Raw genomic sequence first — 112,557 nt, 5'->3', positions numbered from 1 at the left:
TTCGCCTTCCAGGCCGCACTCGCCAACACCATCGTCGTCCCTGAGCACGTGTTTTCCGAGGTCGACCCGGTCGAGTTCACCAACGACAACCCGGTCGTCACCGGACCGTTCGTGCTGGACCAGTTCGGTCAGCAGCTGTACACACTCAAGACCAACGAGTCCTACTGGAACGCGGACGAGGTCGAGGTCGAGCAGGTTCGCTACCCGGCATCCTCCGACCAGACCTTCAACAGCTCACTGCAGGCCGGTGAGTTCGACTGGTCGGGCGGCTTCGTCGCCAACATCGAAAAGATCTACATCGAGAAGGACCCGGAGCACCGCGCCTACTGGTACCCCGGTGACGGCCTCGTGAACCTGCTTGTGAACACGCAGTCTGCGCCGTTCGATGACGTGGCACTGCGCGAGGCGATCAGCATGGCGATCGACCGCGACCAGCTCTCCGAGGTGGCAATGCAGGGTTACACCCCGGCCGCTCATCCCACCGGTCTGCCACTGCCTGCCTATGAGTCGGTCATGAGCGACGAGTACGCGGACGTCGAATTCGAGTTCGACGCCGACGACGCGAACACGCTTCTCGACGAGGCGGGCTACGCCATGGGCAGCGACGGCGTGCGCACCACCCCTGCCGGGGAGAAGATGTCGTACAGCCTGCAGATTCCGTCGAGCTACGTCGACTGGGTGACGATCAGCAGCCTGCTGCAGGAGCAGCTCGCCGAGGTCGGCATCGTGCTTGAGCCGCAGGGCGTCTCCTTCGAGGCCTGGCTGGAAGCGCGCAACTCCGGCAACTATCAGATGACCATCGCCTCGGTCGCGATGGGCCTGACGCCGTACACCCTGTTCCGGTCGATGATGAGCTCCGAGTACAAGACCGGTGCGGGCGAATCCGTCGTCTCGAACTACAACCGCTACTACGACGACGAAGCGGATGCTCTCCTCACAGCCTTCGCATCGACCGTCGACCCGGCCGCGCAGCAGGAGGCGCTGGACGGACTCGAGCAGATCATGGTCGAGCAGCTTCCGGTGATCCCGATGCTGCAGTCGCCGAACTGGTTCCAGTACAACACTGAGCGCTGGGAAGGCTTCCCGACCGCAGAAGACCCGTACGCACTGGGCGCACCGTTCCAGTTCCCCGACAACCTCCTTGTCGTCACGAACCTGACCCCCGCCAAGTAATACACGACTGGGGCGGGTGGCGCCTTCGCGTCGCCCGCCCCAGCCATTCCATTTCGATCCGAGAGGTCGTCCCCGCTTGAAGTACCTCCTGCGCAAGGTGATGCTGTACGTGTTCATCGCCTGGGCTGCGCTCACGATGAACTTTTTGATCCCACGGCTCATGCCAGGCGATCCCGTCTCATTGCTCGTCGAAAAGCTACAGGGCCGCATCGACCCGGCAGCCATGGCTGCGATCGCCGAAAGCTACGGCATCACCGATGCCCCGTTGCACGTGCAGTATTGGGACTACCTGGTTGACCTGGCACACGGTGATCTCGGCCTCTCGATCGGCTTCTTCCCTGTCCCCGTCGCGGACATCGTCTGGACCGCGCTGCCCTGGACCATCGGCCTGGTCGGCATCACCACGATCATCAGCTTCCTCCTCGGCACCGGCCTGGGTGTCGTGCTCGCATGGCGTCGTGGCACATGGAGCGACCACGCACTTCCCGCGCTGACCTTCCTCAACGCGGTTCCGTACTTCTGGATGGCACTCATCCTGGTGCTCATCCTGTCGGTGAACCTCGGATGGTTCCCGGTTTCTCACGCCTATCAGCCAGGGCTCATGCCCGGATGGAACTGGGAGTTCATCGCCTCTGTTCTCTATCACGGCTTCCTCCCCGCAGTCACGATCGTCCTGGCCTCGTTCGCCGGATGGGTCCTCGGCATGCGGAACATGACCGTCACGGTCCTCGGCGAGGACTACGTGACCATGGCTGAGGCCAAGGGCCTGCCCAAGCGCATGGTGATGCTCAACTACGCCGCGCGTAATGCGATCCTGCCCTCGGTCACCGGCTTCGCGCTCTCGCTTGGCGCCGTCGTCGGAGGATCGATGCTCACCGAGGTCATCTTCAACTACCCCGGGGTCGGCTACACGCTCTTTGAGGCCGTCGGTAATCAGGACTTCCCCCTGATGCAGGGGCTGTTCCTCATCATCTCGCTGGCGGTGATCGTCGCGAACCTCTTCGCGGACATCGTCTACGTATTCCTCGATCCGCGTACGCGACAGGAAGGCTGACCATGAAAATCTCACGCTTCATCCCGGCGTCAGGCAAGGTCCGTGCCGGACTCGTCATCGTGATCTTCTTCGTGCTGCTGGCCGCGTTCGGCCCGCTACTCACTCCGTACTCGCCCCAGTCGAGCAGTGCCGATATTCTGCAGGGACCTTCGGCCGAGCACTGGTTCGGCACCACCCAGACCGGGCAGGATGTCTTCGCCCAGTTCGTCTACGGCGCCCAGATTTCGCTGGGTGTGGGCGTATTCGCGGGCATCATCTCGCAGCTCGTTTCGGTCATCGTCGGTGTGATCGGCGGATACTTCCGCGGAGTGTCGGATGACCTGCTTTACATCCTCACCTCCGTGTTCCTCGTCGTTCCCGGCATGCCGCTGCTCATCGTGCTCACCGGCTACCTTCCCTCGCGAGGAATGATCTCCGTCGCAATTGTCATCGCGATCACCTCATGGGCAGGATCTGCGCGCGTGCTGCGTGCGCAGACGATGTCGCTGCGCCGTCGGGAGTTCATCGAGGCGGCCCGTGCGACCGGTGAATCGCGCACGCGCATCATCCTCGCCGAAATCATGCCGAATGCGCTCCCGCTCATCGCGTCAGGATTCCTGTTCTCGGTGATCGGCGCCGTTCTCGCGGAGGCCGGGCTGTCATTCCTCGGACTTGGATCGCTCACCACCACGAGCTGGGGCTCGATGCTCTACTTCGCACAGAGCTCTCAGGCGTTCCTGTACGGCGCGTGGTGGTGGTTCGTACCTCCAGGTCTTGCCATCGCCATCATCGGCGCGGGCCTCGCGCTCATCAACTTCGGAATCGATGAGTACTCGAACCCGCGTCTGCGCACGGGCAAGAGCCGAGCCAAGGCAGCGCCGGTGTCGAAGGCAGCATCGCTGAGCACAGCCGGTGCCGCTGCGATCGCCGGCTCAGAAACGGTGACGGTGGCGACGCTTCCGGATGCCGCTGCATCCGACGGTGTCACGCCTGACAGCGCCCAAGAGCGCGTCGAGGTCGAGTTCCCCGCGCAGATTCGTCCGATCGATGTGCCGGGCGTACCCGTCATCGAGGTGCGAGGACTCAAGGTGGACTACCCCACGGCCGAGCAGTTGGTGCACGCCGTTGATGATGTCTCGATCACACTTCATCGCGGGGAACTGCTGGGACTTGCGGGCGAGTCTGGGAGTGGAAAGTCCACTCTCACGAACGCGATCACCCGCCTGCTTCGCAGCCCAGCAGAAGTCACCGCCGGATCGATCACCTACTACCGCCAACCGAAACCGCGGGCAGGGCAGGAGCCGACGACGCAGGAGATCGATCTGCTGTCGATTCCGACCGAGGAACTTCGTCGCTACCGCTGGGACGAGATCGCGATCGTGTTCCAGAGCGCGATGAACGCACTGAACGCAGTGACACGCATCGGTGAGCAGTTTGACGACGTCCTTCGTGTGCACCGTCCGAAGATGGTGGCCGCTGATCGTAAGAAGCTCGCCCGCTCGATGCTCGAGAAGGTGGGCATCGACGGCGATCGGATCACGGCGTACCCGCATGAACTCTCCGGCGGAATGAAGCAGCGCGTGGCAATTGCCATCGCGTTGGTCCTCGAGCCAGACGTCATCATCATGGACGAGCCGACCACGGCGCTGGACCTGCTCATTCAGCGCGAGGTGCTCGAACAGATCATGGCGCTGCGCGACGAGTACGGCTTCGCGATCATCTTCACGACGCATGACCTGTCACTGCTGTTGGAAGTATCCGACAGCATCGCCATTATGCAGCGCGGTCGTCTGGTGGAGTATGGCCCCGCGCTCGAGGTGTATGCCGATCCGCGGCATCCATATACGAAGAACCTTCTCACCTCACTCGCCGACCTGGGAGCACTCGTATGACCGCCGACACGGCCGACACCGTCGACACCTCTGCCGATCGTGGCCGTGTGGTTCTCGAGGCACGCAACCTGGTGAAGGACTTCCGAACCGACAAGCGTAAGGGGCTTTTCGGCCGGGAGCACTTCCGTGCTGTCGACAATGTGTCCCTCGAGCTGCGCGCGGGCCAGGTCACCGCCCTGGTCGGCCAGAGCGGCTCCGGCAAGAGCACGATCGGGCGTCTGCTGGCGCAGCTGATGCCGCTGACGTCCGGCGAAATTCTGCTGGATGGCACACCGACCTCGGCGAACAGGGGTCGGGCGTTCATCGAGTACACGCACACCGTGCAGATGACACTGCAGGATCCGTTCTCCTCGCTGAATCCTTTGCATCGGGTCAGCTACACGCTCGGGCGCGCACTGCGTATCCACGGTGGGCGCATGTCTGATGACGAGGTCGAGGAACGGAGCCTGGCACTGCTGCGCAAGGTCGAGCTCTCGCCGGCCGAGCGCTATCTGCACCGGTTCCCGCACGAGCTCTCCGGTGGCGAGCGGCAGCGAATCTCGTTCGCACGGGCGCTCGCGGCGCAGCCCAAGGTGCTGCTCGCCGATGAGCCGGTCTCGATGCTCGATGTCAGCATCCGCAAGGAGATGCTTGACCTGATCGACAACTTGCGACTGACCGAAGACCTCGCGGTTCTCTACATCACGCATGACCTCGGCTCGGCGCGAGAGTACTCCGCCGAGACTCTGGTGATGTACCACGGCAAGGTGATCGAACGCGGTGCCAGCAGGAAGGTGATCGATTCGCCTGAGCACGAGTACACGCGTCGTCTGCTTGCCGCGGCGCCGAACCCACGCCGACGTCTGGCGACGGGATGAGCTTGCCGGCGAACCCGACTGAGGAGCGCACACCTATCAACGATCGACCAGGGCTTCTTGCCACAGAACAGATCGACGAGCGCTATCGCGATCTCGACACCATTTCGACAGTGGACGCCATGCGCGCGCTGAACGAGGCCGAGGCTTCCGTTCCGCTCGCGGTGGCGGCCGCTCTGCCGCAGATCGCAGCGGTGGTGGATGCTACGGCAGAACGCCTCGCCGCAGGAGGGCGCTTGCTGTACTTCGGCGCCGGCACATCCGGTCGTCTGGGCGTGGTGGATGCGTCGGAGTGTCCACCGACGTTCCATTCCGACCCTGAGCAGGTGCAGGGGATTATCGCCGGAGGCGTCGGCGCGATGTTCACGGCAGTGGAGGGCGCTGAGGATTCCGCCGCGCTCGGCGCGTCGGCGGTTGCTGAGCTGAGTGTCACCGAGCTCGATGTCGTCTTCGGTATCGCTGCGAGTGGGCGCACGCCCTACGTGCTCGGAGCGATCCACGCAGCTCGAGCCGTAGGTGCGCTGACCGTTGGTCTGGCCTGCAACCTCGACTCCATCCTCGGTGAGGCCGTAGACATGCCGATCGAAGTTGCGGTCGGACCCGAGGTGCTGTCTGGGTCCACCCGACTCAAGGCCGGTTCAGCAACGAAACAGGTGCTGAATATGGTGTCCACCGGGGTCATGATCAGGCTCGGCAAGACCTATGGCAATCTCATGGTGGATCTTTCCGTCACCAATGAGAAGTTGCGCGATCGTGCCGAGCGGTTGATCAGGACGATCACCGGTGTCGACGCGGGAACTGCAGCAACGACGTTGACCGATTCCGGGTTACGGGTGCCGGTTGCCGCAGTCATGATCGCGCGTGCCACTGGGCGCGCCGACGCCGAGCAGCTACTGCTCGCGGCCGGCGGTCGACTCAGCGAGGTGCTCGGCGCTCAGGCCTGACCACTTGGCGGTCAGGCCTGAGCACTCGGCTCAGGCTTGACCGCTGAGTAGCCGCGCAGCGTTTCTGGCGGTCGCTCGGGATGCGCCATATGTCACGATGGCGCGTCCCGCAGCGGGCGCCGTTTTGGCCGGCCACCCGGCGTAGATCACGACCGTGTTCGGTCGGGTCTGCAGCACTGCATCAAGAACGGATGCTTCAGATGTGTTGTTCTGCGGCTGATTGACGACCAGCACGACCTCGCCGGGGCGATCTGCGAGTACGGTCCGTGCCTTGGCTACGGCATCCGCGTCGCTCAGCCCGCCCAGCGGTACGCGATCAGTTTCCAAGAACTCGCGCAGTGCGACGTCGAAGAAATCAGGCGCGTCTCCTACCGCGATGCTGCGGCGTGGGCGCGCGTCGATCAGCGTTACCGTGCCTCGGGCGAGGCGCACGTCGCCGATTACGTCGGCCGCGCGTGCCGCAAGGGGAGCCCCGTCGAAGACTCCGGCGTCGTCGGGGGAAGCGGGCTGCTCGTGGCGCCAGAGCGCGAGTGCCGCGTTGCGTGCTGCGGCTTCTTCCACGCGTTCCATCGACAGGGTCCCTGATGCGAGGGCGTCGTAGACCGCGTGCAGCGGTTCGGTGAAGTCGAGCTCGTCGATGCGAGGGCCGCCTGCCGCGGAGACGCGGCCCGGGTTGCCGATGCAGATGAGATCTGCGCCTGCGCCCAGCGCCGCGACGGCTCCCTGGCCGGACCCGACAGTGGCACGGATCGCGGCCATGTCCACAGCGTCGGTGATGAGCACTCCGTCAAAGCCCAACTCGCGTGCGATGCCCAGGCTGGTGCTGTTCAGCGTGGCGGGAGCATCTCCCAATGCGGGCACGCGGATGTGTGCGCTCATCAGCGCCTTTGCGCCCGCGTCGATGGCCGCGCGGAATGGGGGCAGGTGGATGCTGCGCAGTTCTTCCAGTGTGATGTCTGAGGTTGCTACATCCAGGTGGGAGTCGGTCATGGTGTCGCCGTGGCCGGGGAAATGCTTGGGGCACGCCGCAATTCCTGCGCTCTGGATGCCGCGCACGTAGGCAGCCGCATGCCGGGAGACGACGTCGGTGTCGGCGCTGAACGAGCGGACTCCGATCACCGGGTTGCGCGGGTTGGAGTTGACGTCGACGGTCGGTGCGAGGTTGATGTCGATACCCGCGGCCCCCACGAGATTGCCGATCCATGCGGCGGTGTGTTCGGTGATGTCGACGTCATCGATCCGGCCGAGTACGGCGTTACCGGGTGTGGATGAGCCGGTGGATGCCTCCAGACGCGTGACGATGCCGCCCTCTTCATCCACGCCGATCAGTGCGATCGGATTCGCGTCATGGATGCTCTTCGAGAGGGCGCGCACTTGCTCGGGATCTGACGGGGAAATGTTCTGCTCGAAGTAGACCGCGCCGGCCAGGCCCTGATCAAGAGCGTGCATCAGCCAATCGGGCGCGGTGAGGCCGTCGAAGCCGGGCCAGAGGACGCTGTGAGCCAGACGGAGTAGGGACGGGTCGTGCATCAGAAAATTCCTCGGCTCTGCTTAGTGGGGGCTGTTCAGTGGTCTGGGGCTTCGTATGCGATCGTGCTGATCGAGTGGCGCAGCGCAGTGACATCCGCTCCGTCACGCGTGGGGTGCACACGGTTGGTGAGAAGCACGACGACGAGTTCCTTATCGCGATCGATCAGGAGCGACGTGCCGGTGAACCCGGTGTGCCCCCTGGCGTGACGGCCGGCGTCGCTCATCCAGCTGGTCTGTCCGATGCGTAGCCCGAGGCTCTGGCCGTAACCGATCTCCTGTTCGACACGACCGGCGGTCCCGCCGAGCAGACCAGGCAGTTGGTCGTTCCAGAGGCGTTCGAACGACTGCGTACTGAGCACACCGGGGAGGCCGTTGAGGAGAGCCGTGCCGAGCATGGTGACGTCGTGTGCCGGAGCGAATAGCCCGGCATTTCCGGCCGCTCCGCCCAGTGCGCTCGCGGTCTCATCATGAACGATCCCGTGCACCATTCCGCGGCCGAAGTGCGGCTGATGTTCGGTGGGCGCGGTGTGGGCTTTGTCGGGGGTGAACGTCGTCCGGGTGAGGTGCAGCGGTTCCAGCACGTGCTGGCGCACCAGCTGCGCCCAGGGCCGCCCGGTTGCTGCCTCGGCCACGGCCATCGACGTGATGTATCCGAGGCAGGAGTACACCTTGTCGGTGCCCACCGGGTGCGCGAGCGGGAGCGTCAGAATGTCTTCCAGAAACGCGTCGCGGCTCGGCGGGACCCAGCTCACGTGGCCGGTGCCCTCGCCGTGAACGCTGCGCTGCAACGTGTACGGGTTGGTCGGGGGCAGGCCCGACGTGTGACTGAGCAGGTGTGCCAGCGTCACGGCCGACTTCTCGCCCTGGCGGTATGCGGGGAGCCACTCGGAGACGCTGACGTCGAGATCGACCAATCCCTTGTCTGCCAGGCTCAGCAGCGTGATCGACGTATAGAGCTTGGAGACCGAGGCGAGGTCGTACACCGTGGCATCCGTGACCGGTTGGCGCACGCCAGTGACCAGTTCCGATGCGTCAGCGTCGATCGGCTGGCCGGTCGCATCGAAGGATGCGGTGTGCCCTGCAGTCGCCGTGATCGTGGGGGAGCCGGATCGTGAGATCATGCAGACGCCGCCGGGGATGACCCCTTCTGCGACGGCGTGTTCCAGTGCAATCGACAGGCGTCGTCGGATGGCGGAATCCGTGTCCGTCATCGGGTACTTCTCCTCGTTCTGGTGTGGCCAGTGCTCTATGCAAGTATGAAGGAATGCCGGACATTCGTCGATTTCTTGAAGCCGATCGCGACGATGTCGCTGAAATTTGTTTGAAGACCGGAAACGGGGGCGCGGACGCGACCGGGATGCACGGCAGCGACGAGCTGCTGGCCGATATTTTCGCGCTGCCGTACGTCGATTTCGAGCCCGACCTGACGTTCGTCGTCGATACCGGCGAGCGGGTTGAAGGGTACGTCGTCGCCACCGCCGATACTCGAGGATTCGTAGACCGTTACCGGCGCGATTGGCTGCCCGGATTCGAGCGGAAATACTCGTCGCTTGAGCCATCGAACATTCTGGAGATGGGGCTGAACCCCGAGCGGATGATGATCGAGGAGCTGGATGAGTACCCGGCTCATCTGCACATCGACCTGTTGCCGTCAATGCAAGGCAAGGGGGCGGGGCGACGCCTGATCCGCGCGCTTCTTGCTGAGCTCCACGGGCGAGGGGTACCCGGAGTGCACCTCGGAGTGTCGCCGAGCAACACGAACGCCCGCGCCTTCTATCAGCGGCTCGGATTTCGCCCCTTGCCGTCGGATGGTGGCGGCGGCAGTCTGCTCGGCATTCGCAGTGACGCTGTGGTCTGATCGTTTCGCTTTAGCTGATCGTTTCGCCTTAGGGTGAACGCGTCGCGTCAGGCCGCTGACTGCAGCAGTTGCAGTCGGCTCACCATGCGGAACGCATCCGGCCGCCCTGACGTCCCGGCGAGGAAAGCGTCACGCGTGTGAGGTGAGACGAACGTCACCGGCACGTCCGCGTCGGCCAGTACGTCGATCATGTTGATGAACCGCTGCTGCGCTGGCGCGCCGATGGCCGCGAAGGTCGGAACCTCGGTCACCACCCACCGCGGGTACACCCGCGCCCACTCCAGGTATTCGATGGTTGCGATCGGAGCTTCGCAGAGCTGAGCGAAGCTCGCCCACAGCGAATCGGGGCGGCTCGCGAGCACGCTGAACTGGCGGTCGTGCACCGTGATGGTCGTTGCCTCAGTCGGAGCCGGATGCCGCGCTGGCGACGCGGTGGTCCACGTACCGGAGGCGAACCCACGCGAATGGTCCTGCGGGAGCGTGCGATAGTCGGTCGGGCCGTCGAGGTGAAACACGTCCATGTTCGTCTTGATCAGGCGGATGCCGGGTTCGAAGAGGTGATGCCAAATCGGGCTCGGCAGCAGGTCGTCGGGTGCATAGTTCGATGTGGCGATCACCGTCACACCGCGGCGGAAAAGCCGATCGAGCAGGCGCGTGAGCAGCCGGGCATCGCCGGAGTCGTGCACGTGGAATTCATCGAAGAACAACACGTGGCTGTCGCCGGCGATGTCGTCGATCGCACGCCCGAGCGCGTCCTCATCGCTCCGGTGATGGTGGATGCTGTGGTGCAAAGCGGCGAGGAACCCATGAAAGTGCACGCGGGCCTTGCGCGAGGTCGGCAGCGCCTCGAACGTCGTATTTGCGATCCACGTCTTGCCTCGGCCAGCAGGACCGTGGATGTAAAGGCTGCGGGTGGTGTCGGCATCCTGGGCGATGTCGTTCAGCCGGTCGCGCAGGTCACGCTGGCCGGAGTCGAGCGTGAACCCGTTCACACGAACCGCAGGGTGTGCTGCAGTCGGGTGCGCACGTCGAACAGCTCATTGCCGCCGATGTCTCGTGCGCCGGGGACGCCGCGGCGCAACACTGTGTGTAGGGCGCTGCGGCGGACGACCACGACCGGGACTCCACGGACTTTACCGAGTGAGGTGATCGCCTGATCCAGGTCGTCGTCGGGCAGAACGATGATCGCGCCGCCGAAGCGGACACGTGCAGCTTTTGCGATGACGCGCATGCGCGCGAGGAGGGCTGCGATGGGTGCGTCGCCGTCGACGGAGCGGCCGATGATCTCTCCGCGGCGGAATCGCACCACTTCGCCGAAGTCTTCTGACAGCACCCCGTACAGGCCGGACGGGCTGAGGATGACGTGGTCGAGCTTGTCGCCGCCGCGGCCGCCGGCGGCGACATCGTGCCACACCGTGAACCCCATGCCGAGGTCGGAGACGGTGCGTGCCGTCTCTTCTTCGGCGAGAGCATCCGCAAGCATGCGACGCAGTTCTCGTGGCATGGAGCGCACGAGCGCCGGGTCGTACGGGTCGGGGACGTCGACGCCGTGGCCGGCCCATTCCCGGATGAGTGTCAGGTAGCGCTCGCGGCGCCACCCACCCGGATGCCCGTACGCACGTGCCTTGGGGCGAGAGTCGGCGCGTGGCACGGGGACCTGCCACCCGTTCCAGCTCTGTCCCTGGGGTTGTGCTTGGCCCGGCGCCGGGGGATAGCCGGCGCCGAAGCCATGACCGCGGTCGTAGGCCGCGCGCCCCTCGGCGGTGCCGATGAGTTCCCAGGCGCGCTGCACCTGGATGAATTCTGCTGCGTCGCCGCCGGTGTCGGGGTGCGTTTGGCGCAGCCTCAGGCGATATGCCTTGCGCAGCGCATCGTCAGTGGCGGCGGGGTCGACACCGAGCACCTCGTAGGCGGAGGCGGAGAGCGGGCTGTCGAACATCACTCACTATTGTCCCCCGGCGAAACCACTCGCGGATCCGGCATGATCGTGTCGATCTTGGGTTTGGCGTTCGCGTGCGCCCGCCACCAGACGAAGAATCCGACCGCGGTGAAGACGCCGTAGAACACGTACATGAACCCGGTCGCGTAGTAACCGGCGCTGAATAGCAGGGGCACGCCGACGACGTCGACGGCAATCCAGATCAGCCAGAACTCGGTCCAGCCCTTGGCCATGCCGTAGGTCGCGAGCAGTGAGCCGACGAAGGTCCACGCATCCGCCCAGACCGGTTCGTACGATCCGAGCACACGGAACAGGGGAGTGAGCGCGACGGTGCCGAGAACAAGTACGAGCACGAGACCGACACGGGCGTTGTTGGGCGCCCAACGGGGCGTGATCTGCCCGCTGTCGGCCTTCGCCTGTCGCCAGCGGATCCAGCCGTAGATCGCGACGGCGATGAACATCACCTGGCGTCCGGCCTGTCCGAGCAGGTTCGGCAGCGAGTGAGCGGGGTTGAGGATCGACCCCAGGAAAACGGTCAGCAACAGCAGGTTGCCGATGATGCCGATTGGCCATGCCCAGATTTTGCGTCGCATGCCGCCGAGCGCACTCGCGAGGCCGAAGATGTTGCCCACGACTTCGCGGATCAGCAGGGTCTGCCCGCCGGGCAGCATCCATTGCGAGTTGAAGGCGTCGACCAGCCAGCGCAGGACGTCCATGATTCTCCATTCGGCTTCGATGCCGCCGAGGGAGAGTGAGGGCCGGGGCATGCGTCGTCGCATGCAGCCCACCACTGTGCTTCTTCCATCCAGACTGTGACTGTCGGTACCGGAATTTCACCGGTTCAACCTCAGCCACGAAGGGCTTTGGGTCGCGGACTATGACCGCCGGTTCGGAATTTCACCGACCCCGGAGCACGTGCGTGTTCACTCGGAACATTACCGGAGGATGGATGCTGCGCCGTCTCGTTCTGCACGGGTCTGGGTTTCATCGAGTTCTGCACCATTCGTGGGTTTCGCTCGGTTGTCGGCCCTGTGGGGGAACAACGATGGCGGTATGACAGACCACGACACCCTGCTGGGGGAGACACTCATCCACCTTCCATTCGTCTCGGAGGAGGACAGCAACGAGCTCGCCGAGCTCCTGCTTGACCTCGCTGCCGACCTGCCCGAGCTCGGTTTTGTCGTGCCGACGAGGCACATCGGATCGATCGTGCGACGATTCGAGGAGTACGGGCCCACGGCCCTCGTGATTCCGGTCGTCGAGACGATCCTCGATGCGGAACTTCCGCGGCCCACCGACGTTGAGCTTCGCGCGCAGCTCATCCTTATCAGTGAATTTGCCACGGTCCCCGAGACCGTGGCGATGCAGATCGCCTTCGGGCGCGGCGCGGGTGAGGAGGTCCTTCGCAAACAGGGGCGATTCATCGAGGGCGCGCGCCGAGAGGGGGTCTCTTTGGATGAATATGTGCTCGGTCTCGCCCGAGTGGATGCCATCCCGAAGGACCGTACTTACCAACTCTTCCGAGGCGAGTCGGTTGAGATTCCTGATGCGGAGCGGGTGCAGCGCGGCATTGAGTTTCTGCGCATGACTGTGGCATCCATGCCGGAGTCCTTCCGTCCGCCGCTGTTCGGCGCCCTTGCCTGGTTGCATTGGGCGCGCGGGCAGCGTGCGATCGCAATGGCATACCTCGCCGACGCGACGCGCATCGAACCGGGCAACATTCTCGCCGGTGGGCTGAGCGTGTTCTTCCGGTCAATGACCCCGGACTGGCTGGAGGTAGCACTGTGATCGGGATGAGCCATTGCATCGCAGATCGTTACATGTAACGCTGTACCCATGACCGTGAAGTCGCGAGTGAGTGAGTATCGAAGGCGCATGCGCGAGCGCGGCTACCGCCCGGTGCAGACGTGGGTGCTTGACGTGCGGACACCGGCATTCACAGCTGAGGCGAAGCGCCAGGCTGCCGAGGTCGCGCGAGCTGACTTGACCGGGGCTGACTTGACCGGGGTTGACTTTGCCGGTGCTGGCTCGACCCGTGACGGGCAGGCACCGATTGGTGCGGGTTCAGCGTCATGGGGCGACGAATGAGCGACGCCTCGGGCGTTCGGGGAGAGATCTGGACGGTGGAACGCGGCATAGCGTCGTCGACGCCGTGGCCCGCGGTCATCGTCCAGGACGAGGCGTTCGATGGCACGGCATCCGTGACCGTGCTACCGCTGACGAGCAACTTGATCGATGCACCGTTCCTCCGGGTGCGCGTTCCAAGGACTCGCAGGTCCGGACTCGAGCGCGAGAGCGACGTCATGATCGATAAGCCGACGACGGTGCGCAGGGAGAACATGGCGGCGCGGGTGGGGCGGTTGTCGGCTGCGCAGCTTGCAGAGGTGGAGCGAGCGATGATGGTCTTCCTCGGGCTCGCCCGCTGATCTCGTCGCAAGCTCAACCATCCACCGTCACCAGGTGTTCCGTGCCAGGTCGTGTTCGCCGTCGATGGCTTCGTCGACTGCGGTGTAGTTCAGGTGTGGTGCTCGCCATCGGGCGTAGGGGTCCCACCAGTTGGGTCCGCGGATTTCGGGTGTCCCGTTACGCATTCGGATGAGCCAGATGTGTTCGTCGAGGGTGCGGTGGTGGTGCCAACACAGGGGTACCCCGTTGCTGGTGTGGGTGGGTCCGCCACGTGAGTGTTCGGTCACATGATGGATTTCGCACCATTCCGCACGGATGTTGCATCCGGGGATGAGGCATTTGCGGTCGCGGAGCACGATCGCGCGGCGTTGGCGGGCGTTGAAGATCCGTGCCGTGGTGCTGATCCCCACGATCGCCCCGTTCTCGTCGAACAGCACGCGTTCCACACCGCCCGCGCATGCGGCGTGGTCGGTGGCGCCGAGGGGCACGTCGTATCCGGCACCCTGGACGGTCGCACGTCCGGTGCGGTGGGCGTAGTCTTCGGCGCTGACGGAGACGACCAGGGTGGGTGCGGCGCCGCCGAGGGTGGGCATGCCGTCGGATGCTGCTGCGACCATGATGATGCTCGCGAACGCGTCGTGCCGTTTCTGCGCATGCGTGCGCAGGTCCGCGGCGTCCGGTGGGGGCGACGCAGCCTTGTGGGCCGGGAGCCCGTCCGCACGATCGGTGAGCGTGTCGCCCTCAGCGGCGGACGCGGTGCCGGCTGTCGAGCTGTACTTGGCGTCGAAGCGGTCACCGTCATCGTCACTGTCATTGTCGCCACCACTGCCGGCACCATCATTGGCGGCACCGTCGTCGGAGGGTCGGAATCGCACTCCGGCCCCGGTACTGGCCTCGTCGTTGACTTTCGGGTTCATCAGACTGTCGATCAGCTTCTCCAGTTGGGCGGCGACTTCCGGGAGTAGCTCACCGCGTACGGGCACGGATCCGTCGCGGAGGCGCCCGATCGTGAAGTACCGGCGGCGTTTGCCCGCCCGGTCTTTCGGCTCCGCACCGTCCGGGTCGAGGCGGTCGATGATGTGCGCGGTCAGCCCGGCCAGCTCATCCGTCGTCGGCAGCGGTGCCGTCTCGCCCGCCCCGTCAGCGTCGTCATCAAGTGAGAGGTCACCGTCAAGAGGGTCGCCGTCATCCGATGGTTGGTCACCGTCCAGTGGGCGTCCGGTCGCGAAGCGTGCGAGCACGGCATCCGCAGCTAGTCGGTCCGCGGTCCCTAGCCGTCTGGCCTTCAGTAGCGGTGTCGTACACGCCAGGAACCCGCTCAACGACATCGCACCCGCAGCCAGCGCCGCGGACAGTTCCGGGAATGGCGCCGGCAGTAACCCACCGGAGGTGATGTCCAGATCGCGGTGCACGGCCGCCACCGCTGACACGTACCGGCGGGCCGCAGGCCCATCAATGAGGAGCGTGCGTCGCAGCAGCTCTGCGGCGTCCCGGCATCCGAGCTGTGTCGTCAGCCGGGCGTCGCGTTCACACTGATCCCGCTCGACCACCCGGTCCGTGGTTTCGACGATCGCACCATCCAGCCGGCGCTGGATACGCCCCAAAGCCTGCACGATGTCGAGAAGTTCACCATCATTGACGAGTCGCACGCCCCCACGCGCGGTGGAACCGGTCATCGCGTCGGCCAGCTGCCGATCGATGTTCTCCAGTTCCGCTGCAAGGGATGTCATACCTCTATTACACAGGAGGCCACAGACATTCGCCCGCCAGATAAACCGCAGATCAGAAGCCATTCACGAATGGTGGATAACTCCACAAACAGGCAGGTCTGTGCAGAACGAGTCGCGCCCAGCGCGGCCCCGAGTGCGACATCCACTGTCCCGGCTTGCCCAGGCGGCGTAGCGTCGTCATATGGCCGGAATCAGAGTGGATCCCGCCACCGCAATCCGCGTACGTGAAGCGATGGCCGCGACACCGCGGGCGACCTTTCTGCCACCCTCGGTGCGCCACCTCGCGGGCGCCGACCGCCCGGTGATGATCGGCTGGGACGCGACGAATTCACAGCCGTCGACCGTGGCGCGGATGCTCGAACTGCTCGACGTGCAACCCGGCGACCGGGTGCTCGATGTCGGCAGCGGTTCGGCGTGGACGACTGCGATCCTCGCCACGCTCGCGGGCCCACGAGGCTCCGTGATCGGCGTGGAGATCGTCGCAGAATTGGTGGATTGCGGCCGAGAGCGACTGGCCGAAGCGGGCGTACACGCCGAGATCCGTCACGCCGAGTCGGGCGTGCTCGGTCTCCCCGAGGAGGCGCCTTTCGACCGCATCCTGGTCTCCGCGGGAGCAAATTCGATGCCGGATGCGCTCGTGGACCAGCTCGCGGACGGCGGGCGCCTGGTCGTTCCTGTCGCCGGGGTGATGACCGTCGTAGACATGCACGCGGGTCACGCGCGGCATGCGCAGGATCAGGGGCTGTACAGTTTCGTGCCGCTGCAAGGATCCTGAGCGGATCGACGCGCTCACGCGTCGCCGTCCGACCAGCCCGGCGCACCAGGCCGTCCCGGCGCACCAGGTCAGCCCACGCTCCCGACGGCGCACCCGCGAGCAGAACCTCTACGCGTGCACCTTCACCGGTGATTCGCCACCCTCGGTGAAGCTCGGCGACTTGCCGAGCATCCGTCCGATCAGCAGTATCGCACCGACAATCAAGAGGCCAACCAGGAGCCCTGCGATCGCCGATACCAGCGTCTCGCCGATCCAGGCGATCACTCCGCCGAGCGGCGCGAGGAAGTGCTCGATCCCGTGCAGCAGGTCGCTGAAGAACGACAGTCCCACGTCGCCGAGGTTCGCGAGCAGCAGGTGTCCACCGACCCACAGCATCGCGACGGTGCCAACCACGCTGATGACGCGGAATACCGCCGGCATCGACCGCACGATCCGCGTACCCGTGTGGCGCACCCGGCGGGAGTCGTTCTTCGCCATCTTCAGACCGATGTCATCGATCTTCACCAGCAGTGCGACCGCGCCGTAGACAATGCCGGTCATCATCAGTGCGATGACGGTGAGGATGGCCAGCGTCATCCCGAAGCTGAGCCCCGCTTCCAGATTCGACAGCGAGATGAGCATGATCTCTGTAGAGAGGATCAGGTCAGTGCGGATGGCGCCCCACACCAGCTTGTTCTCGTTGCGTGCGCCCTCTTCCACGGCGCCGTGATGGAAGCCGAACCACTCCATCACCTTCTCCGCGCCCTCGAAGCAGAGATACGTGCCACCGATGATGAGCAGATACGGCAGCACCCACGGCGCGAACGCGGTCAACAGCAACGCGATCGGGATGATGATCACGAACTTGTTCACGAGTGAGCCGAGCATGATCTTGGCGACCACGGGAAGTTCGCGCGCCGGCGAGATGCCCTGCACATATTGCGGCGTCACCGCCGCGTCGTCGATCACGACGCCGGCCGATTTCGCCGACGCCTTCAGCGCGGCGGCCAGGATGTCATCGACGACCGCGAGTAGACCAACCGACATGTGTTCTCCCGTGGATGGATCAGAGTGGGTGGATGAAAAGTGAGAAGTAGGCAAGCAACATTACTGGCACTTCACGAGACACTGACACTTCACCAGACACTGGCACTTCAGGGGCGCCCGGTGAACCTGTCCATCGAGGAGTAAACCTTGAACACCCTGTCGGCGACGACATCCCAGGCGCGTGTGGGCAGGATGCCACGCAACGCCATTGCAAGTTTCACCGTCCAGGGGCGCAGCACCATCGGTGTGCCCTTCAGCATCCCGTTCCACGCCGCCGAAGTCGCTCTCCTCGGCGTCATGATCGGTGTCAGCAGCGGACCGCGCGCACCCTTGAACATGCCGGTCGAGACGAAACTCGGACAGAACGTCGTCACCGCGATGTGCCGATGGCCGTGCGCCGCGAGTTCCAGACGAACCGATTCGCTCCAACCGATCAGCGCCCATTTGGATGCCGCGTACACGCTCATGTTCGGATTCGCGAGTGTCCCTGCGGCCGAGGCGATGTTCAGGATGCGCTTCGGGCGCGAGCTGTCGGCGATCATCGCGGGCAGCACCTCGCGGGTGAGCCACATCGCGGCCAGCGCGTTGATGCGCATGGTCGCCTCAATGTCGCGCTCAGGATCGTGCTCCCAGAACGGCGCGCCCCGAACGATGCCGGCATTGTTGATGATCACGTCAGGCGTGCCGAAGTCGACGCGTACGCGCTCGAGCCCGGCGACGATCTCCTCGTGGCGTGAGACGTCCACCCGGTAGGCGCGCACACCGACGCCGGAGCGTGCGAGCTCCGTGGCCAGTGCCGTCGCGGCATCCTCGTCTATGTCCCAGAGCGCAACGGCGCGCGCGTTCGCGGCAATCGCGCGTCTGGCATACAGCTCGCCCATGCCGCGAGCGGCGCCGGTGATGAGGACAAGAGCATCAGCGATCGGGTTTTCGGCCATGGTGCAACGCTATGGCACATCCGGAATTCGGCGTTCACATAGCGCAAACGCGCCGCCTCCGCCTGAACTGCGTCAGACTGGATGACAGAAAAGGAGCGTTCACCATGACTGATACCGGAACAATCACCCGTACACCCGGCGCCGAGACGGCCGTCCTCGCTGGAGGATGCTTCTGGGGCATGGAAGACCTCATCCGCCGCCAGCCGGGCGTGCTCGACACCCGGGTCGGCTACACCGGCGGCGAGAACGACAACCCGACGTACCGCAACCACCCCGGCCACGCCGAGGCGGTCGAGATCGTGTTCGATCCGACGAAGACGACGTACCGCGACATCCTGGCGTTCTTCTTCCAGATCCACGACCCGTCGACGCTGGACCGCCAGGGCAACGACGTCGGCTCGAGCTACCGCTCGGCGATCTTCCCGCTCAGCCCCGAGCAGGAGCAGGTCGCTCGCGACACCATCGCCGATGTGGATGCCTCAGGCCTCTGGCCGGGCACCGCGGTCACCGCGCTCGAGCCCGAGGGCCCGTTCTGGGAGGCCGAGCCCGAGCACCAGGACTACCTGATCACCTACCCGAACGGGTACACCTGCCACTTCCCGCGCGCGGGATGGGTGCTGCCCAAGCGGGACGCCGTCGCCCGCTGACGCCGCGAGACAACACTCCCGTCTGTACGCACCGTTTTCCGCGTGAGACACCATGTCCTACGTGATGTCTCGCGCGCAGGATGTTGCCCGGCGCAGCCGCTGGCATCCCGCGAACGCCGAGCCTCCAGGTCAGCCGATCGTGGAGACGTCGATCACGAAGCGGTAGCGCACATCGGCTGCGAGCACCCGTGCCCAGGCCTCATTGACCTGATCGGCAGAGGTGATCTCGACCTCAGGGGCGATGCCGTGCTCGGCGCAGAAGTCGAGCATCTCCTGCGTCTCGGCGATGCCGCCGATGTTGGACCCTGCGAATGAGCGGCGGCCGCCGATTAGGTTGCCCACCTTCACCGGCAGTGCTTCTGGCGGCAGGCCGACATTGACGAGAGCGCCGTCCAGCGCCAACAGCTTCAGGTGCGCGTTGATGTCGATCGTCGCGGACACCGAGTTGATGATGAGGTCGAAGTGGCCCCGCAGCGCGCGGAACGTCTCTGGGTTCTCGGTCGCGAAGTAGTGGTCAGCACCGAGAGCCAACGCATCGTCCTTCTTCGCCAGCGAACGCGAGAGCACGGTGACCTCGGCGCCCATCGCGTGCGCGATCTTGACCGCCATGTGACCGAGCCCGCCGAGGCCGATTACGGCGACCTTCTTGCCGGGGCCGGCGTTCCAGTGCCGCAGCGGTGAGTAGGTGGTGATGCCGGCGCACAGCAGTGGTGCGGCCTTCTCGAAGGGGATGGCCTCTGGCACGCGCAGCACGAAGTCCTCAGTGACGACGATGCCGGTGGAGTAACCGCCCTGCGTGATCGTGCCGTCGACATCTTCAGCGCCGTAGGTTCCGGTCATGCCCTGCAGGCAGTACTGCTCTTCGCCGGCGACGCAGTTCGCGCATTCGCCGCAGGAGTTCACCATGCATCCGACGCCCACGCGGTCGCCAACGGCGAACTTCGTGACCTCGGAACCGACTTCGGCGACGGTGCCGGCAATCTCATGACCGACGGTCAACGGGTAGTGCTGCGGACCCCAGTCACCCTGCACGGTGTGGATGTCGGAGTGGCAGATGCCAGACCAACGAATGTCGATGCGCACATCTGCAGGGCCAACGTCGCGGCGTTCGATGGTGCCGGCAACGAGCTGATTGGTGGGCGAGGACGCAACAATGGCGGGGATGATCGTGGGCATGCGTCCAGCGTAAGGGCGAGAAAGGCTCTCCGGCTTGAGAATGGGTGTGCCAGGCACAGTTTCGGGCGGGAAACCCATTCTCGCGGCTGGATCGGGTGGCGCGGCTGGATCGGCCGGCGCGACCTACTCCTCGGCGAAGAAGTCCAGCGCGGCATCCTTGAACGCCCGTGAGCCCGGCGCGTTGAAGTGGTGCCGGTCGGGGATCTCGAAGAACCGGCCATTGGGCGCGGAGCGAGACAGTTCGCGCGAGCCCTCGATGACTGCATCCTTCGATCCGGTGGCGAACAGGATCGGCCTGGTCGGCGCGTTGGTCGGATCCGGGTCGATCGTCCGCGTCGCGCGCATCCCCTCAGCAAGTGCGAGCAGCGAGCGCAGGTCGTTGCCGGGCACGCGCTGGGTGAGCGCGATGTAGTTCTGAGTGGTCTGATCGGTGACGGGCACGCCATCGTCGACGAAGGCGCGCACCTGCTCGATGTCGAGCCGCTCGAGCGGGATGCCATCGGGCACGCCGCCCAGCACCGCACGGTTGATGCGCTGGGGCAGATCGCGCACCACCTCCCACCCGACGCGTGCGCCGAGTGAATAGCCGAGGTAGAAAGCATCCTCCACGAGGTAGGTATCCATGACCGTTTCGACATCAGATGCGAGAGTGCGCATGGCGTACACCGTCGGGTCGTGCGGTTTCTCGCTCAGCCCGTGGCCACGCTGGTCAAGCGCGAGCACACGGTAGCCGGCACGGGTGAGGTCGCGAACCCATCCGGTGAGCACCCAGTTGTCGCGCACATTCGAGGCGAATCCGTGCGCGATGACGACGACAGGGGCATCGAGCTCACCCCAGGTATATGTCGCGAGACGTATGCCGTCTGCGGCGTACACGAGCTGCGGTTTCGGCATCTGGGTCAGTTCAGAAAGAGGTGCGGCCACTTCTCCATCATGCTCCTTTCGGCCGCGGGATGCGCCCCCTGGCACCGTTTGAATAACATCATCCTTCCGGTGGATGCGAATGTCTGCGGCACTGCGTACCGTAGAGATCACGGAGGATGACCGGGGGGTCAAAAGATGTCGTCAATAGGTGTGGTTCGTGACCTGGCAGAGTTCTTCATGCCGATCGGAATCGTCGGCGCGGTGATCGCTGTGCTGTGTGCGCTCGTCGCGGTGGTGGCTCTTGCGCGAGGATCGGCGGGAGTCGGTGGCGGTGCTGTCGCGGTCTGGATCGTCGGCGCGCTGCTGAGTCTCGCGTCGGGCTTTTCCGGCGAGTGGATTCCGGCGATCGTGGCCGCAGGGGCCCTAGTGTTGGCCCTCGTGCTCGGCGGACTGCTGCGTGGCATGGTCAGTGCCTTCGCTGCCAGGCCGAAGCCGGTGCGTGCGGTCAGCGCAGAGCCCGCAACGGTCGCCGTCGCGCAGCCGCGTCTTGTCGAACGCTTCGGCGCAGACGCGCGCGTCGAGACCAGTCGGGCCTAGCGCTCTCAGCGGTAATCGCGGTCCAGGTGCTGGCCGGCGGCATCCCCGCTGGTGACCCGCTCTGCTTCGCGCGCTCGCAACTCGACCCTGCGGATCTTGCCCGAGATCGTCTTCGGCAGCTCTGGCACGAACTCGATGATCCGCACCCACAGGTGCGCCGACAGGCGCTCGCGCGCGAAGGCGTAGATGGCGCGCGCAGCGTCTACCTCGGCATCCGGCCCGTCCACGGCATCCGCTCGCAGGCAGACATAGGCTTTCGGCACTGAAAGGCGCGTCGGATCCGGACTCGGGATCACCGCGGCTTCGACGACCAGGTCGTGCTCCAACAGCACAGACTCGAGCTCGAACGGCGAGATCTTGTAGTCGGATGCCTTGAACACGTCATCCGCTCGGCCGACGTAAGTGAGATAGCCGTCCGCATCGCGCGCGGCGATGTCACCGGTGTGATGGAAGCCGCCGAGACGCGACTCCGCAGTCTTTTCCGGGTCGCCGTAGTACCCGGCCATGAGCCCCAGCGGGGTCTGCGCGAGATCCAGCGCGATCTCGCCCTCATGCGCGTTCGCCTCGCCGGTGACCGGATCCAGCAGCACCACCGGATAACCGGGTAGCGCCCGCCCCATCGAGCCGTCCTTGACGATTTGCCCCGGGGAGTTGCCCACGCAGCATGTCATCTCGGTCTGGCCGAAGCCGTCGCGGATCGTGCCGCCCCACGCATCGCGCACGCGGCTGATGACCTCGGGGTTGAGCGGCTCACCCGCGCCGACCAGTTCGCGCGGCGGATGCGTGAGACGAGACAGGTCTGCCTGGATCAGCATTCGCCACACCGTCGGCGGTGCACAGAACGTTGAGACGTCGTGGGTGTCCATCACGTGCATCAGCGTGTTCGCGTCGAAGCGGTCGTAGTTGTAGACGAACACGGTCGCCTCGGCGAGGAATGGTGAGTAGAAACTCGACCAGGCGTGCTTGCCCCAACCGGGGGACGAGATGTTCAGGTGCACATCTCCCGGACGCAGCCCCAGCCACCACATGGTCGACAGATGCCCGACCGGATAGGACACCTGGGTGTGCTGCACGAGTTTCGGCCGGCTGGTCGTGCCGGAGGTGAAATACAACAGGCCGGTATCGGATGCTGGGGTTGGGCCATCCGGTTCAAAATCCGTGGCGGCGCTCGCCGAAAGGGCGAAGTCGTGCCACCCTTCTGGCACTTCGCCTGTCCCGATGCGCAGCACGTCAGCGTCGATTTCGCTGAGCCGATCAGCGAGCGCGCCCAGCGTCACGACCGCGCGCGCGTGGCCGCGTTCGACGCGGTAGGCGAGATCGGATGCCGAGAGCAGAGTGGATGTCGGAATGGCGACGGCGCCGATCTTGGCGATGCCGAGCATCACCTCCCACAGTTCGATCGTGTTGTTCAACATCACGATCAGGTGATCGCCCCGGACGATGCCGAGATCCTGCAGCCAGCTCGCGACCTGGTCTGATCGACGGGAGAGATCGGCGTAGCTCCAGCTCTCGAGCGTCAGGTCGGCCGAGACGATCTGCACCGCGGGGCGGTCAGGATTCTCGGCCGCGACGACGTCGAACCACTCCAGACCGAAGTTGAACTCATCGAGCTGCGGCCACCGGAATCCCGCGACCGCTCCGTCGTAGTCGGTGGCGTGCGCGAAGAGGAAGTCGCGCATCTCACGGATCGCAGTGGTAGCGGCGGTGGCAGTGCGGGTCATGGAATCCATCCTGCACCCAGTGCGGTGAATCTCGCCGCAAGTCTTCCGTTACCGAATCGATTCGATAAACTAAATGCTCGCCGGTTCTCGGCATCCTCATTTCCCATCCCGAGTTCCGGAAGTCTTTTCTCCGCATGGCCACCTCCCTCACCACAGGCCGCCCCTGGCGCGTCATCCTCGCATTCTCCGTGCCGCTGCTCATCGGCAACGTGGTCCAGCAGCTCTATCAGGTCGTCGATACGATCGTCGTCGGCCGAGAGCTGGGGGTGAACTCCCTCGCCGCTGTCGGCGCGACCGGTTCTCTGCTGTTCCTGCTGCTCGGTTTCGCCTGGGGCATGACCAGCGGTTTCGCGATTCCGACCGCGCAGGCCTTCGGCGCGAAAGACCATGAGGCTGTGCGACGCTCGGTCGCCACTGGAACCGTGCTCGCCGCGATCGCCAGCGTGATCATCACGATCGCGGGGCCGCTGCTGGCCGAACCCGTGCTGGTTCTCATGCAAACACCGCCCGAGCTGCTCGCAGAGGCCGTACTGTTCACGCAGATCAGCTTCCTCGGTGGCGGCGCGACGATGTTCTTCAACTATCTCTCGGCGATCATCCGCGCGATCGGCGACTCGAAGACCCCGCTGGTCTTCCTCACGATCTCGTGCGCCGTGAACGTCGTGCTTGTGATCGTTCTGGTGGGACCGGTCGGATGGGGTGTCGCTGGCGCCGCGCTGGCGACCGTCGTCGCCCAGGCGATCTCGGTCGTGCTGTGCCTGGACTTCGTCAGACGGCGGATGTCGGCGCTGCACATCCGCCGGGCAGACTGGAAGATTTCGAAGGCTGACCTCACCGAGCACCTGCGCTTGGGCCTGCCGATGGGCTTCCAGGCATCGATCATCGCGATCGGAACCCTGGTGGTGCAGGTCGCCCTGAACCTGCTGGGAGCCGATGCCGTCGCAGCATACACAACGGCATCCCGCGTCGACAGTCTCGCGTCCGCGCTGCTGGCTTCGCTGGGACTTGCCGTCTCCATGTACGTGGCGCAGAACTTCGGCGGACGCCGACCCGACCGCATCCGTGCCGGTGTCGTGCAGGCGACATGGATGGCCATCATCGCCTCCCTGGTACTGGGTGTTGTGCTGATCGCTTTCGGCACCAACCTCGTGCGGCTGTTCATCGGCGACGGATCGGACGAGGTCGTCGAGCTCGCGCATCTCATGCTCATCATCAACGGTGCGACGTACTCGCTGCTGGGCGTGCTGTTCGTGCTGCGCGGTGCACTGCAGGGTCTCGGTCAAGCGCTGATTCCGACCGTGACTGGCCTCGTCGAACTTGTCATGCGCATTGCTGCTGCGGTCGCGCTGGGTGCGGTGCTGGGCTTCGGTGGTGTTGCGCTGAGCAACCCGCTCGCCTGGATTGGTGCGGTCGTCATCCTGGTTCCCGGGTATGTGCGTGCGCACAAGGCGCTGGCGCGGATGCCGATCGATCCGGACGAGATGACGCTCACCACGCCGATCGCAATCGTCGGACCCGATAACAGCTCGCTGAACGTGGATGCCATCGTCACGCAGTCGGTGCCGACCATCGTGCAGCGACGGTGGAAGCGGCTGCTCAAGCGCTGACGCGGCCTACCGTGCGAGCAACCCGCTGCCATCGCGCAGCTCGAACACCAGCTGCGTCTCCGTGCCGCGGACGACGGGATGCACGGTGATGTGTTCCAGCACGATGTCGCGCAGTGCCGCAGCATCTTGCACTGCGACGTGCACCAGGAAATCGTCGACGCCGGCGACGTGAAAAACCTGCAGCACGCGCGGCATCACGGCGAGAGCATCGAACAATGCGTTGACCTTCTCCCCGGTGTGATTCGCCAGGCGCACCTTGATGATCGCCTGGAGTGGAAAGCCGAGAGCGGCCTCGTCGAGGCGGATGCGGGTGTCGCGGATGATGCCGCGATCGCGCAGGCTCCGCACGCGATGCGCGCACGTCGACTCTGCGATTCCCAGCTGATGCGCGAGCGCCTTATTGGTGAGATCGGCGCGGATGCTGAGCGCGGCGAGGATCTCGAGATCGAGTTCATCGAGGGATGCTGCAGGCAGTTGTGCTTTCGACAATCTGACTACCTCCGGATCGAGCGTCTTTGCTGAAGAAGTCGGAAACCGTGTCCTTTACGGCAAGTATTGTCGAATCTTCCCACTCAAGTTGCGATTCCGGCAAGATTGGGGGATGACTGCACTGCATCCCGATAAGCCGCTGCACCCGGATACCGTCGCCGTCCACAGCGGGCGCGCCGACCTTACTGAACTCGGCGTCCATGCCCTGCCGATCGACCTCTCCACCACGAATCCGCTGCCGGATATTGAACGCGGCGGCGACTCTTACGAGGCGATGGCGACCGGTGGCCGGCCGCCGGCTGACGGCAGCATGGTCTACGCGCGCTTGTGGAACCCGACGGTCGCGCGGTTCGAGGATGCGCTCGCCGAGATGGAGCACGCTGAGGCCGCAGTGGCATTCTCCTCGGGGATGGCGGCGATGACCGCGACGATTCTCGCGATGACTTCGGCGACCGGGCGGCACCACGTCGTGGCGGTACGGCCGCTGTACGGCGGAACGGATCACCTGCTGGGCTCTGGTCTGCTGGGCACCGAGACGACCTATTGCCACCCGTCGGAGGTGGGTGTCAGCATCCGCCCCGATACCGGTCTTGTCGTCATGGAGACCCCGGCGAATCCGACGCTCGAACTCGTCGACATCGCCGCTGTCGTGGCAGCGGCGGGAGATGTGCCCGTCGTAGTCGACAACACCTTCGCGACGCCGATTCTGCAGAACCCGCTCGATCATGGGGCAGCCATGTCACTGCACAGCGCGACGAAGTACCTCGGCGGACACGGCGACGTGATCGCGGGTGTCATCGCGTGCAGTGAGACCACGGCCGAGGCGCTGCGCCGGGTGCGGGCCGTGACCGGGGGATTGCTGCATCCGCTCGGCGCGTACCTGCTGCACCGCGGGCTCACCACGCTGCCGGTGCGGATGCGCCAGCAGCAGGAGAACGCGCAACAGATCGTGCAGTGGCTGATCGATCAGCCCGAGGTGGATGAGGTGTTCTTCCCCGGGCTCAGTGGGGATCCGGAGGGGATTCTCGAGCGGCAAATGCGCGGGACCGGAGCGATGATCGCAATGCGGATGCGCGGTGGGTATGCCGCGGCGAGTTCGGTCGCGTCAGCCGTGCAGCTGTTCACGCACGCGGTCTCTCTTGGCGGCGTGGATTCGCTGATCCAGCATCCGGCGGCGCTCACCCATCGGCCGGTTCCTGCCGATGCGCGCCCGGACGCGGACGTGCTGCGCCTGTCGATCGGGCTGGAGAACGCCGGAGACCTCATCGCCGACCTCGGGCAGGCGCTCCGTCAGCTGGCTCAGATGCCGACGGCGACGGATCTGGGATCATCCGCGGAGCCGAGCGCCCGGTTGCTGTAGCGAGTTATGACGCGACGACGGCCGGCACCCGCCGCCGCAGACGCTTGCCGATCACGCCCTGGTGCGGCGCGAACAGGTACACGAGCGCGAACACGCAGCCCTGCACCATGACGACGAGCCCGCCGGATGCCGCATCGATCCAGTAGCTGAGGTAGATGCCGATCACGCTGCACAGCGCTGACATCACGGGCGCGATCACGAGCATCCGCCCGAATCGATCGGTCAGCAGATACGCGGTCGCGCCGGGGATGATCAGCATCGCCACGACCAGTACGACTCCGACGACCTGCAGCGCGACGACCGACGTCAGTGCGAGCACGCCGAGCAACAGGGCGCCGAGGAAGCGCGGCGAGAGCCCGATCGCGAACGCGTGCGTGGGGTCGAAGGCGTAGAGGGTGAGGTCGCGGCGTTTGATGATCAGCACGCCGAAGGCCACGGCGGCGAGGATCGCGATCTGCAACAGGTCGGTGTCGGAGACGCCGAGGATGTTGCCGAAGATGATGTGGTTGAGGTCGGTCTGGCTCGGGGTGACCGAGATCAGCACCAGCCCGAACGCGAACAGGGTCGTGAAGACAATGCCGATCGCGGCATCCTCCTTGATTCTGCTCGTGCCTCGGATCAATCCGATCAGACCGACGGCGAGGAAGCCGAAGACCAGCGCCCCGATCGCGAACGGTGCCCCGAAGATGTACGCGAACACGACGCCGGGCAGCACCGCGTGCGAGACGGCATCGCCCATCAGCGACCAGCCCACCAGTACGAGCCAGCACGACAGCAGCGCGCACACGATCGCGGCAATCACGGTGGTGACCAGGGCGCGCACCATGAAGTCGTACTGCAGCGGCTCCAGAATCCAGTCAAAGATCATGACGCCTCCAACCCGAAGGCTCGGGACAGATTGGCCGGTTCGAGCGCCTCCGTGACAGAACCGTGGAACAGCACCCGGTGCAATAGCAGGACGGCTTCATCGGCCAGCGACGGCAGTGCGTGCAGATCGTGGGTAGAGACCAGCACCGTATCTCCGGATGCCGCGAGCTCGCGCAACAGCCGCACGATCGTCGCCTCGCTGCGCTTATCGACACCGGCGAATGGCTCATCAAGCAGCAGGATGCCTGCACCCTGCGCGATGCCGCGTGCGACGAAGGCGCGCTTGCGCTGCCCGCCGGAGAGCTGCCCGATCTGCCGGTTCGCGAGATCGGTCAGCTCTACTCGTTCCAGGGCCTCGTCAACGGCATCCCGGTCGACCTGACGCGCTCGCCGCGTGAAGCCCTGCTTTCCGTACCGCCCCATCATCACGACGTCGCGCACCGAGACGGGGAAGGTCCAATCGACGTCCTCGCTCTGCGGTACGTAGCCGACGAGTCCGTGTTTGCGGGCGGATGCCGGATCCATGCCGTCGAGTGTGGTCGAGCCGGATGCCGGACGCACCAGCCCCAGGATCGTCTTGAACAGCGTGGACTTGCCCGAGCCATTCATGCCGATGAGCCCGGTGATGCGACCCGCCTCGACATTCAACGAGACGTCATCCAGGGCGAGCACGTCGCCGTAGCGAACGGTGATTCCGCGCACTTCGATGGCGCTGCGCGCCTTGATGGTGCTCATGAGCCAGGCCCGGCGCCGGTCAACCCGGCGACGATCGTGTCGGCGTCGTGGCGGATGAGGTCGAGGTACGTCGGCACTGGGCCATCAGCCGTCGACAGCGAGTCAACGTAGAGTGTGCCGCCGAACTCGGCATCCGTCGCATCGACGACCTGTCGCATCGCCTTGTCAGAGACGGTCGATTCGCAGAAGACCGCGGGCACGTCATTCTTTTTGACGAACTCGATTGCCGCAGCGATCTGGCGCGGAGTGGACTGCTGCTCAGCGTTCACGGCCCAGATGTATGCCTCGGTGAGGCCGGCATCCCGGGTGAGATACGAGAACGCGCCTTCGCAAGTCACGAGTGCACGCTCGTTCTTGGGCAGTGTCTCGAGCTCGGCGGTGAGGTCATCCTGCACCTGCTGCAGCTCGGCCTTGTACACCTCGGCGTTGGCTGAGAACTCCTCGGCGTGCGTGGGGTCGAGGTCGGCGAACGCGGTGACCATGTTGTCGACGTAGAGCTGCGCGTTCGCAGGGCTCATCCATGCGTGTGGGTTCGGCTTTCCGGCATACGCGTCCGCGGTGATGTCGATCACGTCGATCCCGTCGGAGACGATCACGTGCGGCACCTCGACCGAGTCGACGAACTGCGCGAACCAGACCTCGAGGTTCAACCCGTTGTCCAAGATGAGGTCCGCGTCGGCGGCCTTGCGCACATCGCCCGGCGTCGGTTCGTAGCCGTGGATCTCTGCGCCGGGCTTCGTGATCGACTCCACGCGCAGGTGCTCGCCCGCGACATTCTGGGCGATATCGGCGAGTACGGTGAAGGTGGTCAACACCATCGGGCGGTCGTCATTCGCGGCATCTGGGGTCGTGTCATCCGGGTCAATGGAGTTCGGCCCGGCGCATCCGGTGAGCGCGACCGTGCCAGCGACGACGAGCGCCGCAGCGGCGCGGGTCAGCGACGCGAACCGAGAATTTTTAGGCACACCGAAAACGTACCTTTTAGGTGCACCGAAAACAAGCGTCGCGGGGGTTGGTCCGGGCACACCTGCAGGGCGGATGCGCGGACGCAGGGCGAAACGCCGTTGAATTCCCCTGCATCCGTTCGATGGCCCTGCAAGTGTGAGTCCCACCCGCCCACAGCAGAGCCGCTCTGAGCAGATTCGGGCACCGGGGTCGCCCCGGCGACGCACTCTGGATCCATGAGCGAAGACAACCCCATCCCGCAGTTCGGTCCTGACGCCCGCCGCGCACTGTTCCACGAGCGCATCCTCGTGCTCGACGGCGAACTCAACGATGACAACGGCACTCTGCTGATGACGCAGCTGCTGACCCTTTCGGCGGAAGACACGGCCGCAGATATCGCCCTGTGGATTCACTCGCCTGGCGGATCGGTGCCGTCGATGCTCGCCATCCGCGACATCATGAATCTCATCCCGAACGACGTCGCGACCCTCGCCCTCGGCACAGCCGCAAGCGCCGGACAGTTCCTGCTCTCCGCAGGAACGAAAGGAAAGCGTCGCGCACTGCCCCACGCGCGGATCCTCATGCACCAGGGGTCTGCCGGCATCGGCGGCTCCGCGGGGGAGATCGAGACGCAGGCCGACGATCTCCGCCAGATGCGCGACACCGTGCTCGGACTCGTCTCCGAAGACACCGGTCAGAGCGTCGAGCGCATATTCGAGGACTCGCTGCATGACCGCTGGTACACCGCCACGCAGTCACAGGAGTACGGATTCATTGACGACATCGTCACATCCATCGCAGAAGTCATGCCGCGTCGCCGTGTGCGGGTCGGGTTGGGGACGGATGCCGCATCCACAACACAAGGAGCGAAGTCATGAGCAGCTATACGATCCCGAACGTTATCGCGCAGCATCCGCGCGGGGAACGCGTCATGGACGTCTACTCGCACCTGCTTGCCGAGCGCGTGATCTATCTCGGCACCGGAATCGATGCCGGCGTCGCCAACGCGCTGATCGCCCAGCTGCTGCATCTGGATTCGGACAGCCCGGATACCGGCATCCAGTTCTACATCAACAGCGAGGGCGGCGATCTGGGCGCGGCACTGGCGATTTACGACACGATGCAGCACATTCGGCCAGCGGTCGCGACGACCGTCGTCGGTCAGGCGATCGGACCGGCCGCACTCCTCGCCGCCGCCGGTGCGCCGGGGCAGCGGGCTGCGTTGACGCACGCGCGGATCGTGCTTCATCAGCCCGCCGGACAGTCGCGCGGGGCGATCCCTGACCTCATCCTCGCCGCCGACGAGGTGGTCAGGGTGCGTGCCGACATGGAAGCCGTGCTCGCCAGGCACACTGGCCGTTCCGTCGAAGCACTGCGCGCTGACACCGACCGGGATCGGGTGTTCACGGCATCCGCCGCGCTCGAGTACGGCCTCATCGACACCGTATTGGGGGAGCGGATGGTCGGGTGACGGCGCTCAGGCAGCGAGGGCGAAGACGCCAACGGCAGCGGATGCCAGGGCCGATGCTGCGCGTAGCTCCTCGGCCACGTTGCTGGTGAGGTCGACGAGCGTGACGTCCAGGGCACCGCCGATCGCGGCGATCATCTCGCTGGACGGCTCCTTGAGTCCTCGCTCGACCTCGGAGAGGTACTGCGGAGAGACGCCCGCCTTCTCGGCGGTCTCAGTGAGAGTCTCTTCGCGCTCGTGCCGAAGCCTGCGCAGCTGATCGCCGAGCAACTGGCGCCAGAGCGGCTCGGGCTCGTTCTGGCGCCGACGCGGTGGGTTCGGCGTGCGCGGGAAAGCGATGATCTCGGCCATGGTTCACGGTAACGCCGTCGTCGCCCACTGCGACAGTCGTTCTGCTCAGAGCAGAACGGGCCCGCCCGCCCTCAGCCGGCCAGTTGCTCCGCGAGGAACGCGGCCTGGCGCTCCCACTGCAAGCCCTGACCACCCTCGTGCTCGTTGAAGGCGTACTCGACGATCTCCGCGATTCCGCCCCAGTTGTTGCGGGCGGCGTACACGGTCGATGGCGGGCACACCGGATCCATCAGCGCGACCGAGAAGAGCGAAGGACAGGTGGCGCGGCGGGCGAGGTTCACACCGTCGAAGTACGACAGGGTCTGGAAGGTGCGCTCCGTGGCATCGCGGTGAATCGACAGGTACCGGACGACCTCGTTGTACGGGTCGCGGCCGGTCATCCCTACGGCACGTTCGAATTGGCACAGGAACGGCACGTCTGGCATTGCGGCGATGAGCCCGTTAGACAGGGCGGCTGCGGCGATCGCGATCCCGCCGCCCTGGCTTCCGCCGCACACGGCCACGCGCGATGCATCGATCCGGTCGAGCGAGCGGATGGCGTCGATCGCGAGCACCGCATCCGTGTAGACGCGGCGGTAATAATAGCTGTTCGGGTCTTCGATCCCTCGGGTCATGAATCCAGGGGCCGCCGGACCCGAGCCATGCGGGTCGGGGGTGACGCCGCCGGTGCCCCAGGCGCTGCCCTGTCCGCGGGTGTCCATGAAGAAGTGCGCGTATCCAGACGTCGCCCACCCGAGTCGCTCGTGCGGCAGCCCGCGACCTCCGCCGTATCCGTTGTACTCGACCACTGCGGGCAGTGGCTCATCCGTTCCGGCAGGCAGCAACAGCCATCCACCGATCGGATCCCCGCCGAAGCCGCTGAAGGTCACGTCGTAGACCTCGACCGCCTGAAGCGGAGAGTCGATTCGCCGCAGCTGAATCGGCTGCGCGAGCGCACGTGAGGCGGAAAGCGTCTGCTCCCAGAAGTCGTCGAAATCGGTGGGTTCGGCGATTTCGGGGCGGTAGGAGCGCAGCTCCTCGGGTGGCAGATCAAAACGCGGCATTGCGGCATCCTTCAATCGGGGGTCGGCGGCAGTTTATCTGGGCGCCAATCGTTGCCACGTCACGGCCTGCCTCGATTAGTCTTGACGTTGAGATCTCCCCTCGTTTTCCTCCCCATTTCTGCGCACTGCCTTTTTCGCCTTGACGCCCCTTGCGTCGGGAGAGTTATCCAGCGCGCAGATGTCAGAAAGGTGTTCCCCTGTGAATGACTCCGCCGAGAACAACGTCGACGAGCAGGGGTCTGACTTCTTCGACCAGCTCACCCAGGGGCAGACGCGAGAGCAGGGCGCTTTCACGATCGGCTTCCGCGGATACGACAAGGGTGAGGTGGATGCCGCGATGGCGGGCCTGCGGATGCAGCTGCAGCGCGCCGACGCAGGGCTTGCCGAGGCACGCTCCGGCGTGAGCCGCGACGTCGAATCTGTGCGCTCCGAGGTCGAAGCCGTACGTGCCGAGAGCGACGCTCGCATCGCTGAGATCGAGGCGCAGGCTGATGACCGTGTGGCCGCGCTGGAGGCAGAACTCGCCGCCGCACGCGTGCAGGCAGATGATGCCGAACAGCAGGTCGCGACGCTTGCGAATGAACTTGTGGATGCGCCCAAGAGCGAAGCCGACGCCGAGGGATCGCGCCTGCAGTTCGAGGCAGTGCTGAGGGTTGCTGAGGAACAGTCCTCCGTGCTGATCCAGAACGCTGCCGTGCAGGCGGATCGTCTGCTCGAGGCCGCTCGCGCAGAAGCAGATACCCGACGGGCTGAACTCGCCGCCGAGGTCGACCGGATCACCGCACAGGCGCAGCACGATGCCGATCAGGTTCGACTGCGTATCGACACGGAGTACACCGCCCACGAGGCGCGCGTCCAGCGCGAGGGGGCGCACGCTTCGGAGAAGGTCATCCAGGCTGAGCAGGAGGCGGCGACAGTCCGCACCGAGGCGGAGAAGGGTTCCGCCGCACTGCGCTCGATGGTCACCCGTGAGACCAGCCAGCAGCGCGCCGATGCCGAGCGCGAGGTGCGCGAGATGAACGCCCGCGTGCTGGAATTCGAAGAGACACTGACCCGCCGTCAGGATGAGGCGCAGCAGGAGTTCTTGCTGTTGCACAACCAGGCAGTCGCTCACGCTGAGCGCATCACGGGCGATGCCAATGAGCAGGTTGCATCCTCCCTCGAGCACACCAAGCGGATCTCCGCGAAGGCCGACGACTACGAGCGTCTGATGCGCACGCAGGCTCAGGCTATTGAAGCGGATGCGCAGGTGCGTTCTCGCGAGACCCTCGAGCGTGCACGGGTGAAGGCGCAGAAGATCGTCAGCACAGTCACCGGTCACACCACCGAGGTGCTGCGTGATGCTGAGGATCGCACCCGCCAGCTGCGCTGGCAGCAGCAGCAGCTGAACAGTTTCATGGCTGAGGTACGCGAGCTGATTCGCCCCGAGGGTGTGCCGAGCGCGGATGCCGCTGATGCAGAGTCGGACGAAGATGAAGATGCGGTCGCCCTCGACGAGGATGCTGCCGATGTCGAGGCTGACGAGGTTGAGAACGAGTCGGATGACGACGACGACGATGACGACGACGACGCAGAAGACGAAGTAGACCGCAAGAAGGCGAAGACGAAGTAGACGCCAAAGCCTGAGCGCTTCTAGTCCATTCGGAAGGCACCGCAGCGTACGCGCTCCGGTGCCTTTCGTGTTTCGCCCCGCGCCATCAGCGTTCGTCGTAGCCTGGGAGCATGTCCCATATGGTGAGCGCGACCGAACTGGCTGAGCTGAGGAGTTCCGGTGTGCGTATCCTCGACGTGCGTTTCCGGTTGGACCAGCCAGACGGTCGATCCGACTATCTCGAGGGCCACATCCCCGGCGCGGTATATGTCGACCTCGAGTCGGAGCTGTCCCGTCCCGGGCGCTCCGATGAGGGGCGGCACCCATTGCCGTCGACAGAGCGCGTGCAGGATGCCGCGCGCAGCTGGGGGCTCAACGATGGCGATGTTGTCGTCGTCTATGACGACTATCGGGGGCTGGCGGCTGCGCGTGCGTGGTGGCTGCTGAGCCGTGGCGGTGTCGACGTGCGAGTGCTGGACGGCGGATGGGCCGAGTGGCAGGCCGCCGGTGGTGACGTTGAGACCGGTTCGGCCGAGTTCACGCCCGGCACGGTGACCTTGACTGATATTGCAGGTGACAGTCTCACGATCGATGAGGCTGCGGCATTCCCGGAATCCGGGGTGCTCATCGACGCGCGTGCGCCGGAGCGATTCCGCGGCGAGATCGAGCCGCTGGATCCGATCGCCGGACATATCCCGGGTGCGATGAATCTGCCGATGGGGGTGCACCTTCGAGAGGATGGCACGCTGCGCGATCTCGACAGTCTGCGAAGGAACTTCGCCGACGTTGGGATTGGCGACGAGACGCCCGTTGCCGCCTACTGCGGATCGGGAATCACCGCTGCGCATACGGCGCTCGTGCTCGCAGAGGTAGGCATCGATGCGAAGATTTTCCACGGTTCGTGGAGCCAATGGTCGAACACGCCTGGTCGACCGATCGCTAAAGGGGAGCACACATCATGAGCAAACGAATCGTCGTCGGGATCGAGCAGACATCGGCAGGGGAGCGGGCGCTCGCCTGGGCCGCCCAGCGAGCAACGGAGCGGAAGAGCGCTCTGCTGCTCGTTTCCGTTGTCAGCGGTGCACTGGGTGTGGTCGGCGAGGGCGAACTGCTCGCCGAGGCTGAACGTCAGACACAGGACTGGCTGAGCGACGAGTCCGAGCGACTGCGCACCCACGGTCTGAGTGTCGAGACCCAAGTCCTTCTCGGCAACCCGGTCGCCCAGCTTGCGAAGGCGTCAGATGAAGAGGAGATGCTCGTCATCGGCAGCGACTATCGCGGGCCAGGGGAAGGCCCAGCGCGTGGCCTTCACGGCGTGCGCATTGCGTCCGCGGCATCCGTTCCGGTCGCAGTGATCCCCGACATTGATGTCACCGGGCGTACCGGCGTTGTCGTTGGTGTCGATGGCTCGCCCGTCTCTGAGGCGGCGATCGCCTTCGCGGCCGCCGAGGCTGACCGACTTCACGAGCCGCTCATCGCGGTCGCCGTCTGGACGCCGATGACGGTGAAGCCGCGCAACGCATTTGTGTACCCGGATGACTATCTGGAGAATCTGAATCTTGCCGCCGAGGAGAGTCTGGCGCTCTCCCTCGCAGGTCTTCGTCAGGACTACCCCGATCTCGAGATCCAGACGCAAGTCCGGCGCGGCTACCCGTCTGCGGTCATCAGCGAGCTCGCATCCGATGCCAGGCTCGCTGTCGTCGGTTCGCACGGTCGCGGTGCGGTGGCACGGTTCCTGCTCGGTTCGATCAGCCACGAGGTGCTCACATATCTCCGTACGCCGACGGCAGTGGTCCGGTAGCCCGCGAGATATAGCGGCGCCGCGCTGCCGGCTCACGCTCGTTCGCCGAACCCCCAGCGCAGCACGAGCATCCCTGGGCCCCACCCGTGGCGCACCTGGTGAATCGTCGTTGCGCCGTCGAGGAGCAGCGGTGTCACCCTGGTGTCCGTGGGGGTCTCCTCGACCTCCTCGATCCAATCCGGCAGGGCGTCGGGGTGGAACCTGGTCCAGAGCACGATGTGGCGACACCTGCGGGCGACGCCATGTCCGGTCTCGCTGGTGCTCGGATAGCCGGGTGGGTACTCCAGCTTCCACTCGATCATCGTCGTCTGCGCAGGCCCGAGTGGGCGCTCGAGCTCGAACATCGCACCGTGTACCTCACCGCTCGGGTGCGAGTGGCGGCGAGAGATGTGTCCGCCGGAGACGAAGCTGAAGGTGGGGGCAGGCGTGCGAACCCCGGGGGTGAGATCGAGATAAGGGACGTTCGTGATCGTTCCGGAGGTGGACTGCAGAAGCGTGCGTGTGGTGCGTGAGATCACGAAGCCATCGCTGCCGACCTCGGTGACCGCGGTGGTTGCGACATCGCGTGCCGGGTCAATAACCGGAGCATCCAGAGCTATGAACGTCTCGGCCACAGCCTGCTCTAGGCGTCCTTCTTCCATTGGATACTGCGGTGGGCCGATAGGGCCGACGCGCTGGGTGGGGCCGATCAATGACAGCAGAGCGCGGGCATCCAGATCGAGCAGCGACTCGATCTGCTCGATCGCGCCCATCGATTGAGGCCCCTCCGGGCGCCGTGCACCAGAGCGCCAGTAGCTGAGCGTCGCCGCCGAGACGCGGTTGCCGCTCTCTGCCAGGCGCTCCCGCAGCCAGGCCAGAGTGACGCCACGTGCGAGGATCGCCGTGCTCAATGCCGCAGCGAAGTCGACCTTTTCGTCGACGCCGGCGGATTCTTCTTCGAACATCACAGACCTCCCCAGGTATGTGAAGAAACAATGTCTAACCTTGAGCATAAGACCACGCGGGTACCCGGCTCGGGTTCACACGTGGGCGACACGGCCGGATCGCGGCGGATAGGGCACTATCCACGCACGCGGTCTGCCCGTTACGCAGTGTCCCCCCGCTGCGTGCATGTGAGGTTCGCTTGTCGTTCTGGGGACGGCAATCGAACCTCACATTCCTCTTCACGAGAGGCCATCGGCCCCGGATTCGCAGATGCCCGACGGTGGGCATGCGCGCACCCGCCCACGCGTAGACTGGATACACCACCCCGGAGGACCGAGGAATCGTCATGTCTGCCCCAGATCGCACCTTCACTGTGCGCCACGTCCAGTTGTTGCGCGCACTTTTCGCGGCGGCGTCGGCTCTCATGATCACGTTCTCGTCTGATCACTCCGCAGCGGTCGGCTTCGCCGTCTTCGGCGGTTTCGTCGCAGCGAGCGGGTTCGTCCTGATCCTCGGCGCCTGGCAGTCGGTCCCCGCCGGATCGCGCTGGCCGTTCATCCTGCTGGCAGTGATCGACCTTCTTGCGGCGATCACGAGTGGCATCCCGACCTGGCGCACCGATGGCATCTTCTTCATCGTCGTCATCATCTGGGCCGCGGCATCCGGTCTGGTCGAGCTGATCGCCGGCCTTCGTGCACGCCGTACCGACCCCACCGCGAAGGATGCCATTACGGTCGGCGCCCTGGGTCTCGTTCTCGCGGTCGTCCTACTCATCATCCCGGCTGACTACTCTCTGCAGTACTCAGTCGAAGGTGCGGGAGCACTGACGCTCTCTGGAATCATCCTCGCCGTCGGCATGGTCGGCGGTTACACCGCCATCGTCGCGGTCTTCCTCGCGATCGCCGGCTTCTCGCCGCGGCGCGAGGCTGCGCAGAAGGATGCCGAAACCGTTGACGCCGCAAGCGCACCGGTCGAGACTGGAGGAGCCGCGTGAGCGACAACAAGCCCAACCGCCGAGAGTTGCTGCGTCCGTTGCACCTGCTCGGGATCGCACTTGTCTGCGGTGTGTTCGCCGCGGTCGTCACCCTCGTATCAACAGGTGCCTTCACCGATCGCGTCAACCGGTTGATCTCCTCCGGCAACTACGACGGTCTGACTCCGATCGCCCTGGGCCTCGTCATCGGCGGCGGAGCGTTCATCGTCACGCTGCTTGTCATGTCGATGCTGATCCTCGCCGTCGACCCGCGCGAGTACGAGAGCAAGACTCTCGACCGTCCTGTGCTCTACGACGAGGAATCTGGCGACCAGCCCGCGACGGATGCGGACGGCTCGGACTCCTCGAAGTCCTAGCCCCGGGCATCCGCCGCGCGCGAACTACTTCGCGAGGCGCTCGGCGATGCCGATGTAGGTCGCAGGCGTCAGCGCGAGCAGGCGCTGCTTTGCCGCATCGCCGATCTCGAGACCCTCGACGAAGGATGCCAGCTCCGCAGCCCCCACGCGGTGACCGCGAGTGAGCTCCTTCAGCAGCGCGTACGGGTCGCTGATCGTCGAACGACCGGCGACGACCTCAGCACGGATCACGGTCTGGATCGCCTCGGCGAGAACCTCCCAGTTCACGTCGAGGTCGGCCAGCAGCACATTGCGAGCCAGTGAGATCTCGTTCAGTCCGCGGCGCAGGTTGTCGAGCGCGAGCAACGAGTGCCCGAACGCGACGCCAATGTTGCGCTGTGTGGTGGAGTCGGTGAGGTCGCGCTGCATCCGCGAAGTCACCAGTGTCTGCGACAGCGAGCCGAGCAGCGCGGCTGACAGTTCGAGGTTCGCCTCAGCGTTCTCGAAGCGGATCGGGTTGATCTTGTGCGGCATGGTCGACGAGCCCGTCGCGCCAGCCACAGGGATCTGCGCGAAGTAGCCCATCGAGATGTAGGTCCAGATGTCAGTCGCGAGATTGTGCAGGATGCCGCCGGCATGACGGGTCCGGTCGTAGAGCTCGACCTGCCAGTCGTGCGACTCGATCTGCGTGGTCAGGATATTGAAGCCCAGACCCAGACCCTCGACGTACTCGCGAGCGATCGTCGACCAGTCGGCATCCGGGTCGGCCGCCAGATGCGCCGACCAGGTACCGGTCGCGCCGGAGAACTTCGCCAGGTAATCGGATGCTGCGATCTGGGCGCGAACGCGCTCCAAACGCCACGCGAAGACAGCGATCTCCTTGCCCATGGTCGAGGGAGTCGCCGGTTGCCCATGCGTACGGGACAGCATCGCGGCATCCGCATGCTCGACAGCGAGCTCGCGCAGCTTGGCGATCACATCGTCCAGAGCGGGCAGCCACACATCCTCGACCGCACGCTTCACGGTGAGCGCGTACGAAACCGAGTTGATGTCCTCGCTCGTGCACGCGAAGTGCGTGAGTTCGGCGATGGAATCGAGCCCGAGGGCAGACAGCCGATCGCGCACGAGGTACTCGACAGCCTTCACATCGTGGCGTGTGACCGCTTCCTTCTCGGCGAGCCAGTCGATCTCGGCCTGGCCGAAGTCACGGTATAGGCCGCGTAGGCGGTCTTTGTCAGCATCCGCCAGTGGCGACGTCTCGAACAGAGAGCGGTCAGTCAGAGTGATGAGCCACTCGACTTCTGCCTCTACTCGGGCACGATTCAGGCCCGCTTCAGAGAGATACTCGCCGAGCGGCGAGACAGCGCCGCGGTATCGACCGTCGAGAGGGCTCAGCGGCTGGATGGGGAAGGAATTTGGGGAAGTCAGGGGAATCCTCCTGATCGGGCCCCTCAAATTCGGGGCGTCGTGCGGCTCTGACGCAGGGCGGGTTCGAGCTGGCGGAACAGGCCCCGGGTCGCGGTCTCAATCATAGCGAGCACTGCATCGAACATTGCCGTGTCCGCGTAGTAGGGGTCAGGTACATCCATGCCATCAGCGTCGCGGTCGAAGGACAACAGCAGAATCACCTTGCCCTCCTGGTCTTCATTGCGCGCCCACTCGCGGAGGATGCGCTCGTGCGTGCGGTCGAGTGCGACGACAAGATCGTTCTCGGCGAAGGATGCTGCGGTGAACTGTTTCGCACGGTGGTGTGATCCGTCGTATCCGCGGCGCTCAAGCGTGTCGATCGTGCGGTGATCGGCGCGCTCTCCGACGTGCCACTCTCCGGTTCCTGCGCTGCTCGACACGATTCGCGGGCCCAGCCCCTGGTGTTCTGCGAGGTCGCGAAACACCACTTCCGCCATAGGAGAGCGGCAAATGTTGCCCGTGCACACGAAGATGACGCGGAAGGGATCCGGCGATGTCACGGGATCTATTCTGCCGGGCGAAACCCGATCCTGCACAGCCGGGACCATCTCTTTCTCCACAAACCTTCCGCAGCGTGGACTCTGCACGGTTTATGGGTTTCGGCATCCGGGCGGCAGCGCGTGCCAGGCATCCTTGGCGCATGTTCAATATCGAAAGCCCCGTCGCGGTTGAGCTCACCGGAACCACCTTGGAGTGGGTCCGGGCGTTCACCGCGGTGGAAGAGGCGATCAGCGTTCTTGAAGACGCCGGAGCCGCGCTGAACCCACTCATCTACGAGAGCGAATGGCAGGCATATGGAGTCCGTGCACTGCACGATCTCATCGTCGAGTTGAAGACTCGCACGGCCATCGAAATCGGTGAGCTGGGTACGAGACTCTGGGAGATCAAGTTGAGGGCGACGCCATGAGCGGATCTGTCGACATCACTCACGGCGGCGCGATCGCGGTTGACCCGGAAGCGTTGCGATCGGTGGCGAGCGCACTGCTCGCCATTGCTCCCACGTTCGCGCTCGCAGGTGCGGCGATCCGTCGAACCTACAATCACGTCTTGGGTGTGCCGGGGATCATCGGCCGTGTCGACATGGGAGCGCTGTGGGCCAGCGGCGACCGGGCCGCCGCGATGAGCCAGGAGTGCCAGAGCGCGGCGCAGAACACGTTCCTGATGGCCGACGTCTACGAGTTGGTCGAGACCAGGGCGGAGTTGGCGGCTCTCGCCATTGCGGACGGAGCAGCAGCCGATGCGCTGTCCGCGCGGATCGCTGAGCTTGAAGCGTCCGATCCGCGTGTCACAGAGATGGAGACCTGGCTTCTTGCCGGCTGGAAGGACGGCAGGTACGAGGGTCTGGCTGAGCAGCAGCTTCAGATTCCGGGCGTCTTCGATGCATCGTGGCTGTTCCTTCTCGCAGCGGGCATCGGCACGCGTCGACTCGGAGCCATCCGTCCGGGGGACACCCTTTCCGGACACGGCGACGCAGTATCGGTTGCGCCGGTGAAGACCAGTTCCCCGATTGCGCCGCCGACGAGCCTGGCCGAAGCCTTCCGACGGTTCCCCGATACGAAGGGAGCGCAGTTCAAGGTCGAGAATTACACGATGCCCGACGGCTCGCATCGTTTCGTGCTCTACGCGAAGGGCACCGGCTCGCCCTGGTACGGGTTGGGAGAACCCCTGGACATGAAGTCGAATCTCGAGCTGTACACCGGCCAGGAGTCGGCCTCGTATCAGGCGACACTCGACGTGCTGAAAGCAGCCGGTGCGCAGTCGGGGGATCGTGTCGACATCTACGCGCACTCACAGGCGGCAATCAATGCGGCCTACCTGTCATCGCAGAGCGAGTACGACGTGAAGGTGCAGGTGACAGCGGGCAGCCCGGTGCATCCAACGTTGAACGAGGATCAGCTACTGATCGAACTGCGTCACACCGACGATGTCGTCAGCTCGCTCGCCGGCGGCGGTGCACCTGGGGGCAGTGGGTCGCCGGACAGCTTCGTCGCCAGTCGCGTGGGCGACCCGGAGTATCGACCGCACGACCTTCTTCTCAAGACTCATTACCTCGACACCTACATCGAGACGGCGGAGATGGTCGATGCGTCGGGTGATGTGCGGCTGCACGCGATCGAGGAGAACTGGCGCGAGCTCAACGAGGCCGTGTCGATCGAGGCAACCGAATACGAGGCGGAACGCGAGTGAGCGGCGCGGGGTCAGTCGCGGCGCTTCTTCTTCTGCGGGCGAAGGATCGCGCCGAACACGGCGTTGATGATCGAGATGATGATGGCCGCGAGCACGCCCCACCAAAAGTCGCCCACAGTCAGTCCCCACCCGAAGCCGGAGGTGATCGCCGCGGTCAGCCACAGCAGGAATCCATTGATGATCAGGCCGATGAGGCCGAGGGTGAGGATGTACAGCGGGAACGCGACGATCTTCACGATGGTGCCGATGATCGTGTTCACGAGGGCGAAGATCGCGCCGACAGCCAGGAACGTCAACACCAGCTGCAGGGTCTCGCCTGGTGCGAAGGCGGTGACGGACACTTGCAGAACGGAAATCAGCGTCACCACCCACAGGGCGAAGGCGTTGACGATGACACGAATGATGAAGCGCATAGTGGATTCAGTCTCGCACGATGGATGCCGAATGTCAGCGGTGGATGTCAGTGCCGATGGCCACCGTATCGAAGGAGCAGAGCATCGCCTTCGGTCGGGAAGGTACCAAGAGAATCATGACGAACAGGGGATGATATGACTATGCATTCCGACCAGTCCGCGCAGGTCGTCCTTTACACAACCCCTGATGGTGAGACGGCCCTTGACGTGCTCGCGGACGACGCGACGGTGTGGTTGACGCGTCAGCAACTCGCCACGCTGTTCGGTCGTGACGTCAAGACCATCGGTAAGCACGTGAGCAATGCGCGAGGTGAAGAACTTGAAGGCATGGCAGTTGTCGCAAAATTTGCGACAACTGCCGCAGACGGCAAGACCTACCAGGTAGAGCACTACAACCTCGACATGATCCTGTCGGTGGGGTATCGAGTGAAGTCCGCCGAAGGCGTACATTTTCGGCGTTGGGCGACCGACGTCTTACAGCGCTATCTGGTCGAGGGGGCAGCGCTCAACCAGCGTCGACTTGACGAACTGGGTTCGATCGTGAAGGTCCTCGCCCGATCGACTGATCAGCTGGTCGCCGGTGTCGCCTATCTATCAGGGCTTCGCCGGCGAAGCCCTCTATCCGGGGGTAGAAGAGAAGGCCGCCAACCTGCTCTATCTCGTTGTCAAAGACCATCCGCTCTCCGACGGGAACAAGCGCAGCGGTGCTGCTCTCTTCGTGACGTTCCTCAGCCGCAACGAGATTCTCGAGGGCGCGGGCGGTGCGATCATCAACAACAACGCGCTCGCCGCGATCACTCTGCTGGTCGCGATGAGCGACCCGAAAGAGAAGGAACTTATGGTCGCCCTCATCACCCGCATGATTGCGGAGAACGCCGTGTGAACTGCCGCACGCTCGTAGACTCATCTTCGTGACCGAGCCCATCCTTCCCCGCATCCGTCCCGAGATCGCGGCGCTCGCGCCGTACCGACAAGGCAAGCAGGCGGGCCCCGACGCGTTCAAGCTCTCCAGCAACGAGAACCCCTTCGATCCGCTGCCGTCCGTTCTGGAAGCGCTCGCTCACACTACTGCGATCAACCGCTATCCGGATGCCACGGCAGCCCGACTGCGCGAGCGCCTGGGTGCGCGCTACGGCGTCGCCACCGATCAGGTGCACATTGCCAGCGGCAGCGTCGCGATCCTCTACCAGCTGGTGCAGGCCGCCGCGTCCGTCGGCGATGAGGTCATCTATGCCTGGCGCTCCTTCGAGGCCTACCCCGGCCTGCCACTCGTCGCTGGCGCCACCGGGGTTCCGATCCCGCTAACGGCCGACGCGCGCCATGACCTCGATGCGATGGCGGATGCCGTTACCGACAAGACCCGCGCCATCCTGCTCTGCACACCGAACAATCCCACCGGTCCGATCATCACCAGCGCGGAGTTCGAGACGTTCGTCAACCGTGTTCCGGCTGACGTGCTCATCATTCTCGATGAGGCATACACCGAGTTCGTGACCGCCGCCGATGCCGTCGATGGTCTGGCCGAGCGCGTGTACGAGAAACACCCGAACGTGGTCGTGCTGCGCACCTTCTCCAAGGCCTACGGCCTGGCAGGACTGCGAGTCGGCTACGCGATCGGCCACGCGAAGGTGCTCGACGCGGCGAGGGCCACCGGCATCCCGCTGTCCGTCACCTCGGCCGCAGAGATCGCCGCGATCGCGAGCCTGGATGCTGAAGCCGAGCTCATGCAACGCGTGGCAGTACTGGTTGAACGCCGCACGACGCTGGTGGCAGCCCTTCGTGCGCAGGGATGGGCGGTGCCTGACAGCCACGCCAACTTCGTGTGGCTGCCCGCAGGAGAGCGGACGGACGAGATCGCCGCCGCCTTCGTCGAGGCCGACATCATCGTTCGGCCGTTCTCGGGCGATGGCATCCGTATATCCGTTGGAGAGCATGAATCGGTGGAGAAGGTCCTACAGGTTGCTCAATCCGTTGTGGAGCGTCTCCAGTAATCCATGGGCATGCTCGACTAGCGTGGAACGGTGACCTCGTCAGAGACCGATATCGTCCGCGTCCTGGAAGCGGACGGCCGTTTTGCGCCCAGTGCTGCCGCCGAACAGTACCTGCCGTTGATCGATGCGATCAGCGATGCAGAGCTTGAGCAGTTCTATCGCGACATGGTCGTCATCCGCGCCATCGACAATCAGGCCACCAACCTGCAACGTCAGGGCCAGCTGGCGCTGTGGCCACCGAGCCGCGGTCAGGAAGCGGCCCAGGTGGGATCCGCCCGCGCCGCCCGCGCACAGGACACGCTCTTCCCTTCCTATCGAGAGCACGCCGTCACCCGCATCCGTGGTGTCGACACGCTCAGCATCATCAAGCTGATGCGCGGTGTCTCGCACGGTGGCTGGGACCCGACCGAGCCGGTCAACGGAAACACTCGCCTGTACACGCTGGTGCTCGGATCGCAGACCCTGCACGCCACGGGCTACGCCATGGGCCTCACCTTCGACGGCAAGACGGGTACCGGCGACGCGGAGCGCGATGAGGCAGTGATCGTCTATTACGGCGACGGCGCTTCCAGCCAGGGTGACGTTCACGAGGCGATGGTGTTCGCTGCCAGCTACCAGGCCCCGACCGTCTTCTTCCTGCAGAACAACCAGTGGGCGATCTCGGTTCCTGTCGCCACGCAGACGCGTGTGCCGTTCGTGAAGCGCAGCGCGGGCTACGGCATCGAGAGCATCCACGTCGACGGCAACGATGTGCTCGCCAGCTACGCCGTCTCCCGAGTCGCTCTCGATGAGGCGCGTAGCGGGAAAGGTCCGCGCGCGATCGAGGCGGAGACATATCGGCTCGGTGCGCACACCACGAGCGACGATCCGACCAAATACCGCACCAGCGAGGAAGAGCAGTCGTGGGAGAAGCGCGACCCGATCACGCGCATGCGGGCCTTCCTTGCGGGTAAGGGTGCGAGCGCATCCTTCTTCGAGGACGTGGATGCCGAGGCATCCGACGCGGCAGAAGACCTTCGCGTGCGCACCCTGGCGCTGGAATCGCCCACGGCAAACCTGATCTTCGACCACGTCTACAGCGAGCCGCATCCGCTGATGGATGAGCAGCGCGCCTGGCGCGAACAATACGAGGCGTCTTTTGAGCAGCCGACGCAGAACGGAGGCGCTCACGCATGACGCTCGAAACCATGCCATTCAGCAAGGCACTCAACGCCGGCCTGCGCAAGGCGATGCAAGACGACCCGCGTGTCCTGCTCATGGGTGAGGACATCGGCAAGCTCGGCGGCGTCTTCCGCATCACTGAGCACCTGCAGCGCGACTTCGGTGAAGGCCGTGTGCTCGACACTCCGCTTGCGGAGTCCGGCATCGTCGGCACCGCGATCGGTCTGGCGATGGCCGGGTTCCGCCCGGTGTGCGAGATTCAGTTCGACGGCTTCGTGTTCCCGGCGTTCGACCAGATCACTACGCAGCTGGCGAAGATGACCAACCGGCACGAGGGCACGGTCTCCATGCCGATCGTGATCCGCATTCCCTACGGCGGACACATCGGCGCAGTTGAGCACCACCAGGAGAGCCCGGAGACGTACTTCGCGCACACTCCCGGCCTCCGTGTGGTGTCGCCGTCGACCGCGAACGACGCGTACTGGATGATCCAGGAAGCGATCCGATCGAACGACCCGATCATCTTCCTCGAGCCGAAGAGTCGCTACTGGCACAAGGGTGAAGTCGAGATCGAACAGTCCACGGCGGCCCTGCACGCATCGCGGGTGGTGCGCTCCGGCACCGACGTGACCCTGGTCGGCCACGGCGCGATGGTGACGGTGCTGCTGCAGGCGGCCGCGCTCGCCGAGGGTGAGGGGACGAGCTGCGAGGTCGTTGACGTACGCTCGCTGTCACCGGTCGACTACGGACCGATCCTCGATTCGGCCCGTAAGACCGGCCGCATGATCTACGCCCAAGAAGCCCCTGGCTTCAATAGTCTCGGCAGCGAGATCGCCGCGACCGTGATGGAGCGCGCGTTCTACGCCCTGGAGGCACCCGTGCTGCGGGTGTCGGGCTACGACGCGCCGTTCCCGCCCGCCAAGCTGGAAGGCACCTTCCTTCCGGATGCCGACCGCATCCTTGAGGCCGTCGACAGGTCGATGGCCTACTGAGTTGTTCCGAAAGGACACCGGATGAGCACCCAGAACTTCACCCTCCCGGACGTCGGCGAGGGCCTGACCGAAGCTGAGATCGTCACGTGGAAGGTCGCGCCTGGCGATGCGGTCGCGATCAACGACGTCATCGTCGAGATCGAGACGGCCAAGTCGCTCGTCGAGCTGCCCTCGCCGTACGCCGGCGTTGTCGGCGAGCTGCTCGTGAGCGAGGGGGCGACGGTCGAGGTCGGCGCGCCGATCATCAGCTTCGTATCGGATGCCGCAGCTGTCGCCCCGGCGGCGCCCGCAGCCTCTGCCGCAGAGGAGGCCGGAGGATCAGTTCTGGTCGGCTACGGAACGGGAGCGGGCGCGACCTCGCGCCGCACCCGTCCGGCGGTGCGCTCGGTGCGCTCATCGGTCGGCGTGATCGCGAAGCCGCCGATCCGCAAGCTCGCACGCGACCTGGGCGTCGACCTGTCAGCTGTCACCCCGACCGGTGCCGACGGCGAGGTCACCCGCGACGATGTCGTGGGGCACGCCTCGCAGGCCAGCGTCTTCCGCAACATCGAGACTCCCGAGTGGAGCACTGTGCGTGAGGAGACCGTTCCCGCGCCGAAGAGTGCGCCCGTCGGCCTCGCCCGCGGTGTGGCTCCCGCACCGGCTTCTGACGCTTCTGACGCTTCGCGCACCGAGTCGATCCCCGTCAAGGGCGTCCGCAAGGTCAGCGCCTCCGCGATGGTGCAAAGCGCGTACAGCGCGCCGCACGTCACGGTGTGGAAAGAGGTCGACGCGACTCGCACGATGGAGCTGGTCAAGCGGCTCAAGTCTTCGCCGGACTACACGGACATCAAGGTGTCACCGCTGCTGATCGTTGCTCGTGCCGTGATCTGGGCCGTGCGTCGCAACCCGATGGTCAACGCCGCGTGGATCGAGACCGAGGACGGCGCCGAGATTTCGGTGCGCCACTATGTCAACCTCGGCATCGCCGCGGCGACGCCGCGCGGGCTTCTGGTGCCGAACATCAAGGATGCCCAGGACCTCAGCATGAAGGACCTCGCCCGCGCCCTCAACCGACTCACGCTGACGGCCCGCGAGGGCAAGACGCCGCCGGTCGATCAGCAGGGCGGCACGATTACGATCACGAACATCGGCGTCTTCGGTATGGATGCCGGAACCCCGATCATCAACCCCGGCGAAGCCGGCATCGTGGCGATGGGCACCATCAGCCAGAAGCCGTGGGTCGTCGACGGTGAGGTGCGTCCCCGTTTCGTCACCACCGTTGCCGGTTCCTTCGATCACCGCGTGATTGACGGGGATGGCATGAGCCGCTTCATCGCTGACGTTGCGAGCATCCTGGAAGAGCCGGCACTGCTCGTCGACTGACGGGAGGAGACGCCTGAGCTAAGCACCCAAAGCGTCTAGGCGCGGACCTTTGTGTTCATGAGGCTCGGCTGGAAGTCGGTAGCGATTTGGATCGCTTCCTGGCGGGTGGAGCATTCAAGCTTTCGATATAGCGAGCGCAATTGCGACTTGATCGTGTTCGGTGAGACCTGGAGTGCTCGAGCCGTCGCTGTGGTTGTTCCATGTATCGTGATCGCTCTCAGAACGCGCTGCTCGCTGTCAGTCAGTTGCGGGCGCGATCGAAGATGGACATGGTGCAAGTTGGACAAGTTTGTCGTCAAGCTCTCGGCCGTCAGCGCGGGCACAAGCTCGGTGACGCACTCGACGAACTTGCTGGGAACAGACGCGAAGATTCGGCGATTATCGGGGTTGATTCCCCATCGAGCAACCTTCACTGCGGCGTACTCATCGACGTCCCCGGCGCGAGCGCACCGAAGCCAGGCTGCGAGGAGCGCGCACTCAACGCGTTGCCCCAGACCCAGGTCGGGATCAGTGATCAGTGCGCGGATCCCCAGCGCGGCGGAGTCGAAATCATCCGTGTAGAGCGCAAGCCTCACCGCGGCAAGTTGAGTGAGCGCGCCACCACGGTCAACAGATTGATTCAGGACTTTTCGTGCGTTCGCAAATTCTTCGGTTGCGGTGAGCGCCTCGACAGTGGCAGAAGTCATGACATCGGAAGCGAATGATCCGTGGTGTGGGTGTTGCTGACTTGCGAGCTGCAAGGCCTCAAAAGTTTCGTGAGGGCGGTTTTGTGCCAGCAGAGAGCGCACCCGCGCGAGGAGGGCGAAAGGCCACGTAAATTCGCTGCTGTCATACGGCTCGAGCGCGGCAATTTTGTCATCGAGGTCGTCCGTCATGCGATCGGCGCTGATGAGAGCGCTGGCGGCTGCCATCGTTGCGAAATGAGCTTTCGCGTGTGCCGGCGACGCGGGAGGTTGTATGGATGCAGCCGCGAGCGCGCTGTCTGCATTTCCCAGGGACCCGCGAACAGCATGCGCGAGCGCAGTGCGGCCCAGTGTGAGTCGCTCCGCATCGGGCTGGGCCGACATCCGGGCAAGCTGCGTCGCGCTCGAGAATTTCAGGAGTGCCTGGGACGTATCGCCGGCACTCAGAAAAGTAGATCCGATCTGCAGGTGGTAAAACCACAGGGGACCATCGGTGCGATCACGTGAATCGGCACGCGTTTCGATGATTCGATCGGCGAATTGTCGTGCATGATTCAGCGCTTTGGACTCATCACCCTTGATGCGAAGCACAATCATCTGACCGAGAATCATGAGATCGAGCTGACCGGGGCTGAGCGCTTGAGCCACCTCGGGGCGAATCTCCGGTAGCGACCAGTCGGCGGTGCGGGACAGAGTGAGCAACATGGGGTGGTTGAGGAAAAGCAGCGGATGCTTTTCAATGACGTCTCGAGGCAACGAGTTCACCGCGGCCAGCATGAGGTCCCAATTGGTATTAAACAATGGCCAGACATGGAACAGAAGGCTCTGTGCGATGAGTTCGTGGTCACCCGTGCTGAGAGCGCGCTCAACCTCTGCGTGCGCTGCAGTCGCGTCGTTTGGGTTCACCTGAGTGGCCCCCTTTTCGTCAAGAGTGCGTGTATCGACACCGGCTCTTTCGCCGCGCTCTTTAGAGAGATCTTTCCAATTTTTTAGATAGATCTCTCTAATAAAGATCCGTGGTGCGTCCACCATCCCATACATAACATCCAGAATGTGGGGGTGAATCGGTTTCGGATGTGCATCTAGCCCTCAGCTAACCCCGGGTCAACCTTTACGTCTTGCCGGGGAATGAGCACTTTCTTGATGATGAGAAGTATCGATGCGGTGACGGGAATGGCGATCAAGGCACCCAAGAGCCCCAATAGCGTGCCGCCGACGAGTGCGCCGATGATAACGAGAACCCCGGGAACAGAGATCGCACGGCCCATGACCTTCGGGGTAAGAACGTACGCCTCCAGTTGCATGTACACGAGGTACACCGCGGCGAAGATGAGCGCAGGAAGCCACCCTGAAAACAGAGCGAGAGACGTAGCGACTCCCCAGTACAGCACCGAGCCGACAAGTGGAATCAGGGTGAGGCAGAACGCGACAACGGCCATAAGCATCGCGAACGGCAGCTGCAGCACGAGGTGCAGCACGAAGGCGACGAGTGAGTTGCACAACGCAAGTATCGTCATCCCCATCAGATACCCGCCGACGGATTCCGCGATCTGATCCGCCATATCTGAAACGACTGCGCGGTTGCGCGCAGGCATCAAGCGGTTCAGCGAAGCCTTCATGGTCGTAAGCGATGCCAGGAAGTACAGGCTCAGGACGACGACGATGACCGATCCCGATACGGCCGTTGCAATCGAACTCCCGGCATGAACAACTCCGAGACCGATGGTTGCCATATGTGACGGCTGGGTGAGATAGGACTTCACATCAGTCACGATCGAGCTGGCATCTGTACCCAGCGTGTTCTCCAGCCAGGCGTACACACTCGACGCTTGAAAGTCCTTGATGGCGCTGGGGATGCTCTTCGTGAGCTGAGAGACCTGTTGCAACAGCGGCGGCACGATCAGCAAGATCACCACTGCAATCGCAATGGCGAAGAGAGCGGACACGAGCGCGATCGCCCACGCTCGAGTGAGACCGCGCGCCTCGAACCAGCGCACGATCGGATCGAGCCCCAGCGCGAGGAACAACGCGAATCCGATCGATATGAGCACCGTCGACAGATGCGTGACAGCGAGCCCAAGGGCGAATGCCGCGAGACCGCCGAGGGTAAGGAGAAAGCCCGTCGAGAGCGGATGGCTCGCTCTCGCCCAGATTGACTGGGGGCGTAGTTCCGTCAATTCTCTTCCTCGTCTTTGTGTGAGGCAGATCGCCAGCCCCGAGAGATGGCCGTGAAGTCGCGGCTGAATCCGGCGCCCAACATCATCCCGATCGCGATCGCAAACAGAGATGCGAAGGTGCGCAGAAGGGTGGTCGTCGCACCAGCGGTACCGGCTGCGGCTTCGCTGAGGCCGATGAATCCCATCGCACCGGGAACCAGCAGCCAGTACGCACAGGTGAGCATGATCGCCGTTGACGGTGCAGCTTTGAGCCGCCCGGCAAGATACACGGCGGGGATGACGATAACTGCGCCGATGAGTCCAGAAAGCTCAGCCCCGAGGAGGAGATTACCGAGCAACTGGGCCGAGTACGCGACGACGAGCGCGTAGAGAATCCAGACCAATGAACCACGGGGAGAGGCGGAAAACAGGTAGTAGCCAAGGCTGACCAGCAGAATTCCGACCCAGGGTGCCCACGCGCCCAGTTGCTCGGCCGTGCCCGTTGATGTCGGTGGCTGGCCACCGACCGAGATTCCCACGTACACCCCGAATGCCAGCAGCCCCAGCCGAGCGATGCCATATACCAGCCGGCTCGCGCCGGCCATCATCTGTCCTGATGTCAGTTCGACGGCCGCGATGGTGAGCGTCAGCCCTGGCAGGAAGGAGACGAGGGAGGGGGCGACGAGTCGGAGGACGTCATCATGCACGATCGGTCGAACAAGCACAGAGATAAGCAGCGTCACGCTGAAAGCAGTGAGCACCGGAAGTATGAGGGATAGCGTTTGCGACCGGCTGCCGATGAACACGATGACTCCGACGAGCGCGCCCAACACAACATAGACGGGCAGTGCGGTGACCGTCGGGTTGAGGACCATACCGAAACCCACCGTCAGCAGCATGTACCCCACAACACTGAGGACAGGTCCGAACCTCGGTGGCGCAGATCGAATCCGAGAGATTGTGGCGACGACAGTTTCTGGCAACGTTCGGGAAACCCCGGCGTCTCGCACAAGCCGCTCCATCGCCGCGGACTGGTCAAGCCGAAGTGCGTCATGATCCGCGGGGAAGATCGCCGTTTGCGATGGCGTGGTTCCGGTGTCCTCTATCAGAATGAGCGTCGGCAACACGAAAATGCGAAGATTCCGACACTCATACTGTTCGGCGAGATCGTTGAGGGTAGCTTCGACATCGTTGGTGGCCTGGGATGACGCCAGGAGCGTCGCGCCGATCTGACCAAGCATCTCGGTGACACCAGCGTCAGGAAGCGGCGCCGCATCATCGCGAAGACGTGGTCGAACAGCCACGAGCGCGCCTCGCACCCGATCGACGAGTCCTGGTCGAGGGACTACGGCAGTCTTGCGGCTGGACATGATCGAGCTCACTCTGCTGCGTGGGCGAAGAGGTGGAAACGGGACGCGATCGCGACGGCTTCGTCACGGGTCGAGCAACCAAGTTTTCGGTAGAGCGAACTCAGCTGAGACTTGATCGTGTTGGGTGAGACATGAAAGCTCATGGCCATATCGGCCGTGGTCGCATGCACGGGTAGAGCATTGAGTACACGAAGTTCACTGCCTGTCAGCACAGGGCGACGCTGGACGTCGACGTGCGCGAGGCCCTCGGTGGCTTGGTCGAACGCGGCAACCTCATCGGCGCTCAAGCCCTCTCTGGTGAGCTCGATGAGCTGCGCAGGCATTGTCGCAAGCAGCCGTCGGCTATCCTCCCTGAGTCCGAGCCGCCAGATCTGGCGCACCGTCGCAGAGTGGAGTGTCCCCGACTGCACCATCTCATGCCAGGCAGAGAGCAACAGCAGGTTCGCGTGCTGTCCAGGGCCGAGATTTCGACTCTGTTCGAGGCGGCGCAGCGCGCTGCTCGCGAGGTCTGTGCGGGACTGGTGGAGCGAGACCCGCACGATCGCCGACAGGGTGAGCATCCCCGGCTTCGTCTGCGCTTCGATGACGTTCTGCGCTGTTGTCGCATCGCCTACACCCCAAAGCGCTTCGAGGTATACAGAAGAAATCACGTCGGACGCGAATGAGCCGTGCTGTGGAGGATGTGCATCCCGCGCCAGGCAGACCGCTTCGAGCGCTTCGTCAGGACGAAGGCGGGCCAGGAGCGACCGCGCTCGGACGAGAAGAGCGAGCGGCCAGCTCATCGCGATGCTGTCGTAAGGCTCCAAATTGGACAGGAGCTCGTCGACGTTGCTCACCATTCGTTCGACGCCGATGAGCGCGGCGGCTGTTCGCTCGGCCGTGATACTCGATTCGCGGTGTGCGATCGTCGATTGTGGCTGCAATGCGGCTTCCGCGAGGGTGGTTTCGGCGTCGCTGAGGGAACCGCGCACGGCGTAGGCGAGCGCTGTGCGCGCGAGCACGAGCCGCTCAGCATCCTCTTGCAAAGAGAGGCGCCCGAGCTCTCGGGCGATCGTGAACTGAAGTAGCGCTCGCGACGATTCTCCGGCCGCGAGGAGCGTTGATCCGATTTGGTAGTGGTAGAACCAAAGGGGTCCATCGATTCTGTCGCGCGAGTTGCCCTTCGTGAAAGCGATTCGATCTTCGAGTCGCCGAGCGTAGATCAAAGACGCAGCGACATCTCCGCTGGCTCGAAATGCGATGATCTGCACGAGGGTGAGCACGTCGAGTTCGTCGGGGGTCATGATGCGCGCTTCGTCCGGGGACATGAGCGGTTTGAATGGCCGCGTCGTCCTGGCAAGGACCGGCGTCATCGGATGCAGCGCTCGCAGAATCGGGCGTCGATCCAATACGGAGTTCGGCAGCGATTCGACGGCTGATCGCAGCAGCTCGAAGTGCGAGTTGAACAGCGGCCAGATGTTGTCGACCGTGGTGCGTGCGATCGACTCAACGTTTCCTGAGGCGATCGCACGCAGCAACTCCTGCTCAGCTTTGGCAGAATCATGAAAGTTCACAGCCGCCTCCGCGCACCGAAGTGTCCGGGCAGCCCGCGACTAGTCATGCGGAATCTGTCGCGTGTGCGGCGGCGAAGTTCCTGATGTCAGTGAGCGTGAGGAAATGAAGCTCCCGCAGGGGCTCGAACTCTTTGCTCACATTGCCGGCGATACCATCCGCGATGGCCAGCTTCGCGTTGAGTTCGAGGATGAGTTGCGGTGAGCCTGCGCTGAAATCGAAGTCGGCAAGATCGACCCAGACAACGTTGGGATGACTGGTTGATTCGAAGATGAACCGCTTACGGGTGAGGTCAACGACGACCTGCCAGATGGTCTGCGAGGCATCTGGCTTGCCCGGGTCCGGCAGACGGAATGGCTGCGCCGCATTACGGATCACACTGAACATCGAGGCAATCGCCTCCACCTGTGTGCGTGGCTGCGGAAGTCGATCCACGTAGTGGGCCGCGCGAGCAAAACGGTCAGAAGCAAGGGTTGTGCCAGGTAGAGGGCGATCGCCGCCGAATCCTTCGACCTCAGCGAGTAGCGCGATTTGCTCTTCATAACGCGGCGAGTTCGTCATGACGCGGTACGCGCGGTCGTGGTGGACCTCGACCTTGCCATCGATGTACTCGATGATGGCGGAATCGCCCGTGGCATCGTCGAGAGCGAGGTGAATCGCGGGGACTTCACCACTGGCAGGATCGGTGAGCTGAACGACCTGTACGCCGTGATCTTCGATCCAGGCAACGGATTCGGCGACGGTAGCGAAATTGTCCAGGAAGTATTGCAGCCAGATCGCCTGGCTGAGCGCTGGCCTCGTCTCGTCGAGCTCGCCATACGTCGATTCAGCAAGCCAGAGAATGTGGCCGCCGAGACCTGCTTCATTCAGGCCGTCCACGGAGATCATGTCGAATGCGGTCGCAACCACGCTGCCATAGCGGGAAACCCAGGTGAGGTTACCGTTCACTCCATCGTTGCGCTGGGCTCCCCGAGGAAGCGTCCAGAGATTTGTCCCGAGATCACGGTGATAGTCCATGTTCCGGCCGACGATGACGTTGCCGACTTCGTCCGTCCACACCACTCTTGTGCACATTTTTCCTCCGGGAAGTTCAGTTCAGATCGAATCAAATTGGGAAATGTCCCGTATGAGCTCTCGTATGGCGCCTGGCGCATACTCGCTACTTCTTTCGTGGTCGAAACCAAGGAAAAAGAGAACCAATCACGACACCGGTGATGAGAATAGCGAGGAACCATCCCCAGGCAGGCATGGTGAATTGAAGAAAAAGAAAGCGCAGCGTGGCAGGACCAACGTTGGAGAATACGAACGAAAGTGCCGCGATTCCCAGGATGATTGCGATAATTGCCCTACTGTTACTCGCGGCGCGTTTGTTGGCTGTGGTGTCCGACGCGGGAGGCTGCTGGTTAGTCATGCGTACTCTTTCTGCGCGCTGTCAGTGGGAATAACGGGAGATTCCGCGAACGGAATCTTGGAACGGACACTACCCACATTTGACTCTCGTCCGCGAGAGGGTGAAACCAGGGTGAAGCCGGGATGAATAGGCGGATGATGCAGAGGGCGATTTTTTAGAGCTTCGTCTGCACTGCCTTGTCGACGGCTAATAAGGTCACCACCATGACCCCAGCGACCCATGCACCGCAGAGAATGATTATTCGCAACGTCTGTGTTTTTGATGGCGTGAGCGATCGTACTCAGGACAATATTGATGTCCTGATAGAGGGCCCCCGAGTGGTGGCCCTCACTTCTTCCCCCGTCGCAGGCGGCGCATCGGATGGCGCCATCGAGATCGACGGTAAGGGAAAATTCCTGATGCCCGGCCTGAGCGATGCCCACGTGCACCTCATGGGTAATTCGAACAGCATGCTTGATTTCGTTCAAGGCGCAACCGGTGCGCTATACGGCAATACGATCGCCGAGGCGAAGCGAATGCTGTTGCGTGGTTTCACGACCGTGCGAGACATGGGCGGTGACACTGCGCCGGTGAAGGCGCTGATCGACCGCGGCACGTTCGAAGGTCCGCGCATCTTCCCCAGCCAGGCAATGATCTCGCAGACGTCCGGTCACGCCGACTTTGCGTTCGTTTACGACGTACCGGAAGAATTCGGTGGCAAGCCGAGTCGCACGGAGGAGATTCACTTCACGCGCGTCGCCGATGGTGTTCCCCGCGTCCTCGCTGCCGTTCGTGAGCAGCTGCGCATGGGCGCATCCCAGATCAAACTGACCCTTGGTGGTGGCGCAGCGTCGATGTATGACCCGCTGAACACCCTGCAGTACACCCCTGATGAGATCAAAGCGGCCGTTGACGCCGCGAGTGATTACGGCACCTACGTTGCCACGCACGTCTATACGCCGGCCGGAATCCGCCGCGGCATCGAAGCGGGCGTGAAGTCGATTGAGCACGGACACCTGGCGGACGAAGCCAGCGTTCGCCTCATCGGCGAATCCCAGACCTGGTTGTCGATGCAGCCGTTCGCTGAAGACGATCACCACTACCCCGACCCCGTTCGCGCGGGGAAGAACACTGAAATCTGTCACGGAACCGAGCAGGTATACGAATGGGCGAAGAAATACGGGGTGAAGACGGCGTGGGGCACTGACCTGCTTCTTGAGCCGCAGTCGGCCCCACGCCAGAGCGTGATGGCTGCGCGGCTGGGCGACTTCTACAGCAATGTTGAAGCGCTCAAGATGCTCACCTCCGGAAACGCAGGACTGTTCGAGCTCTCCGGCGAACGCAACACGTATCGCGGCGGAAAACTTGGCGTCATCGCTGAGGGTGCGTGGGCAGACATGATTCTGGTCGATGGAAACCCGATTAATGACCTCTCTCTGATTGCAGAACCGGAGGCGAACTTCAAAGTGATCGTCAAGAACGGTCACGTTGTAAAGAACGACCTGTAGGCCGTCCGGCCCGCCGTATGCGCGCGGGAGAAGTTCGTTCTGAAAGAGGAGAAGACATGGAATCGCACTCGGATGCATCCGAATCCGTCGCCGTGCGTGGCGCGCAACCGCGACATGCGGCACCGACGACGAACGACATTCTCATCGATGCACGAGGCCTCGGTGTAGAAGCCTCGTGGGGTCACATTTATGGCCCGGTCGATTTGAAGGTGCAAAAGGGTGGTGTGACCGTGCTGGTCGGCGCGGGTGGGCGTGGACGAACGTCGTTGATGCTCACCCTTGCCGGTCGGATGAAACCGTCAGTTGGGTCTCTCACCGCATTCGGCCAAACCAACAAAGACCATAACCTCTTCAACAACGCCGCCATCGCCAATATTGATGAGGTCGACGGCATCACGCAAACAATTCGCGTGCACGATATTGTCACCGAGCAAATTCGTTGGGCTGCACGCTGGTACAACTGGGTTCCGCAGTCGACCGAAGCAGATCTGGAACGTATTTGCCGTCCGGTTTTCGGCGATTACAAGCTTCCGACGATGAACGCGATGGTCGAGGAACTTCCTGAAGTGACGGCGACACTCTTCCGCATCGCGGTAGCGAATATTCGCAAGCCAGAACTTCTGGTCGTCGGTGGTATCGACACGCTGCACAGCGTGCGGGGTGCACACACGGTTCTTGATCGCTTGGTTGCCCTCGGGAAAGAACAGACGGTCATCACTGCCGACGTAAACGGTGTTGTGCGAGAGAGCGGGGTTCGCGAGTTCGTCGAGGTTCCCAATCTGACTGACAAAGAATTCGCGATCCTCGAGCAGGAAGGCCTAAGCCGATGATTGCCGCATTTTCTCCCGGCAGTGATTTCAAGCGGTATTACCGCGGACGGATGCCGCGTCTCGCACTGATTGTCATCATCATCATGCCGTTGATGTACTGCGCTTTGTACCTTTGGGCCTTTTGGAACCCGTTCGGTGAAGTAGACAAACTTCCCGTCGCGATCATCAACGTCGATGAGGGAGCCACGGTCGACGGTGAACGTACGGACGCCGGCGTTGATGTGGTGAAGGGGCTGATCGAGTCGAAGCAGCTCAACCTCTATGAGGTCAGTGAGAAAGAGGGCGTCGACGGTCTTGCTCACGGCCGGTTTGCCTTCACCATCACGGTCCCTAAGAACTTCAGTGAGTCGGTGACTTCGGCCGCCACAGACAGCGCTCACCAGGCGACTCTGATTTTCACGTACAACGACGCGAACAACTACCTCTCGACCGTTATCGGGCAGGACGCCGCTGAAAAGGTCATCAATCAGGTCAGCGCCCAGGTGGGTGAGCAGATCTTCGAGAAGGTGTTGGGCGTTGCTGAGGGCACGATCCCGAAGCTCCGTGAAGCCGCCGCGAAGGTCGATGAGCTGAACACCGGCATGCAAACCGCGAACGATGGTGCTCAGAAACTGGCCGAGAACCTGGTCACCGCTAAGGACGGCTCAGCGACGCTGGCCGACGCACTGGACGAACTAGACAACGCCGTAAACGGTGCGGTCTCCCAGGCGGAGACGGTCATCAATAGCCAAGGCCTCACCGGCACTGAACTGCGCCAAGTCGTGCAGCGCATCACCGCGAACACCAATCAAGCAGCTGAAGCCCTCAACACGGTGGCAGACAAGCGCGATGAAGCGGTGGCTCGGCTCGACGCCATCATTGACGAGCTGGCAGCTGGCGACGAGATCCAGCAGGACATTGGCATCCGTCTCGCTGACGTACGCAACTACATTGCCGATAACTGGCTCACGCAAGATCTCACGAGTACCTTCGCTGCGATCCAGCAAGACGTCGACATCATCGCTGCTGAACTCGATAACCAGAACAGTCGTGTCAGCGTGATTCTGCGTTCTGTTGAAGACGGTGGCATCCAGCGTGATCTCGGGAAGGTGCAGTCGGCCGCAGGCCAGCTTCGCTCCGGTGCAGACCAGCTGTCGTCCGGTCTGGTTCAGCTCAGCGCCGGCGCAACAGAACTTGCCGCCGGCACCCCGCTCCTCGCCGCAGGAACGGATCAGCTCGCTGAAGCCGTGAATGAGGGTATGCAGTTCATCCCCTCATGGGACAGCACACAGCAGGGCAATTTCATTAAAGCGATTGCTGACCCGGTGGCGCTGAAGGAGATCACAAACAACGAGGCGAAGACATTCGCCTACGGGTTCGCTCCCTTCTTCATCGGCCTCGGATTGTTCGTCGGCTCTCTCATCGCGTGGATGCTCTTCACCCCGTTGCAGGCACGGCCGCTCGCCCAGGGACTTGGATCATTCCGCGTCGTTCTCGCTTCGTTCGTGCCCACGTTCTTCGTCGGAACTCTGCAGGCGGTTCTGCTCTTCACCGTCTTGTACTTCGCGCTGGGTCTAAAGATGGTCCATCCGCTCGGAACCCTGGGCTTCATGGTCCTGATGGTGGCGATGTTCTTGGCACTGATTCAGATGTTTAACACACTGTTCGGCCCCGCGGTCGGACGTGTTGTCACCCTGATGTTCTTGATGATCATGCTGACATCCGCCGGCGGCATCTACCCCGTGCCGGTGACCTCGGTGCCGTTCCAGTACATCCACCTGTTTGACCCCATGACGTTCACCGTCACCGGCCTCAGGCAGCTCGTAGTGGGCGGCGTCGATTCCAGGTTGTGGTCCTCGATCGCCGTGATCATCGCGCTGACAGTCGCCTTCATCGCGGTCTCGACCTGGGCTGCCCGTCGTAACAGGCAGTACAACATGGACCGTCTCTATCCGCCCGTGGAGGTATAGCTCGATTCCGCGAGGGGCGAGCCATACCGACATCATCCCCATCCTCGATACAAACCTTGGAGCGAAAAGTGACTGCTAACACCTCCCACGCTCGTCAGACGACGAACATCGATCCCACGACGAGCTTGAATCCTGTTTTCGTGCGACCCGGCGAAGCAACAGAGTTCGACAAGTTCGTGATGCCGGAGAACTCGAGCCTGCCCGAGACCGCTTACCAGATCGTGCACGACGAAGCGATCCTGGACGGCAACTCCCGGTTGAATCTCGCCACGTTCGTCACCACGTGGATGGACGACAAGGCAAAGCAGATCTATGCCGAGGCTGCCGACAAGAACATGATCGACAAGGACGAGTACCCGGCGACAGCGGCGATCGAGGATCGTTGCTGGCGGATGCTCGCTGAGCTCTGGAACGTCCCGGACACGGCCGACACGATCGGTACCTCCACGATCGGTTCATCTGAGGCCTGCATGCTCGGTGGCCTCGCATTGAAGCGTCTCTGGCAGCAGAAGCGCAAAGCAGAAGGCAAATCCACCGAGAAGCCGAACCTCATCATGTCGGCGGCCGTGCAGGTCGTCTGGGAGAAGTTCTGCAACTACTGGGACATCGAGCCGCGCTATGTGCCGGTCACTCCGGATCACATGGTGCTCGATGGGTTCGAGCTCGAGAAGTACGTAGACGAAAACACCATCGGTGTTGTCGCGATTCTCGGCCAGACCTTCACCGGCGCTTATGAGCCTGTCGAAGCGATCGCCAAGAAGCTCGATGAGATTCAGGCGAGCACCGGTCTTGACGTCAAGATCCACGTCGACGGTGCATCAGGTGCGATGGTTGCACCGTTCTGCCAGCCCGACCTCAACTGGGACTTCCGTATTGACCGAGTGAACTCGATCAGCACGTCCGGTCACAAGTACGGTCTCGTCTACCCCGGTGTCGGCTGGGTTGTCTGGCGCAACCAGGCAGTGATGCCGGAGAGCCTGATTTTCCACGTGAGCTACCTCGGGGGCGACATGCCGACCCTGGCGCTCAACTTCTCGCGTCCCGGTGCGCAGGTGCTGTTGCAGTACTACCAGTTCCTGCGTCTGGGCCGTGAGGGCTACCGTGCGATCCAGCAGAACTCGATCGACGTGGCCACCTATCTGTCCTCTGAGATCGCGAAGATCGGCCCCTTCGACCTCATCAGCAAGGGGGACACGATTCCGGTCTTCGCCTGGGTGCTGAAGCCCGGGTACACCGACAAGTGGAGCCTGTACGACCTTGCCGACCGCCTGCGGATGAAGGGGTGGCTCGTGCCGGCGTACCCCATGGCCGACAACATGTCGGACATGGTTCTGCAGCGCATCGTCGTCAAGCTCGGACTCAGTCGCGACCTCGCGACAGCGCTGCTGTCAGACATCAAGGGAGAGGTGCTCTTCCTCGAATCGCTACAGACTCCGCTTCCTCGTGAGGCCGGTAGCGGGTCACACTTCCACCACTGATCTGAGTGTGTTCCGGGGAGGAAACCGATCAGGCTTCCTCCCCGGACCTATCCCACGATGGCGTCGTTGTCGTACCAAGAGAGAGATGGAGCACTGAGCATGAGCGTGGCAGCAACGAATATCGGACATCCACGCAACCGTTTCTTCGTGCCGACGGTGGCGAAGCAGTGCTGGGGCTTCATGATTGGTTCTGCATTCTTTGCCCTGGGATCTGCCCCTGGCCTGAGCGAAGCTCTCGGCAGTACGGGGTCGAATCTGCTTTTCTTCATCGGGGCATGGTTCTTTACGACGGCAGGGCTCATCCAACTGTTTTTGAGCGGCGCGATGGCGGTTCCGGTCTCGTACGCTCCCGGGCGGATGGTTCGGGCCGAGTGGCTTGCAGCGGCAACGCAGTCCTTCGGCACGCTGCTGTTCAACGTCAGCACAACCAGTGCGCTCTATGCCAAATCAGTCTCGGCGCAGGAACGCCTCGTCTGGAACCCGGATGCCGGTGGTTCAGTGGGGTTCCTCGTGAGCGGCGTGCTCGCTTTCGTGGCCTACGCCCACGTTTCCCAGCTGTGGGAGCCGTCCAAACGGGCGTGGTGGTCGGTAGCGATCAACTTCGTCGGATGCGTTGCTTTCGGTATCTCGGCGGTTGGCTCGTACATTCTCTCGAGCGGCAACGTCGTCAACGGATCGTTGGCCAACTACGGGACGTTCATCGGGGCTATTTGCTTCCTCCTTGCCTCCCTCATTGTGTTGCCGCAGTGGGATCGCCGGGCACCCTCTGCCCGAGTCTCTGCAGAAACCGGGTGAGCCGTGGCGAACTCCCTGCGTCAGCGCTGGCGCACATCCGACAGCGAATCGTTCGCACTGATACTTGCGGTGTCTGCGTTCGTGGTGAGCGGGCTCATAGCCGTCTTGTGTTTCTGGGGTCGAGAACTCCCCATCTCGGGCCATCAATCGGTGGGGGAGTTTGCTTCGATTGCCGCCGCGATTGCCGCGGCGCTCTCTTTCGCCGGGTCGCGATTGGCGGTGCGCCTTAGATTGCGGTCTCGCGCTGGTCGAGCCACGAGAGTACGTTTTCAATGGTTCGATCTGGTGGCATTGTCGCTGGCTCATGGCGTGATCGCGCTTTTCGGATCGATCGGGCTGGCCGCGGTCATGCAGCAGAGCTTTCTCGGAGCGACGCTCTATGCCGATCCTGCCGCTGCGATCGTCGCCGCGATGACGGCGCTGAGTGCCTATTGCGCTTATCTCAGCGGGACGGCCATGTCTCCCCGGCATCTGTCACTGGTGCTCGCGGTCTTTCTTGCGGTGGGAATGATCACCGCAATGTTGAGTTCAAGTGACCCGCTTTGGTGGCAAATGAACCTCTCCGCGCTCGGAATCACACACGACATCTCGTCGCTCACTTTCAACCTGACGTTGATCGTGTCGGGCGTCATCATCACGACGATCGCTCGCCTTGCAACTGAGGGCCTGCCATTTTTCACTTCGTCTCAGGTTCGTCGTCGACGCATGGTGTGGGCGCTCTTCGTGCTCCTTGGCGCGATGCTCTCATGTGTCGGGTTGTTCCCCGTCGATCGGTTCTTCCTCATTCATAACACCGTGGCAACGGGCATGATGGTTGCCTTCGCGGTGCTGACAGTCGCGCTTCCGTGGCTCGTCCCCAGCATGCCGCGGGTCTTCCTCGTGCTCGGGTTTGTTTTCGTGGCCGTCATCATCGGGCTCGTGGTGCTCTTTGTAATCGGGATCTACAACCTCACCGCCGTTGAACTTGTGGCATCGATGCTCATCTTCACTTGGATCATTCTCTTCCTGCGCAACGTCGAGTCGACCGGCGAGAACGCAGCAGGCGTCACCAGGTACAAGCGGTACCGAGAGGAATGATCATGACAGGTCCCGTCGACGGTGCGGCGCTTGCACAGCGAGTGCAAGAGCTAGAAGTTGAGAACGCGAAACTCAAAAGTAAGAAAATATCGTCGAATCCGGTTGCGGGTGCCCGCTGGCGCAGCGTGGTCTCGGCTGTGTGCATCGTGGTGGCGTCGATCCTCGTTCCGGCGTCAATCATCGGCGGATGGGCGCGGATGCAACTCGTCAACGAAGATGCGTTCGTCGCGACGCTGGCGCCGCTCATCGACGATGCCGCAGTGCAAGACCTCATCGCTGACGAGACGATGTCCGCCATCCGCGCACAGGTTGACTTCGGTGTGCTTACCGACGAACTCTTCGACGCGATTGTCGACCTGGGAGTGCCTCCCCGCGCCTCCGCGGCACTAGATATCCTCCGTCAGCCGGCAGCTGATGGCCTCACGAACATTGTTGAATCGACACTCGCGAGCGCGGTCGCATCCGATGTATTTTCCGACGTGTGGGCTACCAGCGCGCGAGGCGCACATAAAGCGCTCACCCTCGCATCCACCTCTGATGGCGGCGGCATAATCGTGCTGTCGCGCGACGGTGTGGGTATTGCGACGGGTCCTCTCATCGCGGAACTCAAAGAGACGCTCACTAATCGCGGTGTCGCCGTCGCTGCGCTCATCCCCGCAGTTGACCGCACCATTGCGCTGGGCGACGGCGAGGCGCTCCTCACGATCCGTGCCACCTATGCGCTTGTCGAGACCACCGGGCAATGGCTGCCTTTCGTCACGATCGGGCTCTTCGCGCTCGGTATTGCGTTCGCTCGCCGACGAAGCACGGCGGTCGTGGGGGCGGGGATCGGTACGGCACTGGGAAGCGGGGCACTCGGAGTCGTACTGCTGCTGGGATCGGCCGGTGTCGGCGTTGCCGCGGGCGAACTTAGCCTGGCGCCCCTAGGGGTCGAAGCGATTTATATGCACCTCACCGGCGGCATCAGAAGCAGCGTGTGGCTGTTCATGGTGCTCGGCATCCTGATGGCGATCGGCGGATGGGTCTGTGGGCGCTCCGCACTTGCGCTGAAGACCCGCGGTGCTGTTGTAGCCGTCACCGCATCAGTACGTCAGAACCTGGCTGAGCGCAGATCGCGCAACGCACAATCGCGCAGTGATGCGCTGGATTCTTCAGAAAGCAAGGTGCAGCTCTGATGCTTTCACTACTCGGAGATATTCTGACTCTCGGCGTCGCCATTGCCATTAGCCCACTGGCGATTGTGGCCGTTATCCTCATGGCTACCTCAGGCAAGGGCCGCACCAACGGCACCGCTTTCATACTGGGGTGTTACACGCTTGCCGTACTGCTGGTCGGTGTGCTCGTTCTCATCGGGCGTGCATCTGGGGCGGATGACCCAGACTCCGGTGCGAATATCACCGTGGACGTTCTTGAGATTGTGCTCGGTGCGGGGTTGCTTGCGCTGGCCTTTCACCAGTGGGGCAAGCGTCTGGAAACCGAGCCGCCAAAATGGATCAGCGGCCTCGACCACCTGAGCATAGGGAAGGCGTTCCTGCTGGGGGTGCTGATCTCGGGCCCGCTCTCGCCTAAGGACCTACCGCTGCTGATCGCAGCAAGCGGAAGGATCTCGCAGGCGCGTCTCCCGGTCGAGGAGGTCATCCCAGTGATCCTCATCTTCGCGCTCATCGGGGTCAGTGCGGCTGCGATTCCTTGGTTGATCAGCGTCATCTCACCGAATTCGGTGGAGCGTCGCCTCACGGGGGCGAGGACGTGGCTGCTGGCGAACCATTCCGTGGTGATGACAGTGCTTTTTGTGATCCTCGGATTCAAGTTGATGGGCACGGGAATCGCCGACCTGGCGAGCTGACCGATGGATGCCGTGCTCTGGGTGGTCCCGCTTCTTGCGGTTACTGCACCGCTCCTCGCTCGCGGTCTTTCCCGGTGGGTGAGTATCCCCATCGTCGTGTTCGAACTTCTCCTGGGGATCATGGCTGGCCCGAGCGTGCTGGGGTGGGCCGGCCCCTCGCTCTTCATGGGCACACTTGCGCAACTCGGACTGGCGATGCTGTTCTTCGTTGCCGGCTCCGAGATCGACTTCGCATCTCTCAAGGGGCGCACCGGGCGAAACGCCACTTTCGGGTGGCTTCTGAGCATCGCTATGGGGCTGCTTTTGGGATGGCTACTCGCACCCGGTGCAGCAGCTGTCATTATCGGTGTGGCACTGTGTTCGACCGCGCTCGGCACCGTTTTGCCGATCTTGCGTGATGCAGGTGAAATGCGCACGCCATTCGGAGCGGCGGTAGGTGCCATCGGCGCCGTCGGGGAGTTCGGTCCGTTACTGGCGATCTCGATCTTCCTTGGAGGTCGAGATCTCGGACCCGCCACGGCCGTGATGGCTCTCTTTGCGCTTCTCGCAGGTCTCGCGATCTGGCTGTCGATTCGAATTCCTACTGGAGCGATGCACCGATTCATTAACTCGACGCTGCATACCTCGGGCCAGTTCGCGATCCGTGTTGTCTTCCTTATCCTGACGGCACTGCTCGCGTTGAGCCTATTCCTCCGCCTGGATATGCTGCTCGGTGCGTTTGTCGCCGGTGTCGTATGGCGACTCCTTATGCGCGATGCGAGCGAACATGATCGCCATGCTGTCGAAAGCAAAGTGGAGGGTGCTGCGTTCGGATTCCTCATCCCGCTGTTCTTCGTTTACACCGGTGTGACGTTCGATCTGGCTGCGTTGATTGAGCGGCCGATTCTGTTCGCCATGGTCCCTCTCGTTCTTGTTGCTCTGCTCGTAGTGAGGGGACTACCTTCTATGCTCGCGGCGCCTGCCGGGGCCGGGTGGCATGAGCGTATTTCGATCGGGCTCCTGGGCGCCACCGGGTTGCCGATCATTGTGGCGGTCACCGCAATCGGTGTTTCCAATGGAGTGCTGGACCCGGCGTTGCAGTCGGTCTTGGTTGCCGGAGGAATGCTCTCTGTACTAATACTTCCGGTGATCGCGATGGCTATTCGCGGTGCGCGCACGCCCGTTGAGCAGGGGAGCACACTGTGACATTAGAGCTGTTGGTCGTCATCCTCGCCGGAGTCATGGTGATCGTGTTGGCGCACGTCCTCTCAAGCCGAATCGGCGTCGCCGGGCCCCTCATCCTGGTAGCGATTGGTCTCGCCGTCGGTCAGCTTCCGTGGGTGTCTGCCATCTCTGTGGCGCCGGAGCTCATCCTGGTCGGGGTGCTCCCTCCGCTGCTTTACTCGGCGGCGGTCTCGGCACCAGCGATTGAGTTTCGTCGCGATCTGAGCACCATCAGCGGTCTATCCGTGTTGCTCGTGATTATCAGCTCACTCGTGCTCGGACTCTTTTTCTACTGGATCATCCCCGAGATCGGATTTCCGCTCGCCGTTGCGCTGGGGGCGATCCTGAGCCCGACGGATGCCGTAGCGACATCCGTCGTTCGCAAACTCGGAGTGCCGCGCAGAGTCGTCACGGTATTAGAGGGCGAGAGCCTTCTCAATGATGCAACCGCACTCGTTCTGCTGCGCACTGCCGTCGTCGCTGTGGCGTCCGGTTTCTCGCTGCTGACAGCGGTCGGCTCATTCATCTGGGCCGTGCTCGCGGCACTTCTGGTTGGAGCATTCGTAGGGATGCTGGCGCTGAGACTTCGCTCGTGGACCACCAGCGCCACCACCAATACCGCGATCGGACTCACTGTCCCTTATCTCGCCTATCTGCCCACCGAAGCCCTCGGAGGATCAGGGTTGGTCGCGGCCGTGATCGCAGGAGTTGTGTGTGGTCAGGGTGCACTGAGATGGCTGACACCAGAGCAGCGCACATCAGACAAACTCAATTGGCGCACGATCGAGTTCTTGCTTGAGGGTGCCATCTTCCTGATCATGGGGCTCGAACTGTACGGCATTGTCGAGGACAGCCGGGCAGCGGATCAGGGACTACTCGCGGGACTCGGTATTGCCGCACTCGCCTTCGTCATTTTGATGGTGGTGCGAACGCTTTACGTCATCCCGGTACTCAGCGTGCACAGCGCGCGGGTGAAACGCGCTGTGCAGGGCCGCATCGATGCGAGCACAACAGAGCCAGAGGACGATGACGCGGAACGTACCTCTCGCTGGCGAAACATCGGGGCAGCTCGCGCGGCACGTAGCCCGAAGCACCTCGGAAAGTTGCGCGCAGATATTGATTACTTCGACGCCTCACCGCTCACCTGGAAACACAACACGATCATCGTGTGGGCCGGTATGCGCGGCGCTGTGACTCTCGCCGCAGCGCAGACGCTCCCGGAAAATACCCCCAAACGTGACCTCATCATCTTCATTGCCTTCGTCGTTGCGGCTGGCAGCCTTTTGCTTCAGGGCCTCACCCTGCCATTCCTGGTGCGAATGCTGGGTCTGATGCGGCCCACAGGAGACGGGCCACCCCGCGCCGAGATTCGTGAGATCGATCGTGAACTCCGCGATACCGCCCTCGCCGCACGCGAAAGCCGTGCACTGCTTCGCGCAGATGAGACCGAGTTCTCTGACGACGTGTTCGCTCTCCCCGGTTCGTGGTTTGTCACTTCGCGAGATACCGAGGACCAACCAGATAGGTCGGAGGAGCTTGCCTTCGAACTCGCGCTCGTCGGAGTGATGCGCGCTCGCCTTCACGAACTGGGCCGGTCGGGACGGCACACGACAAGCGCACTGCGATATGCCCTCGATGAGCTCGACGCCTACGAGATCAGCGTCAAACTTCACCTCGGAAGCGAGAAATAGCTATGGAAATGGGATCAGTTCCGCTCATCGGGATCGTGCTGGCTCTTGCCTCCGCGGCCGCGCTCGCCGTGGGCAACCTGTGGCAGGCTCGCGGCGTGCGAACGATGGAGCTTGACTTCAGTCAGCGCCAAGAAGGTTCGAAGGCAATGCGCCTTGTTCACGAGCGTTTCTGGTTGCTTGGAGCCCTGCTCCTGGTTGTCTCGATCCTCTTTCAGATGGGGAGCCTTACATTCGCGCCGTTGATGGTTGTGCAACCCATCGGCGTCACCGCTCTCGTCTTTACGGTGTTGCTCACCTCGATCGTCGCGAAGCGCGCTCCGAAGGCGGCGGTCGTCAGGGCGATCGCTACCTGTGTCATAGGCGTTGCGGCATTCGTCACAGTCGCAGCAGTCGTGAGCACACAGCACGCGATCACAGATGTGCAGCTGGTGGCAGTTCTGGTGGTTCTGGTGAGCGTGCTGGTTGTGACCGGCATCGTCCTCGTCGTGGGGCGAAGCCGGCCGACACCGAGGGTGCTGTGGGTCTTGCTCGGCGGGGTGTATTCGGGCTTCGTTGCGACGCTGGGCAAGACCGTCATCCTGCGTGTGCAAGCGGTATGGAAATCCCACAACCTCGCCTTCGACCTCTCGAATCTCCTCACAATCGGATGCCTTGTTGGTATCGGTGTGGCGGGCGCGCTGTCGATCTACTTCACCCAGCGAGCGCACGCCACGAATCGCCCCGAAGTCGTCGTTGCAGGACTCACCGTGATCGATCCGGGTGTCGCCGTGGTGCTCGCGATTACGATCCTCGGCGAAGCAAGCGGCGCCCCGCTCTGGGCAGTGATCGCGTTTGTGGTGGCCGGGGTGGTATCTGTCAGCGGAGTGTTTGCACTCTCGAGGGCAGAGAACGCTCAGGTCAGCGTTGACAGCTGAGGTGGGCCACAGCGGGTGGGTCCGTGCCCTGGTGCGATTGGCTCCGGCGCGGATCCAATGGGAACGAGTGGTGCTCGCGGCCATCGGAATCACCGTGCCGGTTGGTCTCACCCTTCTGATCAATCCACACAACGCGACGGTCCTCGGCGCCGGAGCGTTGGCGTCTATGGGGGCCTTGGTCGGATCGGTGATGGATACCGGCTCAGCTGGCGCCGAGCGCGTGCGAAAAATCGCACTGGTGACGGCCGCGGCATCCGTCGGCTTTGCTCTCGGCACCCTGGTTTATGGCCACTCCGCCTTGACCCTCTTGGCGGTGATCGCTGCCACCCTCGTTTCTGGGCTTTCCGGATCGATCGGCCCGGTTACATCCAAAGCCGGGTTGTACTTCCTGATGTACGCCGTCACCGCCGCTAACGCAGACTTTGGCCTTCATTCGCCCTGGCTGGCGCCACTGCTTTTCTTCGCAGGCGCGCTGTGGCGGCTGTGTCTGACGGCAGTCTCGGCCGCGCTTATCGGGGTGACACTTTCACCCGAGCGCAGGGTCGTTGCCCAAGTGTACAAAGCGCTGGCTACTCAGCTGGAGGCGCAGGCGGGGGCAGCAGCGAACGTCGCCGGTGTGAAACTGACGACCGCCCTCGATGACGCATACGACACACTGGTCGCATCGCGAACACACATCACAGCTCGCGATACGCGTTGGCAGGATCTGGTCACGATCCTGAATGCCTCTGCGCCCGTGGTTGATGCTGCGATTGCGATGGCAACAAAGCAGGTGATCCCCGAGAAAGACGCGATCGTGTTTCTGCGGGGGATCGCCTTGTGGATCGCTGATCCGAAGGCCGCGCTCCCCGAGCTCGCGGAGCCGCCCGTAGCGGACTCCTCGAGTGCTGAGGCCCGCGCTCTACGTGCGGCTCTCGAACGCGTGAACAGAGTAGCCAGTCAAATCTCCGCCTCTGATTCTGAGCGTTCCGAGCAGCTGGTCGATCTCGATCTTCCTGCCACGCAGTCTTTCGCAGACCTGCTGCATCGCATGGAAAGGCCGCTGTCGGCCGGAGCCGAGACGTGGAGATTCGTCGGTCGGCTCGTGTTGTGTATGGCTATCGCGCAGGGGCTATCCCTGGCACTGCACTTGGACCGCCCTTACCTCGTCATGCTCACCGTCGCCCAGGTGATGAAACCAGACTTCGGATCGATTTTTGCGCGGGCCGTCCAGCGTGGCTTCGGCACGTTGATTGGTGTTGCTGTCGCCGCGCTGACGATCTCGATGCTTCCGCTCGGAGGGTGGCAGATTCTCGTCATCCTGTTGTTGGCGGCGCTCGTGCCGATCACGATGCCGCGAAACTTTGGGCTATATTCGGCCATCACCACGTCGTTGGCCGTGCTGCTGGTGGAGATTCACGCCGGAGCGAGCTCCGGGCTCGTCGACTCGCGAGTGTTGGATACGGTGCTCGGGTGTGCGATCGTCTTGCTGATCGGGTACCTGCCGTGGCCGGCGACGTGGCGTGCGCCCCGGCATCTAGCGGCCAATGTTGCGGGGCTTGTTCGATTCGTGGCCCGATATGCGGGAATCGCGCTGGTGGATTCTGCAGGGCAAGGCAGCGCTGCTGCCAGTAGCGAGGAGCGCGCGGCGGCCGCCCGCAGGGCAACCTACCGTCAACTTTCTGACATGCGCACGCTGGTCGCGCGATCGCTCTCCGAGCCGCGCACTGCCGACGCCGCGGCGGCCTGGATGCTCGAGATCGCCGCGTTGGAGCGGGTCACAGATGCGATCACCGCGGCAGCGACAACGGAAGCTGCCTCTGCTGTCGCCATTAATCGGCGAGATGCCGAACGCGCGCAGGCCGCGCTGATGGAGCTCGCCGGGGCGATCGATGCAGGTCAAGCTCCGAGGCCGTTGACGGCCGCGACTGCCGGGTCGCTCGCGCTGCTGGACGACGAGATCTCATCCGCGCGAGAGGCGGCTTCGGCGTGGTCTATGCACCGCACAAGACAGCGCAGAGGCGTTCGATCACGCCGCGAGTCGGGCGCGGAGCATTGATAGCTCGTCAGCGGTGAGGCCGGCCGAGCGGAGATAGCCCGCAGAATCGCCATCTCGATCGTCGACCCAGGTAAGCGCTTGTTCGATCGCCTCCGGCGGGGTGCCAGTCACGAGCGCGCGAAGAGCGGGAGTGAGCTCAACGCCGTAGGAAGTGACCATGTGAATCATTGCGTCGGCCCAAGGCCCCGCAAGGTTTTCCTGGGAGATGGCGTAGTCATCAACCACTGCACCTCGTTCGACACCAGCAGCATCGAGCATGAGAGCAGTTGTGAGGCCGGTGCGGTCCTTGCCTGCGGTGCAGTGCACCAGCACTGCGCTCGGGGACGCATCGTTCGATGCCGCGATCAGGCGAGCAACCTGAACAAATGCGGTGGCACTCTGCTCGAGCATCCCCGTGTAGAGATCGCCCAGGGTGGGCACCTCGAAACTCGCCGGGGCTGCCGGGGCTGCCGGGGCTGCCGGGGATGCCGGGGATGAGTCGTTCGGGACCAACTGTTGTGCCATATCCGCCATCGCCCCCTGCAGGATAGGAAGCTCGATGACGCGGATAGGACGCGAGGCGGGGATGCGATCGGGTGCGACCGTTCGCTCTGACAGCGTGCGAAAATCCACGATCACGCCGATGTCGGTCGCGGCGAGTGCATCCAACCCACTCGGGGTCAGCGACGCGAGCGCATCTGAACGGAACAACACCCCAGATCGCGTGACGCCGCCGCCCTGAAGTGGCATGCCGCCGGTGTCGCGGAAGTTGTAGAGACCTTCAATTCCGGAGCCGGTCATGGGGGTCAACCCTTCTTCCCGAAGGTGAATGCTCGGATGATGTTGATGATTCCGAGCACACACAGCGAGATGCCGAGCATCCACCACAGCACAGCTGCGCCCCACATCGGGGAGAACATCAGCACGACTCCGGCGATGATGCTGAGAATTGCGAAGAAGATCGACCAACCGGTGGGGGAGGAGCCGCCGAGCGTGGAGATGGCGACGATGCCCTCCACAATCCACATGATGCCGACGATCAATCCGAGCAGCACGGCAAGCGCAACGGTGGTTTGTGACAGGTTCATGAACGCCACGATGCCCGCGATGATGAACACTGCGCCCAGTACGACATGACCGATTCTTGGCCACGTGCGCATGCCTTTACTGAAAATACCGAGGCATGCATAGACGAGGCCAGAAACGAGTGCGTAGATCGCGATGATCGCGGCAACAATGATTGCGGATTTGCCTGGCCATACCAGGATCAAAATTCCGACGATGAGAGCGAGCAGACCGCCCACACCGAGTGCAGTGCGAATGCCGTTGAAAGTTGTCTGGGGAGTAACAGCTTCTGTAGTCATTTGATTACTCTCTGGTTGGCTGCTCAAACCACGATCTGGGGAATCGTTGGGCGATGTTCTGCTCGCACAGCCAGCATGGCGAGCAATCCTCCTGCTTTCCATGTGAGGCGAGAAAGTTCATCCCTGCTCTCACCCGATGCTTCATCCCCCGATAGCCCGGTGCGGGCATCGGTCGGCACGCCTGCCCGCTGCGGAGAGCACTCGCACTGCCGTGTTGAGAATGGTTATCATTAGCGTGTACAGTCGAAGTATGAAGAAGCCCGTCGTCACCCTTGCACTCGCATCCGTCTCCGCTCTTGTCCTGGCCGGATGCTCTAGTCCTGCAACCTCGGCGGGCGCCGACGACGGCTCGATCCAGGTCATCGCGAGCACCAACGTGTACGGTTCGCTGGCCGAGCAGATCGGCGGCGATCGGGTCGAGGTGACCTCGATCGTCACCTCCGCCGCGCAGGATCCGCACTCCTATGAGGCATCCGCTCGTGATCGCCTCTCTGTGCAGAATGCCGAGCTCGTCATCAGGAACGGCGGCGGATACGACTCCTTCATCGACGCGCTGCTCGGTGATTCTGACGCCCATGTGCTCACCGCCGTCGAGTTCGCGCACGGCTACCCGGGCAATGAGGGCCACGAGAGCGAGGGTCATGAGGATGCTGAAGATGACCACGCCGCCGAAGAAGAGCACGGCCACGCCGAAGAGGAGCACGACCACGCCGAAGAGGCCAACGAGCACGAGGGCCACGACCACATCGAGGGCTTCAACGAGCACGTCTGGTTCGACCCGCACACGATGATCCATGTGGTGGAAGGCATCGCCGAGGAGCTGACCGAGCTCGACCCGAAGGGCAAAGCCGATTTCACTGCCGCAGCCGACGCGATCGTCGCTGAGCTAGAGAGCTTCGAAGCAGACCTCGAGACGCTCGGTGCTGAGGCAGACGGAGCATCCGTCTTCATCACCGAACCGCTCCCCGGCTACATCGCCACGGCCGCGGGCCTCACCGATGTCACCCCCGTTGGCTTCGCCGAATCGGTGGAGGAGGGCAATGACGTCGCCCCGGCGACCCTGCTCGCAGCCCTCGAGGTGATCGACAGCGGTGACGTGCAGGTTCTGCTCACGAATGCGCAGACCGGTGGCGCCGAAACGCAGCGAGTCGAAGACGCAGCCGAGGCCGCTGGCATTCCCATCGTGACCTTCACGGAGCTGCTCGAGGACGGATCGTCGTACGCTGAGTGGATGCACGATGCGATCCAGAACCTCGCCGACGCACTCCGGTCGTGAGTGCGGGCGACGCTGAGCGCGCTCCGATACTCGAGATCCGCGGCGCTGCACTTCACCGCGGCAACCGTGAGCTGTGGTCAGGGCTCGATCTGACCGTCGAACCAGGGGAGTTCATCGCGGTGCTCGGACCCTCCGGCTCTGGTAAGACGACGCTCATGCGGGCGATCCTCGGTCTGCAGTCGCTCAGCGAAGGCAGCATCCAGGTCGCAGGCTCCCCGGTGCGCCGCGGAAATCCGCGCATCGGTTACATCCCGCAGCAGCGGCCGCTTCCTCCGGACACCAGCATGCGCGCCCGTGATGTCGTGGCGCTGGGTGTCAACGGCACCCGGTTCGGCCTGCCGATCCCGCGTCGCGGTGACCGCGCTCGTGTGGATGCTCTGCTCGAAGGTGTCGGCGCATCCCACTTCGCGGATCGGCGTGTGGGGCTGCTTTCCGGTGGGGAGCAGCAACGGCTGCGTGTCGGTCAGGCCCTTGCCGATGAGCCCACTCTCCTTCTCTGCGATGAGCCGCTCTCGAACCTCGACCTCGCCAATCAGCTGGGCATCACCGACATCATCGACAGGCAGCGCCGTGAGCGTGCGGCCGCGGTGCTGTTTGTCACGCACGACATCAACCCGATCCTTGGCCGCGTCGACCGCATCCTCTACATCGCCGGTGGTCGCTTCGTGCTCGGTACCCCCGAAGAAGTGCTGCAGAGCAGGGTCCTCACCGACCTGTATGGCACCCCCGTCTTCGTGCTGCGCGCGGGCGACCGTCTGGTGGTCGTCGGCGTCCCAGATGCGGAGCCGCATCACGATCACGGAGACCACGACGCAGGAGATGCCGCATGATCGCCGCGACTGTGGTGTCGCAAATTCGGAGATGTGCGCGATCTTCGGAGGAATCCCGCGAATCTCTCCGAAGAAGCTGCGCATTTCCGAGCGTGGCGCACGCGGAGGACCACGCATGATCGCCGCGACGGGCCTGTGGCAGGCCGTCGACTGGAGCGACGTCTTCTCCTTCCAGGATTATGGAGCGCTCGTCGCTCTGCTCGCCAACTCGATCATCGCTGGTGCGGTGCTTGGCATCGTGGGTGGCCTGATCGGCGTCTTCGTCATGCAGCGTGACCTCGCCTTCGCCGTGCACGGCGTGAGCGAGTTGTCATTCGCCGGAGCTGCGGCGGCACTGCTGTTCGGTGGCAGCGTCGTCGCTGGATCCCTCGGCGGTGCGCTGGTCGCGGCGATCCTGATCGGAATCCTCGGCGCCAAAGCTCGTGATCGCAACTCGATCGTCGGCGTGCTCATGCCGTTCGGCCTGGGCCTTGGCATCCTGTTCCTCTCGCTTTATGACGGACGCAGTGCGAACCGCTTCGGTCTGCTCACCGGGCAGATCGTCTCGGTGTCGAGCCCCGACCTCGGTTGGCTGATCGGCATCAGCGCCTTCGTGCTCATCGGGCTGCTGCTGATGTGGAACCCGCTGCGGTTCGATTCGCTGGATGCTGTCGCAGCTTCTGCCCGCGGCATCCCGACCCGGGCGCTGAGCCTGGCGTTCATGGTGCTGCTCGGACTCATCGTCGCCGTCGCCGTACACATCATCGGTGCGCTGCTGGTCATGGCGCTGCTCGTGACACCGGCCGCGGCCGCGATGCGCATCAGCGCCGGACCCCTGGCCGTGCCGCTGCTGGCCGCGCTGTTCGGTTTCGTCTCGGCGGTCGGTGGCATCCTGCTCGCCCTCGCCGGAACCCTGCCGGTGAGCCCGTACATCACGACCATCTCATTCCTGATCTACGCGGTGTGCTGGATGGTGCAGCGCTCGCGCGAGCGGGTGCGGCGCCCCGCGCGTTCATAACTCCTCAAAAACTGCGAGCGGCCCGGCGTCGACTGTGGCGTGCGGCAATGCCAGGTTCACGAGACTCACGACGAACTTTCCCGGCTCTTCATGCATGCTCAGGTGTGCCGAATTTTCGAACCAGACGACCTCTTTCGAGGGGGCCGATACCTGCTCTATCCAGCGCTCGACAGGAGGGGTCGGTGTCGTCCAGTCATGACGCCCGAGGAACTGAAGAATCGGCACATCGAAAGCGATCCGGTCCCGTGCGTCGAAGCGGAGCACTTCGGGAAGCAGCGTGGGCATGGTCGCCTGCTGCCCTCCGTCGATCAACTTCAGTTCGTCGTCGGTGTAGTACGGTGACAGCTTCTCCGAGCCCCTGAGGTAGGCAGACTCTGATCGATACGCGGATAGTCCTCCGTAATGCTGCGACCATTTCCTGCAGATCATGACCCGCTCAATGGTCAGCGGCTGAGTGCCGGGATATGCGCCAAGCGCGTGAAGCTCTGCGAGAGCCTCTTCGTTTCGATCCGCCGTTGCGCTTCGTATCGCGTACTCGAAGCACTCCACCTCGTTCTCCGTACCAGAGACCACTTGACCGACGCCGATGTATCCCCAGAGCAGGTCGGGTCGTCTCTCGGCCACCGTGATTCCGACGATCGTCCCCCAGCTGTGTCCGAGAACGCCCACTTTCGACACCCCGAGCTCACCCTGGATCCACGCGATCAGTTCCGTCAGATCGTCGACGTACCTGTCGGGGTTCAGATCCATTTCATCGTTCAGGGTTGCTGCAGATTTGCCGCTGGCGCGCTGGTCATAGTTGACGACAGTGAAGTAGTCCTCGACTGCTCGCTGCCATATCCAGGACGACGGCAGCGAGGGAAGTGCTGGTCCGCCGTGGCAAACGATGAGCACGGGATTCGTCGTGCTCCGACCGCGGATCGAGACGAACTGCTTGATGCCTCCGAGTTCAACATACGCGGAGCGGTCGATCGCTCCAGGGTTGGGAATCTGGCAGAGATCCGCGATGACAGCGCGGCCTGTTTCGTTACTCATGCTCATCAGCCTAGAAAGGCCGGTTGGCTCGCACCATCGGCTGAACCCCCGAGAAAACCGCTGTTAACCCTCCTCTAAACTCTCCGGTTTCGTCGCGCAACTCCCGGGGGATTTCCCTACCCATCCCCTAGGGGTCGAGCCGGCCACGGGGCACCCAGCCGGTAGTGATCCGGACGGCCTAGAATCGGCGGTATGGCTCAGCGGAACACCTGGCAACGCGAGCGAGTGCGCGACGCGCTCTCCGATGCGCGCGGTTTCGTGAGCGCGCAGAGCCTGCATGCCACGCTCCGCGAGGAGAAGACCGGCATCGGCCTGGCCACGGTCTATCGCGCGCTGTCCGGGCTTGCGGCATCCGGCGACGCCGACTCACTGCAGAGCCCGGAGGGCGAGGCGCTCTACCGTGCCTGCTCGACGGAGGGTCACCACCACCACCTGATCTGCCGGTCCTGCGGACTGACCGTCGAGATCGAAGCCAAGGAAGTCGAGGCCTGGGCGCAGCGCACTGCGTCGCTGCACGGCTTCAGCGAGGCCGAGCATGTCGTCGACATCTTCGGGCTGTGCACTCCGTGCGCCAAGCAGCGGGCTGCGGCAGAAGGGGCGGCGTGAGCACGGTCACTGCGAGGCGCTCGGGCGCTTCGGCAGGGATGCCTGCACGGCGCAAGCCCCGCTCGCCGTGGCTCGCCCCGCTGATCGGCATCGCCGTCATCGCCGCTCTCTTCCTGATCGACCGGTTCGCGCCGGCACTCTTCCAGGACTCACTGCCGCACCGAGCACAGGACGGGCTCACCCTTGCGCTCAGCGTGCTCATCGAGGCGTTGCCGTTCATCGTGCTCGGCGTCGTGCTCTCGATCGTGGTGCAGGTCTGGCTGCCACCGGACACCATCCAGCGCTGGCTGCCGAGACAGGGGTGGGCTCGCCGGGCCGTGCTATCGCTGCTCGGGATGCTGATTCCCGTCTGTGAGTGCGGCAACGTGCCCTTCGCTCGAGGCTTGATGATGCGCGGCCTCGCGCCTGCGGAGGCCATGACCTTCCTGATCGCGGCACCCATCGTGAACCCGATCGTGATTATCACCACGCATGCGGCGTTCGGCTGGGATGGTGGCATCCTCATCGCCCGACTCGTCGGCGGCTACCTGATCGCGAACCTGATCGGCTGGATCTACAGCCGCCACCCCGCACCCGATGCCCTGCTCACTCAGCAGTTCACTGCCACGTGCGAGCGCATCACGCACGAGCACGGCACTCCGACCAAACGCAGCCTCACACAGTTCCTCGTCGAGTTGCGCGCCGTCATGCCCGCACTCGTGATCGGCTCCGCGCTCGCCGGAGCCGTGCAGGTGCTGATACCGCGTGATGTGCTGCTGTCGATCGGATCGAATCCGGTGCTGTCGATTGTCACGATGATGGCGCTGGCGATGACGGTCGCGATCTGCTCCAACGTGGATGCCTTCTTCGCGCTGTCGTTCGTCTCGACGTTCTCGTCGGGTGCGCTGATCGCATTCCTGCTGGTGGGGCCGCTGGTCGACATCAAAATGCTGGCGCTGCTGCGCACCACGTTCACGGCTCGCACGCTGGTCGGCGTCGTCGCGGTGGTGCTGGCGAGTGCCTTTGCGATTGGGATCGGGGTGAACGTCTTTGGCTGAGTCGCACGCATCCGCCCCCTCGCGCTGGCACGCCATCGGATCCCGGTGGCTCGGCCTCGGCCTTGCCGTCGTCATCTCGGTGGTGACCATCGGACTCGCCGTGACCGGCCGGCTCACCCTCTACATCAGCCCCGAATCGATCTGGTTCGCCTGCGTCGGGGCGGTCGTCGTGCTTATCGGTGCGATCTGGTCGTTCACAATCCCGCTCGGTGAGGAAACGGATCACGGGCACGATCACGGACATGTGGATGCTGATGGAAAGGATGCCGCGGCACCCCGGCGCCGAACCCTCAGCATCGTCGGCACTGTTTCGGCCGGCGTCATCGCCAGCGGTGTCGTCGTCGCAGCCCTCGTGCTTCCGCCCGCCTCGCTGTCCGTCGAGCTTGCAATGTCGCGCGCCGGCGCTGACGGTGCGCTGTTCGCCGGAGCTGACACTCCGACTCTCGGGGTGGCTGACACGACGACCTTCGGTATCGGGGAGTGGTCGAGCGTCTTCGCGACTGCCTCGCGCCCTGAGACCTACGACGGACAGGCCGTCACCCTGACCGGTTTCGTCACCCCCGGCGGAGAATCGGATGCGGTGAACCTCACGCGCATGATCATTACGCACTGTGTGATTGATGCCCAGCCTGCTGCGGTGCCGGTCAGCCTCGAGGCGGGCGACTACGGCACCGGACAGTGGATCGAAGTCACCGGCACCATCAAGGCCGACTCCGATGGCTCGTTGCGTGTCGTGCCCACCTCGGTGGTCGCGATCGATGAGCCGGGGGATCCCTATGAGTACTGAGGATCAGTCGACGCCTCCCCGCACCCGTGCCGAGGCCAGAGCCGCCCGCGAGGCTGCTGCGCAGGAGCTCCCGGCGCGGGATGCCCCGGCGCGGGATGCGCCCGCGCCCGCGCTCGCGGCGACAGAGCGCACCGTGCCGGCCATTCCGGAAGCGCCAGCCGACGATGTCTTCATCCCGGCGCTCGCTGTTCCCGTCACCGAGCCCGAGTCCCGGACCGCCGAGCCTGTCTCGGCATCGGAGCAGCGTGAGCCGTCCGAAGCATCCGAACGGCCGACCGCACCGAAAGACCGCCGCTTCCTCTACACGTTGCTCGCCGTCGTCGGAATCCTCGTGGTCGTCGCCGGTGGGCTCAGCGCCGTCAGCCTCACGCAGGGGCCGCGGGTGAGCCAGGTGCAGGTCGATCCGAACGAGGCGATCGAAGTCTCCGGAAGCCGCGTCATCCTCACCGCCAACCAATCGCTGCAGGAGATCGACGAGGCGCAGGTCACTGTCGAGCCCGCGACGCCGTTCACGCTCGACGCCGCGGGGCGGAGCATCGGCATCCGGTTCACCGTCCCGCTCGACGACGCGACGAAGTACACGGTCAGCGTCGCTGACGTCACCGGCACTGGCGGAGGCCCCACGTCCAACCTGACAACGAGTTTCACGACGCCGACCGCCGAGATCTTCCTGCTCAACAGGACAGACGAAGACGACTCGATCTTCCGTGCCGACCTCAGTGGCGACGGGGTTCCCGTCTTCACGCATCCGCGTATCAATGATTTTCGCGCCACCGCCACGAATCTTGTCGTCGCCGTCGAAGATAACGACGGCTCGAGAATCCTCGTCATGAACCGTGATGGCAAGAATGTGCGCGAGTTGACGCTGCCTGGAGATGGCTATGTCAGCTCGGTGCAGGTCTCTGATCGCGGCGGTCTGGTCGGATACATCTACACTGACCGTGAGATCAGTGAAGACAGCGGCCGCGCAAGCGTGCTGGTCACCCAGTCGCTTAGTAGTGGAGATGAGCCGCAGATCGTGCAGGTCGGCGAGGAAGAGGCCAGCATTGCGGAGTGGCAGTTCGTGCCGGATTCCGCTGCCGTGCTGTTCATCGACTTTGCGGGAACACTGTCGCTCGATGATCGCGCGGGGGATGCCGGAGCCCAGAACATGGGCATCGCGATGCATCTGCTCGGAGTCTCGCGCGGCACTTACACCGCCATCATCGAGCACATCGACGGCAGCATCGTGGAGCTGAAGCTTGCCGATGGCTCGCAGACTCCGCTCGCGGCATCCGACCCCGACTATGGACCGGCTACGACCGTCACTCCCTACCCTGGTGGCACGCTGCGTCACGTTGTTTCGCGTGATGAATCAGGGCTGCCGACCGGCCAGGCGATCATCCGCGTCGATGATGACGGGGTGGCCACGCCGCTGCTCGAGGTCGCCGCCGGTAGTGCGATTTTGCAGGCGTGCGCTTCGCCCAGCGGGCAGTATGCCGCCGTGACTGTCGCGCCGGATCTGATCGAGAACGCGTACGACGACTTGCTCGTGTCCCTGCCGAAGACCCTGCAGACGCATCTGCTTGACCTGCGCTCGGGTGAGGAAATGCCCGTGCTCACCGGATTCGACATCTCGTGGTGCCGGATGGCACCGGGCTTCTTCTGAGCACATGGTGCTGATCCCATGACCCTGCGCCGTGCGACCAGGGCAGAGCTTGCGGGACTGCCGCTCGAAGTTGCGCCTCGCCTGCTCGGCGCCGAGCTTCGCACTGTTGTTGGTGGGCTGACGGTGGCGCTGCGCATCACCGAGGTCGAGGCGTACCACGGGCAGGGGACGGGTGATGCGCCAGACCCCGGGTCGCACGCGCGCATGGGGCGCACCGCCCGCAACGCCACGATGTGGGGCGAGCCGGGGCACCTCTACGTGTACCTGAGTCACGGCATCCACTCCTGCGTCAATGTCGTGTGTGGCCCCGACGGCCTCGCCGGAGGTGTGCTGCTGCGCGCGGGTTCGGTGAGTGAAGGGGCGGATGCTGCGGCATCCCGATCCGGCAGGGCAGGGCGCGATCTTGCCCGCGGACCGGGCCGATTCGGGCAGGTGTCTGGCCTGCGGCATCCACTTCATGACGGGATCGACGCAATCACCGGCGATTCCTTGAACGGCGCGCGTGCGCAGCTGTGGCTCGGCGATCCGGTCGCAGGCATCGCGACCGGTCCACGCGTCGGAGTCGCCGGCATCGCAGGAACGAGCGCGTTCCCCTGGCGGTTCTGGATCGAGGGCGACCGGTCGGTCTCACCATTCCGCTGGGGCCGAGGCGCGGCTGGAAGTCAAGCCATGCTAAACTGACTCTTTGTCTGCGCACACTCCTGTGCGTGGTTCGTGTGTTGTAGCCCCGAGCATGTCGAGGGGCGCGGCACGCAGACAAGGGATCTTGGGTGAGGCCGTCCGGTCTCACGGTAATGAAGGAGTAATCACATGGCAGCAGTGTGCCAGGTGACAGGAGCCATTCCCGGTTTCGGTCACACCATCTCACACTCGCACGTTCGTACGAAGCGTCGCTTCGACCCGAACGTGCAGAAGAAGACCTATTTCGTGCCGTCCCTCGGTCGTAAGATCACGCTGAACGTGTCCGCCAAGGGCATCAAGGTGATCGACGTCCGTGGCATCGAGAACGTGGTCAAGGACCTCCAGTCGAAGGGTGTCAAGCTCTAATGGCTAAGAAGTCACAGGACATTCGTCCGATCATCAAGCTTCGTTCGACGGCAGGCACTGGTTACACCTACGTGACCAAGAAGAACCGTCGTAACACCCCCGACCGCCTCGTGCTGAAGAAGTACGACCCGGTCGTCCGTAAGCACGTCGAATTCCGCGAGGAGCGCTAAACATGGCGAAGAAGAGCAAGATTGCTCGTAACGAGCAGCGCAAGGTCATCGTTGAGCGCTACGCAGAGCGTCGCCTCGAGCTGAAGAAGACCCTGGTCGACCCGAACGCAACCGACGAGGCCCGCGAGGCCGCACGTCTCGGACTGCAGAAGCTGCCGCGCAACGCGTCGCCGGTTCGCGTCCGTTCGCGTGACGCCATCGACGGTCGCCCCCGTGGAATGCTGACGAAGTTCGGCATCTCGCGTGTGCGCTTCCGCGACATGGCACACCGTGGCGAGCTGCCCGGTATCACCAAGTCGAGCTGGTAAGCATCGCTTGAAAAGGGGCGAGGATCTTCGGATCCTCGCCCCTTTTGCGTGTCCGGCGTGCATCCGGAGGTGCATCCGTTCGGGAGGAGTCCGCCCGCATGGGAGGACTAGAACGCAGCATCCGCTCCTCCCGAGACGGTGATCTCCTCCCGACCGAAGTGGCGCCACTCGTTCTGCACGGAATGCTGATGTTCGATGTCGTGCACGGTTCGCGCATTGGCGGGGACGCGGTCACCGTCACACGCGCCAAGATCGCTGAATGGATGCTCTCACCGCACTTCGTACGCTCGGCAACGTTGCGCCGGTCTCGGCACTTCGCGACGCCGGAGTCACCGCGCACGCGCTGAAGATGGCGAAGGCTGCGGGCGCCGTCCGGGTGGTGCGCCGCGGATGGGTGGCAACGGCGGATGCCGATCCGCTATTGATCTACGCGGCCAAGGCAGGGGTCGTGCTCAGCTGCACGACCGTTGCCAAACGGATGGGGCTGTGGGTGCCAGATACATCGCAGACCCACGTGGCCGCCCCGCCGTCATCCGGTCACGTCACCGCGGAAGACGCCATTGTCCATTGGAACAAGCCGATCGTTCCTCGAAACCCGCACTCCTGCGAAGACGGCATCGAGAATGCGTTGATCATCGCGTCGACCTGCGTGAATCCCGAGCACGCCCTCGTGCTTTGGGAATCGGCTCTCAATGAGGGCATGATTTCCCAGACGGAACTCCTGCGATTGCCGCTGCCCGCCCGCGCGAGGGAGTCGTTGGAGGCCGCGCGCCCGTTTTCAGACTCAGGGCTGGAGACGATCTTTGTACGTCGCGTGAGATGGCTCAACTTGCCGCTGCTTCAGCAGGCGTGGATCCTTGGGCGACCCGTCGACCTACTCATCGGTGAGCGGCTGGTGGTGCAGATCGATGGCGGGACCCATGTCGGCGCGCAGCGGTCAGCGGACATCGCTCATGATGCGCTACTGAAGCTGCATGGCTACCACGTCATCCGCGTCAGCTACGACCAGATCATGAACCGCTGGCCCGAAGTGCAGGCGCTCATCATGGCTGCCGTCGCGCAGGGGCTGCACCTCGCCGCATGAGCGCACACGGCGCGTGTGCCGCCGGCACCACATCCGTGGGGAGGACTTCGCCCGAACGGGAGGAGCCTCCTACCGCATCCGGTCCTCCCTGAGCGGCGTTCTCCTCCCGAGTGGATGCCCCTCCAAAGGCGGTTTCCGGGGTCACTCGAGTCACATTCGTCACTTCTGTACCGCGACACGCGCACTAAAACCTCAAAACCCGCGAAATGACGCGGAAATGTGGGCGGTGGTTGATACATTCGAGGCGGTCACTCGATCAGGAGCATCCGCTCCGGCAACCCACAATCAATGCGACACTTCGTCGCTGGAGGATGACATGGCTGACAAGTCCATCACCAAGACCGAGCTCGTCGCGAGCATCGCTTCTGCCACTGGCCAGAGCCAGGCCACCGTCTCGGGCGTCCTCGACTCGCTCTTCGCCACGGTTTCTGACGCTGTTGCCAAGGGCAGCAAGGTCTCGATCCCGGGCTGGATCGCTTTCGAGCGTGTCGACACCGCAGCTCGCACGGGCCGCAACCCGCAGACCGGCGCCGAGATCAAGATCCCGGCCGGCCAGCGCGTCAAGGTGACCGCTGGTTCCAAGCTGAAGGCATCCGTCAAGTAAGACGGCTCCTTCTCGAAGGCCGTCCCTCCTCGGAGGGGCGGCCTTCGTGCTTTCTCCGACCGCGACGAGCATAGGCTGGAGGGGTGACTTCCCACGCCCCCCGCACCGCGCAGTCCTCGGCGTACCGGGCTGCCGGCATCGTGGTGCTCGCTACGGCTGCATCTGTCGCTCTCATCGCCGGACTCTTGTTCGGTGGTGGCGCTGCCGAGCAGCTTCTCCAGGACCCCGGTGCGTTCGTGCGCTGGGGGCTTCCCGCAGCACGCACGGTGAACAACATCAGCGCCGCGGCCATGATCGGCTCGCTCACGCTGGCTCTCTTCGCGCTGCGTGCCGGAGATAAACCGTTCGAGACGGCACTGGATACCGCATCCGTCGGCGCCGCCGTCTTCACCGTCTCCGCCGGCGCGACCGGATTTCTCACCTTCCGCAGCGCCTTCTCCGGCATCGAGCTCAGCCTGGATGATCAGTTCGGTGAGCAGCTCGGGCGATTCTTCCTCGTGCTTCCGCTCGGTCAGGCCTGGCTGATCACCACGCTGATGGGCGCGGTGGTCACGATCCTGCTGTTCGCCTGGCGAAGCTGGACGCCCACCCTCATCACGGCCATCATCGCCTTCGCTGCTCTCCTCCCGATGGCCACCCAGGGGCACTCCGGCGAGCTCTCCGGCCACGTCATCGCCGTCAACTCGATCCTGCTGCACACGATCGGCGCCGCTGTCTGGCTGGGTGGGCTGATCCTGCTGGTCGTCCTGCGCGGCGTGAAGGGTGTTGACTCGGTCGCCCTGGTGCGCCGCTATTCCAGCCTTGCGATCGCGGCGTTCGTCGTCGTCGCGGCATCCGGCATCGTGCGTTCCATCGTCGGCCTCGGCAGCTGGGAGGGGCTGTGGACGCCCTACGGCATCATCATCCTCGTCAAGGTGGTGCTGCTCGGCGGCATGGGCCTGCTCGGCGCCTGGTATCGCGCACGCCTGATTCCTCGCCTCGACGGCGAGAAAGCTTCGCGCTGGTTCTGGATGCTGGTGCTTGGCGAAGTCGCCCTGATGGGACTGGCATCGGGCGCGGCTGCCGCGCTCGCACGTACGCCTCCTCCCACGGGTGAGACGAGCGCCATCAGGCAGACGCCTGCGGAGATCCTCACGCGCTCTCCGATGCCGCCGGAGTTCACCATCGACAAGTGGTTCACCGGCTGGGACTTCGACATCCTCTGGGCCATGGCTGTGGCGCTTGGAGCCTTCTTCTACCTGGCTGGCGCCTGGCGCATGCGCCGGCGAGGAGATGGCTGGCCGATCCACCGCACGGTGTTCTGGCTGCTCGGACTCGCGGTCCTGTTTTGGGTCACCTGTGGACCGATCAACCTGTACCAGGAGTACCTGTTCAGCGTGCACATGCTCGGGCACATGATCCTGTCGATGGCGATCCCGTTGCTGCTGGTGTCTGGTGCTCCGATCACGCTGGCACTGCGCAGCATCCACAAGCGGGATGACGGAACCCGCGGTGCGCGTGAGTGGATCATGTGGGCCGTACACTCCCCGTTCTCACGTGTGATCACGCACCCGTTTGTCGCCGCGGGCATCTTCATCGGGTCGCTGTGGGCGTTCTACTTCACCGATCTTGTGCGCTGGTCGATGTATGAGCACCTGGGCCACGAGTGGATGATCATCCACTTCCTGATCTCCGGGTATCTGTTCGTGATGACGCTGGTCGGCATCGACCCGATTCCGTATCGACTGCCGTACCCCGGCAGGCTCATCACCCTCATCGCCATCATGGCGATGCACGCGTTCTTCGGCATCGCGATCATGATGCAAGAGGGGCTGATGGTCGCGGAGTGGTTCGGCTCGATGGGGCGCATCTGGGGCCCGACGCCCATGGAAGATCAGTACATCGGCGGCGGTATCGCGTGGTCGGTCGGTGAGATTCCGACGCTGATCCTTGCGATCACGGTCGCGATCCAATGGAGCCGTGACGACACGAGGGAGCAGCGCCGCAGCGACCGGCATGCGGATCGCACCGGCGAGGCTGAGCTTGAGGAATACAACGCGCAGCTGGCAGCACTTGCTGAGCGGGATCAGCGCACATCGCGCTGACGGGTCACTCGACCGGCGACCCGACCCGAATGGATGCTGAGTCATCCGGCAGGATCACGATCGTGCCGTTGACGCGGAACGGCACATCTTCGGAGACATGCTGAATCGACCCGTCAAAGAGGGAGCGGATGTCGACCTCGATGTGAGCGACGGCATCCGTCGCGGGAATCATCCAGTGTGCGCCGTCGGGCTCGACAGTAACGTCAGGCTGCGCGCTGATGGACCACACCGGCAGGTTCGCGAGGCGGTTCTGCACTTCGAGTCCGAACGGACAGGCCGTCGGCAGCAGCACCTGCTGGGTGGTGCACTCGGTGAGGAACTCCTCCACCCTGGTCTGCACGACGGAGACGAACTCCTCACTCGGTATTGTCTGCACCTCGACGGAAGTCTGGGTGAGGGGAGCATCAGCCAGGATGCTGACGCCGGGCGAAGTGGAGATCGCGGTGTCCACGGTGACGGAGTACACGCCGGGAGTGAACACCAGCAGCGGCAGCGGGTCGGTGGGAGCGGCATCGGCCCCGGCCGGCGATACCTGGTGCCGATCGATCTCGAAGCCGTTGACGGCGAAGCGGTCGGCGCCGAGAACGGTCAGAGATACTGCTGCCAGTGGTGTGCGGGTGAACTTCCAGTTCGGCGTGACACCCACCCAGCCGTCCTGCTCGACCTCGAACGTGCTGACACCCGGATGCGAGCCCGCGACGTACGACACCGTGACCGATGTGACCGCGTTGATCGTCTCCTCCGAAACCACCGTGATATCGCTCAGTGGCGCGAGCGCCGACTGCCGCAGCAACGCTTCGGATGCTCCGGCAGCGATGCCGGCATCCTCAATCGTGTCGCGGTCGATGGCGACGCCGGGGACATGCAGTGCGTCGGCGGCGCGGCCGGTGGCGAGCAGATCAAGGTACCGGGTGACGAAGGCGGAAGGGCCGTAGAACTCTTTGTAGAGCGACATGCCTGCGGCGCCGAGTGCGCCGAGCAGCAGCACGCCGATCAACGCAAGAATCGTGAGATCAGTGCCAAGACTGCGACGCCGCGGCGACGTCGTCACTGGCTGATCCATGGCGTCAGTCTAGGAGGACGGGCTGTGACAGTGCCGAGCGTTGCGGGGCGGCGAAGTACGATGAGTGTCGTGTCCTTTCCCGCCTTGTCCGACGAGCAGCAAGACCTGTACCAGCTCATCGAAGACACCAGGGAGCACGTTTTCATCACGGGACGCGCTGGCACGGGCAAGTCAACGCTGCTGCAGTACTTCGCCTGGAACACCGAAAAGCAGATCGCGATCTGCGCGCCGACCGGTGTCGCCGCCCTGAATGTTGAGGGGCAGACGATCCACTCGCTGTTCCGCCTGCCGATCGGTCTCATCGCCGAGAACGAGATCGATCAGAACGACGCGACCCGGCGCATCCTGAACGCCATCGACACGCTGGTGATCGATGAGATCTCGATGGTCAACGCCGATCTCATGGACGGCATGGATCGTGCACTCCGGCAGGCTCGCGGTCGTCGGGCAGAGCCATTCGGTGGCGTGCAGGTCGTGATGTTCGGCGACCCGTACCAACTCGCCCCTGTGCCGCCGCGCGGCGACGAGCTGCGCTACGTGCAGGACCACTACCGATCGTTCTGGTTCTTCGATGCCAAAGTGTGGGCCGGGGCGACGATGGGTGAGATCGACGGCCTCATGGATCTCGGACGCCACGGTGCCCAGTTGCACGTGCGCGAGTTGGTGCAGATCCACCGGCAGTCAGACGACGGGTTCAAGTCGATGCTGAACGCCGTGCGCTACGGGCGGGTGACGGCTGAGATCGCCGAGGTGCTGAACAGGCAGGGCACACGTACCCCGCCGGATCCTGAGCCCGGCGAGATCCCGATGATCACCCTCGCTACCCGTAATGACATCGTCAACAACATCAACCGACGACACCTTACGGCGCTCGCAGGTAAAGAGCAGACGGCCATGGCAGAGATCAGCGGCGACTTCGGCCGAGGGGATTCCTCATACCCCGCGGATTCTGAGCTGAAGCTCAAAATCGGCGCACAGGTGATGTTCCTGCGCAACGACGTGTCAATGACCGGTGAGCCACCGCGCTGGGTGAACGGCACGATCGGCACGGTCAAGCGCATTCTCGGTGGATCGGTGCGAGTCGAGATTGACGGTGAGGACGTTGACGTCGAGCCCGCCGTCTGGGAGAGGTTTCGCTACTCCTACGACCCGAACGCCAAGACACTCAGCCGCGACGTGATCGCGGAGTTCATGCAGTTCCCGCTGCGGCTCGCGTGGGCAGTCACGATCCACAAGTCGCAGGGTAAGACCTACGACCGGGCGATCATCGATCTCGGCGGCGGGGCGTTCGCACCGGGGCAGACCTATGTGGCGCTGTCGCGGCTGACCTCGCTGGACGGTCTCTACCTGTCGCGGCCTCTTCGGCCCAGCGACATCAAGGTCGATGAGGACGTGCGCCGCTTCATGCGCGAGGCCTGGGAGAAGGCGTCGACCCCTGAGGTGGATGCTTAGGCCGCTACGCGTGCCCGATCCAGGTCTTCGAACAGTTCCGTGTTGAAGCGGTAGGCCAACAGCACCTCGTCGATCACGCGCTCGCGCTCCGCGTCATCCCAGGGTGCAGCATCCAACTGCTTGCGATAGACGTCCTTGAACGCTTTCGGGTCGGCGATGTCATCGAACAGGTAGAAGCCGATACCGTTCGTCTCGAAGCCGAACCGGCGCTGCATGACCCGGCCGATGAACACCCCGCCAGAGAGGTCACCGAGGTATCGGGTGTAGTGATGCGCGACGAAGCCGCCAGCCCAGGTAGAGCCGACCTCGGTGATGCGCTCCACGTAACGCTGGGTGGTCTCCAGCGGCGCGATCTTGTCTCTCCAGTCCGGTCCGACGAGGAATTCGAGGTCGGCCTCAAGCGCAGGAAGGCGCGTCAGCTTGTCAGTGATGAAGACGGATGCCACGGGGTTTCGGCGCATCCGTTCGCCGGCAGACTCCAGCGCCGAGTAGATGAAATAGTGCTGAGCGACGAGGGCGATGTAGTCCTCGCGGGACCCTTCGCCTCCCAGCAGATCCGCCATGAAGCCTGCGTGCTCACTGCGGGAGTGGGAGGTCGAGGAGCGCTCGCGCAGCGCCGCAGAGAAGGAGATGAGTTCCGCCATGCGCCCAGTGTAAGGCGTACCTAACCTGAATGATAGGGGAGCGCTCAGGCGTGTGGTCGAGGCGTGACGCCGAGCCGCTCGCAGGCCGCGTCGTATAGGGCGACGACTTCGCGCCGCACTGCGGAGCGTTCCGTGATCGGACCGCCGAGCCAGGGGACATCCAGCTCTTCGGGGATGCCGACGCGGGTGATCTGCCAGACGCCGCCGTTGCCGTCGAAGTCCAGCATTACCGCAGCGGTGATCTTGAAATCGGATGCTGAGGCGAACGCGCGCGCGATGAGGAGGTTGTCCTCTGCATGGTCCTCGTTCATATGATGCAGAACCGCAGAGACGACGTCGTCTTCGAAGATATGGGACACCCCTTTACTGTACGTCTCCCGCAAGCGGGACGGGATGGTGACGAGTTTCCAGGTGGGAGCTTTAGACTCGGGGCATAAACCACCCTGGAGTTTCTTTCATGCACGTACTTCCGTCGCGCCGCTGGCGCGCCGCCGCCGCAGGCGCTGCCGCGCTCGCACTCGTCCTGACCGGCTGCTCGACCCCGGAGGAGACTTTCTCCTACACGCCACCAGAGCAGGTCGACCAGTCGCTGCCTGAGGACACGGCCGCCCAACTGCAGGCCGCGGTCGAGAACGCGATCGTGAAGACCGGCTCGACGGGCGCGATCGTTGGCGTGTGGGTGCCGTGGAGCGGTACCTGGGTGACGGCGATGGGGACGCAGTCTGTCGAAGACCAGACGGCAGTCACCACAGACATGACGTTCCGCATTGCGGACACCACCCGGATGATGACGTGCGACGTGCTGTACGGCCTCGCCGATGACGACGTCGTTGAGCTGGATGCGCCAGTGCCGGACTATGTTTCCGGTGTCGCTCAGCTTGAGGACATCACCCTGCTCGACCTCTGCAATGGCACGAGTGGTGCCGGTTCATCCGAGTCAACGGTCGCGAGCATGTGGCTGAACACTCCAGAGCGGGTGTGGGCACCGCTGGAGCTGGCATCCTTCGGTCTGGGGCAGGCGCCTGCGACCTCGCACACGACCTATCGCGACTCCGATTCCGGATATTTGCTGCTCGGGCTCGCGCTGGAGCGGGCAGCCGGAAAGAGCGCATCGGAGCTCATTGCCGAGTACGTCACTTCCCCGCTTGACCTCGCCGGCACGTCGCTGCCGCGTACTGCTGCCGCAACGCCGGGGGAGAACTCGCTGAGTGGAAACTACCTGAACGCGATCGAGGGCGGCTACGACTGCTCGGCGCCCGTCGATATCACGACGCTCTCCTCGAGCACCGGCTTCACCGACTCCGGCGTGGTCTCAACGATCGACGATCTCGGCCGCTACGTGCAGGCCACGGCGCGTGAGGCACTGCGCGGCGAAGATGCGGAGTCTGATCGATTCGCAAACGCACTGCCCAGCTCGCCGGGTGCCCCGTCTTGGTATCAGGCCACCGGCGGCGCGTTTCTGGTCGGGTCGATGATCGGCCAGCACGGCTGGACTCCGGGCTACGCGAGCTCTGCCTACTCTGACCCGGAGACCGGCTTCACCGTGGCAGTCGTGCTGAACAACTCCTCGGCAGGTTCAGGCCCCGCGGCGTACCTGGCCTGGGAACTCGCCGCAATCGCGTCGAAGTCGCCGGCCGCGAGCGGACAGACCGCACCGGATTCCGGGCTGCCCTTCACCGCGGAGCAGTATCACGACGTCATCTCCAACCTCACCGTCTGCGCCACGCCGCCCGCCGCGGAGTAACAGCGGACGAGACGCCCTACCCTGGGGTCATGTCCCAGACAGAGAAGTCTGATCGTGTTCGCCGTATCGTCGTCGCGCTGACGGTGGCCGGCGCTGTCGTTGCCGCAGTACTCAATTCTGGACTCCTCGGCGGTACGGGCATCGCGGATGCTGCAGGCGGAGCCTTCGCCGCAGATGCCACAGTGCTTGCACCTGCCGGCATCGCATTCGTGATCTGGTCGGTCATCTACCTGGGCCTGGTGGGGTACGCGTTGTGGCAACTGCTTCCCACTCAGGTGGCGAAGCCGCTGCATCGCGCGGTCGGCTACGGCATTGCGGCATCCGCTCTGCTGAACGCCGTGTGGATCGTGTGCGTGCAGGCGTGGCGCATCGCCGAGTCGTTCGTGATCATCATGATTCTGCTCGGGGTGCTGCTGGTGACTTTCGTGCGGGCGTGCCGTAGGGCTCGTCGCGGGACCGTCGCGGAGATCGTGCTCGTCGACGGGATGCTCGGGCTGTATCTCGGCTGGGTGACGGTCGCTGCGAGTGCGAACCTCGCCGCGTGGCTTGCGGACATCGGGATCGACGGGTGGACGGAAGCACCGGGGGTTCCCGGCACGATCGCCCTCATCATCGCCGGGCTCATCGCGGTGTTCACGGCCTGGCGCGGCGGTCGCTGGGCGCCAGCGGTGGCGACGTCGTGGGGGCTGGTGTGGATCGCCGTCGGACGTTGGTCGGGTGCGCCGGACGCGCCGGTCGTGGCATCCACCGCGATCGTGCTGGCGGTTGTGGTGCTCGCGGTCACGGTATGGCGGTTCCGGTCGCGCACGCGGCAACCGCAGGTCGCAGCCGTGAGGCAGAGCTAGATCGGCCAGCCGGTGTACGCCTCTGCCAGGTAGGTGCGACCGGCCTCGGAGTCGGTGACAGAGCGCAGCTCGCCGAGCTGGCGTTGGCGGTCGAATTCGTTGTGCTCGGGCAGGCTGTGCAGCATGTTCGTCATCCACCAGGAGAAGTGCTGCGCCTTCCAGATGCGCTTGAGCGCGTCATCGGCGTAGGTGTCGATGAGGCGGGTGTCATTCTCGTTGAGGAGCGTGTCCAGGGCGCGGGCGAGCAGCACGACGTCGGCGATCGCTAGGTTCATGCCCTTCGCGCCGGTGGGCGGCACGGTGTGTGCGGCGTCGCCGACGAGCGCGGCGCGGCCGTGCCGCAGTTCGCGCGCGACGAAGCTGCGGAAGCGCAGCACGTCGCGCTGGAAGATTTTGCCCTCTTTGAGGGTGGTGCCCGGTACGCGTACCTGCAGCGTTTCCCAGATCTCCGCTTCGCTCATCGCGTTCGGGTCGATGTCGGGGTCGCACTGGAAATACATGCGCTGTACGTCGGGGCTGCGTTGGCTGATCAGGGCGAAGCCGTCGGGGGAGTTGCTGTAGATGAGCTCGTCCGCGCTTGCCGGCGCGTCACACAGGATGCCGAACCACGCGAACGGATATTCGCGGAAGTAGCCGTCCCGCGAGGTGCCGGCAATCGCCGGGCGCACGACCGAGCGCGAGCCGTCGGCGCCGACGACGAAGTCCGCGTCGATGATGAGCTCTGCGCCATCAGCGTCCGTCGCGATGACGCGCGGCGTCTCGATGTTGATCCCTTCGACGCGGGATGCGGTGACGCCGAAGCGCAGGTCCTGGCCGGTGCGCAGACGCAGGGCGAGCATGTCTTTGAGTACCTCGTGTTGCGGGTACAGCCAGACGCTGCGGCCGACGAGCTCGCGGAAGTCGATGCGGTGACCCGCGCCCTGGAAGCGCAGCTCGATGCCGTCGTGGCGGTCGCCGACGGTGTGCACACGGGTGTGCGGGTCGATCTCGGTGAGCAGGTCGACGGTACCCTGTTCGAGGATGCCGGCGCGGATGGTCTGCTCGATGTCTTCGCGCGAGCGCTGGTCGATCACGACAGAGTCGATGCCGGCGACGGCGAGCAGGTGGGAGAGGATCAGCCCCGCGGGGCCGGCTCCGACGATCGCGACTCGGGTGCGGACGGTAGTCGCGTTCGGTGTGGCGGTGCTCATGGCGTCTCCTTCGACGAATGGATGCTGCGCACCAGTGTGCCCCGTTCGCCCTCGCATAGGCAGGAGATTCTCATTGAATGGGAGTCTAAACGGGCGTCCCGAATGGGAGTCAGTGGAGCTCGCGGAGATCCAACTCGATGGCTCGAGCCGCACCGATGAGAGCGTTGATCGCCGGGGTCGGCGCGGTCTCCGGTGTCGGCGCGGTCTCGCGGGGGAGCACCACAGAGAGAGCGGCGACGACCTCACCGTGTGCGCGCACCGGGACGGCGACCCCGGTCGAGACTGCTTCGATGGATCCGGGGGCGACGACGTAGCCCCGCCGCCGGATCGACGCGAGTAGCGAGCGGAGAGTCACGGCATCCGTCACCGTCTCCGGCGAAACTGCGCGCAGAGGTGCGGCGAGCACGCGCTCGCGCACCTCTGGGTCCGCGTGCGCGAGCAGCACGAGGCCGGAGGACGACGCGTGCAGCGGCAGGCGGCCGGCGATACGGGTGATGTTGGCCCCGGCGTCCGGATCGGAGAGGCGCTCGAGGAACAGTGCCTCCTCGTGTTCGAGCACGGCGAGCTGCGTGTGCTCGCGAATCTGCGCCTGCACGCGCTCCATGTGTGGCAGGGCAGCCTGGCGCAGGCGAAGTGCGCTCGATCCGCGCAGTGCGAGTTCCCACAGGCGCATGCCGAGGCGGATGCGACCCTCCTCGTCACGCTCGAGCAGGCCCTCCGAGACGAGCTCGCCGACGATGCGGTGGGCGCTAGATATCGGTAGGCCGGTGCGGCGCGCGATGTCCGTGGCGGTCTGCAACGTGCGCTCTGTCGTGAACGTGTCGAGCACGCGCACGATGCGCTGGGTCATCGAGTCACCGGAGGGGGAGTTCGCCATGGGGCTACTTTCTCACGCGTGCTCTGGTTTCTTCCCCTGGCACTGGGTATAATCGTTGGCGCCCCAACTATCCCGACTCGGTCGGAAGACTTCTCCGGCTCAGCCCGGATGCGATCAAAGGAGATCTGATGCAGTTCTATCGCGACGGATACCGTCCAGGTGACCCGGACATCCGCCCGGCATCGCCGCAGGCGCTCGGACGCAGCGCGGAGTTCCCGGAGAAGGTCGATGTCCTCATCGTCGGTGCCGGACCCGCCGGAACCGTGCTCGCCGCCCAGCTGGCCGAGTTCTCCGACATCTCCACGCGCATCATCGAGCGTCGCGAGGAGCCGCTTCAAGTCGGCCACGCCGACGGCGTTGCCTGCCGCACGGTCGAGATGTTCCAGGCTTTCGGTCTCGCCGATGCTCTCGTCCGCGAGGCGTACTGGGTCAATGAGGTGCGCTTCTGGGGTCCGTCCGAGGGTGACCGCTCGAAGATCGCCCGCACCGGCTGGGTTGAGGACACCCCTGAGGGGCTCAGCGAGTTCCCGCACGTGATCGTGAATCAGGCGCGCATGCAGCAGTACCTCCTCGAGCACGCGGCGAATTCGCCGAGCAGGCTTCAGGCTGACTACGGCATCGAGTTCATCGGATTCGAGATGGAGGAGTCCGAGCATCCCGTCGCAGCACGCCTCCGCCGAGCCGATGGCACTGAGTTCACCGTCCGCGCGAAGTACGTCGTCGGTGGTGACGGCGCGCGCAGCAACGTGCGCCGCGCGCTCGGCATCCAACTCAAGGGCGATGCCGCCAACCACGCCTGGGGAGTCATGGACGTGCTGGCCACCACCGATTTCCCGGACTGGCGCACGAAGAATGTCGTGCAGTCGGCTGGCAAGGGAAGCCTGCTGATGATTCCCCGCGAGGGTGGCAACATGGTGCGCTGCTACGTCGACCTCGGCGAGGTGTCCGCCGGAGACGGCGAGATCCGCAAGAAGACGGCCGAGGAGCTCCGCGTCGTCGCGAATGAGATCCTGCACCCGTACTCGATTGATGTGCACCAGGTCGCCTGGTCGAGCGTCTACGAGGTCGGCCAGCGCGTCGCCGACCGCTTCGATGACCTGACCGCGGATGCCCCGGCCGATGCTGCTCCGCACGTCTTCGTCGCAGGAGACGCCTGCCATACCCACAGTGCCAAGGCCGGTCAGGGTATGAACGTGTCAATGCAGGATGCCTTCAACCTCGGTTGGAAGCTGGCGGCCGTTCTGCAGGGACGCTCGGATGCCACGCTGCTGCGCACCTACTCCGAGGAGCGCCAGGCGATTGCCGTCGATCTCATCGCGTTCGATAAGTACTGGTCGGCTTACATCGCTCAGCCGGCGCTCGATCCCGAGCATCCGGAGCGCGGCGGCGTCTCGCCCGCCGACATGCAGGCGGAGTTCGCGCGTCAAGGTCGTTACACCGCGGGGCTCGCGACGACCTACACGCCATCGACTCTCACCGGTGCATCCGACCACCAGGGGATCGCGAGCGGGTTCGAGGTCGGCGCCCGCTTCCACTCAGCACCGGTGCGCCGCGTGGCGGATGCCCGCCCGATGCAGCTCGGCCACACGCACCTCGCGGACGGACGCTGGCGCATCTACGCCTTCGGCGACGAAGGCGGTGTCGCGCTGAGCCAGTTCGCGTCATGGTTGACCGAGGGCGAGGACTCGCCGGTGCGGACGTTCACTGCTGCGGATGCCGACATCGACAGCGTCATCGACGTGCACGCGATCTTCCGCGGATCGCACCACGACATCGACGTCACCGCGTTGCCGTCGATTCTTCTTCCGCAGTCGGGACCGCTGGGGCTGCAGGACTGGGAGAAGAGCTGGGCCGCCGACGCGAAGGACGACATCTTCGCGAGTCGCGGGATCGCAGCGGAAGGCGCGATCGTCGTGGTGCGTCCGGACCAGTACGTCGCGCACGTGCTTCCGCTGACGGCCCGCGAGGAGCTGCGGGACTTCTTCGCCGGGTTTCTGCTGCCCAGATCAATCGCGCAATCGATATCTGAATGATCGCAGGGAGGATATTGAAAGCTTCGCAGAAGCGATAGTGCGACGATCGCAGAAGTTATAGTGAAAAGTTCGCAGAAGCGATAGTCTCATCATATGGCCGCTTATCGTGAACGCGTCGCTGACGTGATCATTCGCGATGCTCTCGTCAGTTTTGGTGCGCTCATTATTGAAGGGCCCCGCGCGGTGGGTAAGACGACGACGGGCCTGCGTCATTCCGCGAGTTCCGTCCGACTGGATTCTTCGCCACAGGTCGCCGACCTCGCTGAGGTTGCGCCCGGCGCCGTTCTTTCGGGTGCGGTTCCGCGGCTTCTTGATGAGTGGCAGCTCGCGCCCACGCTGTGGAACGCTGTGCGCCACGAAGTCGACCATCGCGGCCTGCCTGGGCAGTTCATCCTCACCGGATCCGCTACTCCTGCGGACGATCAGACGCGACATAGCGGCGCTGGCCGCTTTCGCAGAGTTCGGTTGCGGCCGATGGCGCTGGCTGAGAGTGGGGAGAGTACGCGCACGGTGAACCTGCGAAGCATCCTCGTCGGTGAACCAGCGGGTGCGTTCGGTGGACCGACGGTCGAAGAGTATGCGCAACTGATCGTGCGAGGTGGATGGCCCTCGCTCGTCGATGCGTCTCAGCGCTCTGCGACGGACTATCTCACGAGCTATCTGGACGACATCTCCAGGGTCGACCTGCCGGAGATGGGCGTGCGGGTGGACCCGATTCGGATGCGTGCCCTTATCCGGGCGCTTGCACGGAACATCGCGACTGAGATCCCTCTGGCAAAGCTCGCGCGCGAAGCCGAGATCGGGCCGGATGCGGCGGCGACATCCGCGCAGACGGCGCGCCGTCACATCGATGCGTTGACGCGGGTTTTCGTCGTGGAGGAGCTTCCCGCTTGGGCCCCGCACCTCCGGTCAAAGGTTCGCCTTCGCGTTCAGCCGGTGTGGCACTTCGCCGATCCATCACTCGCCGCCGCTGTCCTCGGGGCATCGCCGCAGAGGTTGCTGGCGGACCTCGAGACATTTGGTTTCTTCTTCGAATCCCTGTGCGTGCGCGACCTTCGGGTGTACGCCGAGGCGCTGGGGGGTGATCTGTTCCACTATCGGGATGAGACTGGGCTGGAGGTCGATGCGATCCTCGAGCTGCGGGACGGAACATGGGCTGCGTTCGAGGTAAAGCTCGGCGGTGCGAAAGCGATCGATACGGCGGCCCGTAGTCTTCACGCCCTCGCAGCCAAGGTGTCATCGCAGCGCTCATCGGAGTTGAAAGCCAAAGTCGTTCTCACCGCCGGCAACGCGTCGTATGCGCGTCCCGATGGTGTTCAAGTGGTCTCGATTGGCCACCTCTTTACAACCTGATGGCGCGTCGCAAGCTGGAGCCGGCTGAGAGGATGGATGCCGTGATGACCATGGCCGACCTCCCCGAACCGCAGCGCCACGTCGGAAACCTCATCCGTCGTGCGCAGCAGCTGCACCTGGCGACGTGGGCGCGCGTGGCCTCGGCCGAGATTACGAGCGCGCAGTACAGCATCCTCGCGGTGCTGGACCGGCTCGGCGAGGCGAGTCAGCGCGAGCTGTGCGACGAGGTCGACCTCGACCGTTCCACGATCACCGATCTCGTGCGAAGGATGGAGAGGGCGGGACTGATCGCCCGCCGACGGGCCGAAGGCGATGCGCGCCGGAATGTCGTGACGCTCACCGCGCACGGCGAGGCGGAGCGTGCACGTCTCGTCCCGCTCGTGATCGAGGTGCAGCGCGAGCTGACCGGACACCTTGATTCGACCGAGGTGGATGCGCTCTTTCGCGGACTCCGGGCGATGCTTGAGCGGTAGCCTCGACACATGCCCACCTCTGTATCCGCTTCCGCGACTGCGTGGGCACCGCTCGATCCTCAGGCAGTCGCCGAGCTGCTGTCCGCGGCATCCGTGCGCTGGTGGCTGTCCGGCGGAGCTGCGCTTGACCGTTGGCTCGGGCACGATATCCGTCCGCGGCCGAACATCGATGTCAGCGTCATCGCCGCGGATCTCGCCGGGCTGGTGGCGATCCTGCCCGAGGGTCTCAGCGCCTGGGTGCCCGCAGACGAGGGCGATGAGATGATCCCGTTCACGGATGCTCCAGCCGACGCCGACCTGCAGCCAGTGCTCGTCCGTGACGACGCGGAGGGCGCCTGGATCCTGCAGATCAACGTCGAAGACGGCGCCCCGCGCGCCTGGATTTACAAGCGCGACCCCCGGCTGCAGCTGCCGTGGGATCGCGCGGTGCTCGATATCGACGGCATCCCGACGGGCGCCCCCGAGGTGCAGTTGGTGTGGAAGGCACTGCGCCCCCGGCCGGAGGACGATGCCGACAAGGATGCCGTCGTGGCAGAGCTCTCCGACGAAGCGCGCGCCTGGTACGAGAAGGCGATCCTCTCGATCCACCCGCACTCGAACTGGTCAATCCATGTGCGGAGCCCGTTCGCGCCGGGCAAGGCCAGCTGGAACAAGAAGAACCGCACCTGAGTTCCGTCAACTTTACGTGAATTGCATCGACTTAACGGCACAATTCACGATAAGTTGAACCTGACTGAGGAGGTGCTCGCGTGATCAACCGCGTGACCTGGGAGCGGATCGATGCTGTCGCCGACGAGTATCGGCACGCAGCCGCGCGTCACCCTGAGGCGCTGGCCGAGATCGCGCTCGTCGAGCTGGCAGAGTCTGTGCAGCAGTCGAACGCCATCGAGAACTCCACGCTCACGTTGGATGACACCGAGCGGATCCTCGACGGATATATGCCCGCAGCGCGCCACCAACTTCGCGAGGTGTACGAGGCGAAGAACCTGGCGGCCGTCACGGAAGATCTGCTGTCCGGCGGCGAACCGTTCACCAGCGACGTGATTCTGCGTTGGCACGGGATGCTGCTGGCGGGCATCCGCGACGATGTCGCCGGGAGGTTCCGTCGGGCGGAAGAGTGGGTGCGTGTCGGTGGTCACCTCGGCGCCAACCCCGCGTTCGTGCCCGAGCTGGTCGCGGACGCCGTCGCCCGATTCCAGGAGGACGAGTCGATGCCGCCACTGGAGCGCATCGCATGGTTTCACTGCGAGTTCGAGGTCATCCATCCATTCGTCGATGGCAATGGCCGCATCGGGCGCGTGCTGATCAACAAGCAACTGCAGGACATCGGGATGCCTCCGGTGATCGTGCGGGCGCGCAATCGGCATGCCGACTATTACCCGCAGCTCGAGGAGTACTCGAAGAAGTACTCCCACGACGGCATGACCCGGCTGCTCGTGCTGCTGATGCTCGAATCGATGCACAAGCGCATCGCGCTGATCACGAGCCGTCGCGTTGTCACGCTCGCCGATTGGGCGCGGGCTGCAGGCATCAGCGGAGCGTCGGCGACGAACAAGGCGAAACGGCAGACGATCCCGGCGTTCCGAGTACGCGATCGATGGATGATCGCGGAGGACTACCGCTGACCCCAGCGACAGCCCCCAGCCCCGCTATATGGCGCGAACCTCCGGTTCGCCGCGGAAAAGCGCAGGTTAGCGCCACATAGACGCGCCGGACGGCGGGGCAGGGCGTCAGCCCCGCCGGTACTCGTCCGTCGTCACGGCATCGCGCACCACGGAACGGAACCATTTCTGAGCCGGCGACAGGCTCGCCTCGCGCCGCGTGTACAGCGATACCGGGGTGCTCTGGGCAGGCCACGGCAGATCGGCGATCTGCAGCCCGCCGAACCATCCGCTGAACACTTCGGCGACGTGTCGCGGCAGCAGTACGACGAGATCGGTCGCCTGGAGCACGGCCGGCACGGTCGAATACTCCTCCACGGTCAACGACACCTGCGGCATGAGCCCGTGTTCGGTCAGCACCTGCAGCGGGAAGACGTGCCCACCGCGGGCCGAGACGCGCACGAAGTGGCGCCCGCCGAACATCTCCGGGCCGGTCTCGGGAAGCGGATGCTCTGCCGACGACAGTGCGACGTACTCCACTGCCCGCACGTGCGTACGCCACAGCCGCGGGCTGCCGATCATCGACACCGTCATCGCCAAGTCGATCGTGCCGCGGATGAGGCCGTCCTCGACCTGGTCCGAGTCCAAGCGCTCCACCTGCAGGTGCGGGCCAGATGCCTCGCGGGCGAGCGCGGCCATGATCGGCGGCAGGAAGGTCTGCTCGCCGATCGAGGTGAGGCCGAGCGCCAGCTCGCCGCTGAATCCGGCGGGTTCGAAGGCATCCGGATCGCTGACGGTCTCGTCGATCTGCGCCAGTGCTTCATGCAGCGGACCGAACAGAGCTGTGGCCTTCGCGGTCGGGACCATGTCGTGCCCCTCGCGGCGGAACAGGTCGTCGCCGAAGCGGTCGCGGAGCTTGCGCAGTGTGTAACTGACCGTCGGCTGAGTCACATGCAGGCGCTCAGCGGCGGCCGTGACGCTGCGCAGCTCATAGAGCACGACGAAGGTGCGCAGCTGGTTCAGATCCGCGAGTGACATCTATCGATTGTATCTATGGCCATCGGCTTCTATATCTATTGGACTATGTTCAGCGTCCGACTTAGAGTCGGGACCAACAGCATCCGAGTGACAGCATCCGAGTGACAAGGACGACACGCGTTGATCATCGACATTCACGGCCACTACACGACCGCACCCGCACAGCTGGGCGCGTGGCGTGACCTGCAGATCGCCTTCACTAAGGCAGGTGGAGAAGCACCGGATCCCGCGACGCTGCACATCAGTGACGACGACATCCGCGAGACGATCGAGGCCAACCAGCTCAAGCTCATGAATGAGCGCGGCAGCGATGTGACCGTCTTCAGCCCGCGCGCCTCTTTCATGGCACACCACATCGGCGACCTTGAGGTGAGCCAGACCTGGGCCCGAATCTGCAACGACCTCGTCGCGCGTGTCAGCGAGCTGTATCCGGACCGGTTCCTGATGGGCGCGATGCTCCCGCAGTCGCCCGGCGCGGATCCGGCGACCACCATCGACGAACTGACTCGTGCCGTCGAAGAACTCGGCGCCGTCACCGTGAACCTCAACCCCGATCCCTCCGGTGGAAAGTGGAGTGCCCCGGCGCTCACCGACCGCTCCTGGTACCCGATCTACGAGAAGCTCGTCGAGTACGAGATTCCGGCCATGGTGCACGTGAGCACCACCTGTCGCCCCGACGTTTTTCACACCACCGGCGACCACTACCTTGGCGCGGACACGACCGCGTTCATGCAGTTGCTCAAGGGTGACCTGTTCACGGACTTCCCCGACCTCAAGCTCGTCATCCCGCACGGTGGCGGCGCGGTGCCCTACCACTGGGGTCGCTTCCGCGGGCTTGCGATGGCGCTGGGAAAGCCCGAGATCGAAGAGCACCTGCTGAACAACGTCTACTTCGACACCTGCGTGTACCACCAGCCGGGCATCAACCTGCTGACCGAGGTCATCCCGACCGATAACATCCTGTTCGCCAGCGAGATGATCGGTGCCGTCCGCGACATCGACCCGCGCTCCGGTCACTACTTCGATGACACCAAGAAGTATGTCGACGCGACCTCGAACCTCACCGATGCGCAGCGTCAGCAGGTCTTCGAGGGCAACGCCCGCCGTGTCTACCCACGACTTGACCGCGCCCTGACCGCGCGCGGTCTGTGAATCTGGAAGAAGAGAAATGCGACTGAACAACCTCGGAATCGTCCGCACGAACATCGAGCGCCCCGACCCCGACGACGTGGCGCGCCTGGCGAAGTTCGGCGTCGCGACCATCCACGAGGCCATGGGCCGTGTCGGACTCATGCGCCCCTACATCCGCCCCATCTGGAACGGTGCGAAGCTGTGCGGTCCTGCCGTCACGGTGCTGCTGCAGCCGGGTGACAACTGGATGTTCCACGTCGCCGCTGAGCAGGTGCAGGAGGGCGACATCATCGTCGCCGGCTGCACCACAGAGAGTGAAGACGGCTTCTTCGGCGATCTGCTCGCCACCTCGCTGACTGCCCGTGGCTGCAAGGGCCTGGTCATCGACGGCGGAGTCCGCGACGTCGCCGACCTGGAGAAGATGGGCTTCCCGGTCTTCTCTCGTGCGATCAACTCCAAGGGCACAGTGAAGGCGACGCTCGGCTCGGTGAATGTGCCGGTCGTGGCTGCAAATGCGCTCGTCAATCCGGGTGACGTGGTCGTCGCCGACGTCGACGGTGTTGTGGTCGTGCCGCGCGAGCTGGTCGGTGCGGTGGCGGATGCCAGCCAGAAGCGCGAGGACAACGAAGAGGCCAAGCGTCAGAAGTTCCGCGAGGGCGTGCTCGGGCTCGACATCTACGCAATGCGCGAGCCGCTGGCTGCGGCCGGCCTGGAATATGTGGAGGACTGACGATGGCGCACGGTGACACCACGGGTGACTTCACCAAGAGTGAAGGCTGGTTGGACTGGTACGACGGCCCTACGAAGCCGACGTTCGTGCTCCCCGAAGGGGCAGTCGACGCGCACTGTCACGTCTTCGGACCCGGCGCCGAGTTCCCTTACGCTCCCGAGCGCAAGTACACCCCGTGCGATGCCTCGGCCGCGCAGTTGTTCGCCCTGCGTGACCGCCTCGGTTTCGACCGCAACGTCATCGTGCAGGCGACCTGTCACGGCGCCGACAACAGCGCTCTCGTCGATGCGCTGCGTCGCAGCGAGGGGCGAGCGCGCGGCGTCGCGACAGTCCGCCGCGATGTGACCGACGAGCAGCTCGCCGAGCTGCATGAGGCCGGCGTCCGCGGAGTCCGATTCAATTTCGTCAAGCGCCTCGTCGACCGGGTGCCGACCGACTCACTCGAGGAGATCGTCCAGAAGATCGCCCCGCTCGGATGGCACGTGGTCATCTACTTCGAAGCCGAAGACCTGCCCGAGCTGTACGACTTCTTCTCAGGCATCCAGGCAGATCTCGTCGTCGACCACATGGGTCGGCCCGACGTCACCAAAGACCCGAACGGTCCGGAGTTCGAACTGTTCCTGAGGTTCATGCGCGAGAACCCGAACGTGTGGACCAAGGTGTCATGCCCCGAGCGACTCAGCGTCACGGGTCCGCGTGCACTTGATGGCGAACAGCACGCCTACACTGACGTCGTGCCGTTCGCGCGTCGCGTGGTCGAGGAGTTCCCCGATCGCGTGCTGTGGGGAACAGACTGGCCCCACCCCAACCTGAAGAACCACATGCCCGATGACGGGCTGCTGGTCGATTACATCCCGCAGATCGCGACGACGCCAGACCTGCAGCGAAAGCTGCTGGTGGATAACCCGCGCCGCCTCTACTGGCGCGAATCTCTCAAGACCGAAGGAGTATGAAATGGCACTCGATAAGCCGTACAAAGACGTCCCCGGCACCACGATCTACGACGCCGATCAGGCCCGTAAGGGTTACCACCTCAATCAATTCTCGATGTCGCTGATGAAGCCGGAGAACCGCGAGCGGTACCTCGCCGACCGTGCAGCCTATCTCGACGAATGGCCGCTCAACCCGGTGCAGCGGCAGGCCGTGCTCGACATGGACATGAACACCATGATCGCCGAAGGCGGGAACATCTACTTCCTGAGCAAGATCGGCGCCACGCACGGTCTGAGCTTCCAGCAGATGGCCGGATCCATGACCGGGATGTCGGAAGCGGCCTACCGCGACATGATGGTCGGCGGTGGACGCAGGCCCGAGGGCAACCGTCTCAAGGATCTCGATGGATGGACACCTCCGGAGCCCGGCGAAAAAGCGAACACCTTCCGACCGGATGCTCCGGCGAAATACACCTCGGCACTGTTCACCTCGCACGTGCCGGCGATCGGTGCCGCGATGGATCTCGGTAAGACCGAGGAGCCGTACTGGAAGAAGGTGTTCGACGGCTACCAGTGGACCCGCAAGTGGGTGAAGGACCAGAAGCCTGACGTCGTCATCCTCGTCTACAACGACCATGCCACCGCATTCGATGCGTCAATCATCCCCACGTTCGTGCTCGGCACCGGCGCCGATTATCCGGTTGCCGATGAGGGCTATGGGCCCCGCCCGGTGCCTGATGTGAAGGGCTATCCGGAGCTTGCCGCGCACATCGCCCAGTCGGTGATCCAGGATGATTTCGACCTCACGCTCGTGAATGAGATGGTCGTCGATCACGGACTCACGGTGCCACTGTCGCTCGTGTTCGGCGAGGTCGACGAGTGGCCGGTCAGGGTCATTCCGCTGGCGGTCAACGTCGTGCAGTATCCGGTGCCGTCTGGTCGCCGTTGCTACGAGCTCGGGCGTGCGCTTCGCCGCGCGCTGGACAAGTGGGATGGCGAAGAGCTCAACGTGCAGATCTGGGGCACCGGTGGCATGAGCCACCAGTTGCAGGGCCCGCGCGCCGGGCTCATCAACGAGGAGTGGGACAACGCGTTCCTCGACCACCTCATCGAGGACCCGCTGGGCCTGACCGAATGGCAGCACATGGAGTACGTCGACGAGGCGGGTTCCGAGGGCATCGAGCTCGTCGACTGGCTCATCGCACGTGGTGCGATGGATGATCAGTTCGGTGGGGATGCTCCTGAGCTGAACCACCGGTTCTACCATGTGCCCGCGTCGAACACGGCGGTCGGACACATGGTGCTGACCAACCCGTCTGCCCAGAAGGAGTAGTGCATGACTGACAAGATCCGCGTAGCCGTCGTCGGCGCCACCGGCGCCTTCGGCATGAAGCACCTCGACGCTCTGGCGAACATCGACGACGCCGAGGTGACTGTCGTCAGCGGCACGCAGCTGGAGAAGACGCAGGCCGTCGCCGAGAAGTACGGCGTGCCGACGGCGGTCGTCGGCCTCGATGCCGTGCTCGAGCGCGACGACGTGGATGCCGTCATTCTCGCGACGCCGACGGGCATGCACGCCGCTCAGACGCAGGCGGTGCTCGCCGCGGGCAAGCACGTGCAGGTGGAGATTCCGCTCGCCGATTCGCTGGCAGATGCCGAGGCGACGCTCGCGGCAGCCGAAGTGGTCGAAGCATCCGATCTGGTGGCCATGGTGGGGCACACGCGACGGTTCAACCCCTCGCACCAGCTCGTGCACAACCGGATCAGCGCGGGCGAGTTCAATGTGCAGCAGATGGACGTGCAGACGTACTTCTTCCGTCGCAGCAACACGAACGCCAAGGGTGAGGCGCGCTCGTGGACCGACCACCTGCTGTGGCACCATGCCGCGCACACGGTCGACCTGTTCGCCTACCAGGCGGGCAAGATCGTGCAGGCGAACGCGATTCAGGGCCCGATCCATCCGGAGCTCGGCATCGCCATGGACATGTCGATTCAGCTCAAGAGCGAATCCGGCGCGATCTGCACGCTGTCGCTGTCGTTCAACAACGACGGCCCGTTCGGCACGTTCTTCCGCTACATCGGCGACACGGACACGTATATCGCCCGCTACGACGACCTCTTCAACGGCAAGGAAGAGCAGATCGACGTGTCGAACGTCGCCGTCAGCATGAATGGCATCGAGCTGCAGGACCGCGAGTTCATCTCCGCGATCCGTGAAGGGCGCGAGCCGAACTCCTCGCTTCGTCAGGTCATCGACTGCTACCGGGTGCTCGGTCAGCTGGAGGAGCAGCTCGCGTGACTGTGTCTTCGGGTGGGCCGCAGGCGCTTCCCCGCATGGGGCTCGGATGCATGAACCTGAGCCACGCCTACGGCATCCCACCGTCTGCTGAGGACGGGCTCGCACTGCTGCGGGCAGCGCTCGACGGCGGTGTGACGCACCTTGACACCGCGACGCTGTATGGCGCAGGCAGTAACGAAGAACTTGTCGGTCGCGCGCTGCGTGGGCGGCGCGATGAGGTCGTGCTGGCCAGCAAGGGCGGGATGGCCATTGTGGATGGCACGAAGGTCATCGACGGTCGTCCTGCCACGCTGCGCGCCCAGGTGGATGCTTCGCTCTCCCGGTTGGGCGTGGACCATATCGATCTGTACTACCTGCACCGGTGGGACAAGAGCGTGCCGATCGCCGAGAGCGTGGGCGCTTTGGCCTCGGCTGTCGAGGCGGGGAAGATTGGTGCGATCGGGCTGAGCGAAGTGTCGGTCGCGACGCTGCGCGCGGCGCAGGCGGTCGCCCCCATCGCCGCCGTGCAAAACGAGTACTCGCTGTGGAGTCGCAACCCAGAACTCGGGATGCTTTCGGCTACGCAGGAAGCGGGTATCGCGCTGGTCGCGTTCTCGCCGGTGGCGCGCGGATTCCTCAGCGATTCGGTCGGGGACCCTTCTGCGTTGGCGGAGAAGGATATTCGTCGCGCGATGCCACGGTTTCAACCGTCGAACTGGGCAGCGAATGCTGCATTGCTGCCGGCCTGGCGTGCGCTCGCCGCAGAGGCTGGTGCTACGCCCGCGCAGCTCGCGCTCGCCTGGCTGCTCTCTCGCGGCGAGCACGTCGTGCCGATTCCCGGGACGACCAGCATCGACCATGTGGGCGAGGACTTCGCCGCGGTTTCGCTGACGGTGGATGCCGCGCTGCTGGCGCGCGCGGGTGAACTGATTTCCACTTCCACTGTTTCGGGTCCGCGCTATGCGCCGGGTCCTGCCGCCGAGGTGGATGCTGAAACGTTTGAGGACGCCGCGTGAAGGCGATCTCCTCGATGGCGACCCGGCATGTGCTCGCCGATCTGGCGGCCGTGGCAGTCGATGCGGGGCTGCCGCTCGTCGAGGTCGAGTCAGTCGGGGGTGTGGATGCTGCCGAGCGGGTGGCCGCAGGTGAGCAGTTCGACCTCGTGTTCCTGGCTTCGGGGGCATTGGGGAAGCTCGCCGATTCGGGACACGTGGATGCCGCAACCGTCGTGCCGCTCATGCTGTCGCAAGTGGCGGTGGCCGTGGCATCCGGTTCGTCTTCTCCGGCCGATCGCCCCGACGGCGTGGCGTTTTCGGATGCTGCCGGCGTTCGTGATGCGATGCGGGCCGCGACCCGCATCGGGTACTCGACCGGCCCCAGCGGCACAGCCCTCGTTCGCATGATCGAGGCGTGGGGTATGGCCGAGGAGATCGGGGAACGGCTCGTGCAAGCGCGCCCGGGTATCCCGGTGGCGCGCTCGCTCGCTGACGGCGATGTCGACCTCGGCTTCCAGCAGCTCAGCGAACTCGTCGGCCAGCCTGGTGTGCGCATCCTCGGTGTGATGCCCCCCGACTGCGCGATCGATACGGTATTCGGCGGGGCGGTGGCCACGGCATCCGCCGACAAGGACCGCGCGGCCGAGGTGCTGGCCTTCTTCGCGTCTGCCGAGGCTGCCCCGATCAAGACGGCGCAAGCCTTCGGCGCCCCCTAACCCCCGCCCGCCCCGCCGACCCCGCCGACACGACCCCGCCCGTCCCGTATTAGAAGGGCTGTGGCTGGCGGCTCGAGCGGCGTACACTTCCACTCACCGGAAGCGGTTCGTCACGAGGAGGTGGCCGATGGCTGAACGTGCGGCCGAGCCAGGGCAGAGCGTTACAGGGCGAGTGCTCACGATTCTGGCGCTCTTCGAGCGATCGCTCGCACCGCGAAGCCTGACTGAGATCAGTGCCGAGACCGGATTGCCGTTGAGTACGACCCACCGCCTGGTCGCCGAACTGGAAGTATGGGGCGCCCTGCAAAGGGACGACAACGGTCGCTATCAAATCGGGCTGCGGCTGTGGGAACTCGGCCAGCACGCAGGACGTCAGGTGCGCGAGATCGCCCGGCCTCTGCTGCAGGACCTCTTCACTCTCACTCAGGAGATGGTGCACATCGCGGTCAGAGAGAACGCCGAGGCGCTGTACATTGACCGCGTATACGGCACCAGGCGCGTACCGCAGGCGACGCGCGTCGGTGGTCGACTGCCGTTGCATGCGACCGCAGTCGGCAAGGTGCTGCTCGCATTCGAGGAGCCATGGGTGCGCGAGGCGATCATCACGCAACCACTCGAAAGACGCACAGCGCTGACGCACGTCGATCCGGATGCTCTGCGCGCTGAGTTAGCAATGGTGCGCTCGCAGAGCTTCGCCACGACGGTCAACGAAGCCCGGCTCGGCGCGACATCGATCGCTGTGCCGGTGTTCCAGTTGGGGGTGGTCGGCGCTGCCCTAGGGGTGGTCACCACGACAGATGCCGCGTCATCGATTGAGCGTCATCTTCCGGCGATGAGGGGGATCGCGCGACGCCTCGAAGCGAGTGTCGGCGGCTTCCCGTTGCAGACACTTCAACAAGCCGCTTCCACTGGACGGAAGTCGACCACCCGAAAGCCTGATCCGAAGCGTTAGATGAACACTAGTTCCGGCGGCCCACCTGCACATCATGGAAGGTCGTCGGAATCCCAATGCATCAGGTGCTGACACGAAGGAGTCGTCATGGCACTCTCGCCAACCGAAGCCCGAGCCGCAGCCGCAGCCGGCTGCCCCGTCGATCACAGCGCAGCCGCTCAGGCTGAGGCCGCCCACGATCGCCATGGCTATGAGCCGTTCGATATGAAGAACCCGTTCCCGTCCTACGCCGAACTGCGTCGCAACGAGCCCGTCATGTACGACGAGAGCATCGACTGCTGGGTCGTCACCCGCTACGCCGATGTGAAGTCGACGTTCGAGAACTGGGAGATCTTCTCCAGTGAGAACGCGCAGGCACCGGTCCGTGAGCGTGGCCCGCAGGCCACGCAGATCATGAAGGATGGCGGCTTCACCGCCTACTCCGGACTATCCGCTCGCATGCCTCCGGAACACACCCGCATTCGCGCCATCGCACAGCGTGCGTTCACCCCGCGCCGCTTCAAGGCGCTTGAGCCCACGATCCGTGAGAACACCCGTGCCGCGCTCCAGGGAATGCTCGCGAACCCCGACCGCACCGGCGACTTCTTCGCCCAGGTCGCCTATGACATCCCGACCATCACGATTCTCACTCTGCTCGGCGTCGACCCTTCGCTCGTCCCCACCTACAAGCGCTGGTCGGATTCCCGGGCCGCGATGACGTGGGGAAACCTTGACGACGAGGATCAGATCCCGCACGCACACAACCTCGTCGAGTACTGGCAGGAGTGCACCGCGCTGGTCACCGAGGCCCATGCCGCCGGCGGCGACAGTCTGATCGCCGACCTCGTCACGGCGCAGGACGGTGGAGCGGAGATCACCGATCACGAGATCGCCTCGCTCTGCTACAGCCTGCTGTTCGCAGGACACGAGACCACCACAACCCTGATCGCGAACTGCATCCGCGTGTTGCTGACGCATCGCGATCAGTGGGAGCACCTCGTCGACGACCCCAGCCGCATCCCCAGTGCGGTCGACGAGGTGCTCCGTTTTAGCGGCTCGATCGTCGCCTGGCGCCGCCGTGCGCTGGCCGACACCGAGATCGGCGGCGTGGCGATCCCGAAGGGCGCGAACATCCTGCTGGTCATGGGCTCCGCCAACCGCGACGCCGAGGTCTTTGAAAACCCCGACGCTTTCGACATTGGCCGCAGCGACGCCCGCAACCACCTGTCCTTCGGTTTCGGCATCCACTACTGCCTCGGCAACATGCTCGCCAAACTCCAGGCGAAGATCGCCCTGGAAGAGACCATCGCCGCCGTCCCAGGCCTGCAACTAGCCCAGGACGCCGACATCGACTTCCGTGAGAACCTCTCGTTCCGCGTGCCGCTCTCCGTACCTGTCACCTGGGAGGCCTGACATGAACGATTACCTCTTCATCCGCTTCTTTGACACGGCAGGTGCGACGACGATCGAAGACCTCGGTGGCAAGTGTGCATCGCTGGTGAACCTCACATCGGCGGGGATGCCGGTTCCTCCCGGCTTCGCCGTGACCACCGCTGCATACACTTCCTTCGTGGAACTCACCGGCCTCGCCGATGAGATCGATCATCTGCTTGAGGGCCTCAACGCCGACGACGTATCCGAGGTCGACGCCGTGTCGGAGAAGATTCGCGCCGAATTCTCCACCCGTGAGATTCCGGATGCCATCGTCGCCGAGTTCGATCGCGCCTACGCCGCACTGCAGCAACGCTTCACCGAGGAGCAGCCAGTGGCAGTGCGCTCGTCTGCCACGGCTGAGGACCTGCCGGATGCGAGTTTCGCCGGACAGCAGGACACCTACCTGTGGCTGCGGGGTCGGGATGCTGTCGCCGAGCATGTGCGCCAGTGCTGGGCCTCGCTCTATACCTCGCGTGCCATCGTTTACCGCCTGCGCAATGAGATCCCGGACGAGGGCCTGTCCATGGCGGTCGCGGTGCAGAAGATGGTCGACGCGAAAGCGGCAGGAGTCGCCATGACCATTGACCCCTCCAACGGTGACCGCTCCACCATCGTCATCGATGCGGCCTGGGGCCTGGGCGAATCCGTGGTTTCCGGCACTGTCACTCCCGACAACCTGCACATCGACAAGGTGCTTCTGACGATCTCCGAGGAGCAGATCGGTGAGAAGCACATGGAGATAGTTCCGGATGCCGCATCCCGCGGCGTCGTCGAACGCGAGGTTGAGGCAGAGCGCCGCAGCATCCGCTGTCTCACTGACGAAGAGGTTACCGCCGTTGCGGCGATCGCGAAGCGCGCGGAGAAGCACTTCGGCTCACCCCAAGACATCGAGTGGGCGATTGATCGCACACTGCCCGCCGGTGAGAACCTGCTGCTGCTGCAGTCCCGCCCTGAAACGGTGTGGTCGACGAGACAGCCAGATCGCGCGCCGACGAGTTCCGGCTTCGGAATCGCCAGTATCACCCAGTCCTTGATGACCCAGATCGGCCGCTGAGCCGCTGAGCCGCTTACCCGAAAGTTTCCGAAGATCCCGCAGTCCCCGAAAGGACGCAGTCATGTCAGAGTCGACCGCTGTAGACACCACCACCACCACCGCACGCAATTCCTTCCCCAGCCCCTATGAGCAGGAGCCGCCTGCCGGCGCCGAGGGGTGGAAGGACCTCTACGCCTACAACCTCGTATTCCAAGACAACCTCCGCGAAGTGGAGGAGAACAAGTTCTGGTTCTGTGACAGCCAGCACTGGCCCACGGTGACCAAGCCCTTCGAGACGATCGGCTTCGAATTCGCCGTCGGCTGCCTCGGCCAGTACAACGCTCGTCAGCTGCTAATCCCCACCGCGAACGGCATCGAGTATCGCATCCACAACGGCTACGTCTTCATGTCGCCGGTCGCGGTTGACCCGCAGCACATCGAGGCGCGTGTTCCGGAATTCATGAAGCGCGCCGGGCACTACTTCGAGAATTGGGACAGCCTGCTCGAAAACTGGCACAAGAAGCTCCGATCCACGATCGATGAGATCGAGGCACTCGACTTCACCGGACTGCCGGATGTCATCCCGATCGAGGACGTGCTGGCAGGTAAGGGTACGAGCCCTGCCACGGAGTTCCTGGAGAACTACGACCGCCTCATCTCGTTGGCCTACCGTGCCTGGCAGTACCACTTCGAGTTCCTCAACCTCGGCTACGTCGCCTACCTCGACCTGTTCATGTTCTGCAAGGAGTTGTTCCCGCGGATTCCCGACCTGGCCATCGCGACGATGGTGCAGGGCGTCGACATGGACCTGTTCCGCCCGGATGACGAGCTGAAAAAGCTCGCCAAGATCGCCGTACGCGACGGCCTGAGCGACCTCTTCTCAGACGCACCGGACGCCGAGGCCACACTGGCAGCGGTCACCGCACATGCTTCGGGTGCGGCCTGGATGCAGGCGTGGAACGACGCACAGGACCCGTGGTTCAACTTCACCACAGGCAACGGCTTCTACGCACACGACCAGTACTGGCGTGATGTGCCGGCGATCCCGCTGGCGTTCATCAAGGGCTACATCGATCGACTGCAGACCGGCGCCGACATCGACCGGAACGTGGACGCGCTCGTCGCAGAGCGCGACCGCATCACCGGCGAGTACGCCGAAATGCTCTCCGGTGACGAGCTGGCCGCCTTCCACGGCAAGCTCGGACTGGCGCGCGTCGTCTATCCCTACGTGGAGAACCACAACTTCTACATCGAGCACTGGACCATGGGCGTCTTTTGGCGCAAGGCCCGGCAGCTCTCGAACGTGCTGCATGAGGCGGGTTTCTGGGCCGAGCCGAACGATATGTTCTACCTGCGCCGCGACGAGGTGCGCGAGGTGCTGTTCGACTACGTCAACGGCTGGATGGTCGGTGCTCCCGCGATCGGCCCCTCACGCTGGCCGGCGGAGATCGAACGTCGCCGCGGCATCGTGGACGCACTCTCGACCGCACGCCCGCAGCCTGCCCTGAACACGCCGCCGGCGGTCATCACCGAGCCATTCACTCTCATGCTCTGGGGGATCACGGACGACCAGATCCAGAACTGGTTGGGCAAGAGTGACGTCCCCGAAGGCACGCTGAAGGGCATGGCGGCCTCTCCCGGTATCGCCGAGGGGCCCGCGCGCGTCATCGGCTCCGCAGACCAGCTCTCCGAGGTGCAGGACGGCGAGATCCTCGTCGCTCCCGTCACCGCTCCCAGCTGGGGGCCGATCTTCGGCAAGATCCGTGCCACCGTGACCGACATCGGCGGCATGATGAGCCACGCTGCCATCGTCTGCCGAGAGTACGGGATGCCTGCCGTCACGGGCACTGGCACCGCATCTGTGAAGATCAAGACCGGCCAGCGGCTGCGTGTCGACGGAAACTCCGGCACCGTCACGCTGCTGGATGACTGAACGGGCCAGGAGCTGACATGACCAGTACATCGAATGCCCGCACCGTCGTCGTCACAGGCGCCGGCGGAGGCCTCGGAGCGCAGTTCGCGCGAGCCTTCGCCGCACTAGGCGATCGAGTGATCCTCGCCGACATTGACGCGGATGCCGCATCCAGAACCGCTGCCGAGATCTCGTCCACAGCCGCCGTCCCTGCCCTCGCGGTGCACGTGGACGTCACCGACCGTGCGTCGACGGATGCCCTAGCCGCCGCGGCGATAGCCGTTGGGGAATCCGTCGACGTGCTGATCAACAACGCCGCCATCTACGGGACAGTCACGCGCTCGCCGTTCGAGGACATCGACGAGGGCGAGTGGGATCGAGTGATGGCGGTGAATCTCAAAGGTCCGTGGCAGGTGGCCAGGGCCCTGTCGCCGCACCTCGTCAGTGGCGGCCGGGTGATCAACATCTCATCGGCCACCGTCTTCAGCGGCTCGGCGCAGTGGGCACACTACGTGGCATCCAAGGCCGGTGTCATCGGCCTCACCCGAGTGCTCGCCAAGGAACTCGGCGCTCGCGACATCACGGTCAACACCGTCGCGCCCGGGTTCACTCTCACCGAGGCCAGTACTGCACTGATCGAGAACGCCGCCGAATACGGTGTCGACCGCGGGGCGATCCGCAGGCCGATCTCTCCCGAGGACATCGTCGGGACCGTGCTGTACCTCGCCTCACCCGCCAGCGCATTCGTCACCGGACAGACCATCGTCGTCGACGGTGGACGCCAGTTCATCTGACCACCCTCATCTGATCGAAGGAGACCAATCATGAGCACCGTCATCTACACCGCCGACGATGGCATCGTCACCGCGATCGACGGCCGCCCAGGTGACTCGATCATGGAGACCGCTGTCCGCAACGGCGTGCCAGGCATCGTCGGGGAATGCGGGGGAAGTCTCTCCTGTGCGACCTGTCATGTCTTCGTGGCCGAAGAAACCCGCGATCTTGTCGGCGGGCCGGGCGATCTCGAGGACGAGATGCTCGATGGCACTGCCGTCGATCGCCGGGACGAGTCTCGTCTGTCCTGCCAGATCAAGCTGCAGGACGGCTGCGAATACCACGTCACCACACCGAGCGACCAGATCTGATTCGGAGCACACCATGAACGTGACACTCATCGTCGGAGCCTGCCAGGCTGGCGTGCAGATCGCATCGGTCATGCGCGAACGCGGCGACACCGCCCCGATCATCCTCATCGGCGAGGAAGCGCACCGTCCCTATCAACGACCGCCGCTGTCCAAAGGCTGGATCAAGGGCGAGCTGCAGCCGGATGACGTGATCCTGCGCACCCGGGAATGGTTCGCCGACCGCGATATCGAACTCGTGACCGGCGACCGGGTCGTCACGGTGCACCGCACCGCCGACGGTACGGGCACCGCGGTGACCGAAGGTGGTCGCCGCATCGCCTTCGATCGTCTCGCGCTGACGACCGGAGCATCCGCTCGTCGTCTGCCCTTAGAAGGCACTGACTATCACGGCGTGCACTACCTGCGCGACGCGGATCATGCGATCAGCCTGCAGCCCGCGCTCGCCGACGCGTCGGCAAAGAATGTCGTCGTGATCGGTGGCGG

112 protein-coding genes, 1 pseudogene and 1 riboswitch (2 of these 114 cut by a window edge) are annotated in these 112,557 nt (G+C 64.1%); of the genes and pseudogenes, 77 read left to right on the top strand and 36 right to left on the bottom strand.

Annotated features, from left to right (window positions below; genetic code table 11):
* From ACSU04_RS14195 to murQ, 5 genes are all read left to right on the top strand, one after another.
* Positions 1-1,173 carry the 3' portion of an ABC transporter substrate-binding protein gene (locus tag ACSU04_RS14195; protein WP_439290043.1) on the top strand. It extends 480 nt beyond the left edge of the window, so only the last 1,173 of its 1,653 coding nucleotides appear in the window; the start codon falls outside the window, past its left edge; the stop codon is at positions 1,171-1,173.
* A 76-nt stretch (positions 1,174-1,249) separates the two neighbouring features.
* Positions 1,250-2,227 (top strand): ABC transporter permease, encoded by a 978-nt coding sequence (locus ACSU04_RS14190; RefSeq protein ID WP_439290042.1) that lies wholly within the window; start codon positions 1,250-1,252, stop codon positions 2,225-2,227.
* A 2-nt stretch (positions 2,228-2,229) separates the two neighbouring features.
* Complete coding sequence (locus ACSU04_RS14185) at positions 2,230-4,098, top strand: dipeptide/oligopeptide/nickel ABC transporter permease/ATP-binding protein (protein ID WP_439290040.1); 1,869 nt, start codon at positions 2,230-2,232, stop codon at positions 4,096-4,098.
* A complete protein-coding gene (locus ACSU04_RS14180; protein WP_439290038.1) occupies positions 4,095-4,955 on the top strand; it encodes an ABC transporter ATP-binding protein in 861 nt (286 codons plus the stop codon). Before ACSU04_RS14185 ends, ACSU04_RS14180 begins: the two co-directional genes overlap by 4 nt.
* Positions 4,952-5,896, top strand: a complete 945-nt coding sequence (gene murQ, locus ACSU04_RS14175; protein WP_439290037.1) for an N-acetylmuramic acid 6-phosphate etherase — start codon at positions 4,952-4,954, stop codon at positions 5,894-5,896. Before ACSU04_RS14180 ends, murQ begins: the two co-directional genes overlap by 4 nt.
* 30 nt (positions 5,897-5,926) lie before the next feature.
* On the opposite strand, the gene ACSU04_RS14170 is transcribed toward murQ, so the two are convergent.
* A complete protein-coding gene (locus ACSU04_RS14170) occupies positions 5,927-7,426 on the bottom strand; it encodes a glycoside hydrolase family 3 protein (RefSeq protein WP_439290036.1) in 1,500 nt (499 codons plus the stop codon).
* A gap of 35 nt (positions 7,427-7,461) precedes the next feature.
* Entirely contained in the window at positions 7,462-8,637 is a 1,176-nt protein-coding gene (locus tag ACSU04_RS14165) for a serine hydrolase domain-containing protein (RefSeq protein WP_439290035.1), read from the bottom strand.
* Positions 8,638-8,690: 53 nt separating this feature from the next.
* Between ACSU04_RS14165 and ACSU04_RS14160 the strand changes: the two genes are divergently transcribed.
* Positions 8,691-9,284: a GNAT family N-acetyltransferase gene (locus ACSU04_RS14160; protein ID WP_439290034.1), complete on the top strand. Its 594-nt coding sequence runs from the start codon at positions 8,691-8,693 to the stop codon at positions 9,282-9,284.
* Between the two features lie 47 nt (positions 9,285-9,331).
* Here the strand turns inward: ACSU04_RS14160 and zapE are convergent, their stop codons facing one another.
* Genes zapE through pnuC form a run of 3 tightly spaced genes read right to left on the bottom strand, consistent with a single transcriptional unit; the run spans position 9,332 to position 11,939 of the window.
* Positions 9,332-10,276 (bottom strand): cell division protein ZapE, encoded by a 945-nt coding sequence (gene zapE, locus ACSU04_RS14155; RefSeq protein WP_439290033.1) that lies wholly within the window; start codon positions 10,274-10,276, stop codon positions 9,332-9,334.
* A complete protein-coding gene (locus ACSU04_RS14150; RefSeq protein ID WP_439290032.1) occupies positions 10,273-11,223 on the bottom strand; it encodes a J domain-containing protein in 951 nt (316 codons plus the stop codon). Before ACSU04_RS14150 ends, zapE begins: the two co-directional genes overlap by 4 nt.
* On the bottom strand, positions 11,223-11,939 hold the full coding sequence (gene pnuC, locus ACSU04_RS14145; RefSeq protein ID WP_439290115.1) for a nicotinamide riboside transporter PnuC: 717 nt from the start codon (positions 11,937-11,939) through the stop codon (positions 11,223-11,225). The genes ACSU04_RS14150 and pnuC overlap by 1 nt, the downstream gene beginning before the upstream one ends.
* Before the next feature lie 73 nt (positions 11,940-12,012).
* Positions 12,013-12,141, bottom strand: a riboswitch (FMN riboswitch).
* A gap of 135 nt (positions 12,142-12,276) precedes the next feature.
* Here pnuC and ACSU04_RS14140 point away from each other — a divergent pair.
* The 3 genes from ACSU04_RS14140 to ACSU04_RS14130 are packed head-to-tail and all read left to right on the top strand — an operon-like array spanning position 12,277 to position 13,649.
* Complete coding sequence (locus tag ACSU04_RS14140; RefSeq protein ID WP_439290031.1) at positions 12,277-13,011, top strand: hypothetical protein; 735 nt, start codon at positions 12,277-12,279, stop codon at positions 13,009-13,011.
* 48 nt (positions 13,012-13,059) lie between these two features.
* On the top strand, positions 13,060-13,311 hold the full coding sequence (locus ACSU04_RS14135) for an antitoxin MazE-like protein (RefSeq protein WP_439290030.1): 252 nt from the start codon (positions 13,060-13,062) through the stop codon (positions 13,309-13,311).
* Positions 13,308-13,649, top strand: a complete 342-nt coding sequence (locus ACSU04_RS14130; RefSeq protein ID WP_439290029.1) for a type II toxin-antitoxin system PemK/MazF family toxin — start codon at positions 13,308-13,310, stop codon at positions 13,647-13,649. The genes ACSU04_RS14135 and ACSU04_RS14130 overlap by 4 nt, the downstream gene beginning before the upstream one ends.
* A 27-nt stretch (positions 13,650-13,676) precedes the next feature.
* Here ACSU04_RS14130 and ACSU04_RS14125 read toward each other — a convergent pair whose 3' ends face one another.
* A complete protein-coding gene (locus tag ACSU04_RS14125; RefSeq protein WP_439290028.1) occupies positions 13,677-15,359 on the bottom strand; it encodes a DUF222 domain-containing protein in 1,683 nt (560 codons plus the stop codon).
* Between the two features lie 181 nt (positions 15,360-15,540).
* Between ACSU04_RS14125 and ACSU04_RS14120 the strand changes: the two genes are divergently transcribed.
* The gene (locus ACSU04_RS14120; RefSeq protein WP_439290027.1) at positions 15,541-16,134 is read left to right on the top strand and encodes a protein-L-isoaspartate O-methyltransferase family protein; all 594 of its coding nucleotides are present in this window, start codon (positions 15,541-15,543) and stop codon (positions 16,132-16,134) included.
* 108 nt (positions 16,135-16,242) lie between these two features.
* On the opposite strand, the gene ACSU04_RS14115 is transcribed toward ACSU04_RS14120, so the two are convergent.
* Positions 16,243-17,160 carry a DUF808 domain-containing protein gene (locus tag ACSU04_RS14115; protein WP_439282725.1) on the bottom strand — a complete coding sequence of 306 codons (918 nt, stop codon included), beginning with the start codon at positions 17,158-17,160 and terminating at the stop codon, positions 16,243-16,245.
* A 107-nt stretch (positions 17,161-17,267) separates the two neighbouring features.
* Positions 17,268-18,098: an SDR family NAD(P)-dependent oxidoreductase gene (locus ACSU04_RS14110; protein WP_439282726.1), complete on the bottom strand. Its 831-nt coding sequence runs from the start codon at positions 18,096-18,098 to the stop codon at positions 17,268-17,270.
* A gap of 104 nt (positions 18,099-18,202) precedes the next feature.
* On the opposite strand from ACSU04_RS14110, the gene msrA reads away from it, so the two are divergent.
* A complete protein-coding gene (gene msrA / locus ACSU04_RS14105; protein WP_439290026.1) occupies positions 18,203-18,745 on the top strand; it encodes a peptide-methionine (S)-S-oxide reductase MsrA in 543 nt (180 codons plus the stop codon).
* Between the two features lie 129 nt (positions 18,746-18,874).
* Here msrA and ACSU04_RS14100 read toward each other — a convergent pair whose 3' ends face one another.
* Positions 18,875-19,921 carry an NAD(P)-dependent alcohol dehydrogenase gene (locus tag ACSU04_RS14100; RefSeq protein WP_439290025.1) on the bottom strand — a complete coding sequence of 349 codons (1,047 nt, stop codon included), beginning with the start codon at positions 19,919-19,921 and terminating at the stop codon, positions 18,875-18,877.
* Between the two features lie 123 nt (positions 19,922-20,044).
* The gene (locus ACSU04_RS14095) at positions 20,045-20,845 is read right to left on the bottom strand and encodes an alpha/beta fold hydrolase (RefSeq protein ID WP_439290024.1); all 801 of its coding nucleotides are present in this window, start codon (positions 20,843-20,845) and stop codon (positions 20,045-20,047) included.
* Positions 20,846-20,980: 135 nt separating this feature from the next.
* On the opposite strand from ACSU04_RS14095, the gene ACSU04_RS14090 reads away from it, so the two are divergent.
* The gene (locus ACSU04_RS14090; protein ID WP_439290023.1) at positions 20,981-21,382 is read left to right on the top strand and encodes a hypothetical protein; all 402 of its coding nucleotides are present in this window, start codon (positions 20,981-20,983) and stop codon (positions 21,380-21,382) included.
* A 5-nt stretch (positions 21,383-21,387) separates the two neighbouring features.
* Here the strand turns inward: ACSU04_RS14090 and ACSU04_RS14085 are convergent, their stop codons facing one another.
* Positions 21,388-23,103, bottom strand: a complete 1,716-nt coding sequence (locus ACSU04_RS14085; RefSeq protein ID WP_439290022.1) for an AMP-binding protein — start codon at positions 23,101-23,103, stop codon at positions 21,388-21,390.
* 134 nt (positions 23,104-23,237) lie between these two features.
* On the opposite strand from ACSU04_RS14085, the gene ACSU04_RS14080 reads away from it, so the two are divergent.
* Positions 23,238-24,710 (top strand): MATE family efflux transporter, encoded by a 1,473-nt coding sequence (locus ACSU04_RS14080; RefSeq protein WP_439290021.1) that lies wholly within the window; start codon positions 23,238-23,240, stop codon positions 24,708-24,710.
* A 6-nt stretch (positions 24,711-24,716) separates the two neighbouring features.
* Here the strand turns inward: ACSU04_RS14080 and ACSU04_RS14075 are convergent, their stop codons facing one another.
* Positions 24,717-25,199, bottom strand: a complete 483-nt coding sequence (locus ACSU04_RS14075; protein ID WP_439290020.1) for an Lrp/AsnC family transcriptional regulator — start codon at positions 25,197-25,199, stop codon at positions 24,717-24,719.
* Positions 25,200-25,311: 112 nt separating this feature from the next.
* Here ACSU04_RS14075 and ACSU04_RS14070 point away from each other — a divergent pair, with 112 nt between their 5' ends.
* Positions 25,312-26,559 (top strand): trans-sulfuration enzyme family protein, encoded by a 1,248-nt coding sequence (locus tag ACSU04_RS14070; protein WP_439282738.1) that lies wholly within the window; start codon positions 25,312-25,314, stop codon positions 26,557-26,559.
* A 4-nt stretch (positions 26,560-26,563) separates the two neighbouring features.
* Here the strand turns inward: ACSU04_RS14070 and ACSU04_RS14065 are convergent, their stop codons facing one another.
* Genes ACSU04_RS14065 through ACSU04_RS14055 form a run of 3 tightly spaced genes read right to left on the bottom strand, consistent with a single transcriptional unit; the run spans position 26,564 to position 29,126 of the window.
* Entirely contained in the window at positions 26,564-27,427 is an 864-nt protein-coding gene (locus ACSU04_RS14065; protein WP_439290019.1) for a metal ABC transporter permease, read from the bottom strand.
* Positions 27,424-28,161 carry a metal ABC transporter ATP-binding protein gene (locus ACSU04_RS14060; RefSeq protein ID WP_439290018.1) on the bottom strand — a complete coding sequence of 246 codons (738 nt, stop codon included), beginning with the start codon at positions 28,159-28,161 and terminating at the stop codon, positions 27,424-27,426. The genes ACSU04_RS14065 and ACSU04_RS14060 overlap by 4 nt, the downstream gene beginning before the upstream one ends.
* Entirely contained in the window at positions 28,158-29,126 is a 969-nt protein-coding gene (locus ACSU04_RS14055) for a metal ABC transporter substrate-binding protein (RefSeq protein ID WP_439290017.1), read from the bottom strand. Before ACSU04_RS14055 ends, ACSU04_RS14060 begins: the two co-directional genes overlap by 4 nt.
* A 216-nt stretch (positions 29,127-29,342) precedes the next feature.
* Between ACSU04_RS14055 and ACSU04_RS14050 the strand changes: the two genes are divergently transcribed.
* Together ACSU04_RS14050 and ACSU04_RS14045 are read left to right on the top strand one after the other, a co-directional pair.
* Positions 29,343-29,984 (top strand): ClpP family protease, encoded by a 642-nt coding sequence (locus ACSU04_RS14050; RefSeq protein ID WP_439290016.1) that lies wholly within the window; start codon positions 29,343-29,345, stop codon positions 29,982-29,984.
* On the top strand, positions 29,981-30,577 hold the full coding sequence (locus ACSU04_RS14045) for a ClpP family protease (RefSeq protein ID WP_439290015.1): 597 nt from the start codon (positions 29,981-29,983) through the stop codon (positions 30,575-30,577). Before ACSU04_RS14050 ends, ACSU04_RS14045 begins: the two co-directional genes overlap by 4 nt.
* 6 nt (positions 30,578-30,583) lie before the next feature.
* Here ACSU04_RS14045 and ACSU04_RS14040 read toward each other — a convergent pair whose 3' ends face one another.
* Together ACSU04_RS14040 and ACSU04_RS14035 are read right to left on the bottom strand one after the other, a co-directional pair.
* Positions 30,584-30,925 (bottom strand): helix-turn-helix domain-containing protein, encoded by a 342-nt coding sequence (locus tag ACSU04_RS14040; RefSeq protein WP_439290014.1) that lies wholly within the window; start codon positions 30,923-30,925, stop codon positions 30,584-30,586.
* Positions 30,926-30,996: 71 nt separating this feature from the next.
* Positions 30,997-31,968 carry an acetylxylan esterase gene (locus ACSU04_RS14035; protein ID WP_439282745.1) on the bottom strand — a complete coding sequence of 324 codons (972 nt, stop codon included), beginning with the start codon at positions 31,966-31,968 and terminating at the stop codon, positions 30,997-30,999.
* Positions 31,969-32,167: 199 nt separating this feature from the next.
* Here ACSU04_RS14035 and ACSU04_RS14030 point away from each other — a divergent pair, with 199 nt between their 5' ends.
* The 3 genes from ACSU04_RS14030 (at position 32,168) to ACSU04_RS14020 (ending at position 35,360) form a co-directional block, all read left to right on the top strand.
* A complete protein-coding gene (locus tag ACSU04_RS14030) occupies positions 32,168-33,580 on the top strand; it encodes a cell division initiation protein (protein WP_439290013.1) in 1,413 nt (470 codons plus the stop codon).
* 110 nt (positions 33,581-33,690) lie between these two features.
* Positions 33,691-34,521 carry a sulfurtransferase gene (locus ACSU04_RS14025; RefSeq protein ID WP_439290011.1) on the top strand — a complete coding sequence of 277 codons (831 nt, stop codon included), beginning with the start codon at positions 33,691-33,693 and terminating at the stop codon, positions 34,519-34,521.
* Positions 34,518-35,360, top strand: a complete 843-nt coding sequence (locus ACSU04_RS14020) for a universal stress protein (protein WP_439290010.1) — start codon at positions 34,518-34,520, stop codon at positions 35,358-35,360. Before ACSU04_RS14025 ends, ACSU04_RS14020 begins: the two co-directional genes overlap by 4 nt.
* 32 nt (positions 35,361-35,392) lie before the next feature.
* Here ACSU04_RS14020 and ACSU04_RS14015 read toward each other — a convergent pair whose 3' ends face one another.
* Positions 35,393-36,304 (bottom strand): hypothetical protein, encoded by a 912-nt coding sequence (locus ACSU04_RS14015; RefSeq protein ID WP_439290009.1) that lies wholly within the window; start codon positions 36,302-36,304, stop codon positions 35,393-35,395.
* A 326-nt stretch (positions 36,305-36,630) separates the two neighbouring features.
* On the opposite strand from ACSU04_RS14015, the gene ACSU04_RS14010 reads away from it, so the two are divergent.
* Positions 36,631-37,278 (top strand): acyl-CoA synthetase, encoded by a 648-nt coding sequence (locus ACSU04_RS14010; protein ID WP_439290008.1) that lies wholly within the window; start codon positions 36,631-36,633, stop codon positions 37,276-37,278.
* Complete coding sequence (locus tag ACSU04_RS14005) at positions 37,275-37,634, top strand: hypothetical protein (RefSeq protein WP_439290007.1); 360 nt, start codon at positions 37,275-37,277, stop codon at positions 37,632-37,634. Before ACSU04_RS14010 ends, ACSU04_RS14005 begins: the two co-directional genes overlap by 4 nt.
* Positions 37,635-37,658: 24 nt before the next feature.
* Here the strand turns inward: ACSU04_RS14005 and purB are convergent, their stop codons facing one another.
* Positions 37,659-39,068 (bottom strand): adenylosuccinate lyase, encoded by a 1,410-nt coding sequence (gene purB / locus ACSU04_RS14000; RefSeq protein WP_439290006.1) that lies wholly within the window; start codon positions 39,066-39,068, stop codon positions 37,659-37,661.
* Complete coding sequence (locus tag ACSU04_RS13995; protein ID WP_439282752.1) at positions 39,065-39,580, bottom strand: low molecular weight protein-tyrosine-phosphatase; 516 nt, start codon at positions 39,578-39,580, stop codon at positions 39,065-39,067. Before ACSU04_RS13995 ends, purB begins: the two co-directional genes overlap by 4 nt.
* A gap of 140 nt (positions 39,581-39,720) precedes the next feature.
* Here ACSU04_RS13995 and ACSU04_RS13990 point away from each other — a divergent pair, with 140 nt between their 5' ends.
* A complete protein-coding gene (locus ACSU04_RS13990) occupies positions 39,721-39,987 on the top strand; it encodes a hypothetical protein (protein ID WP_439282753.1) in 267 nt (88 codons plus the stop codon).
* Entirely contained in the window at positions 39,984-41,267 is a 1,284-nt protein-coding gene (locus tag ACSU04_RS13985; protein WP_439290005.1) for a hypothetical protein, read from the top strand. The genes ACSU04_RS13990 and ACSU04_RS13985 overlap by 4 nt, the downstream gene beginning before the upstream one ends.
* A gap of 11 nt (positions 41,268-41,278) precedes the next feature.
* Here ACSU04_RS13985 and ACSU04_RS13980 read toward each other — a convergent pair whose 3' ends face one another.
* Positions 41,279-41,680, bottom strand: coding sequence for a phage holin family protein (locus ACSU04_RS13980; RefSeq protein ID WP_439282755.1), 402 nt, complete (start codon positions 41,678-41,680; stop codon positions 41,279-41,281).
* 135 nt (positions 41,681-41,815) lie between these two features.
* On the opposite strand from ACSU04_RS13980, the pseudogene rhuM reads away from it, so the two are divergent.
* The 6 genes and pseudogenes from rhuM to ACSU04_RS13950 all read left to right on the top strand — a co-directional run.
* A pseudogene (rhuM, locus tag ACSU04_RS13975) lies at positions 41,816-42,148 on the top strand (RhuM family protein); the annotation flags it as partial.
* Between the two features lie 112 nt (positions 42,149-42,260).
* Positions 42,261-42,563 carry a type II toxin-antitoxin system death-on-curing family toxin gene (locus tag ACSU04_RS13970; RefSeq protein ID WP_439290004.1) on the top strand — a complete coding sequence of 101 codons (303 nt, stop codon included), beginning with the start codon at positions 42,261-42,263 and terminating at the stop codon, positions 42,561-42,563.
* 28 nt (positions 42,564-42,591) lie between these two features.
* Entirely contained in the window at positions 42,592-43,671 is a 1,080-nt protein-coding gene (locus ACSU04_RS13965; RefSeq protein WP_439290003.1) for a histidinol-phosphate transaminase, read from the top strand.
* Positions 43,672-43,701: 30 nt separating this feature from the next.
* The gene (locus tag ACSU04_RS13960) at positions 43,702-44,847 is read left to right on the top strand and encodes a thiamine pyrophosphate-dependent dehydrogenase E1 component subunit alpha (protein ID WP_439290001.1); all 1,146 of its coding nucleotides are present in this window, start codon (positions 43,702-43,704) and stop codon (positions 44,845-44,847) included.
* On the top strand, positions 44,844-45,824 hold the full coding sequence (locus ACSU04_RS13955; RefSeq protein WP_439290000.1) for an alpha-ketoacid dehydrogenase subunit beta: 981 nt from the start codon (positions 44,844-44,846) through the stop codon (positions 45,822-45,824). Before ACSU04_RS13960 ends, ACSU04_RS13955 begins: the two co-directional genes overlap by 4 nt.
* A 21-nt stretch (positions 45,825-45,845) precedes the next feature.
* On the top strand, positions 45,846-47,189 hold the full coding sequence (locus ACSU04_RS13950) for a dihydrolipoamide acetyltransferase family protein (RefSeq protein WP_439282761.1): 1,344 nt from the start codon (positions 45,846-45,848) through the stop codon (positions 47,187-47,189).
* Between the two features lie 35 nt (positions 47,190-47,224).
* Here the strand turns inward: ACSU04_RS13950 and ACSU04_RS13945 are convergent, their stop codons facing one another.
* The 6 genes from ACSU04_RS13945 to ACSU04_RS13920 all read right to left on the bottom strand — a co-directional run bounded on the left by ACSU04_RS13945 (position 47,225) and on the right by ACSU04_RS13920 (position 54,360).
* Entirely contained in the window at positions 47,225-48,778 is a 1,554-nt protein-coding gene (locus ACSU04_RS13945) for a helix-turn-helix transcriptional regulator (RefSeq protein WP_439289998.1), read from the bottom strand.
* Positions 48,779-48,954: 176 nt separating this feature from the next.
* The gene (locus tag ACSU04_RS13940) at positions 48,955-50,049 is read right to left on the bottom strand and encodes an AI-2E family transporter (RefSeq protein WP_439289997.1); all 1,095 of its coding nucleotides are present in this window, start codon (positions 50,047-50,049) and stop codon (positions 48,955-48,957) included.
* Entirely contained in the window at positions 50,046-51,332 is a 1,287-nt protein-coding gene (locus ACSU04_RS13935) for a threonine/serine ThrE exporter family protein (protein WP_439289996.1), read from the bottom strand. The genes ACSU04_RS13940 and ACSU04_RS13935 overlap by 4 nt, the downstream gene beginning before the upstream one ends.
* Before the next feature lie 74 nt (positions 51,333-51,406).
* Positions 51,407-52,951, bottom strand: a complete 1,545-nt coding sequence (locus ACSU04_RS13930) for a helix-turn-helix transcriptional regulator (RefSeq protein ID WP_439289995.1) — start codon at positions 52,949-52,951, stop codon at positions 51,407-51,409.
* Positions 52,952-52,994: 43 nt separating this feature from the next.
* Positions 52,995-54,023: a linear amide C-N hydrolase gene (locus tag ACSU04_RS13925; RefSeq protein ID WP_439289994.1), complete on the bottom strand. Its 1,029-nt coding sequence runs from the start codon at positions 54,021-54,023 to the stop codon at positions 52,995-52,997.
* Between the two features lie 85 nt (positions 54,024-54,108).
* Positions 54,109-54,360, bottom strand: a complete 252-nt coding sequence (locus ACSU04_RS13920; protein WP_439282769.1) for a LapA family protein — start codon at positions 54,358-54,360, stop codon at positions 54,109-54,111.
* Positions 54,361-54,626: 266 nt separating this feature from the next.
* Between ACSU04_RS13920 and ACSU04_RS13915 the strand changes: the two genes are divergently transcribed.
* From ACSU04_RS13915 to ACSU04_RS13860, 12 genes are all read left to right on the top strand, one after another.
* Positions 54,627-55,847: an amidohydrolase family protein gene (locus tag ACSU04_RS13915; protein WP_439289993.1), complete on the top strand. Its 1,221-nt coding sequence runs from the start codon at positions 54,627-54,629 to the stop codon at positions 55,845-55,847.
* Positions 55,848-55,903: 56 nt separating this feature from the next.
* Positions 55,904-56,677 (top strand): ATP-binding cassette domain-containing protein, encoded by a 774-nt coding sequence (locus ACSU04_RS13910; RefSeq protein ID WP_439282773.1) that lies wholly within the window; start codon positions 55,904-55,906, stop codon positions 56,675-56,677.
* A complete protein-coding gene (locus ACSU04_RS13905) occupies positions 56,674-58,626 on the top strand; it encodes a YhgE/Pip family protein (protein WP_439282775.1) in 1,953 nt (650 codons plus the stop codon). Before ACSU04_RS13910 ends, ACSU04_RS13905 begins: the two co-directional genes overlap by 4 nt.
* A 68-nt stretch (positions 58,627-58,694) precedes the next feature.
* Positions 58,695-60,104, top strand: coding sequence for a glutamate decarboxylase (locus ACSU04_RS13900; RefSeq protein ID WP_439282777.1), 1,410 nt, complete (start codon positions 58,695-58,697; stop codon positions 60,102-60,104).
* A 99-nt stretch (positions 60,105-60,203) separates the two neighbouring features.
* Positions 60,204-60,899 (top strand): hypothetical protein, encoded by a 696-nt coding sequence (locus tag ACSU04_RS13895; RefSeq protein WP_439289992.1) that lies wholly within the window; start codon positions 60,204-60,206, stop codon positions 60,897-60,899.
* A gap of 285 nt (positions 60,900-61,184) precedes the next feature.
* Positions 61,185-61,976, top strand: coding sequence for a hypothetical protein (locus tag ACSU04_RS13890; protein WP_439289991.1), 792 nt, complete (start codon positions 61,185-61,187; stop codon positions 61,974-61,976).
* A gap of 2 nt (positions 61,977-61,978) precedes the next feature.
* Positions 61,979-63,151, top strand: a complete 1,173-nt coding sequence (locus ACSU04_RS13885; protein ID WP_439289990.1) for a hypothetical protein — start codon at positions 61,979-61,981, stop codon at positions 63,149-63,151.
* Positions 63,151-63,822, top strand: coding sequence for a GAP family protein (locus ACSU04_RS13880; RefSeq protein WP_439282784.1), 672 nt, complete (start codon positions 63,151-63,153; stop codon positions 63,820-63,822). Before ACSU04_RS13885 ends, ACSU04_RS13880 begins: the two co-directional genes overlap by 1 nt.
* A 3-nt stretch (positions 63,823-63,825) precedes the next feature.
* Positions 63,826-65,007, top strand: coding sequence for a cation:proton antiporter (locus ACSU04_RS13875; protein WP_439289989.1), 1,182 nt, complete (start codon positions 63,826-63,828; stop codon positions 65,005-65,007).
* Positions 65,004-66,716, top strand: coding sequence for a cation:proton antiporter (locus tag ACSU04_RS13870; protein WP_439289987.1), 1,713 nt, complete (start codon positions 65,004-65,006; stop codon positions 66,714-66,716). Before ACSU04_RS13875 ends, ACSU04_RS13870 begins: the two co-directional genes overlap by 4 nt.
* Before the next feature lie 2 nt (positions 66,717-66,718).
* Complete coding sequence (locus ACSU04_RS13865; RefSeq protein ID WP_439282789.1) at positions 66,719-67,630, top strand: multidrug DMT transporter permease; 912 nt, start codon at positions 66,719-66,721, stop codon at positions 67,628-67,630.
* Complete coding sequence (locus ACSU04_RS13860) at positions 67,620-69,668, top strand: FUSC family protein (protein WP_439289986.1); 2,049 nt, start codon at positions 67,620-67,622, stop codon at positions 69,666-69,668. The genes ACSU04_RS13865 and ACSU04_RS13860 overlap by 11 nt, the downstream gene beginning before the upstream one ends.
* Here ACSU04_RS13860 and ACSU04_RS13855 read toward each other — a convergent pair.
* On the bottom strand, positions 69,639-70,448 hold the full coding sequence (locus ACSU04_RS13855; RefSeq protein ID WP_439289985.1) for a tyrosine-protein phosphatase: 810 nt from the start codon (positions 70,446-70,448) through the stop codon (positions 69,639-69,641). The two genes, ACSU04_RS13860 and ACSU04_RS13855, sit on opposite strands and share 30 nt — an antisense overlap.
* 5 nt (positions 70,449-70,453) lie before the next feature.
* Positions 70,454-71,011 carry an HdeD family acid-resistance protein gene (locus tag ACSU04_RS13850; protein ID WP_439282795.1) on the bottom strand — a complete coding sequence of 186 codons (558 nt, stop codon included), beginning with the start codon at positions 71,009-71,011 and terminating at the stop codon, positions 70,454-70,456.
* A 250-nt stretch (positions 71,012-71,261) separates the two neighbouring features.
* On the opposite strand from ACSU04_RS13850, the gene ACSU04_RS13845 reads away from it, so the two are divergent.
* The 3 genes from ACSU04_RS13845 (at position 71,262) to ACSU04_RS13835 (ending at position 74,114) form a co-directional block, all read left to right on the top strand.
* Positions 71,262-72,287, top strand: coding sequence for a metal ABC transporter solute-binding protein, Zn/Mn family (locus ACSU04_RS13845; protein ID WP_439289984.1), 1,026 nt, complete (start codon positions 71,262-71,264; stop codon positions 72,285-72,287).
* A complete protein-coding gene (locus ACSU04_RS13840) occupies positions 72,284-73,117 on the top strand; it encodes a metal ABC transporter ATP-binding protein (protein ID WP_439289983.1) in 834 nt (277 codons plus the stop codon). Before ACSU04_RS13845 ends, ACSU04_RS13840 begins: the two co-directional genes overlap by 4 nt.
* 115 nt (positions 73,118-73,232) lie before the next feature.
* A complete protein-coding gene (locus ACSU04_RS13835) occupies positions 73,233-74,114 on the top strand; it encodes a metal ABC transporter permease (RefSeq protein WP_439290114.1) in 882 nt (293 codons plus the stop codon).
* Here ACSU04_RS13835 and ACSU04_RS13830 read toward each other — a convergent pair.
* Positions 74,109-75,149, bottom strand: coding sequence for an alpha/beta fold hydrolase (locus ACSU04_RS13830; protein WP_439289982.1), 1,041 nt, complete (start codon positions 75,147-75,149; stop codon positions 74,109-74,111). The two genes, ACSU04_RS13835 and ACSU04_RS13830, sit on opposite strands and share 6 nt — an antisense overlap.
* 192 nt (positions 75,150-75,341) lie before the next feature.
* On the opposite strand from ACSU04_RS13830, the gene ACSU04_RS13825 reads away from it, so the two are divergent.
* The 11 genes from ACSU04_RS13825 (at position 75,342) to ACSU04_RS13775 (ending at position 84,524) form a co-directional block, all read left to right on the top strand.
* Positions 75,342-75,755 carry a Fur family transcriptional regulator gene (locus ACSU04_RS13825; RefSeq protein ID WP_439282804.1) on the top strand — a complete coding sequence of 138 codons (414 nt, stop codon included), beginning with the start codon at positions 75,342-75,344 and terminating at the stop codon, positions 75,753-75,755.
* Positions 75,756-75,793: 38 nt separating this feature from the next.
* Entirely contained in the window at positions 75,794-76,792 is a 999-nt protein-coding gene (locus ACSU04_RS13820) for a permease (protein ID WP_439283123.1), read from the top strand.
* Positions 76,785-77,579, top strand: a complete 795-nt coding sequence (locus ACSU04_RS13815) for a TIGR03943 family putative permease subunit (protein ID WP_439289981.1) — start codon at positions 76,785-76,787, stop codon at positions 77,577-77,579. The genes ACSU04_RS13820 and ACSU04_RS13815 overlap by 8 nt, the downstream gene beginning before the upstream one ends.
* Complete coding sequence (locus ACSU04_RS13810) at positions 77,569-79,227, top strand: Ig-like domain-containing protein (RefSeq protein ID WP_439289980.1); 1,659 nt, start codon at positions 77,569-77,571, stop codon at positions 79,225-79,227. The genes ACSU04_RS13815 and ACSU04_RS13810 overlap by 11 nt, the downstream gene beginning before the upstream one ends.
* 18 nt (positions 79,228-79,245) lie before the next feature.
* On the top strand, positions 79,246-79,908 hold the full coding sequence (locus ACSU04_RS13805; RefSeq protein WP_439289979.1) for a DNA-3-methyladenine glycosylase: 663 nt from the start codon (positions 79,246-79,248) through the stop codon (positions 79,906-79,908).
* Positions 79,909-80,037: 129 nt separating this feature from the next.
* Positions 80,038-80,274, top strand: coding sequence for a 50S ribosomal protein L28 (gene rpmB / locus ACSU04_RS13800; protein ID WP_439282812.1), 237 nt, complete (start codon positions 80,038-80,040; stop codon positions 80,272-80,274).
* Positions 80,274-80,444 (top strand): 50S ribosomal protein L33, encoded by a 171-nt coding sequence (gene rpmG, locus ACSU04_RS13795; protein WP_439282814.1) that lies wholly within the window; start codon positions 80,274-80,276, stop codon positions 80,442-80,444. The genes rpmB and rpmG overlap by 1 nt, the downstream gene beginning before the upstream one ends.
* 2 nt (positions 80,445-80,446) lie before the next feature.
* Positions 80,447-80,752, top strand: a complete 306-nt coding sequence (rpsN, locus tag ACSU04_RS13790; protein ID WP_241927273.1) for a 30S ribosomal protein S14 — start codon at positions 80,447-80,449, stop codon at positions 80,750-80,752.
* A 259-nt stretch (positions 80,753-81,011) separates the two neighbouring features.
* Positions 81,012-81,836 carry an endonuclease domain-containing protein gene (locus tag ACSU04_RS13785; protein ID WP_439282816.1) on the top strand — a complete coding sequence of 275 codons (825 nt, stop codon included), beginning with the start codon at positions 81,012-81,014 and terminating at the stop codon, positions 81,834-81,836.
* A 316-nt stretch (positions 81,837-82,152) separates the two neighbouring features.
* Positions 82,153-82,440: an HU family DNA-binding protein gene (locus tag ACSU04_RS13780; protein ID WP_439282818.1), complete on the top strand. Its 288-nt coding sequence runs from the start codon at positions 82,153-82,155 to the stop codon at positions 82,438-82,440.
* 83 nt (positions 82,441-82,523) lie between these two features.
* Positions 82,524-84,524: a cytochrome c oxidase assembly protein gene (locus ACSU04_RS13775; protein WP_439289978.1), complete on the top strand. Its 2,001-nt coding sequence runs from the start codon at positions 82,524-82,526 to the stop codon at positions 84,522-84,524.
* Positions 84,525-84,528: 4 nt separating this feature from the next.
* On the opposite strand, the gene ACSU04_RS13770 is transcribed toward ACSU04_RS13775, so the two are convergent.
* The gene (locus tag ACSU04_RS13770) at positions 84,529-85,587 is read right to left on the bottom strand and encodes a hypothetical protein (protein ID WP_439289977.1); all 1,059 of its coding nucleotides are present in this window, start codon (positions 85,585-85,587) and stop codon (positions 84,529-84,531) included.
* Positions 85,588-85,647: 60 nt separating this feature from the next.
* Here ACSU04_RS13770 and ACSU04_RS13765 point away from each other — a divergent pair, with 60 nt between their 5' ends.
* A complete protein-coding gene (locus ACSU04_RS13765) occupies positions 85,648-87,039 on the top strand; it encodes an ATP-dependent DNA helicase (protein ID WP_439282824.1) in 1,392 nt (463 codons plus the stop codon).
* Here the strand turns inward: ACSU04_RS13765 and ACSU04_RS13760 are convergent.
* Together ACSU04_RS13760 and ACSU04_RS13755 are read right to left on the bottom strand one after the other, a co-directional pair.
* Positions 87,036-87,683, bottom strand: a complete 648-nt coding sequence (locus tag ACSU04_RS13760) for a heme oxygenase (biliverdin-producing) (protein ID WP_439289976.1) — start codon at positions 87,681-87,683, stop codon at positions 87,036-87,038. The genes ACSU04_RS13765 and ACSU04_RS13760 overlap by 4 nt on opposite strands.
* A 44-nt stretch (positions 87,684-87,727) precedes the next feature.
* A complete protein-coding gene (locus ACSU04_RS13755; protein WP_439289975.1) occupies positions 87,728-88,042 on the bottom strand; it encodes a DUF2470 domain-containing protein in 315 nt (104 codons plus the stop codon).
* A gap of 98 nt (positions 88,043-88,140) precedes the next feature.
* Here ACSU04_RS13755 and ACSU04_RS13750 point away from each other — a divergent pair, with 98 nt between their 5' ends.
* Both ACSU04_RS13750 and ACSU04_RS13745 read left to right on the top strand, forming a co-directional pair.
* Entirely contained in the window at positions 88,141-89,427 is a 1,287-nt protein-coding gene (locus ACSU04_RS13750; protein ID WP_439289974.1) for a serine hydrolase domain-containing protein, read from the top strand.
* 29 nt (positions 89,428-89,456) lie between these two features.
* Positions 89,457-90,272 (top strand): TspO/MBR family protein, encoded by an 816-nt coding sequence (locus tag ACSU04_RS13745; protein WP_439289973.1) that lies wholly within the window; start codon positions 89,457-89,459, stop codon positions 90,270-90,272.
* Here the strand turns inward: ACSU04_RS13745 and ACSU04_RS13740 are convergent.
* Together ACSU04_RS13740 and ACSU04_RS13735 are read right to left on the bottom strand one after the other, a co-directional pair.
* Positions 90,269-91,462 carry a 4-hydroxybenzoate 3-monooxygenase gene (locus ACSU04_RS13740; protein ID WP_439289972.1) on the bottom strand — a complete coding sequence of 398 codons (1,194 nt, stop codon included), beginning with the start codon at positions 91,460-91,462 and terminating at the stop codon, positions 90,269-90,271. The two genes, ACSU04_RS13745 and ACSU04_RS13740, sit on opposite strands and share 4 nt — an antisense overlap.
* A 109-nt stretch (positions 91,463-91,571) precedes the next feature.
* Complete coding sequence (locus ACSU04_RS13735) at positions 91,572-92,339, bottom strand: IclR family transcriptional regulator (RefSeq protein WP_439289971.1); 768 nt, start codon at positions 92,337-92,339, stop codon at positions 91,572-91,574.
* A 128-nt stretch (positions 92,340-92,467) separates the two neighbouring features.
* Here ACSU04_RS13735 and ACSU04_RS13730 point away from each other — a divergent pair, with 128 nt between their 5' ends.
* The 5 genes from ACSU04_RS13730 (at position 92,468) to ACSU04_RS13710 (ending at position 97,823) form a co-directional block, all read left to right on the top strand.
* Positions 92,468-94,372, top strand: coding sequence for an FAD-dependent monooxygenase (locus tag ACSU04_RS13730; protein ID WP_439289970.1), 1,905 nt, complete (start codon positions 92,468-92,470; stop codon positions 94,370-94,372).
* Between the two features lie 93 nt (positions 94,373-94,465).
* Complete coding sequence (locus ACSU04_RS13725; protein ID WP_439289969.1) at positions 94,466-95,725, top strand: ATP-binding protein; 1,260 nt, start codon at positions 94,466-94,468, stop codon at positions 95,723-95,725.
* Positions 95,726-95,769: 44 nt separating this feature from the next.
* Positions 95,770-96,198: a MarR family winged helix-turn-helix transcriptional regulator gene (locus ACSU04_RS13720; protein WP_439289967.1), complete on the top strand. Its 429-nt coding sequence runs from the start codon at positions 95,770-95,772 to the stop codon at positions 96,196-96,198.
* Positions 96,199-96,207: 9 nt separating this feature from the next.
* Positions 96,208-96,867, top strand: coding sequence for a hypothetical protein (locus tag ACSU04_RS13715; RefSeq protein WP_439289966.1), 660 nt, complete (start codon positions 96,208-96,210; stop codon positions 96,865-96,867).
* An 80-nt stretch (positions 96,868-96,947) separates the two neighbouring features.
* Entirely contained in the window at positions 96,948-97,823 is an 876-nt protein-coding gene (locus ACSU04_RS13710) for a Fic family protein (RefSeq protein ID WP_439282846.1), read from the top strand.
* A gap of 105 nt (positions 97,824-97,928) precedes the next feature.
* Here ACSU04_RS13710 and ACSU04_RS13705 read toward each other — a convergent pair whose 3' ends face one another.
* Complete coding sequence (locus tag ACSU04_RS13705) at positions 97,929-98,837, bottom strand: LysR family transcriptional regulator (RefSeq protein ID WP_439282848.1); 909 nt, start codon at positions 98,835-98,837, stop codon at positions 97,929-97,931.
* A gap of 120 nt (positions 98,838-98,957) precedes the next feature.
* Here ACSU04_RS13705 and ACSU04_RS13700 point away from each other — a divergent pair, with 120 nt between their 5' ends.
* The 14 genes from ACSU04_RS13700 to ACSU04_RS13635 all read left to right on the top strand — a co-directional run.
* Entirely contained in the window at positions 98,958-99,989 is a 1,032-nt protein-coding gene (locus tag ACSU04_RS13700) for an amidohydrolase family protein (protein WP_439289965.1), read from the top strand.
* A 16-nt stretch (positions 99,990-100,005) separates the two neighbouring features.
* Positions 100,006-100,698, top strand: coding sequence for a 4-carboxy-4-hydroxy-2-oxoadipate aldolase/oxaloacetate decarboxylase (gene ligK / locus ACSU04_RS13695; RefSeq protein ID WP_439282852.1), 693 nt, complete (start codon positions 100,006-100,008; stop codon positions 100,696-100,698).
* A gap of 2 nt (positions 100,699-100,700) precedes the next feature.
* Positions 100,701-101,651 carry an amidohydrolase family protein gene (locus ACSU04_RS13690; protein WP_439289964.1) on the top strand — a complete coding sequence of 317 codons (951 nt, stop codon included), beginning with the start codon at positions 100,701-100,703 and terminating at the stop codon, positions 101,649-101,651.
* A 1-nt stretch (position 101,652) separates the two neighbouring features.
* A complete protein-coding gene (locus tag ACSU04_RS13685) occupies positions 101,653-102,963 on the top strand; it encodes a protocatechuate 4,5-dioxygenase subunit alpha/beta (protein ID WP_439289963.1) in 1,311 nt (436 codons plus the stop codon).
* A 3-nt stretch (positions 102,964-102,966) separates the two neighbouring features.
* The gene (locus tag ACSU04_RS13680) at positions 102,967-103,929 is read left to right on the top strand and encodes a Gfo/Idh/MocA family oxidoreductase (protein WP_439289962.1); all 963 of its coding nucleotides are present in this window, start codon (positions 102,967-102,969) and stop codon (positions 103,927-103,929) included.
* On the top strand, positions 103,926-104,924 hold the full coding sequence (locus ACSU04_RS13675; protein ID WP_439289961.1) for an aldo/keto reductase: 999 nt from the start codon (positions 103,926-103,928) through the stop codon (positions 104,922-104,924). Before ACSU04_RS13680 ends, ACSU04_RS13675 begins: the two co-directional genes overlap by 4 nt.
* Positions 104,921-105,619: a substrate-binding domain-containing protein gene (locus ACSU04_RS13670; protein ID WP_439289960.1), complete on the top strand. Its 699-nt coding sequence runs from the start codon at positions 104,921-104,923 to the stop codon at positions 105,617-105,619. The genes ACSU04_RS13675 and ACSU04_RS13670 overlap by 4 nt, the downstream gene beginning before the upstream one ends.
* A 127-nt stretch (positions 105,620-105,746) precedes the next feature.
* Positions 105,747-106,571 (top strand): IclR family transcriptional regulator, encoded by an 825-nt coding sequence (locus ACSU04_RS13665; protein ID WP_439282862.1) that lies wholly within the window; start codon positions 105,747-105,749, stop codon positions 106,569-106,571.
* Positions 106,572-106,658: 87 nt separating this feature from the next.
* Entirely contained in the window at positions 106,659-107,963 is a 1,305-nt protein-coding gene (locus tag ACSU04_RS13660) for a cytochrome P450 (protein ID WP_439289959.1), read from the top strand.
* Position 107,964: 1 nt separating this feature from the next.
* Complete coding sequence (locus tag ACSU04_RS13655) at positions 107,965-109,038, top strand: PEP/pyruvate-binding domain-containing protein (RefSeq protein ID WP_439289958.1); 1,074 nt, start codon at positions 107,965-107,967, stop codon at positions 109,036-109,038.
* 61 nt (positions 109,039-109,099) lie between these two features.
* Positions 109,100-110,950, top strand: coding sequence for a PEP-utilizing enzyme (locus ACSU04_RS13650; RefSeq protein WP_439289957.1), 1,851 nt, complete (start codon positions 109,100-109,102; stop codon positions 110,948-110,950).
* Between the two features lie 17 nt (positions 110,951-110,967).
* Positions 110,968-111,723 (top strand): SDR family NAD(P)-dependent oxidoreductase, encoded by a 756-nt coding sequence (locus tag ACSU04_RS13645; protein WP_439289956.1) that lies wholly within the window; start codon positions 110,968-110,970, stop codon positions 111,721-111,723.
* 30 nt (positions 111,724-111,753) lie between these two features.
* Complete coding sequence (locus ACSU04_RS13640; RefSeq protein ID WP_439289955.1) at positions 111,754-112,074, top strand: 2Fe-2S iron-sulfur cluster-binding protein; 321 nt, start codon at positions 111,754-111,756, stop codon at positions 112,072-112,074.
* A gap of 13 nt (positions 112,075-112,087) precedes the next feature.
* Positions 112,088-112,557: the 5' portion of an NAD(P)/FAD-dependent oxidoreductase gene (locus ACSU04_RS13635; protein WP_439289954.1), read on the top strand. 814 nt of this gene lie beyond the right edge of the window; the window shows 470 of its 1,284 coding nt (coding positions 1-470); it begins with the start codon at positions 112,088-112,090; its stop codon lies beyond the right edge, outside the window.

The organism is Microbacterium sp. A84, from assembly GCF_051842815.1.
In the GTDB taxonomy this organism is placed as follows: domain Bacteria; phylum Actinomycetota; class Actinomycetes; order Actinomycetales; family Microbacteriaceae; genus Microbacterium.
The sequence above is the reverse complement of the archived record's forward strand: the minus strand, read 5'-3'. Positions and strand labels throughout refer to the sequence as shown.

What these genes read in the sequence shown, in the direction of transcription:
- ACSU04_RS13920 (WP_439282769.1), bottom strand. Translation starts at nt 54,360, where the DNA reads ATGACTAACCAGCAGCCTCCCGCGTCGGACACCACAGCCAACAAACGC.
- ACSU04_RS14010 (WP_439290008.1), top strand. Translation starts at nt 36,631, where the DNA reads ATGTCTGCCCCAGATCGCACCTTCACTGTGCGCCACGTCCAGTTGTTG.
- ACSU04_RS13660 (WP_439289959.1), top strand. Translation starts at nt 106,659, where the DNA reads ATGGCACTCTCGCCAACCGAAGCCCGAGCCGCAGCCGCAGCCGGCTGC.
- ACSU04_RS13645 (WP_439289956.1), top strand. Translation starts at nt 110,968, where the DNA reads ATGACCAGTACATCGAATGCCCGCACCGTCGTCGTCACAGGCGCCGGC.
- ACSU04_RS14125 (WP_439290028.1), bottom strand. Translation starts at nt 15,359, where the DNA reads ATGACATCCCTTGCAGCGGAACTGGAGAACATCGATCGGCAGCTGGCC.
- ACSU04_RS13665 (WP_439282862.1), top strand. Translation starts at nt 105,747, where the DNA reads ATGGCTGAACGTGCGGCCGAGCCAGGGCAGAGCGTTACAGGGCGAGTG.
- rpmB (WP_439282812.1), top strand. Translation starts at nt 80,038, where the DNA reads ATGGCAGCAGTGTGCCAGGTGACAGGAGCCATTCCCGGTTTCGGTCAC.
- ACSU04_RS14065 (WP_439290019.1), bottom strand. Translation starts at nt 27,427, where the DNA reads ATGATCTTTGACTGGATTCTGGAGCCGCTGCAGTACGACTTCATGGTG.
- ACSU04_RS14025 (WP_439290011.1), top strand. Translation starts at nt 33,691, where the DNA reads ATGTCCCATATGGTGAGCGCGACCGAACTGGCTGAGCTGAGGAGTTCC.
- ACSU04_RS13680 (WP_439289962.1), top strand. Translation starts at nt 102,967, where the DNA reads ATGACTGACAAGATCCGCGTAGCCGTCGTCGGCGCCACCGGCGCCTTC.
- rpsN (WP_241927273.1), top strand. Translation starts at nt 80,447, where the DNA reads ATGGCGAAGAAGAGCAAGATTGCTCGTAACGAGCAGCGCAAGGTCATC.
- ACSU04_RS13715 (WP_439289966.1), top strand. Translation starts at nt 96,208, where the DNA reads ATGCCCACCTCTGTATCCGCTTCCGCGACTGCGTGGGCACCGCTCGAT.
- ACSU04_RS13745 (WP_439289973.1), top strand. Translation starts at nt 89,457, where the DNA reads ATGTCCCAGACAGAGAAGTCTGATCGTGTTCGCCGTATCGTCGTCGCG.
- ACSU04_RS13770 (WP_439289977.1), bottom strand. Translation starts at nt 85,587, where the DNA reads ATGGATCAGCCAGTGACGACGTCGCCGCGGCGTCGCAGTCTTGGCACT.
- ACSU04_RS13850 (WP_439282795.1), bottom strand. Translation starts at nt 71,011, where the DNA reads ATGACTACAGAAGCTGTTACTCCCCAGACAACTTTCAACGGCATTCGC.
- ACSU04_RS13640 (WP_439289955.1), top strand. Translation starts at nt 111,754, where the DNA reads ATGAGCACCGTCATCTACACCGCCGACGATGGCATCGTCACCGCGATC.
- ACSU04_RS13835 (WP_439290114.1), top strand. Translation starts at nt 73,233, where the DNA reads ATGATCGCCGCGACGGGCCTGTGGCAGGCCGTCGACTGGAGCGACGTC.
- ACSU04_RS14070 (WP_439282738.1), top strand. Translation starts at nt 25,312, where the DNA reads ATGACTGCACTGCATCCCGATAAGCCGCTGCACCCGGATACCGTCGCC.
- ACSU04_RS14180 (WP_439290038.1), top strand. Translation starts at nt 4,095, where the DNA reads ATGACCGCCGACACGGCCGACACCGTCGACACCTCTGCCGATCGTGGC.
- ACSU04_RS13785 (WP_439282816.1), top strand. Translation starts at nt 81,012, where the DNA reads ATGGATGCTCTCACCGCACTTCGTACGCTCGGCAACGTTGCGCCGGTC.
- ACSU04_RS14040 (WP_439290014.1), bottom strand. Translation starts at nt 30,925, where the DNA reads ATGGCCGAGATCATCGCTTTCCCGCGCACGCCGAACCCACCGCGTCGG.
- ACSU04_RS13955 (WP_439290000.1), top strand. Translation starts at nt 44,844, where the DNA reads ATGACGCTCGAAACCATGCCATTCAGCAAGGCACTCAACGCCGGCCTG.
- ACSU04_RS13845 (WP_439289984.1), top strand. Translation starts at nt 71,262, where the DNA reads ATGAAGAAGCCCGTCGTCACCCTTGCACTCGCATCCGTCTCCGCTCTT.
- ACSU04_RS14170 (WP_439290036.1), bottom strand. Translation starts at nt 7,426, where the DNA reads ATGCACGACCCGTCCCTACTCCGTCTGGCTCACAGCGTCCTCTGGCCC.
- ACSU04_RS13875 (WP_439289989.1), top strand. Translation starts at nt 63,826, where the DNA reads ATGGATGCCGTGCTCTGGGTGGTCCCGCTTCTTGCGGTTACTGCACCG.
- ACSU04_RS14115 (WP_439282725.1), bottom strand. Translation starts at nt 17,160, where the DNA reads ATGTCGGTTGGTCTACTCGCGGTCGTCGATGACATCCTGGCCGCCGCG.
- ACSU04_RS13720 (WP_439289967.1), top strand. Translation starts at nt 95,770, where the DNA reads ATGACCATGGCCGACCTCCCCGAACCGCAGCGCCACGTCGGAAACCTC.
- ACSU04_RS13690 (WP_439289964.1), top strand. Translation starts at nt 100,701, where the DNA reads ATGGCGCACGGTGACACCACGGGTGACTTCACCAAGAGTGAAGGCTGG.
- ACSU04_RS13705 (WP_439282848.1), bottom strand. Translation starts at nt 98,837, where the DNA reads ATGTCACTCGCGGATCTGAACCAGCTGCGCACCTTCGTCGTGCTCTAT.
- ACSU04_RS13885 (WP_439289990.1), top strand. Translation starts at nt 61,979, where the DNA reads ATGACAGGTCCCGTCGACGGTGCGGCGCTTGCACAGCGAGTGCAAGAG.
- ACSU04_RS13880 (WP_439282784.1), top strand. Translation starts at nt 63,151, where the DNA reads ATGCTTTCACTACTCGGAGATATTCTGACTCTCGGCGTCGCCATTGCC.
- ACSU04_RS14140 (WP_439290031.1), top strand. Translation starts at nt 12,277, where the DNA reads ATGACAGACCACGACACCCTGCTGGGGGAGACACTCATCCACCTTCCA.
- ACSU04_RS14165 (WP_439290035.1), bottom strand. Translation starts at nt 8,637, where the DNA reads ATGACGGACACGGATTCCGCCATCCGACGACGCCTGTCGATTGCACTG.
- ACSU04_RS14080 (WP_439290021.1), top strand. Translation starts at nt 23,238, where the DNA reads ATGGCCACCTCCCTCACCACAGGCCGCCCCTGGCGCGTCATCCTCGCA.
- ligK (WP_439282852.1), top strand. Translation starts at nt 100,006, where the DNA reads ATGCGACTGAACAACCTCGGAATCGTCCGCACGAACATCGAGCGCCCC.
- ACSU04_RS14110 (WP_439282726.1), bottom strand. Translation starts at nt 18,098, where the DNA reads ATGGCCGAAAACCCGATCGCTGATGCTCTTGTCCTCATCACCGGCGCC.
- ACSU04_RS13865 (WP_439282789.1), top strand. Translation starts at nt 66,719, where the DNA reads ATGGAAATGGGATCAGTTCCGCTCATCGGGATCGTGCTGGCTCTTGCC.
- ACSU04_RS13950 (WP_439282761.1), top strand. Translation starts at nt 45,846, where the DNA reads ATGAGCACCCAGAACTTCACCCTCCCGGACGTCGGCGAGGGCCTGACC.
- ACSU04_RS14130 (WP_439290029.1), top strand. Translation starts at nt 13,308, where the DNA reads ATGAGCGACGCCTCGGGCGTTCGGGGAGAGATCTGGACGGTGGAACGC.
- ACSU04_RS13825 (WP_439282804.1), top strand. Translation starts at nt 75,342, where the DNA reads ATGGCTCAGCGGAACACCTGGCAACGCGAGCGAGTGCGCGACGCGCTC.
- ACSU04_RS14035 (WP_439282745.1), bottom strand. Translation starts at nt 31,968, where the DNA reads ATGCCGCGTTTTGATCTGCCACCCGAGGAGCTGCGCTCCTACCGCCCC.
- ACSU04_RS13810 (WP_439289980.1), top strand. Translation starts at nt 77,569, where the DNA reads ATGAGTACTGAGGATCAGTCGACGCCTCCCCGCACCCGTGCCGAGGCC.
- ACSU04_RS13650 (WP_439289957.1), top strand. Translation starts at nt 109,100, where the DNA reads ATGTCAGAGTCGACCGCTGTAGACACCACCACCACCACCGCACGCAAT.
- ACSU04_RS13905 (WP_439282775.1), top strand. Translation starts at nt 56,674, where the DNA reads ATGATTGCCGCATTTTCTCCCGGCAGTGATTTCAAGCGGTATTACCGC.
- ACSU04_RS13735 (WP_439289971.1), bottom strand. Translation starts at nt 92,339, where the DNA reads ATGGCGAACTCCCCCTCCGGTGACTCGATGACCCAGCGCATCGTGCGC.
- ACSU04_RS14020 (WP_439290010.1), top strand. Translation starts at nt 34,518, where the DNA reads ATGAGCAAACGAATCGTCGTCGGGATCGAGCAGACATCGGCAGGGGAG.
- ACSU04_RS14015 (WP_439290009.1), bottom strand. Translation starts at nt 36,304, where the DNA reads ATGTTCGAAGAAGAATCCGCCGGCGTCGACGAAAAGGTCGACTTCGCT.
- ACSU04_RS13685 (WP_439289963.1), top strand. Translation starts at nt 101,653, where the DNA reads ATGGCACTCGATAAGCCGTACAAAGACGTCCCCGGCACCACGATCTAC.
- ACSU04_RS13985 (WP_439290005.1), top strand. Translation starts at nt 39,984, where the DNA reads ATGAGCGGATCTGTCGACATCACTCACGGCGGCGCGATCGCGGTTGAC.
- ACSU04_RS13830 (WP_439289982.1), bottom strand. Translation starts at nt 75,149, where the DNA reads ATGAGTAACGAAACAGGCCGCGCTGTCATCGCGGATCTCTGCCAGATT.
- ACSU04_RS13925 (WP_439289994.1), bottom strand. Translation starts at nt 54,023, where the DNA reads ATGTGCACAAGAGTGGTGTGGACGGACGAAGTCGGCAACGTCATCGTC.
- ACSU04_RS14045 (WP_439290015.1), top strand. Translation starts at nt 29,981, where the DNA reads ATGAGCAGCTATACGATCCCGAACGTTATCGCGCAGCATCCGCGCGGG.
- ACSU04_RS13910 (WP_439282773.1), top strand. Translation starts at nt 55,904, where the DNA reads ATGGAATCGCACTCGGATGCATCCGAATCCGTCGCCGTGCGTGGCGCG.
- ACSU04_RS14100 (WP_439290025.1), bottom strand. Translation starts at nt 19,921, where the DNA reads ATGCCCACGATCATCCCCGCCATTGTTGCGTCCTCGCCCACCAATCAG.
- ACSU04_RS14090 (WP_439290023.1), top strand. Translation starts at nt 20,981, where the DNA reads ATGTCGTCAATAGGTGTGGTTCGTGACCTGGCAGAGTTCTTCATGCCG.
- ACSU04_RS13855 (WP_439289985.1), bottom strand. Translation starts at nt 70,448, where the DNA reads ATGACCGGCTCCGGAATTGAAGGTCTCTACAACTTCCGCGACACCGGC.
- ACSU04_RS13750 (WP_439289974.1), top strand. Translation starts at nt 88,141, where the DNA reads ATGCACGTACTTCCGTCGCGCCGCTGGCGCGCCGCCGCCGCAGGCGCT.
- msrA (WP_439290026.1), top strand. Translation starts at nt 18,203, where the DNA reads ATGACTGATACCGGAACAATCACCCGTACACCCGGCGCCGAGACGGCC.
- ACSU04_RS13730 (WP_439289970.1), top strand. Translation starts at nt 92,468, where the DNA reads ATGCAGTTCTATCGCGACGGATACCGTCCAGGTGACCCGGACATCCGC.
- ACSU04_RS14185 (WP_439290040.1), top strand. Translation starts at nt 2,230, where the DNA reads ATGAAAATCTCACGCTTCATCCCGGCGTCAGGCAAGGTCCGTGCCGGA.
- pnuC (WP_439290115.1), bottom strand. Translation starts at nt 11,939, where the DNA reads ATGGACGTCCTGCGCTGGCTGGTCGACGCCTTCAACTCGCAATGGATG.
- ACSU04_RS14135 (WP_439290030.1), top strand. Translation starts at nt 13,060, where the DNA reads ATGACCGTGAAGTCGCGAGTGAGTGAGTATCGAAGGCGCATGCGCGAG.
- ACSU04_RS13765 (WP_439282824.1), top strand. Translation starts at nt 85,648, where the DNA reads ATGAGTGTCGTGTCCTTTCCCGCCTTGTCCGACGAGCAGCAAGACCTG.
- ACSU04_RS13725 (WP_439289969.1), top strand. Translation starts at nt 94,466, where the DNA reads ATGGCCGCTTATCGTGAACGCGTCGCTGACGTGATCATTCGCGATGCT.
- ACSU04_RS14050 (WP_439290016.1), top strand. Translation starts at nt 29,343, where the DNA reads ATGAGCGAAGACAACCCCATCCCGCAGTTCGGTCCTGACGCCCGCCGC.
- ACSU04_RS13895 (WP_439289992.1), top strand. Translation starts at nt 60,204, where the DNA reads ATGAGCGTGGCAGCAACGAATATCGGACATCCACGCAACCGTTTCTTC.
- ACSU04_RS14120 (WP_439290027.1), top strand. Translation starts at nt 15,541, where the DNA reads ATGGCCGGAATCAGAGTGGATCCCGCCACCGCAATCCGCGTACGTGAA.
- ACSU04_RS14150 (WP_439290032.1), bottom strand. Translation starts at nt 11,223, where the DNA reads ATGTTCGACAGCCCGCTCTCCGCCTCCGCCTACGAGGTGCTCGGTGTC.
- ACSU04_RS13990 (WP_439282753.1), top strand. Translation starts at nt 39,721, where the DNA reads ATGTTCAATATCGAAAGCCCCGTCGCGGTTGAGCTCACCGGAACCACC.
- ACSU04_RS13740 (WP_439289972.1), bottom strand. Translation starts at nt 91,462, where the DNA reads ATGAGCACCGCCACACCGAACGCGACTACCGTCCGCACCCGAGTCGCG.
- ACSU04_RS13655 (WP_439289958.1), top strand. Translation starts at nt 107,965, where the DNA reads ATGAACGATTACCTCTTCATCCGCTTCTTTGACACGGCAGGTGCGACG.
- ACSU04_RS14060 (WP_439290018.1), bottom strand. Translation starts at nt 28,161, where the DNA reads ATGAGCACCATCAAGGCGCGCAGCGCCATCGAAGTGCGCGGAATCACC.
- ACSU04_RS13805 (WP_439289979.1), top strand. Translation starts at nt 79,246, where the DNA reads ATGACCCTGCGCCGTGCGACCAGGGCAGAGCTTGCGGGACTGCCGCTC.
- ACSU04_RS14085 (WP_439290022.1), bottom strand. Translation starts at nt 23,103, where the DNA reads ATGACCCGCACTGCCACCGCCGCTACCACTGCGATCCGTGAGATGCGC.
- murQ (WP_439290037.1), top strand. Translation starts at nt 4,952, where the DNA reads ATGAGCTTGCCGGCGAACCCGACTGAGGAGCGCACACCTATCAACGAT.
- ACSU04_RS13820 (WP_439283123.1), top strand. Translation starts at nt 75,794, where the DNA reads ATGCCTGCACGGCGCAAGCCCCGCTCGCCGTGGCTCGCCCCGCTGATC.
- rpmG (WP_439282814.1), top strand. Translation starts at nt 80,274, where the DNA reads ATGGCTAAGAAGTCACAGGACATTCGTCCGATCATCAAGCTTCGTTCG.
- ACSU04_RS13760 (WP_439289976.1), bottom strand. Translation starts at nt 87,683, where the DNA reads ATGGCGGAACTCATCTCCTTCTCTGCGGCGCTGCGCGAGCGCTCCTCG.
- ACSU04_RS14160 (WP_439290034.1), top strand. Translation starts at nt 8,691, where the DNA reads ATGCCGGACATTCGTCGATTTCTTGAAGCCGATCGCGACGATGTCGCT.
- ACSU04_RS13780 (WP_439282818.1), top strand. Translation starts at nt 82,153, where the DNA reads ATGGCTGACAAGTCCATCACCAAGACCGAGCTCGTCGCGAGCATCGCT.
- ACSU04_RS13980 (WP_439282755.1), bottom strand. Translation starts at nt 41,680, where the DNA reads ATGCGCTTCATCATTCGTGTCATCGTCAACGCCTTCGCCCTGTGGGTG.